The organism is Streptomyces sp. NPDC050422, from assembly GCF_044458665.1.
In the GTDB taxonomy this organism is placed as follows: domain Bacteria; phylum Actinomycetota; class Actinomycetes; order Streptomycetales; family Streptomycetaceae; genus Streptomyces.
This window is the reverse complement of the sequence record NZ_JBITIE010000021.1, coordinates 57,153-162,344: the sequence shown is the minus strand read 5'-3', so window position 1 is coordinate 162,344 and position 105,192 is coordinate 57,153. Positions and strand designations below refer to the sequence as shown.

At 71.4% G+C, this 105,192-nt stretch carries 92 protein-coding genes and 5 pseudogenes (1 of these 97 cut by a window edge); 49 read left to right on the top strand and 48 right to left on the bottom strand.

The window, feature by feature from the left end; all coding sequences use genetic code 11:
• Positions 1–366: 366 nt before the first annotated feature.
• Together ACIBJG_RS30595 and ACIBJG_RS30590 are read right to left on the bottom strand one after the other, a co-directional pair.
• Complete coding sequence (locus ACIBJG_RS30595) at positions 367–1,485, bottom strand: fatty acid desaturase family protein (RefSeq protein WP_399312362.1); 1,119 nt, start codon at positions 1,483–1,485, stop codon at positions 367–369.
• A gap of 7 nt (positions 1,486–1,492) precedes the next feature.
• Positions 1,493–2,548 carry a ferredoxin reductase gene (locus ACIBJG_RS30590; RefSeq protein ID WP_123460219.1) on the bottom strand — a complete coding sequence of 352 codons (1,056 nt, stop codon included), beginning with the start codon at positions 2,546–2,548 and terminating at the stop codon, positions 1,493–1,495.
• 85 nt (positions 2,549–2,633) lie between these two features.
• Between ACIBJG_RS30590 and ACIBJG_RS30585 the strand changes: the two genes are divergently transcribed.
• The 7 genes from ACIBJG_RS30585 to ACIBJG_RS30555 all read left to right on the top strand — a co-directional run bounded on the left by ACIBJG_RS30585 (position 2,634) and on the right by ACIBJG_RS30555 (position 9,352).
• On the top strand, positions 2,634–3,773 hold the full coding sequence (locus ACIBJG_RS30585; RefSeq protein WP_399312360.1) for a PucR family transcriptional regulator: 1,140 nt from the start codon (positions 2,634–2,636) through the stop codon (positions 3,771–3,773).
• Between the two features lie 258 nt (positions 3,774–4,031).
• Positions 4,032–4,370, top strand: coding sequence for a thioredoxin family protein (locus tag ACIBJG_RS30580; protein WP_399312358.1), 339 nt, complete (start codon positions 4,032–4,034; stop codon positions 4,368–4,370).
• Positions 4,371–5,282: 912 nt separating this feature from the next.
• Positions 5,283–5,696 carry a GNAT family N-acetyltransferase gene (locus ACIBJG_RS30575; RefSeq protein ID WP_399312357.1) on the top strand — a complete coding sequence of 138 codons (414 nt, stop codon included), beginning with the start codon at positions 5,283–5,285 and terminating at the stop codon, positions 5,694–5,696.
• Positions 5,697–6,784: 1,088 nt separating this feature from the next.
• Entirely contained in the window at positions 6,785–6,979 is a 195-nt protein-coding gene (locus ACIBJG_RS30570; RefSeq protein WP_073728184.1) for a type II toxin-antitoxin system Phd/YefM family antitoxin, read from the top strand.
• A 29-nt stretch (positions 6,980–7,008) separates the two neighbouring features.
• Complete coding sequence (locus ACIBJG_RS30565; protein WP_399312356.1) at positions 7,009–7,374, top strand: hypothetical protein; 366 nt, start codon at positions 7,009–7,011, stop codon at positions 7,372–7,374.
• Entirely contained in the window at positions 7,371–7,694 is a 324-nt protein-coding gene (locus tag ACIBJG_RS30560; protein ID WP_399312354.1) for a hypothetical protein, read from the top strand. Before ACIBJG_RS30565 ends, ACIBJG_RS30560 begins: the two co-directional genes overlap by 4 nt.
• 761 nt (positions 7,695–8,455) lie before the next feature.
• A complete protein-coding gene (locus ACIBJG_RS30555; RefSeq protein WP_399312352.1) occupies positions 8,456–9,352 on the top strand; it encodes an SGNH/GDSL hydrolase family protein in 897 nt (298 codons plus the stop codon).
• Positions 9,353–9,485: 133 nt separating this feature from the next.
• On the opposite strand, the gene ACIBJG_RS30550 is transcribed toward ACIBJG_RS30555, so the two are convergent.
• Positions 9,486–11,171 carry a protein kinase gene (locus ACIBJG_RS30550; protein WP_399312350.1) on the bottom strand — a complete coding sequence of 562 codons (1,686 nt, stop codon included), beginning with the start codon at positions 11,169–11,171 and terminating at the stop codon, positions 9,486–9,488.
• A 97-nt stretch (positions 11,172–11,268) separates the two neighbouring features.
• On the opposite strand from ACIBJG_RS30550, the pseudogene ACIBJG_RS30545 reads away from it, so the two are divergent.
• Positions 11,269–11,422, top strand: a pseudogene (locus ACIBJG_RS30545) (short-chain dehydrogenase); the annotation flags it as partial.
• 142 nt (positions 11,423–11,564) lie between these two features.
• Here ACIBJG_RS30545 and ACIBJG_RS30540 read toward each other — a convergent pair.
• Positions 11,565–11,959, bottom strand: a pseudogene (locus ACIBJG_RS30540) (cupin).
• A 200-nt stretch (positions 11,960–12,159) separates the two neighbouring features.
• Here ACIBJG_RS30540 and ACIBJG_RS30535 point away from each other — a divergent pair.
• Positions 12,160–12,369 (top strand): annotated as a pseudogene (locus ACIBJG_RS30535) (TetR/AcrR family transcriptional regulator); the annotation flags it as partial.
• 158 nt (positions 12,370–12,527) lie between these two features.
• Here the strand turns inward: ACIBJG_RS30535 and ACIBJG_RS30530 are convergent.
• The gene (locus ACIBJG_RS30530) at positions 12,528–14,489 is read right to left on the bottom strand and encodes a serine/threonine-protein kinase (RefSeq protein WP_399312349.1); all 1,962 of its coding nucleotides are present in this window, start codon (positions 14,487–14,489) and stop codon (positions 12,528–12,530) included.
• Between the two features lie 365 nt (positions 14,490–14,854).
• Between ACIBJG_RS30530 and dacB the strand changes: the two genes are divergently transcribed.
• The gene (gene dacB, locus ACIBJG_RS30525; RefSeq protein WP_399312348.1) at positions 14,855–16,414 is read left to right on the top strand and encodes a D-alanyl-D-alanine carboxypeptidase/D-alanyl-D-alanine-endopeptidase; all 1,560 of its coding nucleotides are present in this window, start codon (positions 14,855–14,857) and stop codon (positions 16,412–16,414) included.
• A 73-nt stretch (positions 16,415–16,487) separates the two neighbouring features.
• Here dacB and ACIBJG_RS30520 read toward each other — a convergent pair whose 3' ends face one another.
• From ACIBJG_RS30520 to ACIBJG_RS30505, 4 genes are all read right to left on the bottom strand, one after another.
• Positions 16,488–16,733, bottom strand: a complete 246-nt coding sequence (locus ACIBJG_RS30520; RefSeq protein WP_399312346.1) for a hypothetical protein — start codon at positions 16,731–16,733, stop codon at positions 16,488–16,490.
• 38 nt (positions 16,734–16,771) lie between these two features.
• On the bottom strand, positions 16,772–17,416 hold the full coding sequence (locus tag ACIBJG_RS30515) for a response regulator (RefSeq protein ID WP_399312344.1): 645 nt from the start codon (positions 17,414–17,416) through the stop codon (positions 16,772–16,774).
• Positions 17,417–17,420: 4 nt separating this feature from the next.
• The gene (locus ACIBJG_RS30510; protein WP_399312342.1) at positions 17,421–18,806 is read right to left on the bottom strand and encodes a sensor histidine kinase; all 1,386 of its coding nucleotides are present in this window, start codon (positions 18,804–18,806) and stop codon (positions 17,421–17,423) included.
• Between the two features lie 69 nt (positions 18,807–18,875).
• A complete protein-coding gene (locus ACIBJG_RS30505; protein WP_399312340.1) occupies positions 18,876–20,117 on the bottom strand; it encodes a Clp protease N-terminal domain-containing protein in 1,242 nt (413 codons plus the stop codon).
• Between the two features lie 442 nt (positions 20,118–20,559).
• On the opposite strand from ACIBJG_RS30505, the gene ACIBJG_RS30500 reads away from it, so the two are divergent.
• Both ACIBJG_RS30500 and ACIBJG_RS30495 read left to right on the top strand, forming a co-directional pair.
• Positions 20,560–21,069, top strand: a complete 510-nt coding sequence (locus tag ACIBJG_RS30500) for a SigE family RNA polymerase sigma factor (RefSeq protein WP_399312339.1) — start codon at positions 20,560–20,562, stop codon at positions 21,067–21,069.
• 77 nt (positions 21,070–21,146) lie between these two features.
• Entirely contained in the window at positions 21,147–22,436 is a 1,290-nt protein-coding gene (locus ACIBJG_RS30495; RefSeq protein WP_399312337.1) for a hypothetical protein, read from the top strand.
• A 467-nt stretch (positions 22,437–22,903) separates the two neighbouring features.
• Here ACIBJG_RS30495 and ACIBJG_RS30490 read toward each other — a convergent pair whose 3' ends face one another.
• Positions 22,904–23,302, bottom strand: a complete 399-nt coding sequence (locus tag ACIBJG_RS30490) for an SRPBCC family protein (RefSeq protein WP_399312336.1) — start codon at positions 23,300–23,302, stop codon at positions 22,904–22,906.
• Positions 23,303–23,449: 147 nt separating this feature from the next.
• On the opposite strand from ACIBJG_RS30490, the gene ACIBJG_RS30485 reads away from it, so the two are divergent.
• The gene (locus tag ACIBJG_RS30485; RefSeq protein WP_399312334.1) at positions 23,450–24,271 is read left to right on the top strand and encodes a helix-turn-helix domain-containing protein; all 822 of its coding nucleotides are present in this window, start codon (positions 23,450–23,452) and stop codon (positions 24,269–24,271) included.
• 11 nt (positions 24,272–24,282) lie between these two features.
• On the opposite strand, the gene ACIBJG_RS30480 is transcribed toward ACIBJG_RS30485, so the two are convergent.
• Positions 24,283–25,059: a polysaccharide deacetylase family protein gene (locus ACIBJG_RS30480; protein ID WP_399312332.1), complete on the bottom strand. Its 777-nt coding sequence runs from the start codon at positions 25,057–25,059 to the stop codon at positions 24,283–24,285.
• A gap of 155 nt (positions 25,060–25,214) precedes the next feature.
• Here ACIBJG_RS30480 and ACIBJG_RS30475 point away from each other — a divergent pair, with 155 nt between their 5' ends.
• Positions 25,215–25,649, top strand: a complete 435-nt coding sequence (locus tag ACIBJG_RS30475; RefSeq protein ID WP_399312330.1) for an organic hydroperoxide resistance protein — start codon at positions 25,215–25,217, stop codon at positions 25,647–25,649.
• Between the two features lie 55 nt (positions 25,650–25,704).
• On the opposite strand, the gene ACIBJG_RS30470 is transcribed toward ACIBJG_RS30475, so the two are convergent.
• Both ACIBJG_RS30470 and ACIBJG_RS30465 read right to left on the bottom strand, forming a co-directional pair.
• On the bottom strand, positions 25,705–26,676 hold the full coding sequence (locus tag ACIBJG_RS30470; RefSeq protein ID WP_399312329.1) for a hypothetical protein: 972 nt from the start codon (positions 26,674–26,676) through the stop codon (positions 25,705–25,707).
• 125 nt (positions 26,677–26,801) lie between these two features.
• Positions 26,802–27,704, bottom strand: a complete 903-nt coding sequence (locus ACIBJG_RS30465; protein ID WP_399312327.1) for a helix-turn-helix domain-containing protein — start codon at positions 27,702–27,704, stop codon at positions 26,802–26,804.
• Positions 27,705–27,819: 115 nt separating this feature from the next.
• Between ACIBJG_RS30465 and ACIBJG_RS30460 the strand changes: the two genes are divergently transcribed.
• Positions 27,820–28,206: a cytidine deaminase gene (locus ACIBJG_RS30460; protein ID WP_399312325.1), complete on the top strand. Its 387-nt coding sequence runs from the start codon at positions 27,820–27,822 to the stop codon at positions 28,204–28,206.
• A 199-nt stretch (positions 28,207–28,405) separates the two neighbouring features.
• Here ACIBJG_RS30460 and ACIBJG_RS30455 read toward each other — a convergent pair whose 3' ends face one another.
• Positions 28,406–28,993 (bottom strand): HAAS signaling domain-containing protein, encoded by a 588-nt coding sequence (locus tag ACIBJG_RS30455; protein WP_399312324.1) that lies wholly within the window; start codon positions 28,991–28,993, stop codon positions 28,406–28,408.
• Positions 28,980–29,393, bottom strand: coding sequence for a PadR family transcriptional regulator (locus ACIBJG_RS30450; protein WP_399312322.1), 414 nt, complete (start codon positions 29,391–29,393; stop codon positions 28,980–28,982). Before ACIBJG_RS30450 ends, ACIBJG_RS30455 begins: the two co-directional genes overlap by 14 nt.
• A gap of 175 nt (positions 29,394–29,568) precedes the next feature.
• Between ACIBJG_RS30450 and ACIBJG_RS30445 the strand changes: the two genes are divergently transcribed.
• Both ACIBJG_RS30445 and ACIBJG_RS30440 read left to right on the top strand, forming a co-directional pair.
• On the top strand, positions 29,569–30,894 hold the full coding sequence (locus ACIBJG_RS30445; protein ID WP_399312320.1) for an ammonium transporter: 1,326 nt from the start codon (positions 29,569–29,571) through the stop codon (positions 30,892–30,894).
• Positions 30,891–31,229: a P-II family nitrogen regulator gene (locus ACIBJG_RS30440; protein ID WP_399312318.1), complete on the top strand. Its 339-nt coding sequence runs from the start codon at positions 30,891–30,893 to the stop codon at positions 31,227–31,229. Before ACIBJG_RS30445 ends, ACIBJG_RS30440 begins: the two co-directional genes overlap by 4 nt.
• A gap of 112 nt (positions 31,230–31,341) precedes the next feature.
• On the opposite strand, the pseudogene ACIBJG_RS30435 reads toward ACIBJG_RS30440, so the two are convergent.
• The 4 genes and pseudogenes from ACIBJG_RS30435 to ACIBJG_RS30420 all read right to left on the bottom strand — a co-directional run.
• Positions 31,342–32,148 (bottom strand): annotated as a pseudogene (locus ACIBJG_RS30435) (MMPL family transporter); the annotation flags it as partial.
• A 139-nt stretch (positions 32,149–32,287) separates the two neighbouring features.
• The gene (locus tag ACIBJG_RS30430; RefSeq protein WP_399312316.1) at positions 32,288–32,893 is read right to left on the bottom strand and encodes a GNAT family N-acetyltransferase; all 606 of its coding nucleotides are present in this window, start codon (positions 32,891–32,893) and stop codon (positions 32,288–32,290) included.
• A 57-nt stretch (positions 32,894–32,950) separates the two neighbouring features.
• Entirely contained in the window at positions 32,951–33,718 is a 768-nt protein-coding gene (locus ACIBJG_RS30425; protein ID WP_399312314.1) for a peptidoglycan recognition protein, read from the bottom strand.
• Positions 33,719–33,841: 123 nt separating this feature from the next.
• Positions 33,842–35,389, bottom strand: coding sequence for a hypothetical protein (locus tag ACIBJG_RS30420; protein ID WP_399312374.1), 1,548 nt, complete (start codon positions 35,387–35,389; stop codon positions 33,842–33,844).
• Positions 35,390–35,582: 193 nt separating this feature from the next.
• Here ACIBJG_RS30420 and crcB (ACIBJG_RS30415) point away from each other — a divergent pair, with 193 nt between their 5' ends.
• From crcB (ACIBJG_RS30415) to crcB (ACIBJG_RS30405), 3 genes are read left to right on the top strand one after another with little or no spacing between them, the layout of a single operon-like run.
• Positions 35,583–35,999 (top strand): fluoride efflux transporter CrcB, encoded by a 417-nt coding sequence (gene crcB, locus ACIBJG_RS30415; RefSeq protein WP_399312312.1) that lies wholly within the window; start codon positions 35,583–35,585, stop codon positions 35,997–35,999.
• On the top strand, positions 35,996–36,349 hold the full coding sequence (locus ACIBJG_RS30410; protein WP_399312310.1) for a DUF190 domain-containing protein: 354 nt from the start codon (positions 35,996–35,998) through the stop codon (positions 36,347–36,349). The genes crcB (ACIBJG_RS30415) and ACIBJG_RS30410 overlap by 4 nt, the downstream gene beginning before the upstream one ends.
• A complete protein-coding gene (gene crcB / locus ACIBJG_RS30405) occupies positions 36,346–36,720 on the top strand; it encodes a fluoride efflux transporter CrcB (protein WP_399312308.1) in 375 nt (124 codons plus the stop codon). The genes ACIBJG_RS30410 and crcB (ACIBJG_RS30405) overlap by 4 nt, the downstream gene beginning before the upstream one ends.
• A 78-nt stretch (positions 36,721–36,798) precedes the next feature.
• On the opposite strand, the gene ACIBJG_RS30400 is transcribed toward crcB (ACIBJG_RS30405), so the two are convergent.
• From ACIBJG_RS30400 to ACIBJG_RS30365, 8 genes are all read right to left on the bottom strand, one after another.
• Complete coding sequence (locus ACIBJG_RS30400) at positions 36,799–37,110, bottom strand: SCO5918 family protein (RefSeq protein ID WP_399312307.1); 312 nt, start codon at positions 37,108–37,110, stop codon at positions 36,799–36,801.
• A 55-nt stretch (positions 37,111–37,165) separates the two neighbouring features.
• Positions 37,166–38,764 carry a DEAD/DEAH box helicase gene (locus ACIBJG_RS30395; RefSeq protein WP_399312305.1) on the bottom strand — a complete coding sequence of 533 codons (1,599 nt, stop codon included), beginning with the start codon at positions 38,762–38,764 and terminating at the stop codon, positions 37,166–37,168.
• A gap of 423 nt (positions 38,765–39,187) precedes the next feature.
• Positions 39,188–39,391, bottom strand: a complete 204-nt coding sequence (locus ACIBJG_RS30390) for a cold-shock protein (protein ID WP_015609674.1) — start codon at positions 39,389–39,391, stop codon at positions 39,188–39,190.
• A gap of 364 nt (positions 39,392–39,755) precedes the next feature.
• Complete coding sequence (locus tag ACIBJG_RS30385; RefSeq protein ID WP_399312303.1) at positions 39,756–42,785, bottom strand: alpha-mannosidase; 3,030 nt, start codon at positions 42,783–42,785, stop codon at positions 39,756–39,758.
• 54 nt (positions 42,786–42,839) lie between these two features.
• Positions 42,840–44,096 carry a glycosyl hydrolase gene (locus ACIBJG_RS30380; RefSeq protein WP_399312302.1) on the bottom strand — a complete coding sequence of 419 codons (1,257 nt, stop codon included), beginning with the start codon at positions 44,094–44,096 and terminating at the stop codon, positions 42,840–42,842.
• Between the two features lie 47 nt (positions 44,097–44,143).
• Positions 44,144–45,004 carry a carbohydrate ABC transporter permease gene (locus ACIBJG_RS30375; RefSeq protein WP_399312299.1) on the bottom strand — a complete coding sequence of 287 codons (861 nt, stop codon included), beginning with the start codon at positions 45,002–45,004 and terminating at the stop codon, positions 44,144–44,146.
• Positions 45,001–45,870 (bottom strand): sugar ABC transporter permease, encoded by an 870-nt coding sequence (locus ACIBJG_RS30370; RefSeq protein WP_359081098.1) that lies wholly within the window; start codon positions 45,868–45,870, stop codon positions 45,001–45,003. Before ACIBJG_RS30370 ends, ACIBJG_RS30375 begins: the two co-directional genes overlap by 4 nt.
• Positions 45,871–46,024: 154 nt before the next feature.
• On the bottom strand, positions 46,025–47,311 hold the full coding sequence (locus ACIBJG_RS30365) for an ABC transporter substrate-binding protein (RefSeq protein ID WP_399312297.1): 1,287 nt from the start codon (positions 47,309–47,311) through the stop codon (positions 46,025–46,027).
• Between the two features lie 400 nt (positions 47,312–47,711).
• On the opposite strand from ACIBJG_RS30365, the gene ACIBJG_RS30360 reads away from it, so the two are divergent.
• Positions 47,712–48,746, top strand: coding sequence for a LacI family DNA-binding transcriptional regulator (locus tag ACIBJG_RS30360; protein ID WP_399312371.1), 1,035 nt, complete (start codon positions 47,712–47,714; stop codon positions 48,744–48,746).
• A gap of 19 nt (positions 48,747–48,765) precedes the next feature.
• Here ACIBJG_RS30360 and ACIBJG_RS30355 read toward each other — a convergent pair whose 3' ends face one another.
• Positions 48,766–49,110 carry a MerR family transcriptional regulator gene (locus ACIBJG_RS30355; RefSeq protein ID WP_399312295.1) on the bottom strand — a complete coding sequence of 115 codons (345 nt, stop codon included), beginning with the start codon at positions 49,108–49,110 and terminating at the stop codon, positions 48,766–48,768.
• Positions 49,111–49,710: 600 nt separating this feature from the next.
• On the opposite strand from ACIBJG_RS30355, the gene ACIBJG_RS30350 reads away from it, so the two are divergent.
• The 5 genes from ACIBJG_RS30350 to ACIBJG_RS30330 are packed head-to-tail and all read left to right on the top strand — an operon-like array spanning position 49,711 to position 53,520.
• Positions 49,711–50,157, top strand: coding sequence for a hypothetical protein (locus tag ACIBJG_RS30350; RefSeq protein WP_399312293.1), 447 nt, complete (start codon positions 49,711–49,713; stop codon positions 50,155–50,157).
• Positions 50,158–50,161: 4 nt separating this feature from the next.
• Positions 50,162–50,722 carry a toxin gene (locus ACIBJG_RS30345; RefSeq protein WP_399312290.1) on the top strand — a complete coding sequence of 187 codons (561 nt, stop codon included), beginning with the start codon at positions 50,162–50,164 and terminating at the stop codon, positions 50,720–50,722.
• Between the two features lie 41 nt (positions 50,723–50,763).
• Positions 50,764–52,029: an MAB_1171c family putative transporter gene (locus ACIBJG_RS30340; protein ID WP_399312288.1), complete on the top strand. Its 1,266-nt coding sequence runs from the start codon at positions 50,764–50,766 to the stop codon at positions 52,027–52,029.
• Complete coding sequence (locus ACIBJG_RS30335; protein WP_399312286.1) at positions 52,026–52,619, top strand: hypothetical protein; 594 nt, start codon at positions 52,026–52,028, stop codon at positions 52,617–52,619. Before ACIBJG_RS30340 ends, ACIBJG_RS30335 begins: the two co-directional genes overlap by 4 nt.
• 52 nt (positions 52,620–52,671) lie before the next feature.
• A complete protein-coding gene (locus ACIBJG_RS30330) occupies positions 52,672–53,520 on the top strand; it encodes a GNAT family N-acetyltransferase (RefSeq protein ID WP_399312284.1) in 849 nt (282 codons plus the stop codon).
• A 221-nt stretch (positions 53,521–53,741) separates the two neighbouring features.
• Here ACIBJG_RS30330 and ACIBJG_RS30325 read toward each other — a convergent pair.
• The 3 genes and pseudogenes from ACIBJG_RS30325 to ACIBJG_RS30315 all read right to left on the bottom strand — a co-directional run.
• A pseudogene (locus ACIBJG_RS30325) lies at positions 53,742–54,101 on the bottom strand (hypothetical protein); the annotation flags it as partial.
• Between the two features lie 52 nt (positions 54,102–54,153).
• Entirely contained in the window at positions 54,154–55,872 is a 1,719-nt protein-coding gene (locus ACIBJG_RS30320; protein ID WP_399312282.1) for a SpoIIE family protein phosphatase, read from the bottom strand.
• A gap of 105 nt (positions 55,873–55,977) precedes the next feature.
• Positions 55,978–57,438: an MFS transporter gene (locus ACIBJG_RS30315; protein ID WP_399312281.1), complete on the bottom strand. Its 1,461-nt coding sequence runs from the start codon at positions 57,436–57,438 to the stop codon at positions 55,978–55,980.
• A 68-nt stretch (positions 57,439–57,506) separates the two neighbouring features.
• Between ACIBJG_RS30315 and ACIBJG_RS30310 the strand changes: the two genes are divergently transcribed.
• On the top strand, positions 57,507–58,154 hold the full coding sequence (locus ACIBJG_RS30310; protein WP_399312279.1) for a TetR/AcrR family transcriptional regulator: 648 nt from the start codon (positions 57,507–57,509) through the stop codon (positions 58,152–58,154).
• Here ACIBJG_RS30310 and ACIBJG_RS30305 read toward each other — a convergent pair.
• A complete protein-coding gene (locus ACIBJG_RS30305) occupies positions 58,124–58,885 on the bottom strand; it encodes an AraC family transcriptional regulator (RefSeq protein ID WP_399312278.1) in 762 nt (253 codons plus the stop codon). The genes ACIBJG_RS30310 and ACIBJG_RS30305 overlap by 31 nt on opposite strands.
• Positions 58,886–58,962: 77 nt before the next feature.
• On the opposite strand from ACIBJG_RS30305, the gene ACIBJG_RS30300 reads away from it, so the two are divergent.
• A complete protein-coding gene (locus tag ACIBJG_RS30300) occupies positions 58,963–60,159 on the top strand; it encodes an MFS transporter (RefSeq protein WP_399312275.1) in 1,197 nt (398 codons plus the stop codon).
• On the opposite strand, the gene ACIBJG_RS30295 is transcribed toward ACIBJG_RS30300, so the two are convergent.
• Entirely contained in the window at positions 60,160–60,867 is a 708-nt protein-coding gene (locus tag ACIBJG_RS30295; RefSeq protein WP_399312273.1) for an alpha/beta hydrolase, read from the bottom strand.
• A gap of 96 nt (positions 60,868–60,963) precedes the next feature.
• Between ACIBJG_RS30295 and ACIBJG_RS30290 the strand changes: the two genes are divergently transcribed.
• From ACIBJG_RS30290 to ACIBJG_RS30270, 5 genes are all read left to right on the top strand, one after another.
• Positions 60,964–61,449: a peroxiredoxin gene (locus ACIBJG_RS30290; protein WP_399312272.1), complete on the top strand. Its 486-nt coding sequence runs from the start codon at positions 60,964–60,966 to the stop codon at positions 61,447–61,449.
• 118 nt (positions 61,450–61,567) lie between these two features.
• Positions 61,568–62,077 (top strand): hypothetical protein, encoded by a 510-nt coding sequence (locus ACIBJG_RS30285; protein ID WP_399312270.1) that lies wholly within the window; start codon positions 61,568–61,570, stop codon positions 62,075–62,077.
• 75 nt (positions 62,078–62,152) lie between these two features.
• Positions 62,153–63,589, top strand: a complete 1,437-nt coding sequence (locus tag ACIBJG_RS30280) for a flotillin family protein (RefSeq protein ID WP_399312269.1) — start codon at positions 62,153–62,155, stop codon at positions 63,587–63,589.
• 184 nt (positions 63,590–63,773) lie between these two features.
• A complete protein-coding gene (locus tag ACIBJG_RS30275) occupies positions 63,774–64,244 on the top strand; it encodes a TrkA C-terminal domain-containing protein (RefSeq protein WP_326737269.1) in 471 nt (156 codons plus the stop codon).
• A gap of 2 nt (positions 64,245–64,246) precedes the next feature.
• Positions 64,247–65,503, top strand: a complete 1,257-nt coding sequence (locus ACIBJG_RS30270; protein WP_399312267.1) for a cation:proton antiporter — start codon at positions 64,247–64,249, stop codon at positions 65,501–65,503.
• Here ACIBJG_RS30270 and ACIBJG_RS30265 read toward each other — a convergent pair.
• Together ACIBJG_RS30265 and ACIBJG_RS30260 are read right to left on the bottom strand one after the other, a co-directional pair.
• A complete protein-coding gene (locus ACIBJG_RS30265; RefSeq protein WP_399312265.1) occupies positions 65,500–66,054 on the bottom strand; it encodes a MarR family winged helix-turn-helix transcriptional regulator in 555 nt (184 codons plus the stop codon). The genes ACIBJG_RS30270 and ACIBJG_RS30265 overlap by 4 nt on opposite strands.
• A 189-nt stretch (positions 66,055–66,243) precedes the next feature.
• Positions 66,244–66,891: a class I SAM-dependent methyltransferase gene (locus tag ACIBJG_RS30260; RefSeq protein WP_399312264.1), complete on the bottom strand. Its 648-nt coding sequence runs from the start codon at positions 66,889–66,891 to the stop codon at positions 66,244–66,246.
• 153 nt (positions 66,892–67,044) lie between these two features.
• Between ACIBJG_RS30260 and ACIBJG_RS30255 the strand changes: the two genes are divergently transcribed.
• Positions 67,045–67,572: a nitroreductase family deazaflavin-dependent oxidoreductase gene (locus ACIBJG_RS30255; protein WP_399312262.1), complete on the top strand. Its 528-nt coding sequence runs from the start codon at positions 67,045–67,047 to the stop codon at positions 67,570–67,572.
• A 19-nt stretch (positions 67,573–67,591) separates the two neighbouring features.
• Here the strand turns inward: ACIBJG_RS30255 and ACIBJG_RS30250 are convergent, their stop codons facing one another.
• The gene (locus tag ACIBJG_RS30250) at positions 67,592–69,136 is read right to left on the bottom strand and encodes an MFS transporter (protein ID WP_399312260.1); all 1,545 of its coding nucleotides are present in this window, start codon (positions 69,134–69,136) and stop codon (positions 67,592–67,594) included.
• A 173-nt stretch (positions 69,137–69,309) separates the two neighbouring features.
• The gene (locus ACIBJG_RS30245; RefSeq protein ID WP_399312258.1) at positions 69,310–70,395 is read right to left on the bottom strand and encodes a PucR family transcriptional regulator; all 1,086 of its coding nucleotides are present in this window, start codon (positions 70,393–70,395) and stop codon (positions 69,310–69,312) included.
• A gap of 301 nt (positions 70,396–70,696) precedes the next feature.
• Between ACIBJG_RS30245 and ACIBJG_RS30240 the strand changes: the two genes are divergently transcribed.
• From ACIBJG_RS30240 to ACIBJG_RS30225, 4 genes are all read left to right on the top strand, one after another.
• Positions 70,697–71,359 carry a hypothetical protein gene (locus ACIBJG_RS30240; protein ID WP_399312256.1) on the top strand — a complete coding sequence of 221 codons (663 nt, stop codon included), beginning with the start codon at positions 70,697–70,699 and terminating at the stop codon, positions 71,357–71,359.
• Between the two features lie 139 nt (positions 71,360–71,498).
• On the top strand, positions 71,499–73,598 hold the full coding sequence (locus tag ACIBJG_RS30235) for a flotillin family protein (RefSeq protein WP_399312254.1): 2,100 nt from the start codon (positions 71,499–71,501) through the stop codon (positions 73,596–73,598).
• 385 nt (positions 73,599–73,983) lie between these two features.
• The gene (locus ACIBJG_RS30230; protein ID WP_399312253.1) at positions 73,984–78,960 is read left to right on the top strand and encodes a DNA repair ATPase; all 4,977 of its coding nucleotides are present in this window, start codon (positions 73,984–73,986) and stop codon (positions 78,958–78,960) included.
• Positions 78,961–78,989: 29 nt separating this feature from the next.
• Positions 78,990–80,975: an NAD-binding protein gene (locus ACIBJG_RS30225; protein ID WP_399312251.1), complete on the top strand. Its 1,986-nt coding sequence runs from the start codon at positions 78,990–78,992 to the stop codon at positions 80,973–80,975.
• 11 nt (positions 80,976–80,986) lie between these two features.
• On the opposite strand, the gene trpS is transcribed toward ACIBJG_RS30225, so the two are convergent.
• The 4 genes from trpS to ACIBJG_RS30205 all read right to left on the bottom strand — a co-directional run bounded on the left by trpS (position 80,987) and on the right by ACIBJG_RS30205 (position 84,131).
• Positions 80,987–82,024, bottom strand: coding sequence for a tryptophan--tRNA ligase (gene trpS, locus ACIBJG_RS30220; protein ID WP_399312250.1), 1,038 nt, complete (start codon positions 82,022–82,024; stop codon positions 80,987–80,989).
• A gap of 223 nt (positions 82,025–82,247) precedes the next feature.
• Entirely contained in the window at positions 82,248–83,387 is a 1,140-nt protein-coding gene (locus ACIBJG_RS30215) for a Fic family protein (protein ID WP_399312248.1), read from the bottom strand.
• 53 nt (positions 83,388–83,440) lie between these two features.
• Positions 83,441–83,851, bottom strand: coding sequence for a VOC family protein (locus tag ACIBJG_RS30210; RefSeq protein ID WP_399312246.1), 411 nt, complete (start codon positions 83,849–83,851; stop codon positions 83,441–83,443).
• 133 nt (positions 83,852–83,984) lie between these two features.
• Positions 83,985–84,131 carry a DUF6126 family protein gene (locus ACIBJG_RS30205; protein WP_399312370.1) on the bottom strand — a complete coding sequence of 49 codons (147 nt, stop codon included), beginning with the start codon at positions 84,129–84,131 and terminating at the stop codon, positions 83,985–83,987.
• Positions 84,132–84,372: 241 nt separating this feature from the next.
• On the opposite strand from ACIBJG_RS30205, the gene ACIBJG_RS30200 reads away from it, so the two are divergent.
• The 3 genes from ACIBJG_RS30200 (at position 84,373) to ACIBJG_RS30190 (ending at position 86,676) form a co-directional block, all read left to right on the top strand.
• Complete coding sequence (locus ACIBJG_RS30200) at positions 84,373–85,479, top strand: LLM class flavin-dependent oxidoreductase (protein ID WP_399312244.1); 1,107 nt, start codon at positions 84,373–84,375, stop codon at positions 85,477–85,479.
• Between the two features lie 2 nt (positions 85,480–85,481).
• Positions 85,482–86,135: an FMN reductase gene (locus tag ACIBJG_RS30195; RefSeq protein WP_399312243.1), complete on the top strand. Its 654-nt coding sequence runs from the start codon at positions 85,482–85,484 to the stop codon at positions 86,133–86,135.
• Between the two features lie 118 nt (positions 86,136–86,253).
• Positions 86,254–86,676, top strand: a complete 423-nt coding sequence (locus ACIBJG_RS30190; RefSeq protein ID WP_399312241.1) for a universal stress protein — start codon at positions 86,254–86,256, stop codon at positions 86,674–86,676.
• Between the two features lie 74 nt (positions 86,677–86,750).
• On the opposite strand, the gene ACIBJG_RS30185 is transcribed toward ACIBJG_RS30190, so the two are convergent.
• Positions 86,751–87,149 (bottom strand): hypothetical protein, encoded by a 399-nt coding sequence (locus tag ACIBJG_RS30185; RefSeq protein ID WP_399312239.1) that lies wholly within the window; start codon positions 87,147–87,149, stop codon positions 86,751–86,753.
• 120 nt (positions 87,150–87,269) lie between these two features.
• Here ACIBJG_RS30185 and ACIBJG_RS30180 point away from each other — a divergent pair, with 120 nt between their 5' ends.
• From ACIBJG_RS30180 to ACIBJG_RS30160, 5 genes are all read left to right on the top strand, one after another.
• Positions 87,270–88,166, top strand: a complete 897-nt coding sequence (locus ACIBJG_RS30180; RefSeq protein ID WP_399312237.1) for a hypothetical protein — start codon at positions 87,270–87,272, stop codon at positions 88,164–88,166.
• Positions 88,163–89,161, top strand: coding sequence for an endonuclease/exonuclease/phosphatase family protein (locus tag ACIBJG_RS30175; RefSeq protein ID WP_399312235.1), 999 nt, complete (start codon positions 88,163–88,165; stop codon positions 89,159–89,161). The genes ACIBJG_RS30180 and ACIBJG_RS30175 overlap by 4 nt, the downstream gene beginning before the upstream one ends.
• A 90-nt stretch (positions 89,162–89,251) precedes the next feature.
• Positions 89,252–90,214 carry an NADP-dependent oxidoreductase gene (locus tag ACIBJG_RS30170; RefSeq protein ID WP_399312233.1) on the top strand — a complete coding sequence of 321 codons (963 nt, stop codon included), beginning with the start codon at positions 89,252–89,254 and terminating at the stop codon, positions 90,212–90,214.
• Between the two features lie 40 nt (positions 90,215–90,254).
• A complete protein-coding gene (locus tag ACIBJG_RS30165) occupies positions 90,255–90,506 on the top strand; it encodes a DUF2630 family protein (RefSeq protein ID WP_399312231.1) in 252 nt (83 codons plus the stop codon).
• 22 nt (positions 90,507–90,528) lie between these two features.
• Positions 90,529–92,502, top strand: coding sequence for an FUSC family protein (locus ACIBJG_RS30160; RefSeq protein ID WP_399312229.1), 1,974 nt, complete (start codon positions 90,529–90,531; stop codon positions 92,500–92,502).
• A gap of 62 nt (positions 92,503–92,564) precedes the next feature.
• Here ACIBJG_RS30160 and ACIBJG_RS30155 read toward each other — a convergent pair whose 3' ends face one another.
• The gene (locus ACIBJG_RS30155; protein ID WP_399312228.1) at positions 92,565–92,972 is read right to left on the bottom strand and encodes an RNA-binding S4 domain-containing protein; all 408 of its coding nucleotides are present in this window, start codon (positions 92,970–92,972) and stop codon (positions 92,565–92,567) included.
• Positions 92,973–93,716: 744 nt separating this feature from the next.
• On the opposite strand from ACIBJG_RS30155, the gene ACIBJG_RS30150 reads away from it, so the two are divergent.
• Positions 93,717–95,165, top strand: coding sequence for a VWA domain-containing protein (locus tag ACIBJG_RS30150; protein ID WP_399312226.1), 1,449 nt, complete (start codon positions 93,717–93,719; stop codon positions 95,163–95,165).
• On the opposite strand, the gene ACIBJG_RS30145 is transcribed toward ACIBJG_RS30150, so the two are convergent.
• Positions 95,114–96,310 (bottom strand): sensor histidine kinase, encoded by a 1,197-nt coding sequence (locus tag ACIBJG_RS30145; RefSeq protein WP_399312224.1) that lies wholly within the window; start codon positions 96,308–96,310, stop codon positions 95,114–95,116. The two genes, ACIBJG_RS30150 and ACIBJG_RS30145, sit on opposite strands and share 52 nt — an antisense overlap.
• On the bottom strand, positions 96,307–96,960 hold the full coding sequence (locus ACIBJG_RS30140) for a response regulator transcription factor (RefSeq protein WP_399312368.1): 654 nt from the start codon (positions 96,958–96,960) through the stop codon (positions 96,307–96,309). Before ACIBJG_RS30140 ends, ACIBJG_RS30145 begins: the two co-directional genes overlap by 4 nt.
• Positions 96,961–97,109: 149 nt before the next feature.
• Here ACIBJG_RS30140 and metG point away from each other — a divergent pair, with 149 nt between their 5' ends.
• Positions 97,110–98,711 carry a methionine--tRNA ligase gene (gene metG, locus ACIBJG_RS30135; protein WP_399312222.1) on the top strand — a complete coding sequence of 534 codons (1,602 nt, stop codon included), beginning with the start codon at positions 97,110–97,112 and terminating at the stop codon, positions 98,709–98,711.
• Between the two features lie 567 nt (positions 98,712–99,278).
• Here the strand turns inward: metG and ACIBJG_RS30130 are convergent.
• The 3 genes from ACIBJG_RS30130 to aspS all read right to left on the bottom strand — a co-directional run bounded on the left by ACIBJG_RS30130 (position 99,279) and on the right by aspS (position 103,325).
• Positions 99,279–100,115, bottom strand: coding sequence for a L,D-transpeptidase family protein (locus ACIBJG_RS30130; protein WP_399312220.1), 837 nt, complete (start codon positions 100,113–100,115; stop codon positions 99,279–99,281).
• Between the two features lie 302 nt (positions 100,116–100,417).
• A complete protein-coding gene (locus ACIBJG_RS30125; RefSeq protein WP_399312219.1) occupies positions 100,418–101,377 on the bottom strand; it encodes an intradiol ring-cleavage dioxygenase in 960 nt (319 codons plus the stop codon).
• Between the two features lie 163 nt (positions 101,378–101,540).
• Positions 101,541–103,325, bottom strand: a complete 1,785-nt coding sequence (gene aspS, locus ACIBJG_RS30120; RefSeq protein ID WP_399312217.1) for an aspartate--tRNA ligase — start codon at positions 103,323–103,325, stop codon at positions 101,541–101,543.
• A 151-nt stretch (positions 103,326–103,476) separates the two neighbouring features.
• Here aspS and ACIBJG_RS30115 point away from each other — a divergent pair, with 151 nt between their 5' ends.
• Positions 103,477–105,192 carry the 5' portion of a SpoIIE family protein phosphatase gene (locus tag ACIBJG_RS30115; protein ID WP_399312215.1) on the top strand. It continues 384 nt past the right edge of the window, so 1,716 of the gene's 2,100 nt are visible here — the first part of the coding sequence; it begins with the start codon at positions 103,477–103,479; the stop codon falls past the right edge of the window.

The following is a 105,192-nucleotide window of genomic DNA, read 5'->3' as shown; positions in this document are numbered from 1 at the left end:
CGCCGCCGGTCCCTCGACCGCTATCTGCTCGATGGTGGTGTCGCTCATCTGGCGTCTCCTTGATCATCGGATCCGCCGTTCATTGAACACTCCCGCAAGCGGCGAGAGTTCGCCACGCGCGAGGCAGAAGCCGTCTCGCGCATTGCTGCCCGACGATCTGCCGAATCGGCGATGCCATCAGCCTCCTTGCCATCTCCGTAGTGCCTGGACCGAAGCATCAAGGTTGAAGTGAAGCTCCCACTCAGTTGCTGTCCGGCGTGCGCTCACCAAGCTGTAGGACCCGGGCAGCGGAGAAAGTCCACTGGCCGAGTAGGCCGTCGTGTCGCAGCAGTGACGTCATCAAGGGCTTGAGGTGCGGCCGGGGAGTCAGGCGGCGATGAGGTCCTGCTCACGGTCCGGCGTTCCGACCTTGGGCTGCTTGTTCGGCAGCGCGAGCCGGAAGACCTTGTGCCACGCGGAGAACACCTGCTTGGGCAGCGGGCCGGTGATGTACTCCAGCTCGTACTTCTCGAACAGCGCGCGCACCTTCACCGCGACCTCGGCGTACCGGTTGCTCGGCAGGTCCGGGAACAGGTGGTGCTCGATCTGGTGCGACAGGTTGCCGGTCATGAAGTGCATGGCCTTGCTGCCGCTGATGTTCGCCGAGCCCATCATCTGGCGCAGGTACCACTGGCCGCGTGTCTCGCCCGTGATCGACCGGCGTTCGAAGACCTGCACACCCTCGGGGAAGTGCCCGCACATGATCACTGAGTGGGTCCAGATGTTGCGGACCAGGTTCGCGGTGAACGTGGCGGCGAGTGTGGTGAGGAATGAGGGGCCCGAGAGCAGCGGGTGGATCACGTAGTCCTTGAGCACCTGCTTGCGGATCTTGCGGCCCACGGCCTTGGCCCGCGCGCGGAACTCCGGGTTCTTACGGCGGCGCTTGTGGAGGTTCTTGCCGAGCTCCAGGTCGTACGCGGCGATGCCGTACTCGAAGAAGCAGGCGTTGAGGAAGTTCCACAGCGGCTGGCCGAGGTGGAAGGGGTGCCACTTCTGGTCCTCGTCGACGCGCATGATGCCGTAGCCGAGGTCGTTGTCCTTGCCGATCACGTTGGTGTACGTGTGGTGCAGCTCGTTGTGCGAGTGCTTCCACTGATCGGACGGCGAGACGTGATCCCACTCCCAGGTGGTGGAGTGGATCTTCGGGTCTCGCATCCAGTCCCACTGGCCGTGCAGGACGTTGTGGCCGATCTCCATGTTGTCCATGATCTTCGCCACGGACAGCCCGGCGGTGCCGATCAGCCACGCGGGCGGGAAGATCGAGAACAGCAGCACACCCCTGCTGACCAGCTCCAGCTTGCGCTGCGCCGAGATGATCCGCCGGATGTAGGCGGCGTCCTTCTCGCCGCGGTCGGCGATCACCTCGTCGCGGATGGCGTCCAGCTCGCGGCCCAGTTCCTCGATCTGCTCCGCGGTCAGGTGGGCGGTGGGGGCGATGGCGGTCAAGGTGTTCCTACCGTTCGATGTCGCAGGGGCCCGCCGCGGCGGACACGCAGGTCTGGATGAGGACGCCCGGCTCGGCCTCGGTGATCTCGCCGGTGCGCAGGTCGCGGACAGCGCCGGCCTTGAGCGGCGTGACGCAGCCGAAGCAGATGCCCATACGGCACCCGGAGGGCATGAGCACGCCGACCTCCTCGCCGATGTCGAGCAACGGCGTGGCGCCGTCCGCGTCGATGGTCTTGCCGGTGGCGCTGAACGTGACCTCGCCGCCGTCGCCGGCGACGACGATGCCGGGGCGGAACCGTTCGGTGTGCAGGCGTTCTTGGACGCCCTCTTCGGTCCAGTGCTCTTCGGCGGCGTCGAGCAGACCTGCGGGCCCGCAGGCCCAGGTCTCGCGCTGGGCCCAGTCGGGCACGAGTTCTTGGAGACGGGCGATGTCGAGCTTGCCGTCCGTGTCGGTGTGCACCTCGGTGAGCCGAAGCTTCTTGTCCGCGACCAGACTGTGCAGTTCCTTGCGGAAGATCACGTCCTGAGGCTGTGGCGCGCAGTGGACCATGACGACGTCGTCGAGTTCGATGTCGCGCAGCATGCCCATCACGGGCGTGATGCCGCTGCCGGCCGTCAGGTAGAGCACCTTGGCGGGCTTGGCCTGCGGCAGGACGAAGTCACCGGTCGGCTGGTCGAGCTGGATCAGCGTGCCCGGTTTCGCCCTGCGGACCAGGTGGTTGCTGACCTTTCCGTCCGGGATCGCCTTCACGGTGATCGTTACACGGCCGTCCCGGCGGTTTGTCGGCGAGGTGATGGAGTAGGCACGCCACAGGCGCACTCCGTCGACGTCGACTCCGATCCTCACGTACTGGCCGGCTGTGTGGCCGCGCCAGCCCCGCCCCGGCCTGATCACGACAGTCGCGGCGTTATCGGTCTCGGAGTGCACGGCCTCGATGCGCCCACACAGGTCAGCGCCCGCACGCAGCGGGCTGACCAGGTCGAGGTAGTCCGACGGCAGCAGCGGCGTCGTGACCATCTCCAGCAGTTTCCACGCCCTACTGCGGAGGGCTCCACTCGTCATGACTCCAGCTTGCTGCGCCTCTAGGCGTAAAGTCCTGACCACAGGACGTAAATCTGGTCGACTGAATTGTTCGCAGGGAACAAAAATGAGCTATGCAATCCGGAGGGCCAGCGAACTGAGCCTGGATGAGACGACGGTCACCGCCCTTCGGGCCGCACTGAAGACCACCGCCGACGAAGTCGTCCAAGCGATCATCGACGAGGTTCCTCCCTACGCCCATGCCTTGTCGGGCCGCATGGGCGCCACCATCCGCAGAGCCGTCCGCACCGCCCTGGCGCACTACCTGGACCTTGCAAGCGGGAACGCCACAGGCGGCGACGCCGGGGACGCCGCCTACGAGCTGGGCCGCGGCGAGGTGCGCGACGGCCGTTCGATGGACGCCCTGCTCAGCGCCTACCGCGTCGGCGCCCGGGTCGCCTGGCGATGTCTGGCAGCGGGTGCCGTACCCGCAGGTCTGCCCGCCGCCGAGGTCGCAAAGTTCGCCGAGCTGACCTTCGCCTACATCGACGAGCTCTCCGCCGCGAGCGCCGCGGGCCACGCCGACGAACTGGCCGCCCGGGGCAGAGCCCACGAGCGCCACCTGGAACACCTGGCCCGCGACCTCCTCGCCGGCGCGAGCCCGGAAGTGCTGCTGGCCTCCGGCCAACGGGCCAGGTGGCAGCCCCCGGTTTCGCTGACCGCCGTCCTGCTGCCCGCCGCCCAGGCCCGGCCTGCCTACCGGACACTCGACCCGAGCACCCTCGTCCTCGACGATTTGCCGGATGCCACCGGTGTGCTCCTCGTCCCCGATGCCGACCGATCACGTCTCCTACGGCAGCTGACCGACCGCGCCGCCGTGGTCGGCCCGGCCCGGCCATGGACCCACGCGTCCGCCTCGTACGCACGAGCCCTACGCGCGCGCTCCCTTTCCTCGGACATTCGCGACACCGAGGACCACCTGCCCGACCTGGTGCTCAGCGCCGACGAGGACGCGTTCGCGGACCTGCGCGCCCGAGCCCTCGCACCGTTGCAGACCTTGCCAGCCGCAACCGCACGACGGCTGGAGGAGACGTTGCGAGCGTGGCTGCTGCACCAGGGCAGGCGGGACGGGGTCGCGGCGGCATTGTTCGTCCATCCCCAGACGGTTCGATACCGGATGTCGCAACTGCGGGAGCTGTTTCCCGATCTCGCATCACCACACCGGGTCCTTGAACTGACGCTGGCGGTCGGTCTCCGGGTCCGCTGACGCGTCACCCGTCTACCGCCGCGTCCGCGAGCGTCCAGAAATCGTGCTCGTTCCCGGTGCCAAGCCGCTATGACCCTGGAAAACGGCTTTCCGGTCGTCGCGACAAGGGGCCGGGCCGCTCGTCCCAGGGACCACCGCCGTCCTGCGACGGCCCGTATCTCCCTCCCGGCAGCCGGCCGGACGGCCGGCCAGGGCCGACCTGGCACACCGCGCGAGGGATGATGGGATGGAGTACGAAACGTGAGGTCAGGAGCTCCCATGACAAAGCTGGTTCACCGACCTCGTGAGGACGCGGAGTTCAATTTCATCCTCGGGAGAAGCAAGGTTCCGGTCCTCGCATACTTCACCGGGGCATGGCCCAAGGCAATCCAGCCCTGTCGGGTGATGGATTTCATCGTGGGCGACATCGCCGCCGCCTACACGGACCGCCTGACGGTCGTCCGCACCGACATCACGCGTTGCCCGGCGGCAACCGAGCGATACGGGATCACCGGAGCCCCGTCCTGCCTCCTGCTGAAGGAGGGAGCGGCGGTGGCGCACGGCACGGGGCCTATGACCATCGACGAGGTACGAAAGTTCCTGGACGGTCACCTCTGAGCGGCCGCTGCGGCGCCCGGACCGCCGCTTCTCGTCGCGTTCGAAGCGGACGCGGGCGGTTGGCAGCCCATCGCCCGCCTTACCACCGCAGGGCGGTTCGAGGTCGTGCGCGAGACCGTGCTCAGGTACTGGCGGGACAATGCAGCCCCCGGTCAGAGCTTCGCTTCGTGGGTGCGGCCTCCGATGTAACCCCCGAGACCGCCAGGCACGGTCTCCTCGTCCAGCGCCGCACGCAGACCGGCGGGTCGGCCCGCGCGCCGGTTCCGCCGGTCATCGGGTTGGGCGGGTGGTGGCGAGTTCGGAGGCGCATTCAGGGCCGGTATCCGCTGTACGGTCGATCTTTGACCCCGTTGTCCGAGTCTCCGGGTCAGGACTCGACATCGAATTCGAATTCGTCGTGGCGGCGCTCCGCGATCTACTCCCGAGAACTCTCTTCACGACGTCCACCCCTGCATCTACATCCCGCCTGGAGACTGTCACGGACGCGGCCGGAGGTCTCGCTGGAGGACTGCCCTACTCGGCCGTTGAAGCCCTTGGCCGCCGCCTCCGCTCGTGCCCCATCCGTGCCCAGCAGAACGGGCACCAGCGGTCAGGTACGGTGCATCGAGGCCACCCCGACCCTGTGCGTCTCGGCCAACCGTGCAGGTCAAATCAGGAAAGGCCGCTCAAGAACCGCTGATTCCCAAGCTCGGAGCGCGAGTTCGATTCTCGTCACCCGCTCCATGAAAAAGCCCCAGGCCAGCGGCCGGGGCTTCTTTGTTGTCTAGACCGCGCTAGGCGTTCCGTGCCCGTTGCGTGCCCGATGGCGCTTCGGCTTGCTCAGCCTTCTCCCTCAGCCGCGCCGCCCTTACATGGGCATCAATGCCGGCGGCTACTTCCTTCTGCCGCTCAACGTCGGATTACTGATACTTCATGGCCGCCTTCTCCGAGGACTGGCCGGCTCGAACCATCGTGCGCCTTTGGAGCGAGAAGAGCGGCGCCACCTCCTCGCAGGTCGCTGTACTCGCAAGGCTCTTCGTCGCCAGCGGTGCACGCAAGGGCTCTGCTGGGAAGCACCTCATGGACGCAGCGGTGTCTTACGCCAGAGCGACCAAACTGCGCTTGGTTCTTGAGGTGTTGGTGAAGGATGCCGCAGTGATCCGCTTGTACGAACGGCTCGGCTGGCACCGATTCGGCGAGACAGTACATACCATTGCCAGCGGCGAGTTGATGAGTGTTGTTATGTGGTCAGCACGGTCGCGGTGCTACCAGGCCGATCGCAGATCCCGGCGGTCACTCGGAGTCTGCTCATGCAGGCCCCTGCCCGTGTCCGTCCGGAGCAGATAGCCCGGGTGCGGCGGAAGCTTCTCGGTGGGTGGGGCCGGTTCATGGAATCGCTCCGTGCGCGGAAGAGGCACTTCTACCAGCTTGCCGTCATGGATCATCCACAGTCCGAAGCATTCGTCGTCCTGGTCGTGGATCAAGACCTGCACACTTTCCGGGCAGGGCCACGGGAGGGACTCCAGGTGCCGCAGTAGTCCAGACCGCGGTCGCATCCGTTCGAACTCCGTGGCCCAACCGACGCCAAAGCCGGGCCACTGGCCCTCTATCGGCACGAATCGGCCTCGCCAGGTGCGCTTCTCGTCATCCTGTGTGAGTGGCTCCATGACCTCGTGCGCCAGTTGGGCCAACACGATGACCTGTGCGAATCTGCTCATGCCGGAGTATGGCCGTATGCCCTGAGGTCGCTGCAACAGATTTCGTAGCCCAGATGGGGCGCCACCCAAGTACCACCGAGCCGAGAGGACGGGGGAGGTTGCGTGCGCTTCCCGCATGCCGAGGCGGACAGATGTGCGCGGTGACATCCACGGCTGACACCAACAACCACGCACGGGGGCGGTCAGCGCCGTACTCCAACGAACCGCTAGCCGTGGATTCCGGCCGGTTGGCCAAGGTCGTCAACCCTTGGCATCGACCTGATAGGGATGAGGCCACGACCGACAGCAGTCGATAAGCTTCTCCGTGATGAGCTCGTCCGCACGGCAAAGGGCGGGACCCGGGGTGCGGAATGGGTCGCCTGCCTCATCCTTCACGCTCGTGCCCGTTGCGTGCCCGACACGACGGGGAACCACGGGAAAAAAGGGGAGATCAACAGTCAGCTCGAAGGTGACGCCTGATGCCGAATAAGCACAGGTCAGATGGCACTTTCCACGGTGATCAACCCGTGATTCCCAAGCTCAGAGCGCGAGTTCGATTCTCGTCACCCGCTCCATCAAAAGCCCCAGGCCAGCGGCCGGGGCTTTGTTGTTGTTCAAGCCCGATCGAGAGTGCCCTGTGTGCCCGTTATGCACTCAACGCGTCCGTCGGCTCCTTCGGGTCGCCAGCGCTTCTCGAGCACATATGTCAACTATGATAGTTGTTATATGCTTCAGTGTATGGAGACGAAGACCTACACAACCATCGACTTGCGCAAGGGGATGGGCGAGATCCTGGACCGGACCCGGATCGCCGGTGAGGCCGCTGCCATCACCCGCAAGGGGAAGACGGTCGCCTACCTGGTGCCGGCCGAGTGGTTCGAGGAGATGGCCCGTCGGCACCAGTCGCACGAGGACCGGCACGAGGCGGCCTGACCCACCCTTCATATCAAGGAGCCCGGACCATGCCCGCCCATGCACTCCACTTCGATGGGTACGAGGGGGAACCCCTGCGGTTGCCACCCATGCCCGAACGCACGCCTCAGGCACTCAGGTTGGCCATTCAGGAACACGCCCCGCACCTCCTCCCGGACTTCGAGGCCCACTGGAAGCGCGTCATTGGTGACGCCTTCAACATCACCCCCGTTCCTGCCTTCATGCGCCTGTGGTGGACGCAGTACGCCATCGCGCGAAATCCCGCACTCGACTCGCACCTTCGCGATCTCGAAGCCCGCGCCGCCGAGTCCGACGACCCCGAGGAGTCCATCCGGCTCCTGGAGGAGTACAGCCGCCTCCGGCACGAAGCCGCCGAGAGGAAGCCCGGAGAGTGATCGACGAACCACCCCGGCCGCCCTGGCAGATGGACTGGACGAAGCAGGCGCAGCACGACTTCCAAAGCATGCCTGCCGAAGGCAGTGACCTGGTCATGAGTGCTCGTGCGGAACTGATCACCGCTGAAGACCCATACTTTCGGGGAATCGACGCCGACGCCTCGCTCCCGCACTGGATGACCGTCCGGCCACTGGCTTCCACGAACCCCGGCGGCCCCCACATCGTGGACCTGGCCGGCGGACGCGGCTGGCTCATCTACACCTTCATGCGCCGCCACGCCGACCCACAGATCGTCGTCACCGAAGCCTTCTGGGCCTGACGCCTGCGTCACCGCAGCGTCTGCACCACGGGAGGCTTCCTCTTCCTGCCACCGCTTCGGCACATCACCTCAGGTTGATGACCTGCCGTCGGCGTGCCCCATCCGTGCCCTTCGGAGCGGACAACAGCGGTCACGTGCGGCACGCAGAGACCGCACCGACCTCGCACCCTCCAGCCGAACCTGCAGGTGAGGTCGGTTTTGGCTGTCCAAGAACCGCTGATTTCCAAGCTCAGACGGCGAGTTCGATTCTCGGCACCCGCTCCGTACGAAAGTCCCGGGTCAGAGGCCACAGGCCCGGGACTTTGTTGCTGTCTGGTCCGGACAGGTACCACGTGCCCGATCCGCGCCCCATGCCCGGTCAATGGAGCGGTGCCCGGAACGCCCCACCGTAGAGTTCGTCGAGATCTATGAGCAGCAGCCCACCGTCCTCGCCTCGTGCTCCACGCGGCACTTCACTTCGCACCGAGTCTCTGAAGCCGGCTGCGCTGAAACAGGCGAGCTGACATCGGCCGGCTTCCCCGCTTCGCGCGGCAAGGACTTCTCTCGCCGGAGTCGGCCGCTCCAGGTGGCCCACCCGGTGACGGTGCCCCATTTTCGGCTCGCCGAGCGGGTGAACCACTTGCTTCCTGCCTCCGTGCCCCGGGTTGGCCGAGACGAAGTGAGGCGGAGCGGAAGTGGTGTTCGCGACAGGGAACCCGGGATATCCGAATCCCTTCATAGTCGGTGCCGCATACCGACAACTCCCTCTCACTGAAGGCACGATGACTCAACTCGCACGCACTTTCCGTAGTACTTTCCGCACCGCGTCACTGGCGGCGGCGGCGCTCGGCACCACTGCCGGGCTCATCGGTGGCTTCATGGCCCCGACTGCGTCTGCTGCCGAGTCGGCCCAGCCGACCTACGACAACTACGTGGCGCTCGGCGACTCATACGCCTCCGGTGCGGGTCTCAGCTCGGTGGATGACGCCGACTGCGACCGCACCGGAGAGAGTTATCCCGCGGTGATTGCCGGGGCAGTGAAGGCGAAGTCCTTCAAGAACGTCACCTGCAGTGGTGCCACCACGGCAGAGATGGCCAAGGCTCAGGGCACCAACCCGGCCCAACTCAGCGCCCTGTCGGCCGACACCGATCTGGTCACGCTGACCATCGGGGGCAATGACATCGGGTTCACCGAGATCATCACCAACTGCGTCGTCGGCAGCTTCAGTGATCCGACCGGCAGCCCCTGCAAGACGCATTACAACGCGTCCGGCAGCGATGCCATCACCACGCGCATCAACTCCACGGCGGCAAAGCTCACGGTCACCCTGCAGTACATACGCGCCCTTGCGCCCAAGGCCCGGGTCCTGGTGGTCGGTTATCCGTCGCTCGTTCCGGACGACGGTAAGGCCTGCCGTCCCGGCGTCCCGTTCGCGGACGGCGACGTGCCCTACCTCCGCGATGTGAACAAGAAGCTCAACCAGGCCCTCGCCGACCGGGCCAAGAGCGCCGGCGCGGAGTACGCCGACACGTACGCGATGACCATCGGCCATGACATGTGCAAAAACGAAGCCGACCGGTGGATCGAGCCCCTCGAGACGAAGCTCGCGCCGGCGCACCCGAACAGGTGGGGCCAGTACGCGATGGCCTACGGCGCCTACAACCAGCTCCGCAACTAGGATCCGGGCTCCGAACACTTCGGAGTGCGGGGTGCACCTCCGTGGGAGCATGCCGGGTCTTCTCCCGGCGCACCTCCACTGACTGAGGGGGCAGGCTCATGGCTCGGAGCCATGAGCCTGCCCTTCACCGTCGTCAGATGTGCGTGTTCGTGGCCCACACCTGCTTCCCACCGGCCATGATGACGACGTTGCCGCCGGGCTGGATGACCAGGGTGGCGTTGGTGAAGCCCGCGGGGTTCGAAGCCCATATCGCTCGGCCGGCCGCGGTGTAGACGACGAGATTGCCGTCGTCCTGGAAGGCCGCCATGTTGTCCTTGCCGGAGGTGCCGGCGGCCCACATCACCCGCTTTTCCTGCCGGTCGTAGAGCACGAGGTTGCCATCGGCCTGCATGCCCAACTGCAGTCGGCCGGACTTCCAGGACGTGGCTGCGTGAAGCTTCGCGACCGGCTTGATGACGAGCGGCGCCGGGGTCGCCGCAGGGGCATCACTCGCGACGTGTTTCGGGATCTTGGCCTGGGCGGTCGCCTGCCCCGTCGGCGAGGTGTGCGTCGTGGTCCCTGTGCTGGGGAACGGGGCCCCTGCGCTCGGGAGGGCCCCGGAGGGCGCGAGGCTCTTGCCCTTGCCTGCGGGCTTCTTGGGCGTCGCCGGCGCGGTTTCCAGCCCTCCTGGATCGTCGGCCAGGCTGTTCTCCGCCTCCGGCGATGTGGTCGATCCGACAGCCGCGACCTTGCTCGTGTCGTCCGCCGATCCCTTGCCGTGGCTCATGAACGGCAGGGTGATCAGGGTCACCGCCACAACACCCACCACGCCCACAACAGCCGACAGCACCTTCGTCCGGCGACCGCGTGAGCGGCGGTCATCCGACGGTTCCTGCGAACCGTCGCCGTCCTGCCCGGCCAGGGCCACCACAGTTATCCCGGTGGCGGGCCGCTCCCGCTCCTCCGCCCGCTCCTCGGTCTGTGCCTCCCCCACCGGCCCCCGTTCGATCAGCAGTAGTTTCTGTGCGGCCTGCTCGGCCGTCATCCGGTCCTGCGGGTCCTTGCGCATCAGGCCCTCGATGACCGGCGTGAGTGCTCCCGCCCTGTGCGGCGACGGCAGTTCCTCGTCCACGACGGCGCGCAGTGTCGCCAGCGCCGTCGATTGACGGAACGGCGAACGGCCCTGGACGGCTGTGTAGAGAAGCGCGCCCAGCGACCACAGGTCGGAGGTGGCGTCCGGAGTCCGGCCCAACGCCCTCTCCGGCGCCAGATACTCGGGGGAGCCGACCATCTCGCCGGTCATCGTCAGCGCTGTGTCTCCCTCCACGGTGGCGATTCCGAAGTCGGTCAGTACCACCCGGCCGTCCTCGGCCAGCAGGACGTTGGCGGGCTTCACGTCGCGGTGCAGCACTCCTGCCCCGTGCGCGGCACGAAGCCCGGCCAGCACCTTGGCGCCGATGCGCGCGGCTTCCTTCGGTGACAGCGCGCCCGTTGCGGAGATGGCGTCTGCCAGCGACCGGCCGCGGACGAGTTCCATCACGATCCACGGACGGCCGTCGAAGGTGACCACGTCATAAACGGTCACCACCTCAACGGAGTCGACCCGTGCCGCCGCCCACGCCTCGCGCTCCAGCCGGGTGTACAGACGCGATCGGTGCTCTGCCGGCAGCTCGGCGGAGGCGCGTACCTCCTTGACCGCCACCTCACGGTGCAGCACTTCGTCGTAGGCGCGCCACACGGTGCCCATGCCGCCTTCGCCGAGTACCGACAGCAGTCGGTAACGCCCGTCGACCGACTGCTTGTTACCGGCGTCCGACGGGATCGATTCCTCGTTGTGCATGGGGGAGAACTCCCTGTCTCGACGAATACCAGGGCCAGTATGATGAATGCCGCCACATCTACTGAAACCGTGTCCTGCATGATGACGTTCTGTACCGCTGCGTACGGATGTCACAGGCGTCTGGCTCCGCCATGAAGCACGTGATCGCGCACATGAAGGGGAACGGCGGTGGGGTCGGTGTCAACGTCTTCTCCACCCTGGGCGCATACCTGCGCATCCCGAACGCCGCCGCGTACATCACCTCGAAGGCACCAGACGGTCAGGGCCTGTCCGGCTGCGTGAACGCCGACGGACAACGGCGCGATACGAACGTCTGCGGAGGACCGCCTGCGGACCGTCTGTCCCCGCCATCGCGTCCCTGAGGACGATGCCCACCACCGGGCCGGCACACGGTCAGTGCGTGGGGGCGCGCTTCTCCAGGAGAGTGCCGTGGCGATGCGTGATCGACATCAGCTCGCTGGGGGCGTCCAGTTCCAGGCGGTGCCAGCGGCCGCGGGGGACGATCACAGCGGTGCCGGCACGCAGACGCACCATGTCCTCAGTGGCACCGGGCCCGGTGGGGCGGAAGTAGAGGCGCACGCCGCCGGTCAGCAGCACACCGCCTCCTCCGCCGCCGGGTGCATCTCCCAGTGGTCGGCGTGGACGTCGGCGTCGTCGGCCACGCGGAAGGCCGCGATCTGCCAGGCGTCGGGGTCACTGCTCGTCATCCGGCGTTCGGCGGCATGGACGTCGCCGTCGGTGTGGAAGAGCAGTGCCGAGGCGAACAGATCGATGGGGGTCGTCGTCATGACGGTGTTCCTTCCAGTCGGTTCTCTGCAGTTGCGGTGGATTGCGTGACAGGTGCGGCGGTCCGATGCCGGGGCAGCACGCTGATCGCCACGACCGCCGCGGTCACGAAGAGGCCGGCGGTGACGGCCAGGCCCAGGGCGTAGCCCGCGTTGACCGCGTTGACCGCGGCGGGGCCGGTGGCCCTGCCGGTGCGGTCATGGCCGGAGAGATCACGGTCCGGGCGACAGCGGCCCGGCGGCGCGCAGGTGATGACCGCGCGACCTACGGGGAGCAGGTCTTCGCCGGTCTTGACCCGAGCCGGCTCCCCCGCCTGGCGCAGGTAGCGGACGGCTGGGCGTCCCTGACCGCCGAGGACACCTACCTGGACGGGCTACGAGCCCTGGTGAAATGCCTCCTCGCCGACGCCTGACGGTTCGCCGGGCCCCTGTCATTCCCTGCTCAGCCAAGCAGCCAAGCAGCCATGCGGTCGGGCGGTCGGGCGGTCGGGCGGTCGGGCGGTCGGGCGGTCGGGCGGTCGGGCGGTCGGGCGGTCGGGCGGTCGGGCGGTCGGGCGGTCGGGCGGTCATGTCACGTCTGCGGCAGTCGCTTCGCGATGTTCCGTACGACGATGCCTGCGAACTCCGCTGCGGTGTTGCATAGTTGCTCGGCCGGCTGCCGGGCGTACACGGTCAGCTGGACGATTTCGGTGGTGCGGGCGCCGACCGAGTCCGTGTAGGTGCGGTGCGGAGTCCGTACGGTGCAACTGTCGTCCTCGGCCTCATCCGCGATGAAGTAGCTCTTCGTGCCGGCGACGTTCACCGGCGTTCCGTCGTCGGCGTCCAGCGAGTTGTCACGGCTGATCTGGATCTCCACCGCCCGGTTGCCGTCGTCGCTCGACCAGTCGCAGTCCCAGGAACCGAAGCCGCGGTCCCGGTTGTCCACCTCGACGCCCGGAAGCCGCTCGAGATCGCCGGCGCCGAGCAGCGTGCACGTGTCGAGCCGGGCCAGGGAGTTCTTTGCCGGCGCCGGCGAACGCCGGGGCACCGGGCCATCCGCCAGCACGCCGACCACGTGATCGGTTGCGGCGTCGGCCATCCGGCACGGGTCGGGCGCCGCCTCGTTGAGCTGCTTGCCCCGGACGCGGATCTGCTTGCCGTCGGGGGTCAGGACGGCCCGCTCGCAGTCCTCCCCGTCACGCTTGAGTGTCACGACCGTGACACTGCCCACCACGCGGGTGGACAGGACCTCGTGGAAGTCGTCCCGGTCCGAGTCGAGGTTGACCTCGATGTCCGCGATGTCGTCCCCGCTGCTGTTGCGCACGAGGACGTCGCACCGGTCGACCTCCCCGTAGTCAGGGTCCAGTGCTGTGCTGCCGAAGCGGCTCAACGAGGCCGCGGCGAGCAGCCCGCACGGGTTCGCCGTTCGCTCGTCGCCGATGGCGCCGGCCTGCGCCGTGGCCGACGGTTTCGCGTCGGCCACGCCGGTACGGCCACCCTTGTCGCCCTCGTCCTTCGAGGCCCACGGGCCGAAGAGGACGAGACCGGCCGTGAGCGCACCCGCCACGGCCAGCGCCACCGTCGCGACCGCCAAAGGGTGGCGGCGCCGGTGTACGGGCCGTGGCGGCTGGAGCATGAAGGGCGTGAAGTCCCGCGAGTGGCCCAGGAGTCGCGACAAGCGGAGCGTGCGGGACGCGAAGTCCCGCGTACGGCCGTCGTGCAACTGCTCCTGTACGTGCGGGGGCGGTGGTGTGGCGCGCGTCAGCAGCTTCTGAGCCCTGGGGGCGTCGGGCCGGCTCCCGGGCACCACCTCCAGCAGAGCGGTGAGCGGTCCGTGCAGCGGGCCGGCCCGGTGCATGGGCTCGATGCGTCCCTCGACGGCCCGGGCCAGATACGCCATGAGGTGGTCGGCCTCCCCGTACGGCGACTGGCCCTCGACCGCCGCGAAAAGGGAGGCGCCCAGGGAGAACACGTCGGACTTCTCGCCCACGGGCTGCCCCTTGGCCACCTCCGGGGCCAGATACCGGGGTTTGCCGCGCACACTGCCCGTCGTGCTGTGTGTGGCGTCACTCCACAGGGCCCGCGAGATCCCGAAGTCGGTGAGCCTCGCGATGCCTTCGTCGGTCACGAGGATGTTCTCCGGCGTCACATCGCCGTGCACCACACCCTCGTCGTGCGACTTCGCCAGCGCGGCCGCGATCTGGCAGCCTATCGACCCGGCCTCCTCGGGCGTGAGCAGCCCGCCCTCCGCCATGAGCTGCGCGAGACTGCGCGCGGGGACGTACTCCATGATGATCCAGCAGGTGGCACCCTCGTCGACGAAGTCGAAGACGCCCACGATGTTCGGGTGGTGCAGCCGCCCGGCGTTGCGCGCCTCGCTCATGAGCCGCCGTGCGGCCCGATCGTCCTCCAGGCGTGCGCACTTGACCGCGACCCGCCGTTCGAGGCGCTCGTCCCAGGCCAACCAGACGACACCCATCCCGCCTCTGCCGATGGGCTCCTGCAAGAGGTATCGGTCGGCGATCCTGTCCCCGGCCTCCGGTGTCACCAGCACCGCCCCACCCCTCGCCCCACAGCGGACCGCACCGATACAGGTCACGGAGTGTACCCATTCGGCACTTGACGGTGATCTCCTTCACCGAACTTCGTGCGAACTCGCCCAGCCCCCACACACAGCGCACCGGGTGAAGAGAGGGGTCCGGTCGTCCAGGTGCTCCGCCGGGCCTCCGCTGCGCAATCCGACGCATGCGCCGTGCCGTTCGGGTGACAACCGTTCGCGCCGCTCGGATCCGGCGCCCTCCGAGGTCCATACCTGACCCCATGGACAGGAAACTGCCGAGACGAACGGTGTGTGTTGCAGTGCGAGGAGAGAACCCCGGATCCCTTCGGCATCGCGTGGTCGCCGGATGCTGTGCCCTGTTGCTCCTCGCCCTGACTTCAGGCGCGGCAGCCCAGGCGGCCTCCTCGCCCGACGACCGCGGCGCCGCCGACCGCCTCGACCCGCGGATCACGGAGATCATGCGGAAGCCGGACTACCCCAACGCCCAGTGGGGCCTGCTCCAGCAGGACCCGGACAGCGGACGGGTCGTCCACAGCCGGTTCGCCGAACAGTTCTTCATCCCCGGGTCGGTGGCCAAGCTGTTCGGCACCTCCGGAGCGTGGGACGCCCTCGGCGGCGATCACCGCTTCAAGACGCCGGTCTACGCGGTCGGCGAGCGCCGCGGCAGCACACTGAACGGCAATCTGGGCCTCGTCGCCCAGGGCGACCTGACCATGGGCGGCAGGACCCGCCCCGACGGCACGGTCGACTACACCGACCTCGACCACACGTACGCCGACGACTTCCCCGGCGCCACGCTCACTCCGGAGAACCCGCTCGCCGGGATCAACAAGCTCGCGCAGCAGGTGCGGAAGTCCGGCATCACCCGCGTCAACGGAAACGTGATCGTCGACGACCGGCTCTTCCGGCCCGAGCCGGTCTTCGTCCCCGTCCCGACGCCGCTGATCATCAACGACAATCTCATCGACCTGCTGACCACCCCCGGCGCCCGCCCCGGCGCGCCCGCACAACTGGACTGGCGGCCGAGAGTCGCCCCGTACCGCGTCACGTCCACCGTGAAGACCGTGGCGGCGGGCCGTCCGACGGACATCGAGGTGACGACCTCCGACAACGGCACGCGGATCCGCCTCTCCGGCACCATCGCGGCCGGCTCCGACCCGGCTCTGAAGGTGTCGCCCATCACCGACCCCGCGGCCTTCGGACGCACCGCGCTGATCGAGGCGCTGGGACGGGCCGGGGTGAAGGTGACGGCGAAGCCGACCGGCACCAACCCGGTCGGGCAGCTCCCCGGCTCGTACAAGGGCCGGCCGCGCGTGGCTCTGTACACCTCGCCGCCGTTCGCCCAGTACGCCAAGCTCATCTTCAAGGTCAGCCACAACCTGGGCGGCAACCTCGCCATCTGTCTGATGGCGGTCGCGGTCGGCAGCAAGGACTGCATGGACGGCTTCCCGGTGCTGGCCCGCTTCCTGGATCGTGCGGGTGTCGACCGCAAGCAGGTCCAACTCCTGGACGGCCGGGGCGGAAACCCCGCCGACCGGACCACGCCCAAGGCCGTGGTGCAGCTGCTGACGTACTGGCAGCACACCCCCGAGGCGGCGGTCTTCCGCAATGCGCTGCCCATCCTCGGCGTCGACGGTCTGCTGGCCGAGAACTGCACCCACTGCCCCGCCCGCGGGAAGGTGTTCGCCAAGACCGGCGCCGCCGTCGGGCTGGACGCGCTCAACAACCGCCTGGCCGTCGGCGCCATCACGATCGCCGGCTACCTGGACAAGGGCAACGGCCGCTTCGACGCCTTCTTCGCCGGTGTGAACGGCGCCTCCACCCCGGACACCGACGTCAACGGTGTCCTGGACATCGCCGATGACCTCGCCATGATCTCCGCGTACTTGCAGGAGGCGGCAGCGCGGCAAGGAGGCTGAGGAGGCTAAGGGGGCTGAGGAGGCTGAGGGGGCTGAGGGCTCCCTCGCACACCACGCGCGGCATCAGCGGCTGTCACACCACCACACGGTGTGGCAGCCGCTCGGCGTAGCCGCCTCCGCAGCGCAGGCGGCTCCGGCCCATCGAGGCGTCCCCCAGGTTCTCCACCGCACCTCGACGCCGGGGCCGGGACGAGATTCTCCCCCGCACCGTCACGCAGGTGGTGTTCCTCGCGGCGACGCTCACGCCGGTCCGGCTGACGTTGCCCCGGCCGAGGCGGCGCGGTGGCCCGATGAGCAGCACCGCCGGCAGCGGCGGCACCGTCGGCCGGTGCAGCCCTGCCGCCGCAGGTGGGCAGGTCAGTCGTGCAGGCCCGCCTCCTGCGCGAGTACCGCCGCCTGGACGCGGTTGGTGCAGTCGGTGCGGGTGAGGATGCTGCTGATGTGGGCCTTGACCGTGCCGGAGCTCAGGTGGAGCTGCGCGGCGATCCCGGCGTTGGAGAGCCCGGTGCCCAGCAGCCGGAGGACGTTCCGCTCGGCCTGCGTCAGGTCCGCGATCCGGCGTGCCGCGACATCGCTGTTGTGGCCCGACCGCGTCCGGAAGTCCACTAGTTGGCGGGTGACCTGCGGGGCGAGGACCGGTTCTCCGGCGGCGGCGCGGCGTACGGCGTCGATGAGCTCGCGGGGGCCGGTGTCCTTGAGGAGGTAGCCGTGGGCTCCGGCACGCAGGGCGCGGGTGACGCTCGGCTCCTCGCCGAAGGCCGTCAGCATCACCACCCGGGTGCGGGGCGAGTGGCGGAGGATCTCGGCGGCACCGGTGATGCCGTCGCCGGGCATGCGGATGTCGAGAAGGGCGACATCGACGGGGTGCGCGCGGCAGGCCGCGACGGCCTCACGGGCGTCCTGCGCCTCGGCCACGATCCGGACCTCGTCGTCGTTCTCCAGGATCAGCCGGATCCCGGCGCGCATCAGCGCTTCGTCGTCGGCGATCAGCACTCGGATCATCGGTTCAGTGTAGGACCGCCATGATCAGCAGCGCGAGGGTGCCTGCGACCGTCGGCAGCAGCACCAGCATCGCCGCGCAGCCCCCGCCCAGGAGTCGGGGCCACGTGAGGACCTCCGTGGACAGCAGGGGACGGGACCCCGCCCCGCCTGACACGGCCTCGGACGACATGGCGTACACGTGCGGCACGTCGGGACGGGCCGGTATGCGGGCGGAGAGGGCGAAGCCGCCCTCCGGACGCGGTCCGGCGTCGAGGGCGCCACCGAGCAGGCTGATCCGCTCCCGGAGGCCGACAAGCCCGCTGCGGTTGCCGTCCCCGGGTGAACAGGGCACCGGCGGGGCGTCGTTGACGACGGTGACCACCACCCGGTCCCCCTCGTCGTGGAACCCCACGCGGACGGGGGCGCCGGGCGCGTGCTTCAGCGCGTTGGCGAGCCCCTCGCGGGTGACACGGTGGACCGCCTGCCGGGTGCGGGCGTCCGCGTCCGCGGGCCCGGTCGCGTTCCAGTGCAGTTCGGCGTCGGCGCCCGCGTTCCGGGAATCCGCGACGAGGGCCGAGAGATCCTCGCGGGTCCCTCGCTCACCGGTCTCCCCGTCCGACTGGTGGCGGAGGACGCCGAGGATGCCACGCAGCTCCTGCATGGCTGTTCCCGCGGTGGAGTGCAGGAGTTCGGCCTGGGCGGCAAGTGGGGGCGCCTGTCGTTCCGCGGCGAGCTGGAGGGCCCCGGCGTGCATCGAGATGAGGCCGATGCGGTGTCCGAGCAGATCGTGCATCTCGCCGGCGATGCGCGCCCGTTCCTCCATGCGGGCCGCCCTCTCGGTGAGGAAGCGGGCCTGTTCGAGGTAGGCGTTACGTTCCCGCAGCAGCCCCGTCAGCGGCCGGCGACGGCCCAGCATCAGGCCGGACAGCGCGGGCAGCAGGATGAACAGCGCGCTCACGCCCGCGTCGGCGAGCAGGTACGGAACTTCCGGGAGTCCGCTGAAGGACTGGGCGGCAATCGACGCGAACACGGAGCCGGCCGCGCTCACCCCGACCACCCCCCGGGCGCGCCGAGCCGGCGCGATGCGGCGCGCAGCGGACCACACGACGCACGGCACCACCACCACCGCCCACACGTTGGCCCCGGCGACCACCGGCACACAGCACAGGACCGCCAGTGCCGGGTACACCCGCCGCGCGGGTACGAGCAGCACCGCCCACACCCCCAGGAGGGCCGCCATGACCGGGTGGGCCGGCGGGATCAGCCAGATCGGCGCCAGCGCGCACAGCAGCGCCAGAGCGGCCCATACGGACTCCGTGACGACGGTTCGCCGGGGCGCGGCGCGCACCGCGTCCCGGAGCGCGGCGGCCTCGCGGCGCATCCGCCTCCACGGTTGCACTGCCTGGCTCATGGTTCCTCCGTGTAGGTGCCGTTCCCAACGGCTCCGCTCGTCGTACGTGTTGGCGGGCCGGCAGGGGCCTCAGGCAGCTCGTGCCGCTCCTCCCGGCACCCGGAGCTCCGGCTCCGCGCGCAGCGCGGCGACGTCCACTCCGCTCCCGGCCAGTACACGCTCGATCTCCGCCACGGACTCCGCGTCCGTCCCGGTCTCGTCCAGCAGGGCGGCCAGCAGGTGGGTCGTGCCGACCGTGGGCGAGCCCTGGGCGGAAGCGGTGAGCTGTGTGACGTGCAGGAGCCGTCGGTCGTGATCGGCGGCGCCGTCGACCACCGGGGGCGCCCCCGCCCCCGCCGCGGCCCCGGCGGAGGAGGACAGCACTCGGGCGACCGCATCCTGCCGTGCGCCGTGCCGGCGCAGCAGCCGGGCCCCCTGGTTCGCTCCCGTGAGCTTCTCGGGCAGCTCACGTCCCGCGACGCTCAACGACCGGTCCAGCGCGAGGATGCCCAGCAGTACGTCGACGGGCTCCTGCACCGGCGCCCCGCGTCGCACCGCTCCCCGGAGCGCCTCCGCGCGCACCGCGCTCACGACCGCGGATCCGAACCCTGCGCCACCTCCGAAGATCCAGGCGCTGAACTTCCTGGTCAGCGGATTGCCGCTCTTCCCGAACGTCCCCGACTTGCGCAGCACCAGGACCGATCCGGGCTCCGGCGGGACGTCGCTCCCCCGCAACGCGCCGAGCGCCGCCGAGGCGGCGGAGACGTCCAGCTTCTCCACGACCATGGCCTCGCGGGCACGCGTACCGGGCAGCTCGATCAGCGCGTGCGCCACATGGCGGACGCCCACCGAAAGGGTGCCCTCCTCCCGCGCGGCCTTCAGCGCGTCCCGAAGGCATGCGCGCAACGCGCCGGTCACGGGAGGGAGTTCGAGGCTCTCCTGCTCCTCCCCCTCCTCCTTCTTCCGGTTCTTCCAACGCAGCCTCTTGGCCCTGTCCTGCCGGACCTCCCGCCAGACGGCGTCGATCTCCCGCTCGTCGTCCGGAGCTTCCGGAGCTCCCACCGTGCCGTCACCCGCGTCGTCGCTGACCCACACGGATGTACCCCGGCACCCGATCGACCCGTCGAGCGAGCCGGCGGCCCTCATACCGGGGGCGATCGCGGAGCCCGCGGCCGAGTCACCCGACACGAGCGCGGCCAGCACACTCTCCGTACCGACGTCCTCGCGTTCCTGCTTGTCCACCTTGTTCATCGCCTCCAGCAACAGCCTGACGACGTCGCTCTCGAACTCGGTGGTCGCACCGGCATCGCGTTCGGACGTTCGCTGATCCATCGGGCCCTCTTCTCCGTGCTGTCACCTGCCGAGAAGGACGCTAGCCCGCACGCTCCTGCTCCGCGTCGGCCGACCGGCCATGCTTCCGGGCCGAACGGCCGGACCCTTCCGTCCGGGCGGACGAGGGGCCGTGCACGCTCCGTACACGTCATCGTCCGGAACACCCTCTGTCCTGCCCGGACGACCTGGCGAACGCTACGGCCACGGAGCAGCCGACGGCCGTACGGAAGGTGCGCCGGGCGGGCTGCGGGCCGGGCCCTCGAACTCGGCTGCCCCACCGTGCCTCCGGCTGCGGCGTACGACGTACGGGAGCGGCTTCCGCAGCATCTCCAGCGTGCTCTGTCGCCGGTCCTGGCGGGTGCCCGACGAGTACGCCTCGCCGGGTGAAACATTTCCCGGCGGCCACCGCATCTAGAAGGGTGTAGGTGAGAGGGAGTGGCGGTTGAGGCAGTCCAAGGAAGGTGCCTTCCGTGAGTTCGCGGAAGCCCGCATGGGTCATCTGTTCCGTTCGGCGTGCCTGCTGACCGGTGGGGACACACATCTCGCGGAGGATCTCGTACAGGAGACGCTCGGCCGGATGTACACGGTCTGGGGGCGCACGTCGCGTGTCGGGAACCCTGCGGCGTATGCGCAGACCGTGCTGGTGCGGTGCTATCTCGGACACCGGAGGCGCAGGTCGGCGGGGGAACGGCCGAGTGGCGAACTGCCGGACCGGGCCGGTGAGTCGGCGGGCGACGCGTCGCTGAGGATGACGCTCCTAGACGCGTTGCGCGACCTGCCGCCCAAGGACCGGGCAGTGATCGTGCTGCGTTACTGGGAGGACCGGTCGGTCACGGAGACCGCGGATGCGCTGCACGTCAGTTCGGCGGCGGTACGGACCCGCAGCACCCGTGCGCTCGCCCGGCTGCGTGAGCAACTCGGCGGCAGCATCGGCGAGCTGGCCGCGTACTGAGCCTGCCGCGCACTGAACTCTCTTCATTCTCTCTTCTTCGTTCTTTATCCACAGGTGTGGGGACGGTGGTGGTCGGCATGCACGAAAACGGTGCGCAGAAGGACTCGGACTCCTTCGAGGGCGAGCTCGGCTCGGCAATGAAGCAGGCAGGGGAGGGGTTCTCCGTCGCAGGAGGCCCCCTCGTGGACGGCGGGGTCGCGCGCGGCCGGCGCCGGGCGGTGCTGCGCCGCAGCGCCGCGGTGACCGGGAGCGTCGCGGCGCTGGCCGCGATCGGGCTCGGCGGATCGTTCCTCACGGGGGACATCGGCGCCTCGCGGGACGAGGGCAACGGAGCTGCGGTGGGTGCGCAGTCGACGCGGCCCGCGGGCAAGGTCAAGGGACCGTATGCGAATCTCTCCCCCGAGGAGCAGGTGCGCAGGACGCTCGAAGACCTGTTGCCGGAAGGCAGGTTCAGCGAGCAGCCCGGCAGCGGCGGTACGGGTGACCTGAAGGGCCCGCGCCCGCCGGCCGCCTCCGTCGTGTACGACGACGGCCACGGGAAGGCCGCCCTGTCGGTGTCCCTGAGCCGGCAGGACCCCGACCAGAAGCTGAACGAGGACGAGCTCTCCTGCCCGGACCGCAATCTGAACACGTACGAGGACTGCACTGCCACGACGTCGAAGGACGGCTCACGGCTCGTGCTGTACAAGGGCTGGGAGTACCCGGACCGTCGCGAGGAGACCAAGTGGTGGTACGCGGACCTGCTGACGCCCGAGGGCTACCGGGTCCAGGTGTACGAATGGAACGCGCCCGCGGAGAAGGGCGCTCCTATCAGCCGTCCCACCCCGCCGCTGTCGCTGGACCGGATGAAGGCCGTGGCCCGGGCCGAGGAGTGGCTCCCGATCCTCGATGCCCTCCCCAGTCCCGAGCCCGCGAAGCCGGTGCCCTCGCCGCCGGGCCCGCAAGGTCTGAGCGGTGACGTGATCCTGGACAGGCTGACCAGGCAGCTCCCCGACCGCCTGACGGTGAAGGCGTCCGGGAAGCAGGGGACGGAGTACGCGTACGTCGTGGTGGACGACGGCCGGGGCAAGAGCTTCGTGCAGATCAACGTCCAGCCGGACATGTCCGACGTCGAGGGTGATCTCTTCGGCTCCGACACGAAGGTCCTGGCAGACGGCACGAAGGTCGCCACCCATGAGGGGCCGGGCGAGAAGGGCGGCGAGGGCGTGAAGATGAGGCAGGTCGACACGATCCGCCCCGACGGCCTCCGGGTGGTGATCTCCGCCTTCAACACGGCGAACCAGAACGAGGCCGCCACCCGCGAGGAGCCCGCCCTGACGCTCGCCGAACTGCAGAAGATCGCCACGAGCAAGCTCTGGCGGAGCTAGGGCCTTTCGTTTGGATCAGGCCGGATCAGGGAGCGGGGTCCGGTGCGTGCAGCTCCAAGGCGGAGGAGGGAGTCACTGCGGAGCATTGGCGACCGACGACAACGCCGCAGATGCGCGTGCCGGCCCCGCGAGCCCGGCGTGATCCAAACGAAAGGCCCTAAGGGCTCTCCGGCGAAGCCAAGGGCTGTCCGGCGGTGCGGGCGGGGTCCTGGCCGGGGCGGCGTGCCGGAGCCCCTACGTCCACCGGCTCCGGCAGGCCTGGGGGCGGGACGCATCGCCAGGGAAGGCCGGGGGCAACAGGGAGAGCACGCCCCGGGGCTTCACCACCAAGGGTGCGCCGTACGAGACCTGCGGGATCAGCCTCGAAGGACAGGCCCGTCACGGCCGCGGAGTCCGACGAGGGCGACGCGTACCGCCACAGCCCGGTCGTCCGGACCGGCTGACGGATACGCGCCGCCTGCGGGCCCCTACGCGTTCAGCGCCTCCTGCATGACGAGCGACCCCTGCTCGACCATCTCGCCGATGGGGCCTGCCAGTTCGTCGGGCGTCACGTCGGTCGTCCAGACGAAGCGGCTGCGCCCGCCGGTCTCGGCGACGACCTGCATGGAGGCGTGATGGTGCTTCGGCGCCATGGAGCCGCCGACCACCGCGTAGGCCACCCGGCGGGCCTCGTCATCGATGTCGACGACCAGTTCGTGTACGACGGCACCGTTCGCGAACGTCACGATCCTCACGTCCGCCTCCATGCGGGTGTCGGTGACGAAGCCCGGCGCCAGGCGCTCGTGTACGGCTCCGACGTCGCGCAGAGCCTCCCAGACGCTCTCCGGGGCGTTGTCGATCAGGAATTCCTTGCGGATGTGAGCCATGTGGTCTTCTCCAGTCGGGTGACTGCTCGGGCGTCGGCGGTGGAGCAGCGCGAAGTGCGACAGCGCTCAGCCTGCTGGCCGGCCCCCGTCCCGGTCTTGAAGATTCTTGCGCGGGCCACTGTCCGACCCCCGGCGTAGCGTTCAGGAGTGCTCACCTCCACCGTCCTCGCCGCCCGGCCCGACTTCAGCATCACCGCGGTGAACTGCCGGGACGACCACACCCGCTGGTCACCGGCGGAGGTCCGCGCGGACTACCGGGTGGTGCTCGTGCGCAGGGGCCGGTTCCGCAGGCAGACAGGCGGCGTACCGGCCGAGGTCGACCTGACGATGGCCTACCTCGGGGTCCCGGGCGAGGAGGAGCGCTTCGCGCATCCGGCGGGCGGGGGCGACGCGTGCACATCGATCAGCCTGACACCCGCGCTGTGGAGGGTCGTGGCGGGTGAGGACGCCCGCCCCGCCCGGTCGAGCGTGTACGTGGGCGCCCGGCTCGATCTGGCCCACCGCCGCGTCCTCGCGTCCGCCCGCACCGGTGACGTGGACCATGCGGTGACCGAGGAACTCCTCGGCCTGCTCTCCGCCACCGTCGGCCGGGCCGTCGACGGAGCCGTGCCGGCCGGCGCCCGTCCCGGCCGGGACGAGGCCTCGCTCGTCGCCGCGGCCCGGCATGCGATCGGTGCGGCCCACCCCGCGTCCGAGGGGCTGCTGCCGCTCGCGGAGCTCCTCGGCGTCTCGCCGTACCGCCTGAGCCGCTCCTTCACCCGCGAACTGGGAGTGTCGCTGACCCGCTACCGCAACCGGGTCCGTATCGGCCGGGCCCTCGACCGGCTGGACGCGGGCGAGGACAGTCTCGCCACCCTCGCCGCCGACCTGGGCTTCTCCGACCAGGCCCATCTCTGCCGGACGATGCGCCAGTACCTCGGCCACACGCCGACGGCACTGCGGCGGCTCCTCGCCCCGCAGTCAGCCTGACAAGGTGTCACTCACCGTACGGGGAAGCCGTAGGCGAACCCCTGCTCCCGCAGCCAGGGCAGCACCTCGCGCAGCGCGGCCAGGGTCTGGGAGCGGTCCCCTCCGGCGTCGTGGAAGAGGACGGTCGGCCCGCTGGAGATCTCGCTCTTGACGGTGGCGACGATGGTGGCCACACCGGGGTGCTCGAAGTCCTTGGTGTCCACGTTCCAGCCCAGCGGTCGCATGCCCCGCGAGGCGGCGAGCTGTCGGCTGTACGGGGTGAAGGCGCCGCCCGGGGCGCGGTAGTACTGCGGCCGGACACCGCCGGATGCCTTGGTGATCATGCGCTCGGCGTCCAGGATCTCCTTGGCCTGGTAGGCCTCGGACTTCTTGTCCATGCCGGTGTCGTGCGAGACCGTGTGGTTGCACAGCCGGTGGCCGTCCGCCACGACCTCCTTGACGAGGTTCGGATACGCCTGGGCCTGCGTGCCGACCATGCAGAAGGTGGCCTTCACGCCGCTGTCCTTCAGCAGTTGAAGCACCTGAGGCGTCCACGTCGGGTCAGGTCCGTCGTCGATGGTGATGTTGACGCCCTTGGCACCGCGGTCCGAGGCGTGCGCGATGTCCGCGGCCACCTTGGTCACCTGCTCCTGGGGCTTGGCCTCGGGCGACGAGACACCTGCCCGCTGACCGGCCGCTACGGTGCCGGCCTGCGCGGTCCACACGGAGGTCGCCGCGGCCAGAGCGGTCACTCCGAGCGCTGCTGCGAGAAGCCGGCCGTGCCATCCCTTTCCCTTGTGCCTTGCCATGTCGCCCGCCCCTTTTGCCGTCTCCACCGATGCTGTGCACCCATCAAGACACACGAACCCCCTTGGTGGCTGCCTCGGTTACCGATCGCGGACAAACCTGCAGGGGACCGGCGACAAAGGCAGGGATTCCGCGACGGACGAGGGGCGCTCCGGGCATGACGAAGCCGATCTACACGGCAGAGGCGCACGTGACCGGAGGCCGCACCCGGGGCCACGGGCGGACGAGCGACGGCCAACTGGAGTTGCACCTGCGGCAGCCGAAGGAACTGGGCGGTGACGGCGAGGGCGGTAATCCCGAGCAGTTGTTCGCGATCGGCTACGCCGCCTGCTTCGCGACCGTGCTGTCGATGGTGGGCCGGAGCAGGGAACTCGACGCGGACGACGCCGCGATCGACTCACGGGTGGCTCTCCTCCCGACCGGGGCCGGGACGTTCGGGCTGGCCGTCGAACTCGACATCTTGCTCCCGTCGGTGGGAGACCCCGGCCAGCGTGCGGACCTCGTCCGCACGGCACACCGGATGTGCCCGTACTCCAACGCCACACGCGGGAACATCGACGTCACGCTGGTGGTGAACGGCGCGAAGGTGTAAGCCAAGGGCGGCGGCGCCATGCGGGCGGGCGAGGAGTCCCCCGCCCGCCTGGATGTCATCGGCGGGTGTTCAGGCGGGCCCGCAGCAGGTTGGGGTCGGTGGCGGTGTACGCGGCGCTGAGCACGTACACGTTGTCGCGGCGCAGGGCGATGGACGTGGGCCCCTGGAGCCCGTCGGCGGCGTCGAGGACGGTGGTGCTGGTGCCGTCGGGCCGGATGCGCACGACCTCGTTGGGGCCGTTGAGTGCGGCGAGGACCTGGTCGCCGCGGCCGGTGAAGGCGAAGTCGTCGATGCCGACGAGGCCGGATGCCTTCACCTCGGGTGCGCCGGCACGGTTGCCGGGGCGGACGGGGATGCGCAGGAGGGTACCCCGGTCGAGGTTGCTCACCCACAGCGCGCCGTCGTGCACCTTCGCACCGTTCGCGCCGAGGAACCCGGTCGAGGCGAGTTCGGGCGCGGTGGACCACGCGGTGGGCGTCCCGCCCGTGGTGGGGACGGTCCACACGGTGCCAAGGACGGAGTCGGTGATGTAGAGCCGCTTGCTCCGCTCATCCAGAGCGAGCCCGTTGGGCAGCCCGTCCGCGGGCAGGGCGGCGATGCGCTGCGGGTCCTGTCCCGGACGCAGCCGCCACAGGCCCGTCAGGTCGGCCGTACCGGTGGCGTACAGCACGTACACGGTGCCGTCCGCGTCGCGGACGATGCCGGTGGTCAGGGCGAAACCGAGGACGGGTGTGTGGTCTGCGCCGTCGGCGGGTGCGGGCAGCGTGGCCAGGACGCGGATCGCGCCACGGGGAGTGACGCGGGCGACCTGGCGGGCTCCGGCGAAGGTGACGTACGCCGAGCCGTCGGGCAGCAACGCGATGTTCTCCGGCATCTGCCGCGCGGACAGGTCGAAATGGCGGGCGATACGGACGTCGGTCAGCGGCTCGCCGCTCCCGGGCGTCGCGCCGGCCGGTGCGGCCGTGGTGAGGGCCGCGGCGGCCGCGAGGAAGGCCGACACGGTGGCCATGATGGCTCGCTTGGACATGGTTCTTCTCCGGTTTCGGGCAGGGGGCAGCCGCGGTGCGGTGCCTGGGTCATGGAGGCGCGTCCGGGGGCGGTCGTGCCGCCGGCCGGTGGGCGCGGGCCGAACGGCTCAGGGGCCGTCCGGGGTCATCCGGTGGTGCGAGGGTGCGCGTCGAGCCGGGGCGCGGTGGTTTCCCGCGGCGCGACGGTGTGAGCGAGCAGGGCCAGCGCGGTCGCGGAGGGCGATCCGGGGGTGGCCGTGGCCACCACCAGGGCCGGACCGTCGCCCTGCGGGCTCTGCAACGTCTGCTGGGTGACGGTGAGGGCCCCGACCAGCGGGTGACGCATCCCGTAGTCGGCGGTGCCGCAGGCCAGGATTCGGTGATCCGCCCACATCGTGGCGAACTCCGGGCTGCGCATGGCAAGTTCACCGATCAGGGCGGCGAGCTGCGGATCGTCCGGGTGCCGCCCGGCGGTCAGGCGGAGGTTGCCCACCACGGCCCCGGCCTTGGCCGGCCAGTCCGTGTACAGCTCGCGGGTGTGTGCGTCGAGGAACACCATCCGTGCCATGTTGGGCCGTTGGCGCGGGTCGTCGGGACTGCTCGGGTCGAGATGGCCGGCGAACAGCGCGTGTCCTTGACGGTTCCAGGCCAGCACGTCGCTGCGGCGGCCCAGGACGATGGCGGGTGTGCTGTCGAGGGCGGCCAGCAGCGACCGGGTGGCCTCGGTGACGCGTTCGGCCCTCGACCGGCCGGCGGTTCTCGTTCCTCTCGGTGAGCGGGCCAGGGCGTGCAGGTGAGCCCGCTCCGGCCCGTCCAGCCGAAGGGCACCGGCGAGGGCGTCGAGCACCTCGGGGGAGGCGTTGTGCGACTGCCCCTGTTCGAGGCGGGTGTAGTAGGGGGCGCTGATCCCGGCGAGCAGCGCAAGCTCCTCCCGCCGCAGCCCCGGCACCCGGCGCCGCTCCCCGTACGTCCGCAACCCGACTTCCTCGGGCTGCAGTTGGGCTCTGCGTGCCTGGAGGAAGTCGGCGAGTCGCCCCTGCTTCTTCATGTCACCGAGTATGCGCATCCTCGGCATTCCCTGCCTCACCCTGCCGGGGTACGGATCACGGGAACAGGCACCACCCCATCGCGCTGCCCGAAAGGGCCGTGCCGGACTCCGGCCCATGAGCCTCGACCAAGCCCTCATCGACGCCGCCACGGAACTCATGGACCGACGCTGGCCTCCGGGTGAACCCGGCGGCGCCGCCGCCGTACGGCTGGCCGACGGCGGGATCCTCACCAGCGTCGGGCTGGACAACCTGCACGGTTCCGTCGCCCTCTGCCAGGAGACCGGCGCCTTCATCCAGGCCTTCACGCAGGACCGTGCCGTCGTCGCCTCCGCCTGCGTCTGCCGGGACCTCGAACGGAGCCGGGTCCTCATCCTCCCCCCGTGCGGCATCTGCCAGGAGCGGCTGGCGCTCTGGGGCCCGGCGGTGGAGGTCGCGGTACCGGAGGACGGCGATCCGACGCGCTGGCAGGCGCGCTCCCTCGCGGAGGTGCCCAACCGGTGACGGCGACGACCCGGTCCACCCAGGACGGCTCCGCCGTCGGCCCGGCCGGCCGCGGTGCGGGCCGGCCGGATGTGTTCCACTCCCGTTCGTCCATGGCCGGGAGTCAAGCACGGGGCTGCGACATCGCCCCGCGCGTGACTACGCGCGGAGGTCCAGGACGCCGAGGGCGTCCCGACGGCTCATCGCCCCGCGCGCGTGACTACGCGCGGCGCCTGTTGCGCCACAGCCATCCGCAACCGGCCAGCGTCACGAGGAACACCAGGGCGACGAGTATCCAGCGCGCCACCGACTCCGCCGCACTTCCCTGGTGGTGGACGGGCGAGAAGTACCAGATGATGTGGGTGGCCACCGGGATGAAGACGGTCATGGCCAGGCCGGTCCACTTCTGGGACACCGTCCAGTAGCGCGCCCGGCACACGATCACGACGGCGGCGGCCCTGACCGCGAAGGCGATCCAGCTGAGGGCTATTCCCCCGAGGTACGGCAGCACGTCGCCCGCCAACAGGAGCGCGAGCGGCAGCCAGGCCGGGGAGCGGCGGCGGCCGGGCTTGCGGGGCTGCGCGGCCGGAGTCGCGCCGAGTTCCTGGAGGGCCGTCGCGGCGATGGCGCGCGGGTCGCCCACCTCCTGCAGGATCTCGCGCACGCTGCCCGGCCGTTCGGCGAGGGCGACCTCGATGTGCTCACCGAGGTCGGCGATGAGCTCCTGGCGGGCCGCGGCCGGCAGCGTCGACGTCTCGCGTTCGACTGCCGCCAGGTAGTCGCGCGTCAGCGTTTCATCGGTCTTCAAGGTGGTGCCCTTCCGTGTGCGCACCGAGCCCCTTGCCCGGCATGACGAGGTGGTCGACGGCGTGCCGGAATCCCGGCCAGACGGCGGTGAAGCGGGCGAGGGCGGCATGACCGGCCTCGGACAGTTCGTAGTAGCGCCGGGGCGGACCCGACGTCGACTCCCGCCACGTCGTGAGGACGAGCTCCTCCCGCCGCAGCCGTGACAGCAGGGGATAGACCGTGCCCTGGCCGGTCGCCAGGGCGCCCGTCTCCTCCAGTTCGCGCAGCAGCTGCACCCCGTACTTCGCCTCGTCCCGCATCAGCGCGAGGACGCAGTACTCCAGCACTCCCTTGAGCAGCTGGCTCTCGATCCGGCCCGAGGTCCGGCCGCCCGCCTCACCACTTGCCTTACCGGGTTCCATGCAATGCAATGTACCAGACGGCGCAAGCTACCCGTGCGGACATCCGCGGCCGTGAGATTTCGGCAACCCCCACGCAATGAAATACGGCGGAAACATCCCGGGCCCTCCGACGAAACGCTCACCGGTCACGCTCTCAGTCGCCCGCACCGCACGCGCCCCGAGGAGGGACTCCCCCGTGACCCCCGCGACCGTGGCCGCGGCCGGCATCGACACAGGTGACACCGCCTGGCTGCTCGCCGCCACCGCACTCGTCCTGCTGATGACACCCGGGCTCGCGCTCTTCTACGGCGGCATGGTCCGGACGAAGAACGTACTCAACATGCTGATGATGAGCTTCGTCTCGATCGCTCTCGTCACCGTCGTCTGGCTGCTCGCCGGGTACTCGCTGGCCTTCGGCGACGACGCGTTCGGCGGGCTCGTCGGGGATCTGCGGCACGTCGGCATGGCCGGCATCGGACCCGACAGCGTGACCGGCAGTGTGCCGACCCTGCTGTTCACCACGTTCCAGCTGACCTTCGCCATCGTCACCGCCGCACTGATCAGCGGTGCGATCGCGGACCGTACGAGGTTCGCCGCGTGGCTCGTCCTCGTGCCCGTGTGGACGCTGCTCGTCTACGCCCCCGTCGCGCACTGGGTGTGGGGCCCCGGCGGCTGGATCAAGGACGCGCTGGGCGCGCTCGACTTCGCCGGCGGGCTGGTCGTGGAGATCGCGTCCGGGGCGTCCGGACTGGCGCTCGCGCTCGTCGTGGGGCCGCGCATCGGGTTCAAGAAGGACGCGATGCGTCCGCACAACCTGCCCATGGTGATGCTCGGCGCCGGACTGCTCTGGTTCGGCTGGCTCGGCTTCAACGGCGGCTCCGCACTCGGCGCGAACGGCCTGGCGGCCGCCTCGGTCCTCAACACCCTGGTCGCCGGCTGCACCGGACTGCTCGGCTGGCTCTTCGTCGAGCAGAAGCGCGACGGCCACCCCACCACCTTCGGCGCCGCCTCGGGCGCGGTCGCCGGGCTGGTCGCGATCACCCCCGCGTGCGGCACGGTGGGCATCCTGGGCGGCGCCGCCGTCGGCCTGACCGCGGGCGTCCTCTGCTCGTACGCGGTCGCGTGGAAGTTCCGCTTCGGCTACGACGACTCGCTGGACGTCGTCGGCGTGCACTTCGTCGGCGGCATCGTCGGCACCCTGCTCATCGGCCTGTTCGCGACGGCCACGATGACCGGCGGCGCGGAAGGCCTGTTGTACGGGGGCGGGTTCGGCCAGCTCTCCCGGCAGGCCGTCGCCGTCCTGGCCGTGGCCGCGTACACCTTCCTCATGACGTACGGAATCGGCAAGGCCGTCGACCGGTTCATGGGCCTGCGCGCCTCCGCGGACGAGGAGCTCACCGGCCTCGACCAGACACTGCACGCGGAGAGCGCCTACGATCACGGCGCCCTGGGTCATGGCGCTCCGCAGGCCGTACCCGCCCGGCCGACGCCGCTCCCCAAGGACAGGAACTCCGCCTCATGAAGCTCATCACCGCCGTCGTCAGACCGCACCGCCTCGACGAGGTGAAGACCGCGCTGCGGGAACTGGGCGTGCAGGGCCTCACCGTCACCGAGGCCAGCGGCTACGGGCGACAGCACGGCCACACCGAGGTGTACCGGGGCGCCGAGTACCGGGTCGACCTGGTCCCCAAGGTCCGCGTCGAGGTCGTCGTCGCGGACCCGGAGGCCGAACCGGTCATCGACGCGATCGTGCGCGCCGCCCGCACCGACCGCATCGGCGACGGCAAGGTGTGGATGCAGCCGGTCGACGTGGTGGTGCGGGTCCGCACGGGTGAGCGCGGGCCGGACGCGCTGTAGGGCCGGGGCCCGCAGGCACTCGGCACAGGCCCTCGGCACAGGCACTCGGCACAGGCCCCGCCACAGCACCGAGACTGCACCGCCCTCGCCGTCGCCTCGGCGGAGCGGCCCGCAGCACCTCGGGGCTGAGCCGGCCGGCCGCGCGGGCCCGTTCCTCGCGTTCGCGCTTGAGGTAGAAGAGCGTGTAGTCGACGCCGACCGCGAGCCCCATGAGCAGGATCACGTTGGTCCCGACGCCGGGGTCGGGCATCAGGTGCGAGGCCAGCATGGCCAGGCCCATCGTCGCGGCGATCGAGGAGAGGGCCGGCAGCAGCGGCACCCCGGCCATGACGACGGAGCCGAACACGACGAGCAGGATGACGAGCGTCACCGGCAGGGAGAGGCGCTCGGACAGTGCGAGGTCGTCCCCGCGCTGGTCGTTGACGCCCTTGCTGATGGCGGGCGAACCGGTCTCCTCCACGACGAGGTCCGGGTGGGCGGCGGCCACCTGCGCGGTCCGGTCGAGGAGCGGGACGACGTTCTTCTTGGCGTCGAGTTCGGCGCCGTTCATGACTATGGTCACCCGCAGGGCCGTGCCGTCCTTCGACCGGACGGGCGGCACCACCCGGTCCACCTCGGGCAGCGCGTCCATCCGGGCGGTGAGGTCACGGGCCGCGGCGGTGGCCCGTTCCGTGTCCAGGGGGCCGGACCTGGCGCGGATCAGGACGTGCTCGGTGGGCCGGCGCTGGAGGCTGCCGTCGGTGGCCATCGACTCGGCGTGGCCCGCCTCGCCGACCCAGAAGTCCTTGGTGGTGGCCGGGTTGTTGCCGGCGGCGATGCCCGCGCCGAGGCACAGCAGCACGAAGACGAACCAGCCGACGATCGCGCGCCACGGGTGCCGGGCGCTCCAACGGGCCATACGTACGGGTCGCATTCTCATGCGTCCATGCTGGTTCGCGGGGCCCTCCCCCCGGCAGCCCCGCCCGGTGGAACCCGGTGTCCACCGGCCGGTGGACACGGCCCCGGGGCCATCCCCCGTAACGGCGTCGGAGGTGGGCCGCGTACCGGACGAAGTGCGGTCAGATGCCGGCTTCCAGGCGGGCTTCCAGGCGGGCCCTCGCCTCGGGCCACTCGTCGGCGAGCAGCGAGAAGTAGACCGTGTCGCGCCAGGTGCCGTCGGGACGCCGGCGGTGGCGTCGCAGCACCCCTTCGCGCCGGGCGCCGAGCCGCGCGATCGCTTCCTGCGAGCGGACGTTGAGGTGGTCCGTCTTCAACTGCACGCGTCCCATACCCAGTTCGCCGAAGGCGTGGCCGATCAGGAGAAGCTTCGTCTCGGTGTTGACCGCCGAGCGCCAGTGGGCGCGGCCGTACCACGTCGAGCCGATCTCCAGGCGTTCGTCGGCCGCGTCGACGTCCATGTAGGTGGTCCAGCCGACCGCCCGGCCGCTCGCGCGGTGGATGACGGCGAACGGGACGTACGTCCCGCGCCGTGCGGCCGCGAGCAGGTCCGCGAGCTTCTCGCCGAGCTCCTCCGGGGTGTGCGGGGTCGGTCCGCCCTGCCAGCGCCAGACCTCGTCGTCACCGCCGCCGGCGGCGAAGAGGTCGTCGAGGTGGTCCGGGGACAGCGGCTCGACGCGGACGTGGCGGCCGGTCAGGGTCACGGGGAGCGGGGTCGTGGCAGGCATGCCGGAATGCTAACCCATTCGAACTAGACAGAAAAGATCTATGTACTAGTACGAAACTCAGTGGGGGGTCTCCGCGTCCTCCGTGCCCGTCCGCACCTCGCGCAGGGCCGCCGCCGCGGTCCGTATCGCGGGCAGCTCCGCGTACAGCGCCTCGCCGGGACAGTTGGTCTGGTACGCGTCGCGGTGGCCCGAGATGACGTGCAGCACGGCCGCCTTGCCCTTCGGGTACCTGCTCGCGTCGTTCGTCGAGACCAGCCGCACCGTGCCGCGCGGATCGGACCCGGGCCGCAGCTTCCACGCGGCCACCTCGGCCAGCGCCCGGACGATGGCCTTCGGCACCTTGGCCCCGCGCCCGTAGTTGCCCAGCACGGCTATGCCCACGCTGTCGGCGTTGAAGCCGCTGGTGTGCGCCCCGCGGACCTGCCGCGTGATGCCGCCGGCCCGGCCCTCGTAGATCGTGCCGCACCGGTCGACGAGGAAGTTGTAGCCGATGTCGTCCCAGCCGTTGCCCTTGATGTGGGCCTCCTCCACCGACCGCAGCATGCGCGGCACGTCCGCGCAGTCGTAGGTGTTGGACTCCCCCGTGTGATGGATGAAGACCGCCCGCACGGCGCCCGTGTAGACCGCGTGCTCCCGCACCATCCTCTCGTTCGCGTGCCAGCCCGCCCGGGTGACGATCGTCGGCTGCGGCACCCCGCGCGCCCGCTCGTGCACCGGGGCGTCAGGCGGCGGGGGCAGCACGAGGCGCACCGGGGCGTCCCGCAGCATCAGAAGGGTGAGCGGGAGGACCGCGGCGGCCGGCCAGAGTCGGTATCGGTGCCACATGGGACCACCCTGCGGCCTGACCGCCCGGCGCGCAGATGCGGTGGCCGATCGGGTGAAACCGCTGGTCCGGACCGCGCGCCGGGCGTGGCGGGCCGTCCAAGGGCCTTTCGCCCGTACGCCGCTTCAGCAGCCCCCGTGACGCGGCAGCCGGTACGCCGAGTCCAGCCGGTACGTCCCGCCCCTCGGCACGGTCAGCCGCGTCCACTCGCCGTCCTGCCGCAGGCAGCCCCCGGTGGCGCCCTCGACGCCGCGCACCCGCAGCCACGGCGAATGGGCGAGACGGACGGTCACCGAACCCGCCTCGGGCATCCGCACCACCAGCTCCGCGTCGTCGAGGCGTACGACCTCGGCGGGGGCCTCCACCAGCGGCTTCGCGCCCCGCACCCGGTAGATCGACCACCCGTCGTCCTGCCACACCCGCTTCAGCCAGGGCTGCCCTGCCCTGACCAGCGCCGCCTCGGCCTCGGCGGGACCGTCCGGCTGCCCGTGGTGCAGCACCACGTAGCCCACGGCCCACCGGTCCAGCCAGGCCCGGTAGTCGGCGGGGGACAGCGACCCGTCGTAGAAGAGCCGCCCCCGTTCGACGTCGAGCTGGCGGTTCCAGCCACGCGCCATGTTCACGTGCGGCGCGAGCACGGCCGCCTCGCGGTGGTTGCGGGCCGGGACGACCTCCACGCGGCCGAGATCGGCGTCGAGGCGGTGCAGCTCGCCGACAACGCCCTCGGTGCGGGACGCCCAGGACGGCACGGCGGTGGACACCTGGAGGTCGTCCACGGTCTTGTCGACCAGCCAGTTGGCGGACAGCACGAGGGCCACCGCCATCATGGCGGCCCGCGCCCACGCCTTCTCCCGGACGAGCGCGAGGACCGCCGTCAACAGCACGGGCACCGCGACGAGTCCGAGCAGCCGCTCCACGTTCGTCCCGATCGGGGAGGCGATGAGGAACGTGAGGAGCACGCCGACGGCGTACACCACGGCGCCGTACCGCAGCAGACGCCATTCCCGGCCCAACGGCGCCGCGACCGCGAGGACGGCACAGACGACGATCGGCATCCACAGTCTGTTGGCGTGCATGGGCTGTTCGCCCTCGAACGGGAAGAGCACCGTGGTGGCGCCCACGACCGCGAAGAACGGCACCATCAGCACCGCACCCCTGCGCCACTGCCGGTCCAGGAGGTACGCCGCCCCCGCCACCACGAGGAACAGCCCCGCGACCGGACTGGCCATGGTCGCCAGTGCCCCGGCCACCACGGCGGTCACCGATCGGTGGACGTACAGGCAGGCGACGAGCCCGATGGCGACGCCGAGCGCGAAGGTCGTACGCCCCGACGCGACGTTGCACCACAGGGTGAGCGCGGCCAGGACCGCGGGAAGGACGGCGTGCGGCACCCCCTTGCGCACGAAGAGCAGGGCCATCAGCCAGGTGGCCGCGATCCCGGCGGCCACGGACACCGCCCGGACGCCGAAGAAGGCCATCACGTACGAGGAGAAGACGCTGTAGTTGGCCGTGTGCATCCCCCCGTACCAGGAGAGGTTGTAGGCCGCGCCCGGGTGGCGGGCGGTGAACCCCGACCAGGCCAGCTGCGCGGCGAGGTCACCGCCGCCGGTGGCCAGGACGGCCGCCCACACGGCATAGAGCGGAATCACGACGGCCACGGCGACGACCGGCACCCGGTACCGCCGCCACCACGGATCCGGGCCTTCCTGCTCACCGTTCCGCTCCCGGAGGACGCGGCCCCGTCCGGTGTCCCCCACTGCTGTCTGCGACTCCCCGCTGGCATACACCCGGCAACCCTAGGACAACCCGCCCCGCGGCACACGGGCGATATTCTGGGGAGAGCGCGCCCAGGCCGGCAGGAGACGTGTGTCCACGAAGTTCCGCACCCCGCAGACCGCCGTCGTCGCGGTGGTCGCGCTCGGCGGCGCGACGGGCGCGTCCGCCCGCTACGGGGCCACGCTGCTGTGGCCCACCGCGACGGGCGGATTCCCGTGGACGACCCTCGTGGTGAACGTCGTCGGCTGTGCGGTGATCGGGGTGTTCATGGTGGTGATCAGCGAGGCGTGGCCGGCCCACCGCCTGGTGCGGCCGTTCTTCGGTACGGGGGTGCTGGGCGGGTTCACCACGTTCTCCACGTACGCCGTGGACATCGAGCGTCTCGTGGACGGGGGCCGGGTCCGTACCGGTCTGGCGTATCTGGGCCTGACACTGCTCGCGGCCCTCGCGGCGGTGTGGAGTGCGGTGTGGCTGACACGCCGCGCACTCGCGTGGAGGCAGACATGACGACGCCGGACACAGCACCGGGCCTGCGGCTGACCGTCCTGGTCGGCGAGTCCGACACCTGGCACCACCGGCCCGTCTGCACGGAGATCGTGCACCGGGCGCACGCGGCGGGACTGTCGGGGGCCAGTGTGTTCCGGGGGATCGAGGGCTTCGGTGCGTCCTCGATGATCCACACCCAGCGGCTGCTGTCGCTCAGCGAGGACCTGCCCGTGGCGGTGGTGATCGTGGACACGGAGGCGAAGGTCCGTGCGTTCCTGCCGCTGATCGCCGAACTGACGGGCGACGGCCCGGTCACCCTGGACGCCTGCGAGATCGTCCGCCCGGGACGGGATCCCGGGGAGCCCCGTTGAACTGGCTGCTGGTGATCGTCGGCGCGGCGGTCGGCGCCCCGCTGCGGTATCTGACCGACCGGGCGGTGCAGGCGAGGCACGACACCGTCTTCCCGTGGGGGACCTTCACGGTGAACGTGAGCGGCTGCCTGGTGCTGGGCCTGCTGACCGGCGCGGTGGCGGCCGGCGCCGCGTCCTCGCACCTGCAGCTGCTGCTCGGCACGGGGCTCTGCGGGGCGCTGACCACGTACTCGACGTTCAGTTACGAGACGCTGCGGCTGGCCGAGGGCGGGGCACGGTTCTACGCGGCGGCCAACGCGGTGGCGAGCGTGGTCGTGGGTCTCGGCGCGGCGTTCGCCGGTGTCACGCTCGCCGAGGCGCTCTGGACCTGAGACGGCCGCACGCCGCACGCGCCGAGGCCCGGCCTCCCTCTCGGGGAGACCGGGCCTCGGTGTGTGTGACGGTGCGGCTCAGACGTCCTGGCCGGGCGACCCCAGCGCTGCCGAAGCCGCTTCCAGGGGGCTGAGCACCACGGGCGCGGCGGGGGCCGGGACGGACCGGCAGGTGAAGCCGAGACGCGAGAGCGCCCTGGTCACCTCACCGGCCGAGAAGTCGCGGCGGTCCTGCCGGGTGATGACCTCGCCCACCTGCTTGACGGGGTACACACGACGGCTGATGATCACCGATTCCCCGGTGACGGGTTCGGGCTTGATGCCCTTCATCGATTCCTCGACCTCGTGCTTGAACAGGTCGAACGGGAAACGGGCGATGACGCAGCGCATAGTGCCTCAACGGGGTCGGGGTACGGAACCGGGCGGGAACGCGGGAATCGGTCGGTCAGGCGGCGCGGCCGCCGGCTGCGCGGCGCGGTGCGCCACCGCCCCGCGGCTGGGAGGAGGACGGTGCCGACGACGAGGACGACGACGAGCGACGCGCCTGGGCCGGGCGGCTGCGCCGGCCGCGCGAGGAGGAGCCGCCCTTGGGGCGCTCGGATGCCGGCGAGGTGATGGTGACGGGGATGCCCGAGGGCGCCTGCGCACCGGTGATCCGGCTCAGCTCGGCCTCGCCGGAGCGGACCTCGGCGATCTGCGGGGTGATCCCGGCGTCGGACATCAGGCGCGTCATCTCGCGGCGCTGGTTGGGCAGCACCAGCGTGACGACACTGCCGGACTCACCGGCGCGGGCGGTGCGGCCGCCGCGGTGCAGGTAGTCCTTGTGGTCGCTCGGCGGATCGACGTTGACGACCAGGTCGAGGTTGTCGACGTGGATGCCGCGCGCCGCGACGTTCGTGGCGACCAGCACCGTGACGTGTCCGGTCTTGAAGCGCGTCAGGGTCCGGGTGCGCTGCGGCTGGGACTTCCCGCCGTGCAGCGCCGCCGCCCGTACACCGCTGCTGAGCAGGTGGTCGGTGAGCTTGTCCACGGCGTGCTTGGTGTCGAGGAACATGATCACCCGGCCGTCGCGGGCGGCGATCTCCGTCGTCGTGGCGTACTTGTCGGCGCCGCGGACGTAGAGCACGTGGTGCTCCATCGTCGTCACCGCACCGGCGGCCGGGTCGACCGAGTGGACGACCGGGTCGTGCAGGTAGCGGCGGACCAGCAGGTCGACGTTACGGTCCAGGGTCGCCGAGAACAGCATCCGCTGGCCCTCCGGCTGCACCTGGTCGAGCAGCTCGGTGACCTGCGGCATGAAGCCCATGTCGGCCATCTGGTCGGCCTCGTCCAGGACGGTGATGGAGACCCGGTCCAGGTTGCAGTCGCCGCGCTCGATCAGGTCCTTGAGCCGGCCCGGAGTGGCGACGACGACCTCGGAGCCGCCACGCAGCGCGGCGGACTGCCGGCCGATCGACATGCCGCCGACGACGGTGGCCATCCGCAGCTTGAGCGAGCGGGCGTACGGGGTGAGCGCGTCGGTGACCTGCTGGGCCAGTTCCCGGGTGGGCACGAGGATCAGGGCCAGCGGGCGGCGGGCCTCGGCGCGCCGTCCCTCGATGCGGGCCAGCAGGGCCAGTCCGAACGCGAGCGTCTTGCCGGAGCCGGTGCGGCCGCGGCCGAGCACGTCACGGCCGGCGAGCGAGTTCGGCAGCGTGGCCGCCTGGATCGGGAACGGCAGGGTGACGCCCTCGGTGGCGAGCGCCGCCAGCAGGGGCGCGGGCATGTCCAGATCGGCGAAGGCCTCGACGGCGGGCAGTCCCGGCGTGATCGTCTTCGGCAGGGCGAACTCGCCCTGCTTGGCCGCGGGGCGGCGGCCGTAGCCACCGCCACCACCGGAGCGCTGGGCCGGAGCGCCGAAGCGTCCCTGCCCGCCGCCCTGGCGGCCCGGGGCCTGCGAGCGGAAGCCGCCGCCCGAGCGGGAGCCGCCGGAACCGGTGGCTCCACCGCCGCGGGTGGTACGGGCGAAACGGTCATTGGAACGAGTTGTGCGATCGCGGTTCATACAGAACCTTTCCTCGATATGGCGCGTATCGAGGAATTCATTGCGGCGACGAGCGGCACAAGAATCGCAAGAACGGGCCGTTGGCATACGTGAACGAAGCCCGGCAGCCGGTCTTGAGCCGATACGGGCCCGGCAGAGCCGGGTCCGGCGCTTCGCAATGACGGACGAGCCGGGCCGGGATGCGGTCCTGCTGGTCTCGTCACGGGGCTCCGGCGGACCGGTGGTCCGGGAGCCATGGCGGATCGTCCGCCGCACGGTGTGGAGCGTGGGTCCTGTGCGCTTCCCCGGCGGCTCGTGGCGGTGGTACCGGCACGGCGTGCACGGGGGCGGACCCGGGAAAAGCAACGAGCTGGGGCCCGCACCCAAGGTGCGGGCCCCAGCTGTGGATGCTCACTCAGCGCGTAAGCGCCGGTGTCATCGGATTCACGCGGGGGTGATGTTCTCCGCCTGCGGGCCCTTCTGGCCCTGCGTGACGTCGAAGTTCACCTTCTGGCCCTCCTGCAGCTCACGGAAGCCGCTGGCGGCGATGTTCGAGTAGTGGGCGAAGACGTCAGCGCCGCCACCATCCTGCTCGATGAAGCCGAAGCCCTTTTCCGCGTTGAACCACTTGACGGTGCCAGTAGCCATGTTTTATCTCCTTCTGGGGCAGAGCCCGGGGACTCGCACTGTGCCAGTCCCACGTCGCCGCGATGATTACCCCATCCGGATAATGAACCGGAAAATACAAAAGCGCACCCACCAGCCCATTTAGCTGAGGAGAGCACTTGGAGTCTTTGGGAACCACAACTGCAACTGAGATCTACAGTAGCACAATGAATGCGAGCGGGCGCGGCAAGTAATTTCGCTCCGTCCGGCGCGTCATAAACCTTCACCGGGCATTGCATAAAATTCTGTGCTTGCGGCTACAGATATTCGTCGCTCCGTGCTACGGAGCCCGGGGCCCGGCGCCCCGCCCTCCCCCCGGACCGGGGCCGGGGGGAGAGCGCACAGGTCAGCCGCGCGCGAACCTGAGCGTGACCAGCTCGAAGGGTCGCAGCGCCAACTGCACCCCACTGTCGCGGAGTTCAGGCGTCTCCGCATCGGCCAGCGGCCGCTCCAGCAGGTCGCACACCGCCACGCCGCCGGCCTCGAAGCCGGTGGCGAGCCGGACCTTGGCACGGCCGCCCGTCGACTCGTAGACGCGCACCACGAGGTCGCCGCTCGCGTCGTCCGCCAGCTTGACCGCGCTCACGACGACCGCGTCGTTGTCGACGGCCACCAGCGCGGCCACCTCGCCGCCGCCGGTCACCCGGCGCTCCGGCAGGTTGATGCGGAAGCCCTCGCGGACCGCGTCGCCGATCGCCGCACCGGGGACCAGCGCGTGCCCGAAGCGGTGGACACCCTGGTCGGTCTCCGGGTCGGGGAAGCGGGGGGCGCGCAGCAGCGAGACCCGCACGGTGGTCGTCGTACCGGCGTCGGAGTCGCGGACGGTACGGGTCACGTCGTGGCCGTACGTCGAGTCGTTGACGAGTGCCACGCCCCAGCCCGGCTCCTCCAGGTGGACGAAGCGGTGGTTGCAGGCCTCGAACTTGGCGGCCTCCCAGCTCGTGTTGGTGTGGGTGGCCCGGTAGAAGTGCCCGAACTGCGTCTCGGAGGCGTACCGCTCGGCGTGGACGTCCAGGGGGAAGGCCGCCTTGAGGAACTTCTCCGTCTCGTGCCAGTCGACCTCGGTGTCGATGTCGAGCCGCTTGGTGCCCGGTGCGAGGGTCAGCAGCTGGGTGACCTTCGAGTCGCCGAAGCTGCGGACGATCCGTACGGAGGCGGCGCCGCCGGCCTCGACGGGGGTGAGCTCGTCGAGGTCCGTCAGGTCGGTGACGGTGTTGCGGTAGAACTCATCGACGTCCCACGCGTCCCACATGTTCGGGAAGTCCGGGTGGATCTGCAGCAGGTTCGCGGCCAGCCCCGGCGCGACGCTCTCGCGCTCGGCGCCGATGTCGTAAGCCGACACGACCAGTCCGCGGGCGTCGATCTCCACCCGGAGCAGCCCGTTGTCCAGCACGTAGCCGCCGCCCTCGCGCGGGGCGGGGGCCGGGGCGCTGACGGCGGGGACGGCCGTCGCCGCACCGGCGCCGACGCCGCCGCGCGCGTGCGGGGCGGAGTTGAAGACGAGGACCTCGCCCGTCGCGGAGTCACCGGCCAGGGCCCGCTGGGCGGCGTCGATGATGCCGTTCAGCTCCTCGGCGACGGCCGCGTACGTCTTCTCCGCCTCGCGGTGCACCCAGGCGATCGACGAGCCGGGCAGGATGTCGTGGAACTGGTGCAGCAGGACCGTCTTCCAGATGCGGTCCAGTTGCTCGTACGGATAGGCGGTTCCGGTCCGGACCGCAGCGGTGGCGGCCCACAGCTCGGCCTCGCGCAGCAGGTGCTCGCTGCGGCGGTTGCCCTGCTTCGTCTTCGCCTGGCTGGTGAGCGTGGCCCGGTGCAGCTCCAGGTAGAGCTCGCCGACCCACACGGGAGCGTTCGGGTACTCCGCCTCCGCCTTGGTGAAGAAGTCGGTGGGCGTCTCCCACGTCACCGTCGCCGAGCCCTCCAGGCTCCGCATCCTGGCGGCCTTGGCGATCATCTCGCGGGTGGTGCCGCCACCGCCGTCGCCCCAGCCGGTCGGGGCGAGGGAGTGCTGGGCGACACCCTTGTCCTTGAAGTTCTTCGCCGCGTGGGCGATCTCGCTGCCCTTCATCGAGCAGTTGTACGTGTCGACGGGCGGGAAGTGCGTGAAGATCCGGGTGCCGTCGATGCCCTCCCACTGGAAGGTGTGGTGCGGGAACTTGTTGGTCTGGCTCCACGAGATCTTCTGCGTGAGCAGCCACTTGGAGCCCGCGGCCTTGATGATCTGCGGCAGACCGGCCGCGAAGCCGAAGGTGTCGGGCAGCCACGCCTCGTCGTTCTCGATGCCGAACTCGTCGAGGAAGAAACGCTTGCCGTGCACGAACTGGCGGGCCATGGCCTCGGATCCGGGCATGTTCGTGTCGGACTCGACCCACATTCCGCCGGACGGCACGAACCGTCCCTCGGCCACGGCCTTCTTGACCTTGGCGTAGACCTCGGGGCGGTGCTCCTTGATCCAGGCGAACTGCTGGGCCTGCGACATCGCGAAGACGAAGTCGGGCTCGTCCTCCAGGAGCGCGGTCATGTTGGACGTCGTACGGGCCACCTTGCGGACCGTCTCACGCAGCGGCCACAGCCAGGCGGAGTCGATGTGCGCGTGGCCGACGGCGCTGATGCGGTGCGCGGACGGCTGGGCGGGGGTCGCGAGGACCTCGGCGAGCTGCGCGCGTGCGGCGGCCGCGGTGCCGTTGACGTCCTGGAGGTCGACCGCGTCCAGGGCGCGGCCGATGGCGCGCAGGATGTCCCAGCGCCGGGCACCGTCGACGGGCAGTTCCTGCATCAGCTCACCCAGCACCTCCAGGTCCTGGACGAGGTTCCACACGTGCTCGTCGAAGACGGCGAGGTCCATCCGGGCGAGGGTGTACTGCGGCTCGTCGCCCGCGGTGTCCTTGTCGCCGAGCGTGGTCGGCAGGAAGGGGTGGTAGTCGAGGATGACCGGGTTGGACGCCGCCTCGATGTGCAGCAGCACTTCCTCGCCGCCGGCCGCCGGAGCGCCCACACGCACCCACTGGTTGCGCGGGTTGAGGCCCTTCACCGGGGTGCCGTCGGGACGGTAGACGAGGCCCTCGCACTGGAACCCCGGCATGTTCTCGTCGAAGCCGAGGTCGAGCAGCGCCTCGACGGTCCGGCCGGCCCAGGCCTCGGGGACCGTACCGGAGACCCGGAACCAGCAGGTGCCCCACGGAGCACCCCACCGGTCGCCGACCGCGATCGGCTCGGTGGCACCGGCCAGGCCCTCCGCGACGGGCACGGGCTCACCCGGCGCGTTCCAGACGGCGACGTCCAGCGGGACGGATTCCGGGTATACGGCCGGCCGGATGCGCTCGTCGAGGACGCGCTTCAGACGGGCTTCGACCAGGCTGCGGTCGTCGTGCATGAGGGGGCTCCGTTGTGAGGTGGGTGCGGGGTGTCCGGTGGTGCGGGGGCAGGATCAGCGGACCTGCTCCGGTGTCAGTACGTCGGTGATACCCCGTGCGGCGAGGTGCTGCGCGTTGTCGGCGTTGCTTGCGAGGACGGTGGTGGGGCGGACGCCGTCCGCGGTGAGCCGGGCGAAGGTTTCGAAGACGGGACCGCCGGGGGCGCACACCGAGCGGTGGGGCGCGGTCGCGTCGTCGTCGCCGGCGTCGACGATGACGGCGGTGGTCCGGGGGGCGGGGCTGCGGGTCCGGCCGCGGTGCTCCTCGACGATCCGGGCGATGGACCGGCCGGCCGGTTTGACCTGCCGGTCGTTGGTCAACAGGCCGAGGCTGTACTCCAGTTCGGGGAAGTCGGCCAGCGAGCGGGATACGTCGTGCGAGCACCACCAGGTGACGCCCCACACGTCCTCGCAGTCCAGGGCGTTCTCGACGGTCGCCTCCGTGAAAGCGGCGGCGTGCTCGGCGGGGATCAGCGGGGCGGGGGCGCCGACCTCCTGGAGCCAGACCGGCCGGTGCGGGTCGAGCGCCCAGGCCTTGGAGAGTTCGATCAGGTAGGCGGCGTGGTGCTCGGTGGCCGTGCCGGTGCGGCCGTGGCGCTGGGCGGTGCCGTTGAAGACCCAGGAGTGCACGGCGGTGACGGCCCCGGTCCGGGCCGCGTGCGCGGGGGTGAAGGCGTGGTCGTCCTGGTACCAGGTGGCGTCGTACTCGGCGTGCAGATGGAGCTTGCCGGGCGCCCCCTCCTCACAGGCTTCGAGCATCCGGTTCAGCCAGGCGCCCGCCTGCTCGGGGGTGATGCGGTCCGGGTCGGGGTGCGGGTCGCCGGAGAACTGGTTGATCTCGTTGCCGAGGGTCATCCCGATGAAGTGCGGCCGGTCGGCGAGGGCGGCGGCCAGCGTGCGCAGGTACTCGGCCTGACCGGCGACCACGTCGGGGTCGGTGAAGAGGTTGCGCCGGTGCCAGGTGCCGGTCCAGGCGGGCAGGAAGTCGAAGCTCGACAGGTGCCCCTGGAGCCCGTCCACGCTGACGTCGAGCCCGCGTTCGGCGGCGGCGTCGGCGAGCTGGACGAGCTGCTCGACGGCGCGCGGGCGGATCAGGGTGCGGTTCGGCTGGAAGAGGGGCCAGAGCGGGAAGACCCGGATGTGGTCGAGGCCGAGACCCGCGATCGAGTCCAGGTCGGCTCGTACGGAGTCGAGGTCGAAGTCCAGCCAGTGGTGGAACCAGCCTTCGCTGGGCGTGTAGTTGGCGCCGAAGCGCAGGGGGGAGGAGCTCATACGGAACACGGTCCTGGTTCTGTGGTGCGGGGGGAGGCGGGGATCGGTCAGCCCTTGACGGCGCCTTCGCCGACACCTCGGAAGAAGAAGCGCTGCAGCCCGGCGAACAGCACGATGAGCGGGAGCACGGCGATGATCGTGCCCGCGGCGACGAGCCGTTCGTCGTTCGCGAACGTGCCGTGCAGATAGTTCAGCCCGATGGTCAGGGTGAAGTTCTCCGGGTCGCTGAGGACGATCAGCGGCCACAGGAAGTCGTCCCACGAGCCCATGAAGGCGAAGATCGCGACGACGGCGAGGGTGCCCTTGACCGACGGCAGCGCGATCCGCAGGAAGCGCTGCCAGACGTTGGCGCCGTCCACGAACGCCGCTTCCTCCACCTCCTCGGGGAGGTTCAGGAAGGCGTTGCGCATCAGCAGGACGTTCATCGCCCCGATCGATCCGGGCAGCAGCACACCGAGCAGGGTGTTGTTCAGGCCCAGATCACGCATGGTGGTGAACTGGGCGATGATGATGCCCTCGACGGGTACGAGCATGGCGAGGATGAACGCCAGCGTCGCGGCCCTGCGGCCCCGGTAGCGCAGCCGGGCCAGCGCGTAGCCCGCCAGTGCGGCGCCCACGCAGTTGGTGACCACGTTGGCCGCGGCGACCTTCAGCGAGTTGAACGCGTAGTCCCACACCGGGATGGTGTCGGCGACCCTGCTGTAGTTGCCCAGGGTCGGGTCGCTGGGGAGGAACTTCGGCGGTGAGCTGAAGATGTCCTCGTTCGGGCCCTTCAGCGAGGTCGAGAGCTGCCACAGGAACGGTCCTACGGTCAGCACCAGTACGGCGAGCAGCAGCACGTAGCGCAGGACCAGCTGCCAGGGAGCGATGCGGCGGCCTTCGGCATCGGTGGTCTTCAGGAAGCTCACGCGTCCTCCTTGCGGTCGGCGCGGAGCACCAGCAGCATCAGGCCGACGGTGACGACGAAAATGACGACCGAGATGGCGGAGGCGTAACCGACCCGCCCGGTCAGTCCGGTGCCCACCCGCTGGACGAGCATCACCAGGGTGGTGTCCTCGCCGGCCGGACCGCCGGAGGGGCCGGCCATCAGGTAGACCTCGGAGAAGACCTTGAAGGCCGAGACCGAGGACAGTGCCGCGACCAGCACCATGGTGGAGCGGATGGCGGGGACGGTGACGGTGAAGAAGCGGCGCACGACTCCGGCGCCGTCCACGGACGCGGCCTCGTGCAGCTCCCGCGGGACGTTCGCCAGCGCGGCCAGGTAAATGATCATGTAGTAGCCGAGGCCCTTCCAGACCGTGACCGTCATCGCGCTGCCCAGCAGCAGCCACTGGTCGCTGAGGAAACCGACCTTGCCGATGCCCACGGCCTCCAGGAGCGCGTTGATCAGCCCGCGGTCGTCGAGCATCCAGACCCAGATCAGGCCGACGACGACGATGGAGGCGACGACCGGCGTGTAGAAGGCCGACCGGAAGAACGAGATGCCGGGGATGTGCCGCTGGACGAGCATCGCCAGCAGCAACGGCAGGATGACGAGTGCGGGCACGACTCCGAGGACGTACAGCGCGCTGTTGCGCAGCCCGATCCAGAACATCTCGTCGTGCAGCAGCTCCTGGAAGTTCGCGAGGCCCACGAACTTGCCCGGGATCAGGGTCCGCCGGTCGGTGAAGGCGTTGACCAGTGTGCTGAAGAACGGGAAGAGGCTGAAGGCGCCGACCACGATGAGTCCGGGCGCCGCGAACAACCAGGGGCTGAGGGGCAGATGGCGGCTGATCCGGCCGGTGGGCCGGCGGCTGCCGGGGCGGGTGCGCCGGGCCGCCCTGTCCGCCGCGCCGGGCCCCGGCGTGCTCGCCGGGGCTCCGGTGCGGGCTGCCCCGGTGCGGGACTTCGCGGGGGTGGGGGTGGAGGAGTTCACGGAAAAGCTCAGCTCAGCTCTGCTGCAACAGCCGGTCACAGGCCTTGACAGCGTTGTCAAGAGCTTCCTTGGGGCCCTGCTTTCCTTGCAGCGCCTTGGCGATCTGGTTGCGCAGCTCAGTCTTCATCTGCTCGCTGAACAGGACCGGCGTGTAATTGACCGCCGTCTTCAGGGACTTGGCGGCGGCCACCCGTACACGGGTCTCGTCCGTGCCGTCCTCCTTCGTGAAGTACGGGTCGTCGAGGGAGCCGGCGGTGCTCGGGAAGATGGCGACCTGCTTGGCGAAGTCCATCTGCCGCGTCGCGTCGGTCATGTAGTGGGCGAAGGCGACGGCGGCGGGCTTCTGCTTGGTCTGCGCGTTCACCATGACGCCCATGACGTACATGTTGGCCTTGCCGGTGCTGCTGACCTGGTCGGTGATCCCGATGTTCTTGTAGAGGCTCGGGGCCTGCTTCTTGAAGTTGGCCAGGTCCAGCGCGCTGCCGGGGTTCATCGCCACCGAACCGGTGAGGAACTTGTGGCCGGACGACTCGGGGGTCGCGGTCAGGGCCTGCGGGTCGAGCGCCTTGGCGTCGTACAACTCCTTGTAGTGCGTGAGGAGTTCGATGCCCTTGGCGTCGTTGAAGGCGAATCCCGTGCCCTCCTTGTTCATCAGCTGTCCGCCGTAGCGGCCGAAGTCCTCGATGGTGGGCACGTTGGCGAGCGTGGCGACCTTGCCGTTGCTCTTCTCGGCCAGCTTCAGACCGTCCGCGAAGACCTGGTCGTAAGTGGTCGGGGGCTTCTCCGGGTCGAGTCCGGCATCCCTGAGGAGGCTCTTGTTGTAGAACATCGGCCCGGTGTTGAGGTACCAGGGGAAGGCGTACGTCCCCTCGGTGCCCGGTATCTGATGGGCCTTCCAGGCGCCGTCCAGGTACTCCTTGCGGTACTGCGGGGCCGCCTTGTCGAGGTCCAGCGCGATGCCCGCCTTGGCCAGGGGGGCCACCAGGTCCGGTGACACGTTGACGACGTCCGGCAGGGTGCCGCCGGCCGCGTCCGCGCTGATCTTGTCCGCGTAGCCCTCGCCGGGCCGGTCCACCCACTTGACCTCGGTGCCCGGGTACTTCTTCTCGAAGTCCCCGATCACACCGTTGAAGTAGTCCTTGAAGTTCGCCTGCAGGTTCCAGGTCTGGAAGGTGATCTTGCCTTCGACCTTGCCGGAGGCGTCGGACGAGCCCGATCCGGACCCACCGCCACACGCACTCAACGGCAGGACGGTTGCGAGGACGGCGGCAGTGACGACTGCCCTGCGGGAGATGCGCACGGTGAACGGCTCCTTTGCTCGGACCAGGCGTGCGGACGGCGAACCGGGGGTGCGGGACCCGTCGGCTGCGTTCGCCCAGCAGACCCTGCAATGAGCCTGGTCGAAAGTCAATACATTCACCGAAAATTTGCACTGCTCAACAGCATACATGCAGGTCAAAGCCATGATGCAGTACATTCAAGATCAATGACTAATGCGCTTTAGGTACACTCAGCTCAAGCGCTTTAGTTGCTTCGCCACATCACTCGACCAATGGTTCGCGAACGCCTACGATGCCCCCGGGGGCGAGCGAACCCGACGAGCGCCACAGGGAACGCAGGGAAAGAGGCACCGGGTGACACCGAAGCGGCCGCCGGCCGGGGACACTTCGACCAGACGCGTACCGGCGCGCCGGCCGACGATGAAGGACATCGCGCAACGGGCCGGTGTCTCGGAGAGCGCCGTCTCCTTCGCGCTCAACGACCGTCCGGGCGTCTCGGAGATCACCCGCGACCGAGTCCGTCGCGTGGCCGAGCAGTTGGGCTGGCGGCCGAGCACCGCCGCCCGCGCGCTGTCGGGCGAGGGGTCGGCCACCGTGGGGCTCGTCGTGGCCCGGCCGGCGGCCAACCTGGGCGTGGACTCGTTCTTCCTGCAGCTGATCTCCGGCATCCAGGAGGTCCTGGCCGAGCGCCAACTCGGCCTGCTGTTCCAGGTGGTGGAGGACGTGGCGGCCGAGTGCGCCGTCTACCGGCGCTGGTGGGCCGAGCACCGGGTCGACGGGGTGCTCGTCGTCGACCCCCGCACCGACGACCCCCGCGTCGCCCTGCTGGACGAACTGGGCCTGCACGGTGTCGTCATCGGGGCCCTCCCCGGCACCGACACCGGCCCCCACCCGGGCCTCTCACAGGTGCGCGCCGACGACGCGGGAGCCATGGCCGCCATCGTCGGCCGGCTGCACGAACTGGGTCACCGGCGCATCGTGCACATCGCCGGCCTCCCCTCGCTCGCGCACACCGACCGGCGCATCAGGTCCCTGCGCGTCGAGGCCGACCGGCGCGGTCTGACCGAGGCGCACTCGGTGACCACGGACTACTCCGACACCGAGGGCGCGGCCGTGACCCGCCGGGTACTGGAGCAGACCCACCCGCCGACCGCCCTCATCTACGACAACGACGTGATGGCCGCGGCCGGGGTGGCGGTCACGGCGGGCCTCGGCCTCCAGGTCCCGGGTGACGTCTCGGTCGTCTCCTGGGAGGACTCGGCGCTCTGCCGGCTCACCGCGCCGTGGCTCACCGCGCTGTCCCGGGACACGGTCGCCTTCGGCCGGCTCGCGGCGCGGGAGCTGACCGCACTGCTCGACGGCGGCGCGACGCGCACCGTTCAGGTGCCGCTGCCCCGGCTGATCGAGCGGGGCAGCACGGCGCCCGCGCGGAGCGGCGGGGACGACGCGCGCTGAGAGGCGGCCGCGGGGCCGCTCAGGCCGTGTCGTGGTGTTGGCCCGGGGCGGGCCGGCGCAGCTCCTCGTTCAGCCGCAGTGCCTCTTCGAGCTGGTCCTCCAGGATCACGATGCGGCACGCGGCCTCGATCGGCGTTCCGCCGTCGACGAGTTCACGGGCTCGGGCCGCGATGCGCAGCTGGTAGCGGGAGTAGCGGCGGTGGCCGCCCTCCGACCGCAGGGGAGTGATCAGCCGGGCCTCACCGATCGCACGGAGGAATCCGGGCGTGGCGCCGATCATCTCCGCGGCGCGGCCCATGGTGTAGGCGGGGTAGTCGTCGTCGTCGAGACGGTCGGTGGCATGCGGAGGGGTTTCGGGGGGCATGTGCACCTGCCGCGTGTCGCTGACTTCGTTGTCGGAACGAGAAACTCTCATTGTGCGAGCCATCGTCTCTAGCATAGTCGCGACAGATTTCCCTGGCCCGACGGGGAAAATAATCTGGTCCGGGCCGCTCCCGGCGCCCGTCGTACCGCCGTGGTGGCCGCCCTCCCGGCGCCCCCGGGGGGCGGCCGGACGAGGGCTCGCCAAGAACACTGACCGGCCGGTCAGTTGATGACTGCCTGACCAGGGGTCATAATGCAGGCGTAGCCCTTCACGCATCCCCCGTCGTGAAGGGCTACACCCCTGTGCGCGCCGGACCCTCGTACGAGGCGGGTTCACGCAGGCGTCTTCATGGGCAAGGGACTCCCCTCGTGGTCCCCTGCCCATGTTTTTTCGAGTTAACAGTGACGTAAAGTGTTTGCGCAAGCCCGCTCCGAATACCGGAGCAAGATGCTCCACTACATCCCTTTACGGTGTGCCGCTGGACTCCCCGGGCGCCGGAAGCCACGTCGGGGTTCGTTACAGTACGAGCCCGTTGACCGAATCGAGCGCCGCGCGGAGCCGGACACACGCCCGCGCGGTGGACGTGAACGTGGGGGCCGGATGGACAACGGCGAAGAACGCGCGCCGGAGCTGCGAACGCTGCGGCAGAAGGTCGAGTACATGGTCGAGAAGACCTTCCCCGGCCGCAAGATCTCGGGACGGGTCTTCGCCGACCTGGTCAAGGAACGCGGCGGATCCCTCTCCCACAGTTACTTCTCCAACATCCTGGCCGGCAAGGTGACCCAGCCGTCCGAGGACATCCTCAAGGCGCTCGGACTCGGCTTCGGCGTGGACTGGCGGTTCTTCAAGGAGGAGTCCGAGGTCGTCGACGACGTCGTCGCGGGGCTGCAGTTCCTGGCGAGGCGGCGTACCGGCGAGATCAGCGGGCTGGCCGGGCGGGGGCTGGACGAGGAGGGACTGCCGCCGGAGCTCCTGCGGTTCGCGCTCGCCCTGCTCCAGGACGCCAAGGACCGGGAGCCTTCGGCCGACGGCGAACCACGGGGATAGCGCGGTGTCCATGCGCGAACTCCGCAAGGAGTGCGAGGACGGCCTCACCGGTCTCCCGCTCCCCTCCCCCTTCACCGTCGAGGGTCTGGTGGCGAACATGGAGGCGGCCCGCGGCCGCACCATCGCGCTGCACGAGATGCCGGACCGGCTGGCCCGCGTCAACACGGCCTGCGGGCTGCGGCTGAAGACCGGCACTACCAGCTTCGTGCTCTACCGCCGGCGCCCCACCGCCTACCAGACCCAGCACGTCATCCTGCACGAGCTGTGCCACGAGTGGTTCGACCACGGCACCTCGCTGGACGCGGAGCAGTTGCGGCGGCTGCTGCCCGTCTTCGACACCTCCCTGATCGCCCGGGTCGTCGGCCCGGACGCACTGGAGCGTCCGGACGCGGTGCAGGCCCGCGCCCAGTACGACACCCATGACGAACGCGTGGCCGAATTGGGTGCCTCGCTCATCCCCCGCATGGCGAGGGACGTGACGAGCGATGACATGGTGGGGCGGCTCGCCAACTCGCTCTCGCGCCCGGTCGCCCACCGCCGCCGCGGCCTGTTCCGCCGTACGTGACACCGCGTTTCCCCCGTCCCCCCACCACAAGGACTTCTCCCGTGACCCCGCTCGACGTCGCCGGTTATCTGATAGCCGGCCTGATGACAGCAGTCGCCGTGTGGCGCATGCCGGCCGCCCTGTGGGGCGACGAGGAGGACCGGCGCCGCCGGGCCCTGTGGGGCTGTTACGCGGGGTTCGCCGCCGCGCTGTGGACCAAGACCCGCGTCGTGCGCATCGGGCTCAACGACAGCCCGGTCACCGACCTCTCGGTGCTGATCAAGCACTACACGGCGACGGTCGCGATTCTGGCCATTCTCAGCTACATCGTCGCGATCTACGGCCAGTACGCCGACGCCGGGGACGTCCCGCGCCACGTACGGTTCGCGCGGTTGATCCAGCAGGTCGCGGCGAAGGCCTCCGTCGCCACGCTCGTACTGCTGACAGTGCTGTTCTTCACCGTCGTCGACCGGTCCACACCCTCGGACCGCTTCGTCGCCGACCACGCCGGGCAGTGGGGCGCGACGCTCTACATGAGCGTGTTCTACCTCTACCTCGGCGCCGCCTCCGCCGTCTGCGCCTACCAGTGGGCCCTCGCCACCGCGAGCGCCGAGCGGCGGCATCTGCGGGTGGGCCTGGGGATGATGACGTTCGCCATGTTCATCGGCGTCGGCTACACCGTCAGCCGGACGCTCTTCCTCTGGATCAGCGTCATCGACCGGCCGGGCGAGGCCTTCGCCCTGAAGTTCGACGAGATCACCGAGGCCGCGCAGGTGGTGCTGTTCGCCTTCTTCGCGGTCGGCGCGTCCATCCCCGCGCTCAGCAACGTCCGCCGCCGGGCGAAGCTCTGGCGGGCCCAGGTGAAGCTGCACGCGCTCTGGTACGAGCTGATGGCGGCCTTCCCCGACCAGCCCTTCGACCCCCCGGCGCCGCTGCTGCGCGAGCTGACCCGCTTCGGCACCCCGGCCGACCTGCGGGTCGACCGCTGGGCCGCGGACATCGCCGACGCGGTGGAGAAGCTGCGCCACTACGTCCCCGACGCAGCTCTGCCGGCCGCCGAGGCCGCCGCCGCGGACGGGACCACCGACCGGGAGCAGGCCGGGCCGCTGGCCGACGCCTACTGGATCAAGGCGGCACTCGTGGCCCGGAGCGCCGGGGCACCCGCGGGCGACGCGGCCGCCGTCTCCACCCAGCACGCCACCGACCAGGACGGCGAGGTCGCCCGGCTGGTCCGGGTGGCGGCGGCGTTCCGCACGGTCACACCGGAGCGGGCCCGGCAGGTCCTCGCATCGTCCGCAGCGGTCCAGGAGCAGGAGCAGCAGGCATGAGCGCGAGCACCACCCACGACACCGGCACGTCCACCGCCCGCACCGTGACGGACGTCCTCCAGCCCCGCAACCTCCTGCTGGCCGGCATGCTCGCCATCGGTCTCGCGGCGGCGGGCCACTGGACCGGACTGCTCTGGGGACTGCTCGGCGCCCTGTGCGCCGGGCTCGTCCCCGCCGGCTACATCGAGTGGGAGCGCGGGCGCGGCACCTGGGGCGACCGTCATGTCGTCGACCGGACCAAGCGGGCCCCGATCTTCCTCGTCATCCTCGGCTCCATAGGCGTCGGTTCGGCGGTCATGGTGCTGGGCGGCGCCCCCTCAGGAATCCTGACTGCGATGCTCGGGCTCTGGGTGATGACCGTCGTCCTGCTGGCCGTCAACACGGTCTGGAAGATCTCGGTGGACGCCTCGGTCGCCTCGGCCGTGGTCGCGCTGCTCGCCGCGGTGCACTCGCCGTGGTGGCTGTTCGGGTACGTGATGACGGCCGCCGTGTGCTGGTCGCGGGTGGCGCTCGGCTACCACACGGTGGGCCAGGTGACGGCCGGGACGGCGCTGGGCGCGGCGACTGCGGGCGCGTTCCTGCTCGGGTGAGGAAGGGCCTGGGGTCGTTGAACGGGCCGCGCGCGGGGTCCATGGTTGTGCCGTGCCGACATTCGAGATCACCACAGCAAGCGCGGACGACATCAGGCTGATGGCGGACTGGGCCCATGCCGAGGGCTGGAACCCCGGGCTGACCGACGGTCAGGCGTTCTTCGCCGCCGATCCGTGCGGCTTCCTGATCGGCCGCCTCGACGGAGTGCCCGCCTCCTGTGTCTCCGTGGTCCGCTACGGCTCCGGCTTCGGCTTCCTGGGCTTCTACCTGACCCGCCCAGAACTGCGCGGACAGGGGTACGGGGGCCGGCTCTGGGCCACCGGGACGGCCCGGCTGGCCGGGCGGAACACCGGGCTCGACGGGGTCGTCGAGCAGCAGCCCAACTACCGGAAGTCCGGCTTCCGTCCGGCCTGGACGAACCTGCGGTACGAGGGGCTCGTCCCGGTCGATGTCGCGCCGCCGCCCGGCGTCACCCTGGTGGACGCCCGCACGCTGCCCTTCGGCCAGGTCACCGCGTACGACCGCCGGTTCTTCCCCGAGGAGCGGGACAGCTTCCTCGCGGCGTGGACGACAGCGCCCGGCCGCACCGCACTGGTCGCACTGTCCGAGGGCGAGGTGCGGGGGCTCGCCGTGCTGCGCGCCTGCCGTACGTCCTCGCGCATCGGCCCGCTGTACGCGGCCACGCCGGAGATCGCCCGCGCGCTGGTGAGTGCGCTCGCGGCGACCGACCCGTCCGCGCCGGTCGCCGTGGACGTACCGGACGTGAATCCGGCGGCGGTGCGGCTGGCCGGAGAGCTGGGGCTCACCCCGTCGTTCGAAACGGCCCGCATGTACACCGGGCCGGCCCCGGACGTCGATCACGCCGGGCTGTTCGGCATCACCAGCCTCGAACTGGGTTGATCCGCCGGGGAGGGGGCCGGTGTGCTCACCGGCCTAGGGCCTGTCGTCACGCTCCCGCCGTCGCCCGAAGGGCGGCCCTGCGGCGTCAGGTGCGTGCTCTCGGTGTGCCGGGCGCACGCCCTCGTACTGGATGTACTTGGGCTTGTGTCCGGTGCAGCGAGAGCGCGTGCATGGCGCCGTGGGGCAGGCGGGAGTGTGACGACAGGCCCTAGCAGGTCCCGTACCCGGCCGCGAAGCAGCTCGTACTCCTCCCGCAGCCGGACGATCTGCGGCGGGCGGGCGATCGCCGTGCCGCCCGAGACGATCTCCTCGGGGGCGAACTGCTCGCGGGTCAGGTCTATCTCCGTCCCCGGTCCCAGCCGGTTCCACCAGTGGAAGTCGGTGCGCACTCCGTCGACATGGACCTCGCCGCGGATCAGCTCACCACCCAGCAGGTCGTGCAGGACCAGGGCGGTGACCCCGCACTGGTCGCGGGCGGGGTGGTCCGGGGTCCAGTGCGGGCGGTGCTCGGGCGTGGTGGTGTCGGCGCCCCAGCTGCTGCGGACGGCGGCCTCGATGTCGGCGAGGAGCAACGGCTTCATGACCCGATCGTCGCACCCGCCACTGACAACGCCCCCGGGCCTGTTCCGGGGCTCAGCCCGTCGCGCAGCCACCCTCCGGGGCCCAGCGGGACCGTGAGGCCATCACCGCGATGTCGTCCTCGGCCCCCGGGCCGAACCGGTCGAGCACCGTGTCCAGCAGCTCCTCCAGATCGCCGCTCTCCGGCAGGGTCAGCTCCTCGAGCCGGCCGACGGACACGTCGATGTCCTCGCCGCGCCGCTCCACCAGCCCGTCGGTGTACATGAACAGGACCGTGCCCGGACCGCAGTTCACCCTCGTCGTCCGGTAGCCGCCGAATCCGGTGCCGAGCGGCGGGCCGGCCTGCACATCGGCCACATACGTCCGGGCCGGGCCGGGGTCGATGAGCACCGGCGGCAGATGGCCGGCGCTCGACACCTCGCACACCCCGCCGGCCCGGTCGACGACGGCGAGCAGACAGGTCGCCGCCCGGTCGAGCCCGGACCGTTCGACCATCCGGTCGAGCTGCTCCAGGATGCGGTGCGGCGGCAGCTCCTCGTCGGCCAGCAGCCGCAGCAGCGAGCGGTAGTGGCTCATCGCGACGGCCGCCTCCACGCCGTGCCCCATCACATCGCCGATCGCCTTGAGGTGGCGGCCGTCGGGCAGCGGGATGACGTCGAACCAGTCGCCGCCGACGAGCACGCTCCGGTCGGCCGGCAGGTAGCGGGTGGCGATCTCGATGTGCGGGTGCGGCGGGCGCGGCTCGGAGAGCAGGGAGCGCTGGAGTTCCAGGGCGATGGTGTGCTCGTGGGTGAAGCGGCGCGCGTGGTCGAGATCGACGGCGGCCCGCCCGGCGAGCTCCCGGGCTACCACCACGTCCTCGTCCGTGAAGACGGGCGAGTCCCCGGCCCTGACCAGGCCGAGGATGCCGATCGGGCCGCTGCGCACGGAGACCGGCACGATGACGGCCGAATGCATCCCGAGGTCCCGGTAGGCGGCGACCCGCTCCGGGGAGGGGGCCGAGCGGCCCAGCTGCTCGTCACCGGTGAGGTTCTCGACGACGGGCTGGTTGGCGGCCAGGCAGCGCGGTACGGCCGCGTTCTCCTGGTAGTCGACGTAGGTCCCGGGCCCGCCGAACCGGTCCACCTGCTCGCGCAGCCCCGGCACCGCCGTCAGCGCGGCCCGCCGCAGCCGGACCACCCCGGGCGGTGCGGGGCGCACCGGCGGGGCGACGTCCGGCGGGAAGACCTCGACGGTGGCGAGGTCGGCGAGCCCAGGGACGACGAGGTCGACGAGTTCGGCGCAGGTGGTGTCCATGTCGAGGGTGGTGCCGATCCGGGCGCTCGCACTGTCCAGGAGGCTCAGGTGGCGCTGTGCCTGGGCGAGCCGGCGCTGGTCCTCGTCGGACGCCATGACCTCCAGCACGATCCCGGCGACGCCCACGACCTTTCCCGCCACCTCCAGCCGGTGGTAGGCGCCGTGCCAGTAGCGCGTGGCGGTGCCGGACGCGGCGGGGGTCCGGCCGCTGGAGGCGATCTCGCGTGCCCGGCCGTCGGCGAGGACCGCGCGCATCAGGTCCTCGCGGGCGTCGACCTCGGGAAGCACCTCGGAGGCCCTACGGCCCAGATGTTCGGCGGCCGGGATGCCGTTGAGCCGTTCGAGGGCCGGGTTCACGTACAGATACCGCAGCTGGGTGTCCATGACGCCCACCCCGGCCGTGGTGCCGTCGATCAGGGCCGCGAGCGCGACGACGTCGAGCGGCGACGGGATGTCGGCGTGCGCATCGGCCAACAAGACAACCTCCTGGGGCAGGGCGCGGGCCGCCCGACTGCCCGGCCCTTCATCGTCGGACGGCCGCACCCCGCCCGCATCCGCAGACCGCCCGCCGCGCCGCCCGAATCAGTGCAGCGGCACCGCGCCCCCGGTCTCCGGCTTCCCCCGGGGCACCAGCACCGCGGACACCACCGCACAGCCGCCCGCGGCCACCGCGCACACCAGGAACGCGTCCGCGAAGCCGCCCACCGTGCCCGCCGCGCCGCCGATCCCGGCGGCGGCCACCGTGGACACGACCGCGACTCCGATCGACCCGCCCACCTCGTGGAAGGTGTTCACCACTCCGGAGGCGAGCCCCGCCTCCTCGTGCGCGACCATGCCCAGCGCCGTGGTGGTGGCGGTGACGAACACCGCCCCGAGGCCGAGGGCGGCCACCGCGAGGCCCGGCAGCAGCACCCCGTACACGCTGCTGTCCGCGCCGATCCGGGCCAGTGGCGCGCAGGCGGCGGTGGCGATCGCCATCCCGCCGACGGCGGTGGCCCGGCTCCCCACCGAGGTGACGAGGCGGGAGCCCAGGTGCGCGCCGGCGCCGACGGCCACCGCCACCGGCAGGAAGACGAGTCCGGTCCGCATTGCCCCGAAGCCGCGGCCGTGCTGGAGGTAGACCGAGCCGAGGAAGAAGAACGCGATCAGCAGTCCGGTGGCGATCAGCATCAGGAACGCCCCGGCGAGCACCGGGCGCCGGGTGAACATCCGCAGGTCCATGAGCGGCTCCCGGGCCACGCGCTCGACCGCCGCGAACCCGGCGTACAGAACGAGGGCGGCGGCGAGCGGCAGCAGGGTGGCGGGGGCGCCCCAGCCGCCGTCCCCGGCCTTGACCAGTCCGTAGATCAGCCCCCCGGTACCGGCCGTGACGAGCACCGCGCCGGGCACGTCGAGCCGGGCCGACGGCCGCGGTGCGCGCTTCGGTACGAAGGCGGGCAGGGCGGCCAGCAGGGCCAGGCCGACGGGCACGTTGACGTAGAAGACCCAGCTCCACCCTGGCCCGCCGGCCAGCGCGCCGCCCACCAGCACCCCGATCGCCGATCCGGTGCCGCCGATCGCGGCCCACACCCCGAGCGCCTTGTTGCGTGCGGCGCCGTGGAACGAGGTGGTGACGAGCGACAGCGCCGCCGGTGACAGCAGGGCGGCGCCCACGCCCTGCGCGATCCGGCCGCCGATCAGCGTCGACGCGTTGCCGGCGAGCCCGGAGACCAGCGAGGCGGCGGTGAAGACAGCCAGGCCCGCGAGGAGGGTGCGCCTGGCCCCGAGGGCGTCGGCGAGGCGTCCGCCGAGCAGCATCAGCCCGCCGAAGCAGAGGGTGTACGCGGTGACCACCCAGGTCAGCGCGGAGCGGTCGAGGTGCAGGTCGGCGGCCATGTCGGGCAGCGCGACGTTCACCACGGTGACGTCGAGCACCAGCATGAACTGGGCCACGCAGATGAGCGCGAGCATCACCCCGGGCCGGCGGACGGCAGGCGGGTGGCGGTGTCCGTGCGGAGCACTGTCGCCGTGTGCGGTGGTCTTCGAGGCAGCGTCATGAGTCATAACTGAACTGTACGGCTCAGTACAATTGAACTCAACTGTTCAGTTCAAGTCGCTGTTAGCATCGGTGCATGGACATCAAGCCCCGCCCCGCAGGCCCCCGCGCCGAGGCCAAGCGACAGGCCATCGTGAAGGCGGCCCGCGAGGCGTTCCTGCGGGACGGGTTCGGCGTCGGCATGGACGCCATCGCCGCCGGGGCGGGCGTCTCGAAGGTGACGGTCTACAACCACTTCGGCAGCAAAGAAGCGCTGTTCACCGCCGTGATCGCGGGCGCGCTCGACGAGCCGCTCGGCGACGCGTCCACGACGGCGCTTGCCGCCCTCGCCGACGCCCCCGACCTGCGGGCCGCCTTCGTCGACGCGGCCCGCACCTGGGTGGCCGCAGTCCGTGGCAACGACGACGTGATCGCCCTGCGCAACCTGGTGGCCGCCGAGCTGCACCGCTTCCCGGAGATCGCGCAGGCCTGGCAGGGCCACGGCCCCGAGGGCCACCACCCCGCCGTCGCCGACGCCCTGCGCGAACTGGCCGGACGCGGCCGGCTGGTCATCCCCGACCTGGAGACGGCGATCATCCAGCTGTACGCGCTGCTGGTCTTCCCGCACCTGGTCTTCGGCTCGTACGGCACGACGATCGACGACGACGCCACGGACCGCCTGATCACCCAGGGAGTGGACATGTTCCTGGGCTACTACGCCCCGCCCGTGCCGCCCGACGCGTAGGACCCGGGCGTGGTGCCGAACGCGTGGCGGAACGACTGGATGAACGCGCTGGGCCCGCTGTAGCCGCACGCCACCGCGACCGCGGTGACCGATCCGCCCGACGCCAGCAGCGTCAGCGCGTGGTGCAGCCGGAGCTGGGTGCGCCACTGCGGGAACGACATCCCGGTTTCCGCACGGAACAGCCTGCTCAGGGTGCGGGAGGCCGAGCCGACGGCGGCGCCGAGTTCGGTGAGCGTCCGCCCGTCCGCCGGGTCGTCCCGCAGGATCCGGGCGATGTCCCGCAGCCGCGCGTCGGCCGGTGAGGGCAGACAGACGCCGAGCGGTTCGACCCGGCGCAGCTGGTCGAGCGCGACCCGCTCCAGATTCCGCCGCTGCCGCGCGTCCCCGGCCGGCTCCGCGTCGTCCGTCAGGCAGGCCACGACCTCCCGCAGCAGCGGGGTGACGGCCAGTACCGTCGGCCGGTCGAGCCGCAGCGGGTTGTCCGCCGGGGCGAAGGAGAGCCCCCTCAGCTCCGTGGGCCCGAAGGCCAGGTGGGCGTGGACCACTCCGGCGGGGATCCACACCGCCCGGTGCGGCGGTACGGCCCACACCCCGAGCGGGGTGGACACCTCCAGCACCCCGCGGGACGGGCAGACGAGCTGGTGCTCCAGGTGGTGGTGGCGCTCGATGCGTTCCTGGTGCGCGAGCGGCACCCGGGACGGCCCGTGGAGCGTGCGGCGGGTTGGCGACATAAGTCGGCAGAGTATCGATAGCCCGCTGAGGGCAGCGGCAGGAATGCTCGGAGGCCCCACAGCGAGGAGCCGCGTTCATGACAGGTCCAACGGCCCGCCCGGCCCCGTCCGCCGGCACCACCGCACAGCCCGCCGCACCGCCCGTGCCGGCCTGGCGCCGGATGCGGATGTGGGGCGCCGCGCACGCCGTGGACGACCTGTACCAGGGCCTCGTCCCCGCCTGTGTCCCCTACTTCGTGCTGGACCGCGGCTACAGCTATGTCGCCGCCTCGGGGCTCACCCTCGCGGCGGCCCTGGGGAGTTCGGTCCCGCAGCCCCTCATCGGCGTCGCCGTGGACCGCTACCGGATGGGCCGGCTGGCCCCCGCCGGGCTGGCCGTCGCCGGGATCGGTCTGGGCCTGTCCGGGCTCGCCGGGCCGTACGCCGCCGTCTGGCTGCTGATGCTGCTGTCCGGCCTCGGCGTGGCGATGTTCCACCCGGCGGCCGGCAAGGCGGCCCGTGAGGCGGCCGGGGACAGCGCGTCCGCGATGAGCATCTTCGCGGCGGGCGGCAGCGTCGGCTTCTTCCTCGCACCGGTGCTCGCGACCCCGGCGCTCGTCGCGATGGGGGTCGGCGCGACGGCGCTCTTCATCCCTCCCGCCGTCCTGATGGCGTTCGTCCTGCTCCGGCACCGCCCCGCCGCGACCACCACGCGCGAGGCGGCGGGGGCGGGGCGGGACCGGTGGCGGCCGTTCCTCGTCCTCACCGGCGTCGCCGTGGTCCGGTCGGCGGCGTTCTTCGGCGCGGTCACGTTCATCGAACTGTTCTGGATCCGCCATCTGCACTCCGGCCGGGGTCCGGCGGGCGCGGCGCTCACCTGCTTCCTGGCGGGCGGCGTGGCCGGCACGCTGCTCGGCGGCCGGATCGCCGACCGCATCGGCATGGTCCGTACGGTCCAGCTCGGCGCCCTCCTCGCCGTACCGGCCCTGATCGCGCTGCGGCTGACCCCGGGCACCGTCCTTCCGCTCCTCTTCGCACTCCTGACGGGCCTCGCGCTGAACATCCCGTTCGCCGTCCTGGTCAAGCTCGGCCAGGACTACCTCCCCGGCCGCCCCGGCACCGCCGCGGGGGTCACGCTCGGACTGGCCGTCAGCGTCGGCGGCCTCGCCGCGCCCGCGCTCGGCGCGGCGGCCCAGGCGTACGGGCCGCAGGGCGTGTTCACGATCCTGTGCGCGATCCCGGTCCTCGCCCTGGCGCTCGGCCTGTTCCTGACGGACCCGGACGCCGGCGGCTGATCAGCCCCGCCCGCCGGCCGGGAGCAGCCGGTCCAGGTCCACCGCCCCCTCGTCGGCGGTGGCCCCCGGTGGCAGCCGCAGCGCCTCGGCGACCGGCCCCGGAAGCGGCGCGCGGTCCAGCAGCCCGGCGACCAGAACGGCCGTCAGCCGGTGCCAGGCCGCCGCGCGCCGGAGCATCGCGTGATCGCCGCCGTCCACGGTGACCAGACAGGTCCGGGCGCCGTCCTTCCTGGCCCGTTCGGTGAGCACGCGGGAGTCCGCCGGATTCGTGACACGGTCGCGGGTGCCGTGCACCAGGACGACGTCCCGTCCGGCGAGCTGCGCGACCGGGTCGCCCGGCGGGCACCAAGGGGCGAGGCCGACGACACCCCGGACCAGCGGATGCCCGGCGGCGGCGAGGGCGGCGCGGCCGCCCATCGAGTGCCCGAGCAGGACGACCGGGACCTCCCCCGCCGTACGCCGCAACCCGTCGAGCGCGCGTACGGCGTCATGCAGCGGGTCCGCCCGGTCCCCGTTCCAGCCCCGGTGCCCGTACCGGACGGCCCGCACCAGCACGTCGTCGGGCAGCGTGCCCCGCAGGCCGCGCGCGAACGGCCGCATCCGTACCGAGGGCAGGTTGAGCGGGCCGGGCGGCGGCCCCCCGAGGCCGGTCTCCCGGCCGCCGTGCAGCAGGAGCACCGCAGCCGCCGGCGGGTGAGTTGGCGTCATGCGTACCTCCGGGTGCGGTGATCGGATCCGTACCAAGCATGCTGTACGGAGCACGGGCCGCACCCTCACGCAGCGCCGGACACCGAAGGACACTCCATGGCATCGTCACCCCACATCGGCTCGCAGGTCCAGGACTTCACGCTGGCGGGAGGCGTCCTGGACGGGGACACCTTCGAGCGCCGCGACTACACGCTCTCCGCCGCGCGCGGCCGGGCCGTGGTCCTCGCGTTCTACCCGGGCGACAACACGGCCGTGTGCACCAAGCAGCTCTGCTCGTACTCCTCGGGCATGGAGACCTTCGAAGGGCTCGACGCGGAGGTCTGGGGAATCAGTCCGCAGGACGTGGACAGCCACGAGGCGTTCGCCCGCGGCCATGGGCTGCGCATGCCACTGCTGGCGGACCCGGGCCGTGCCACGGCCCGTGCGTTCGGGGTGGCGGCGCCCGGTATCGGGGTGCGGCGGGCGGTGTTCCTGATCGACGCCGCCGGGGTGCTCCGCTGGAAGCACGTGGCGCTGCTCGGGGCCACGTTCCAGTCGCTGGACACGCTGGCGGAGCAGCTGTCCGGCATCGGTAACAGCTAGAACACTGCCGGGATACGGCAGTGTCGGCGGCCAGGGATGTATGGGACCATCCAGCCAGTTCGACGGAAAATGTTCGGGGAAGCATTCGGGGGATTCCGAAGCCGGGAGGGGTGATCACGTGACCTTGTTTCTCGGTCTCGGTATTGCGGGAGTCGTACTCCTCGCTCTGTCGCTGGTCTTCGACGGGATCCTCGAAGGGCTCTTCGGGGGCGTGCTGGACGGTCTCTTCAGCGGTCTGCTCTCCCTTCCCGTGATCGCCGGATTCCTCTCGATGCTCGGGTTCGGCGGCGCCATCGTGCTCGGCACGACCGGCGTCGGCGCGATCGCCGCCACCGCCGCCGGAGCGCTCGCGGGGCTGGTCGCGGCCTGGCTGACCTGGAAGTTCAGCCGGGCCCTGATGCGCGATCAGACCCATGCCACACCGCGCGACGAGGACCTCGTCGGTACGTCGGGGTCCGTGGTCACGGCCATCCCGGCCGACGGCTATGGGGAGGTGCTGCTGCGACTCGGGGGCCAGCCCGTGAAGCTCTCGGCGAAGAGCCCGGTGCCGGTCGCACGCGGCACCGAGATCTGGGTCGAGGCCACGCTCTCGACCACCTCGGTCGCGGTCCGCCCCGTCGAACGCTGAGCCGGCACGCCGCCGGTACGCCACCGCTCGCCACGCAACTGCCGTCCCCGTCGGGAGGCAGAGGGGGACACCCTTATGAGTCCAGTCCTGATCGCCATCGTCGGAGTCGTCGTACTCCTCTTCCTGCTCGCCCTCGCCGTCATCACCCGCTACAAGGTCGCGGGCCCCAGCCAGGCGTTCATCATCACCGGCCGCCGCGGCAAGAAGTCCGTGGACCCGGTGACCGGGCGGGCCAGCATCGACAACAGCGGCCAGAAGGTCGTCGTCGGCGGCGGCGTCTTCGTCGTGCCGTTCGTCCAGCAGAAGTTCACCCTTGACCTCTCCAGCCGGCACATCCCGATCGCCGTGCGCGGGGCCGTCACCCTGCGCGGGGTCAAGTCCCACCTCGAAGGCGTCGCGATCGTCAAGGTCGGCGGCAGCGAGGACGCCATCCGGGCCGCCGCCCAGCGCTTCCTCCAGCAGCAGGACGGCATCGTCGGCTTCACCCAGGAAGTGCTCTCCGGTGCGCTGCGCGCCATCGTCGGCCGGATGTCGGTCGAGGACATCATCCGTGACCGGGCCGCGTTCGCGGGCCAGGTGGCGGAGGAGGCCGAGGCCAGCCTGTCCGGGCAGGGCCTGATCCTGGACGCCTTCCAGATCCAGGACATCACCACCGAGGGCTCCTACCTGGAGGACCTCGGCCGCCCCGAGGCCGCCCGCGCCAAGCAGGAGGCGGACATCGCCGAGGCGATCGCCCGGCGGGCCTCGGAGCAGGCCCGGCTGAAGGCGGCCGAGGAGATCGCCATCGCCGAGCGGACGTTCTACCTGAAGCAGGCCGAGATCAAGGCCGAGACGGAAGCGGCCGCCGCGAAGGCGAACGCCGCGGGTCCGCTCGCCGAGGCCGCGCGTCAGCAGGAGGTCCTCCAGGAGCAGGAGAAGGTCGCCGAGCGCCAGGCCGCGCTGACCGACCGCGAGCTCGACACCAAGGTCCGCAAGCCCGCGGACGCCGCGCGCTACCAGGCCGAGCAGGAGGCGGAGGCCCGCCGCATCGCCCAGGTCAAGGAGGCCGAGGCGGACGCCGAGCGCTCGCGTCTGACCGGTCAGGGTGAGAAGCTGCACCGCTCCGCACTCGCCGACGCCGTACGCATCGAGGGTGAGTCCGAGGCCGCCGCCATCGCCGCCCGGGGCTCCGCCGAGGCCGAGGCCATGCAGAAGAAGGCGGACGCCTTCGCGCAGTACGGCGACGCGGCCGTCCTCCAGATGCTCGTCGAGGTGCTCCCGCAGGTCGTCGCCAAGGCGGCCGAGCCGCTGAGCGCGATCGACAAGCTGACCGTCATCTCCACGGACGGCGCCAGCCAGCTGTCGCGCACGGTCACGGACAACGTCGCCCAGGGCATGGAGCTCCTCAGCTCCACCACGGGGGTCGACCTCGCCGCGCTGCTGCGCAACCTCAAGGGCGCGAACGCGAAGCCGGAGGTCCCCGCCCAGCAGGAGACCGTCGCGCCGGACGGAAAGATCGAGATCAGCGACTGATCAGGGCGCCCCGCCCTCACGTGCCCGGCCGGTTCCGCATCACCGGCCGGGCACCTGTGTGTGCGGGCCCGGAACCGGCCCAAAGGCGGCGGGGGCCTCCGGATAGGGTAATGCGGAGCTAAAGAGAACTAAAGAGATCACCAAGTACGTCAGAGACGCACACCGCGCTCCTCGGGAGGAAGCCATGGGAACCCACCGCACCACACTGCCCGGAGTCGGCGTGCAGTACGACTACACCACCGAGTCGGGACAGCACATCTCCGTCGTCGTCCACCACGACGGGCGCCGGTTCATCGGCTTCTACGACCAGGACGATCCCGATTCCTGCAAACTCTCCGTACCCCTGACTCCACAGGAGGCCACCGGGCTCGCCCACCTCATCGACGCGGCGCCGATCGACGCCGTGCGGACCGAGGGCATCGACCTCGTCACCGAGCACATCCCGCTCGGGACGCGTTCCCCGTACGGCGGCCGGCTGCTCGGGGACACCCGGGCGCGGACCCGGACCGGGGCCTCGATCGTGGCGGTGCTGCGGACCCACAGCGCGCATCCGTCACCCGGGCCGGACTTCCGGCTCGCCATCGGGGACACGCTCGTCGCCGTCGGTACGAGGGAGGGCGTCGACACGCTCTCCGAGATCATTGCGGAGGGCTGACCGTGCATGACACGACCGCACTGCTGGTGGAGCTCGGCTCCGTCATCCTGGGACTGGGCATCATCGGCCGGTTCGCCGGGCGCGTAGGACTCTCGCCCATCCCGCTGTACCTGCTGGCCGGGCTCGCCTTCGGAGAGGGCGGGCTGCTGCCGCTGGGGGCGAGCGAGGAGTTCACCGCCGTGGGCGCCGAGATCGGCGTCATCCTGCTGCTGCTCCTGCTGGGCCTCGAATACAGCGCCTCCGAACTCGTCACCAGTCTCAAGACCCAGTACCCGTCCGGCGCCGTGGACTTCGTGCTCAACGCGACCCCGGGCGCCGTCGCGGCCCTGCTGCTCGGCTGGGGGCCGGTGGGCGCCGTGGCCCTGGCCGGGGTCACCTGGATCTCCTCGTCCGGAGTGATCGCCAAGGTCCTCGCGGACCTGGGACGGCTCGGCAACCGGGAGACACCCGTCATCCTCGGGGTGCTGGTCATCGAGGACCTGTCGATGGCCGTCTATCTTCCGCTCCTCACGGCGATGCTCGCGGGCGTCGGCTTCGCCGGGGGCAGCATCGCGCTGCTCGTCGCGCTCGGCACCGTCGGGTTCGTGCTCTACCTCGCGTTGCGCCACGGCCGGCTGATCAGCCGGGCCGTGTCCTCCGACAATCCGGAGATGCTGCTGCTCGTCGTGCTCGGGCTGACCGTCCTGGTCGCCGGCGTGGCCCAGCAGTTGCAGGTGTCGGCGGCCGTCGGCGCGTTCCTCGTCGGCATCGCGCTCTCGGGTGAGGTCGCGGAGGGCGCCCGCAAGCTGCTGACCCCGCTGCGGGATCTGTTCGCCGCCGTGTTCTTCGTGTTCTTCGGGCTCTCCACCAATCCCGCGGAGATCCCGCCGGTGCTGCTGCCGGCCGCGCTGCTGGCCGTCGTCACCGTCTTCACCAAGATCGCCACCGGCTGGTACGCGGCCCGGCGGGCCGGCATCGGATCGCGCGGACGCTGGCGGGCCGGCGGCACGCTCGTCGCCCGCGGCGAGTTCTCCATCGTCATCGCCGGTCTGGCCGTGGCGACCGAGCCCCGGATCGGGCCCATCGCCACCGCGTACGTCCTCATCCTCGTCATCGTCGGCCCGCTCACCGCACGTTGGACCCAGCCGGCGGTCGAGCTGATCCGGAAGTGGCGCGGCAAGGACGACGGCCCGGCCGGTACGCCCGGCACGGTTCCCGCCACGCGGGTGACCGCCCCGAAGGAGGAGCCGGAGCTGGCCGCGTCCGCGGACACTGCCTAAGAGGTCTCCTCGGGGGCGGGGAGGTCGGGCGCCCAGCCCAGGGGGTAGGCGTCCGAGCCGCCCCCTGGCACGGCCGGCTCGCCGCCCGCCGCGGTGAACGCCGTCAGCGCCTCGATCAGCGCGGTGCACTGCTCCGGTGCGAGACGCTCGACGATGGTGGCGACCTCCCGGCGGCGGGCGGACGTCACGTCCTCCACCAGCCGGAACCCCTCGGGGGTCACGCGCAGCGAGGTCTCCCGGCGGTTGGCCGGGTTGACCTGCCGTTCCGCCAGACCGGCGGCGATCAGCCGGTCCACCATGCGCATCGCGGTCGACGGGTTCACCCCGAGCCGCTCGGCGAGCGAGACCAGCTTGGCGTCCCCGTGCGTGGCGAGCACCACGAGCAGCCGGAACTGGGGCAGCGTCACCCGGTCCTCGACCGTCGCCAGCGAACGGGCGGACACGGCCACCAGCAGGCGTGACGCCGTGAGCACCGCGCGCGTCACCGCGTCGACGTCGTCCCTGCCCGGGGCGGACGGTCGTTCCTCGGAGGACTGTTCGTGCGCGGCCATGCCTCTTTGTACCGTGCGCGACGGCCGTACTCGAATCCGGACGTGCCACCGTAGCCCGCCGGGCGCCGGTCAGACCCGCCGGGAGCCGGTCCGACCCCGCGGGCACCGGCCAGACCCCGCGGGCGCCGGCCAGACCCCGCGGGCGCCGGTCAGACCTTGCGGGCGCCGGTCAGACCTTGCGGGCGCCGGTCAGACCTTGCGGGTGATCAGGTGGATCTCCCGGAACTGCCGCCGGTCGGCCGGCTGGGGCTCGCGCACCATCCGGGCCACCTCGCCCAGCCCGACCGTGCGCAGCAGCCCGGCGAGGTGATCGGGCCACCACCGGTAGGCCGGTGCGACCGCGTGGTCGAAGACCTGTGTCGGGTGCGAGGCGTCCTCACTCGCGGAGAAGCCGATCAGGAGATGGCCGCCGGGCGCCAGCACACGGTGGAACTCCGCCAGGACGACAGGCAGTTCCGGCGGGGGTGTGTGGATGACGGACCACCGTGAGAGGACGCCGTCCAGCGCGCCGTCGGCGATGTCCAGCGCCGCCATGGAGCCCGTGTCGAACCGCAGGGCCGGGTGGGCCCGGCGGGCCGACTCGATCATCGCGGAGGACGCGTCGATCCCGGACACGGAAAGGCCCAGCGAGTCCAGAAGCGCGGTGACATGGCCCGGCCCGCATCCCAGATCGGCGACGGGGCCGTCCCCGTTCTCCCGTACGAGCTCGGCGAAGGCGCTCAGCATCGCGCGGTCCAGGGGCCGGCCCCGCAGCTCGTCGCTGAACAGCTGGGCGTAGGTGTGCGCGGCGGCGTCATAGGCCTCGCGGGTGACACTGAGGGCATCGTGTTCGACCATGCCCGCGAGGGTAGTTCCCGGCGTGGAGGCGAGGCCCGCACATCACCGGCTTCCCTCCCGGGCGGGGTCCCGAGGCCGAAACAGTGTCGAACCGGTACCGAATCCTCGGCACAAGACATGACACCCACCTTTGGACTGTGCAACGTTTGCACAGTGACGCCTCAACCCGCACCTCCGCCCGAACCGCACCGCCCGGCGCTGCCGACCGGACCGCGGCGTACCGCCGCCCGGCTGCCCGTCCATATGTTCCGCGCGGGGCTCGGACCCCTGTTCCGGGGGCGCCTGCTGCTCCTCGTCCACACCGGGCGCACCACGGGTCTTGCCCGGCAGACGGTGATCGAGGTCGTCGAGGGCGCGGCCGCGGACGGGCCGCGCAGCTGGACGGTCGCCTCCGGCTTCGGGCCCGGCGCCGACTGGTACCGCAACCTGCTCCGTACGCCGCACGCCACCGTGCAGGTCGGGCGCAGGTTCCACGCCGTGACGGCGCACGTCCTGCCGGCCGAGGAGGGCGGCGAGCTGATGGCGCGGTACGCGCCCCGCCACCCCCGGACCGCCCGCCGGCTCTGCGCCTTCATGGGGTTCACGGTCGACGGCGGCGCGGAGGACTACCGACGGGTCGGCGAGTCGATCCCGTTCGTCCGGCTGGTGGAGAGCGCCGGGCCCGCCCGGAGCGGTCGTTGACCTCCGGCCGCCGGGGGCGTCAGGCCCGCGCCGTTTCCGGCTCCTCCACCAGGTGGGGCCGGGGTGCGCCCCGGCGGTAGAGGAGCACCGTGACCAGCAGGCCGACGGCGAAGAAGCCCGCCGACCACCAGTACGCGGTGGAGTAGCTCTCCAGCTGGGCCTGGGCGACGGCGGCCGGGGTCGGCCTGCGGCCCACGAGGTAGTTCGTGGCAGCACTGGTGGCCAGCGTGTTGAGCAGCGCCGTACCGATGGAACCGCCTACCTGCTGGCTGGTGTTGACCATCGCCGAGGCCACCCCGGCATCCCGTGCCCCGACCCCGGCGGTGGCCAGGTTCATCGCCGTGGCGAAGACCATGCCCAGCCCGAGACCCAGGCAGATCAGCGGCGGCAGCACATGGGCGAGGTAGCTGCTGCTCAGGTTCAGCGTGGTCAGCCACATCATGGCGGCGGCCGCGATGCCCATGCCGAGCGGCACGATCGGCTTGGCCCCGAACCTCGGCACCAGCGTGTTCGTCGTCGTCACGGACGTCACGATCATGACGGCGACCATCGGCAGGAAGGCCAGACCGGTGGAGACCGGTGAGTAGAACAGGCTCTTCTGCAGGTAGTACGTGAGGAACAGGAACACGCCGAACATGCCGGCGCCGGAGATGAACATCGCGAGGAACGACGCCGCGCGGTCCCGGTCCAGCACCACCCGCATCGGCAGCAGCGGGTGTTCCGCCCGGGTCTGCCACCACGCGAAGGCGGCCAGGAGCATCGCACCGGCCAGCAGGAACCCCCAGGTCTGCACCGAACTCCACGGATGGGTCTCGGCGTTGGAGAAGCCGAACACGATGCAGAAGAGCCCGGAGGAGACCAGCACGGTCCCCGGGATGTCGAGCTTCGGGCGGTTCGCGGGCGCGCCCGCGGTGAGCAGGCGCCAGCCGCCGACGAAGGCGACGAAGGCGAACAGCAGGTTCACGTAGAGGCACCAGCGCCAGTTCAGGTACTCGGTGAGCACCCCGCCGAGCAGCAGGCCCACCGCACCGCCCGCTCCCGCGATGGCGCCGTAGATCCCGAACGCCTTCGCCCGCTCCTTGGGCACGGTGAACGTCGTGGTGAGCAGCGAGAGCGCGGCCGGGGCGAGGAGTGCGCCGAACATGCCCTGCAGCGCGCGGGCCAGCACCAGGATCTCGAAGCTCGGGGCGGCGCCTCCGATGGCCGAGGCGACCGCGAAGCCGACCAGTCCGATCAGGAACACCACCCGGCGGCCGACCAGGTCGGCGATGCGCCCACCGAGCAGCAGCAGCGAGCCGAAGGCGAGGGCGTACGCCGTCACGATCCACTGGCGGTTCCCGTCGGTGAAGCCGAGGTCCTGCTGGGCGGAGGGCAGCGCGATGTTCACGATCGTCGCGTCGAGGACCACCATCAGCTGGGCCAGCCCGATCACGCCGAGCACCCACCATCGGTGGGAGGGCCCGCGTTCCTGGCCGGGTGCGGCGCGGGACGCCGGCTCGGTGGCCACCTGTCTCGGCTGTCCGTCCTCGGCCGGTTCCCCTTGCTGGCGTGCATGACGGGCCATGGTGCGGTTCTCCCTCGCGGCACACGACACCGGAATCCCCCGAGTGATCACGCTAGGCGGAGGTCGGCATCCCCGCATGTGGGGGAGGGCCGCCGACGGGAGATGCTGCCGGAACCCGGCAGCGGAGAGGGCGGCGGGACGGGACCCGGCAGCATCTGCCCGGCAGTCCGGGCTCAGACCTCCTTGGCCGGCCAGTCCAGCAGCCGGGCCCCGATCACCGCGGTCTGCAGGGTGTAGCGGTGCATCGGGTCGGACGGGTCGGAGCCGGTCAGCTGGTGGATCCGCTCCAGCCGGTACGTCAGCGCCCGGACGCTCAGGGCGAGGCGCCGGGCCGTCTCGGCGGCGACACAGCCCGCGTCGAAGTACACGGACAGCGTCTTCAGCAGCGGCTCCGCGCCACCCCGCGCCTGCTGGAGCGGGCCGAGCTCGCTGCGCACCAGATCGGCCATCGCCTGCCGGTCCCGGGTCAGCACGGGGTAGACCAGCAGGTCCGCGGCGAACAGCACGGGGTCGTCCAGGCCCATCCGGTCCGCCAGATCGAGCGCGTCCAGCGCTTCGTCGTACGACTGGACCACCCCGCCGGGCCCCCGGTGCGCGCGGCCGATCGCCACCCGGCCGCCGTCCGTCGCCGCGTGCGCCTGCTTGGCGAAGTACCGCAGGACGTCGGGCTGGCTGCCGGGCGCGATGCAGATCAGCCGGCCGTCCTTCGTGGTGAGGAGGATCTTGCGGCCGCTGAACCGGGCCAGCAGCGCCGATTCCACCTGCCGCGGTACGACGTCGGTCTCGGTGTACGCCTCCGGGCCCGACGCCACCGCGACGGCGTGGGCGCGGGAGAGCCGCAGGCCGAACCGGGTGGCACGCTCGGCGAGCCGGCCCAGGTCGCTGCGCCCGTACAGCAGGTCGTCGATGAACTCCCGGCGGGCCGCCTCCTCCCGCCGGACGGTGAGCCGCTGGGCCCGCTCGAAACCCTCGGCGAACGCGTCGACCGTCTGCTCCACCGCCGCCAGCACGCTCTCGGTGGACGCGGCGGTGGCAGCCGCCGTCGCCCCGGGGACGGCGGCCGGCCAGGTGGCGCGGGTCTCGGCCAGATGCATCCGGACCAGCGCGCGCAACTGGTGCCCGGCCTCGGCGGCCTGCCTGCCGAGGGCGCGGCGGGTGTCGAGTTCCTCCCGGGTGAGCCGACGGCCGGAGACGGCGGCCTCGCCCAGGATCTGGGCGTAGCCCTCCAGAAAGCTGTCGGGAATCACCGGTTCCGCCACGTGCCCGCCTCCACTCCTGATGAGTCACTGATATTTACACAACGCATACGCGCGCATGCCGGTGCCCGGCATCGAGCACGGAGAAAGATTGCCGGATTCCGGCAATGCGGCTGACCGGCTGTAGATGACACGATCCTGTCAGCACCAACCGGGGGACCACGGGGGAAACACGGGGGTGCAGGGGGACGGGGGAAGGCCCGGCTGCCGCGGTGCCGTTGGGACGGCGCCGCGGCTCCGGGGTCACCACCGGGCCCCGCCCGGACGCCGGCAGGACAGTCGGCGCAGGCAGGGGGGTGGACCGATGCAGGAGTTTCTGACCGCAGCGCTGTCCTTTCCGGCCATGCTCTTCTCCGCGGCCCTGGTCGTCGTCATCGCCTTCTGGCTGCTGGTGCTGGCCGGTGCGGCCGACCACCACTCCTTCGACGCGGACCTCGACACCGATCTCGCCGGGATCGGCGGCGTGCCCGTCAGCATCTCGGTCTCCGTGATGGTGGCCGTCGGCTGGTTCACGGCCCTGACCGGTTCGGTCCTGCTGCACCGCAGCGGCACCGCCGGTACCGCCCGGGCCGCGCTCGCCTTCGGCGTCCTCGCCGGCGCGCTGCTGGCCGCCTGGGCCGTGGTGCGGCTGCTGGTGCACCACTTCCGCCGCTTCTTCGCCGACCAGCCTCCTCCATCGCGCCAGGACTTCCTGGGCCGGGTCTGCACGATCCGCACGGGTTCGGTCGGTACGGACTTCGGCCAGGCCGAGGTCGCCGCGGCCGACGGATCCACCGCGATCGTGCAGGTGCGCCAGCTGCAGCCGGGCGACGCGGAGTTCGTGGCGGGCAGTTCGGGTCTGCTGTACGCGTACGACGACGCGGGTGAGTTCTTCTGGGTCTCCCCGTACGACCGTGCGCTCGACCCGGGACCGCCACCGGCCCTGCCGCTTCCGCGCCGCCGTACGCCGCCAGGCCGCACCGCCTGATCCGGCGCGCGCCCGCCGCGTCCCCACCACACGCCGCACCGGCCCGCGCCGCGCTGCCCGGGCCGCACACACCTCCCCTTTCTTGTTCCGTACCACCAGCCGCTTTCTTGTTCCGTACCACCAGCCGCCAAGGACTGTCATGGAAGCCATCTCCTTGGGCCTCGGCCTGATCGTCGCCGTGGTCCTGCTCATCGCGATCGCCCTGCTCCTGATCGTCACCCGGCTCTTCCGCAAGGTGGAGCAGGGCAAAGCCCTGATCATCTCCAAGACCAAGAAGGTCGACGTGACCTTCACCGGTGCCGTCGTCCTGCCGGTGCTCCACAAGGCCGAGTCCATGGACATCTCGGTGAAGACGATCGAGATCCGGCGGACCGGGCGCGAGGGTCTGATCTGCCAGGACAACATCCGCGCCGACATCCACATCACCTTCTTCGTCCGGGTCAACAAGACCGTCGAGGACGTCATCAAGGTCGCCCAGGCCATCGGTACGCAGCGGGCCAGCGACAAGGTGGAGATCCAGGAGTTCTTCGCCGCGAAGTTCTCCGAGGCGCTCAAGACCGTCGGCAAGCAGCTGGACTTCGTCGACCTGTACACCAAGCGCGAGGAGTTCCGTGACCGGATCATCCGCGTCATCGGCACCGACCTCAACGGCTACCACCTCGACGACGCGGCGATCGACTTCCTCGAGCAGACCCCGATGGTGCAGCTGGACGGCGCCAACATCCTTGACGCGCAGGGCATTCGGAAGATCACCGAGCTGACCGCGATCGAGCACGTACGGACCAACGAGTTCCAGCGCACCGAGCAGAAGGAGATCACCCGGCAGGACGTCGACGCCCGGGAGACCATCCTGGAGCTGGAGCGCCGGCAGGCCGAGGCCGAGATCAAGCAGCGCCGCGAGGTGGAGACACTGCGGGCCCGCGAGGAGGCCGTGACCGCCCGGGTCCAGGAGGAGGAACGCCTGGGCGCGCAGGCCGCGTTCATCAAGACCGAGGAGCAGCTCGGCATCCAGCGGGAGAACCAGGCCCGGGAGATCGCCGTCGCGCAGAAGAACCGCGAGCGGGTCATCGCCGTGGAGAACGAGCGGATCGAGAAGGACCGCATGATCGAGGTCATCGGTCGCGAACGGCAGACCGAACTCAACCGCATCGCCGCGACGAAGGAGGTCGAGGCGGAGCGCCGCGAGGTCGCCGACGTGATCCGCGAGCGCATCGCGGTGGACCGTACGGTCGCCGAGCAGGAGGAGTCCATCAAGACCCTGCGCTCGGTCGAGGAGTCCGAGCGCACCCGCAAGTCCGTCATCATCGCCGCGGAGGCGGAGGCGCAGGAGCTGCTCGTCAAGGACATCAAGGCGGCGGAGGCCGCCGAGGCCGCGGCCACCCACCGGGCCGCCGAGCAGCTGACGCTCGCGGAGGCCCGGCTGAAGACCGCGGACCTGGACGCGCGGGCGAAACTGCGGATGGCCGAAGGGGTCCAGGCGGAGTCGGCGGCGCCCGGACTCGCGGACGTGCAGGTGCGGGACGCGGCAGCCGAGGTCATCGAGAAGACGGGCCTGGCCGAGGCCGAGGCGACGTCCGCCCGGCTCCGGGCCGAGGCGGAGGGCTCCCGGCTCAAGGCGCTCGCGGCGGCCGAGGGCACGCAGGCCCAGGCGACGGCCGACGCGGCCATGATCGGCGAGAAGCTGAAGGCCGAGGCGGCGGGGCTCACGGACAAGGCGGCCGCGATGGCGGCGCTCGACGACGCGTCGCGCGGGCACGAGGAGTACCGGCTGCGGCTGGCCGCGGAGAAGGAGATCCGGCTCGCGGGCCTGGAGGTCCAGCGCCAGGTGGCAGAGGCGCAGGCGACGGTGCTGGCCACGGGTCTGGAGAACGCCGACATCGACATCGTCGGCGGAGATTCGGTCTTCTTCGACCGGCTGGTCTCGTCCATCTCCATGGGCAAGAGCCTCGACGGGTTCGTGGAGAACTCCGACACGGCGAAGGCGCTCGGCGGGGCGTGGCTGAACGGCACGTCGTCGTTCACGGACGACCTGACGCGGGTGCTGGGGTCCGTGTCGTCGGGTGACGTACAGAACCTGACGGTGTCGGCGCTGCTGATGCGGATGATGGCCGCGCCGGGGGGCGGTGTGGGTGCGGACCAGGTCCGCCAGCTCCTGGACCACGCGCGGTCCCTGGGCCTGGCGGACGCGCCGGTCGCGGCTGCCGCCGCGGTGCCCCGGAACGGGTCGCCGGTGACGTAGCGGGGGCCCTTGCCCCCCTTTGTCCTCAAACGCCGGACGGGCTGAAATGGACCGGCCCCTGCCACCGCAGGCGCCCCGGGGCACCGTCCGTCCTCAAACGCCGGACGGGCTGGGGGTGCCCGGCCGGGCGGGCAGATCCAGCCCGTCCGGCGTTTTGAGGACGGACGTCCACGGAGTCCGACCCGGCCCCCGGCAAACGCCCGCACACCAAGCCCGTCCGGCGCTTGAGGACAAGCCCGGGCCACGCCCGAACCCGAGCCAAGTCAAGCCCGTCCGGCGTCTGAGGACACCGGGCCATGCCCAACCCGAGGCCCGAACCAAGCCCGTCCGGCGATCGAGGACACCGCCGGCCGCCGGCCACCCACCCCGCCCCGTAAGGAGCCGCATGGACACCGCCACCCCGCCGCCCCCGGACGGCCCCGAGGACGGGGTCTACGACGTGCTGCGGCGGCGGCTCCGCACCCAGGCCGCCGACCTCACCCGCCGCGCCGAAGCGCTCAACGCGCGCCGGACCGAGGAGTTCGGCTCCACCGGACTGCGACTGCTCGGCAGCGAGCAGGTCCGGACGGCGCAGCCGTCCACCCCCCGCGACCTCGTCGCGATCGGCGGACACCTCCTGTTCGGCTTCGAGCGCGGCCCCGGCCGGACGGAAGAGCCCGCCGTCGACGACGTACTCGCGCTGTACGACGCCCAGTTGGCGCCCGCCACCGATCCCCTCCTCGCCGACGCCCCCTTCGTACGCGAGTTCCGCGGCCTGCACCGCTACTACCGCGACGCCCGCCTCCTGCGGCTGCGCCGGACCGACGGACGGCTCCTCGCCGTGTTCCGTACCGGCGAGAACGCCGAGGACATCCGCGTCCTGCGCTGGGCACTGAACGCCGACGGGTCGCCCGGCACGTTCCTCGACGCCCGCGGCGAGCGCGACCACGTGTTCCCGCCGTCGCACGACTTCACCTGGACCGCCGCGGGCCGCGAGGCGCACATCGCCGGCCGGCACCCGCACATCGCCATCGGCGCGAGCGGCGAGCGGGCCGCCCCGCTCTTCGTCTCCACGCTCGGCGGCCACCTCACGATCAAGACCGTCGACGACACGGAGACCCCCGACGGGATCTACCGCGAGCCGGTCACCGAACCCCTCCAGTCGCTCGCCGACGCCGAGGTCGAGTACGCGGAGTCCGGCCCGCTCGTGCTGCTGCGCGTCCGGCCGTACAAGGAGGAGGCGTGGCGCCACCTCGTCCTCAACCGGCTCCTCGGCACCGTGCAGCGGCTGGACGGGATCGGCCCCTCCTGCCACCGGCTCCCCGAGGACCAGGGGATCATCTTCCCCGGCGGCTACTACCTGACCTCCGGCACCGCCAAGACCTTCGACATCGCCCATCCGCTCACCGATCCCGTCTTCGAGGGCGCCGTGCGCTCCCCCAATGGCGAGGACGTCCTGTACACGTTCCGTTCACGGGAGGACGGGCGCAGCCTGCTGCTCCCGTACAACGTGATCCGCCAGGAGGTCGCCACCCCGCTCCAGGGCCGTGGACACGCGTTGCTCGACGACGGCACGCTCGTCCTCCTGCGCGACCCGGTGGAGGGCCCGGACGGCGGTCCGACCCGTGTTCACCCGGTGCGGCGCTGGCAGACGCCGTATGTCTCCGACACCTACGCCGCCTCCCGCCCGGCCGGCACCGGCCCGCTCGCCCGGGTCGGCAACGCCGATCTCGTGCGCGGCATCTCCGACTGCCTCGCGCTCGCGCACAGCGCCGACGGGACCACCCCGACGGCCGCCGTCTACGCGCAGCTGGTGGCCGACTGCTCGCGCGCCACCGACCGGTACCACTGGCTGGACGACGGCGAACTGGGCGCCCTCGGAGTGCCGTTGGCGGACCTGCGGGACACCGCGCAGCAGGTGGTGGGCGAGTTCGGGGCCGTGCTGGAGCAGACCCGGCGGGCCGCCGACGCCCTCACCGAGACGGCGGACCGGATCACCGCACTCGTCCGGCGGGTCCGCGGCGAGGCGCCCCGGACCGCCGCCGAATGGGTCGACCGGCTGACCGAACTGCGCTCCGCTCACGGCCACTTGGCGACCCTCACCGAGATGCGGTACGCGGACACCGAGCGGATCGCCGAACTCTCCGCCGCCACCGCCGGTGACATCACCGCGGCGGGCCGTCGCGCGGTCGCGTTCCTGTCGGGGGACGACGCGTTCGCCGGCTACCACGAGGACGTCGCCCGGCTCACCGAGCAGGCCGCGGGCCTCACCACCGTCACCGACGCCACCGCCCTCGGCGAGCGACTGGCGGGGATGACGGACGGGCTGGGCACGGTGACGGACGTCGTCGCCGGGCTGGACATCGGTGACGGCGTGGTCCGTACGTCGATCCTGGAGCGGATCGCGGAGGTCCTCGGTGGGGTGAACCGGGCCCGCGCCACGCTCGACGCCCGCCGGCGCGCGCTGCTCGACCAGGAGGGGCGGGCCGAGTTCGCCGCCGAGTTCGCCCTGCTGGGGCAGGCCGTCACGGCCGCGCTGGCCGCCGCGGACACCCCGGACTCCTGCGACGACCAGCTCGCACGGCTGCTGCTCCAGCTGGAGAACCTGGAGGCCCGGTTCGCCGAGTTCGACGACTTCCTGGCCGCGCTGGGCGAACGTCGGACAGAGGTGTACGAGGCGTTTTCGGCCCGCAGGCAGACGCTTCAGGACGCTCTCGCCCGCCGCACCGAACGCCTCGCGGCCTCCGCCGCCCGGGTGCTGGAGACCGTCGCGCGCCGCAGTACCGCGCTGCCCGACGCGGACGCCGTCCACACCTACTTCGCCTCCGACCCGATGGTCGCCAAGGTCCGTCGCACCGCCGAGGAGCTGCGCGGACTCGGTGACACGGTCAGGGCCGAGGAGCTCGACGGGCAGCTGCTGGCCGCCCGCCAGGAGGCCGGCCGGGCCCTGCGCGACCGCAGCGAGCTGTACGCGGACGGCGGGGCGACCATCCGGCTGGGCCGGCACCGGTTCGCGGTGAACACCCGGCCGTTCGAGCTGACGCTGGTGCCGCAGGAGGACGGGCTCGCGTTCGCCGTCACCGGAACCGACTACCGGGCGCCGGTCACCGACCCGGACTTCGCCGCCACCCGCAGGTACTGGGACCAGCTGCTGCCCTCCGAATCCCCGTCCGTCTACCGGGGCGAGCACCTGGCGGCCCGGCTCCTGGCCGAGCACGGCGCGGACCGGCTGGCCTCCCTGGAGGACGGTGAACTGGCCTCCCTCGTACGGGACTCGGCTGCCACCGCGTACGACGAGGGGTACCAGCGCGGAGTGCACGACGAGGACGCCACCGCGATCCTGTCCGCCCTGCTGCGACTGCACGCGACCGCTGGGCTGCTGCGCTGCCCGCCGGCCGTGCGCGCCGCCGCCCAGCTCTTCTGGGCGTACGGCACGGACGATGCCCGCCGGACGTCCTGGACGCGCCGGGCCCGTTCGCTGGCGCGCGCCCGCGAGACGTTCGGTCTCACGCCGGCCGTCACCGCGCTCCAGGAGGAGTGGGCAGCCGTCATCGCGGGGGACGGCTCCCGGGCCGTCGCCGCGTACCTCTTCGAAGAGCTGACCAGCGGCCCGGAGGGCTTCGTCACGGGCGCACCCGTCCGCACGTTCCTGGACAAGTTCCGTCGTACGACCGGCACTTCGGCGTACGACGAGGACCTCGCCGCCCTCGCGGACGATCTGCCTGCCCGGCGCCAGCTCGTCGAGGGCTGGCTCACCTCGTACGCCCGGGCGAGCGGCACGGACCTGGACGCGGGCGACCTCGCGGAGGCCGTCGCCGTCGAACTCTGCCCCGAGCCGGCCCTGGCCCGCTACGAGGGCGACGCCCCGCTCACCGTGACGGTGGAGGGCCTCCTGGGCGTCCACCCGCGCATCGCACGGGGCCGGATGACCGTCCGGATCGACGAACTCCTCTCCCGTACCGAGGAGTTCCGCACCGACGCCGTCCCCGGCTTCCGCGCCTACCAGCGCCGGCGCACCTCCCTGGTCGCCGCCGAACGCTCCCGGCTGCGGCTGGACGACCACCGGCCGCGGGTCATGTCCGCGTTCGTACGCAACCGGCTGCTCGACGAGGTGTACCTGCCGCTGATCGGCGACAGCCTCGCCAAGCAGCTCGGCACCGCCGACGCCGACCGGCGCACGGACTCCCAGGGCCTGCTGCTGCTCGTGTCGCCGCCCGGCTACGGCAAGACGACGCTCATGGAGTACGTCGCCGACCGGCTCGGCCTGGTCCTCGTCAAGGTCAGCGGGCCGAACCTCGGCCACGACGTGACCTCGCTGGACCCCGCGCAGGCCCGCAGCGCGACCGCGCGCCAGGAGATCGAGAAGATCAACTTCGCACTGGAGGCGGGCAACAACACCCTGCTCCACATCGACGACATCCAGCACACCTCGCCCGAGCTGCTCCAGAAGTTCATCCCGCTCTGCGACGCCACCCGCAGGATCGAGGGCGTGCGGGACGGCGAGCCGCGCAGTTACGACCTGCGGGGCAAGCGGTTCGCGGTGTGCATGACCGGCAACCCGTACACCGAGTCCGGAGAGCGGTTCCGGATCCCCGACATGCTCGCCAACCGGGCCGACGTCTGGAACCTGGGCGAGGTGCTGAGCGGCCGCGAGGACGCCTTCGCGCTGAGCTTCGTCGAGAACGCGCTGACCGCCAACCCGGTGCTGGCTCCGCTCGCCGGCCGGTCCCGCGAGGACCTCGCACTCCTGCTGCGGCTCGCCTCCGGCACCGACGCGACCGCCCGCGCGGACCGGCTCCAGCACCCCTACGCACCGGCCGAGGTGGACCGGATCACCGCCGTGCTCCGCCATCTGCTGCACGCCCGTGACACCGTCCTCGCCGTCAACGCCGCGTACATCGCCTCGGCCGCGCAGACGGACGCGACGCGCACCGAACCGCCGTTCCGGCTGCAGGGCTCGTACCGCAACATGAACCGCATCGCGGAGCGCATCGTGCCCGTGATGAACGACGCCGAGCTGTCCGCCGTCATCGACGACCACTACACGGGCGAGGCCCAGACGCTCACCAGCGGCGCCGAGGCGGCCCTGCTGAAACTCGCCGCCCTGCGGGGGACGCTCGGCCCCGAACAGGCCGCGCGCTGGTCCGCCGTCACCGCCTCGTACGTACGCACCCAGGCACTCGGCGGCCCCGACGGCGATCCCCTGACCCGGGCGGTGGCCGCACTCGGCCTGCTCGCGGACCGGATCGCGGCCGTCGAGACGGCGATCAGCCGGGCCGCCGACCCGCGCCACCTGCTCGCCCGGCCGCCGTCCGGGGCGCACTCCGGGACACCCTCCGAAACACGCCCTGAAACACACTCCGGGACACACGAGGACCGCTGACCGTACCGGTCACGAGAAGGGAGCAGGGCATGCTGGGTCATGTGCCTCCTCTTCCCCAGCAGCCCCAACGCTCCCCGTTCTCCGGACACATGGTCGTCTGCGGCGACGACGCGCTCGCCCAGCGGCTCGCCGTCGAGCTGCGGTACGTCTACGGGGAGCGCGTCACCCTGGTCCTGCCCCCGGAACCCGGGACGGTCAGACCCGAGCTGCCGCTGACCGGGCGTGGCCGGGCTGCGGCCCTGTTCGGCCGGATGTCGTCGGCGATGAACCGCAACGCCGGGAGCGGCAGCGCGGACGGCGACACCAACGCCGGGGTGGAGGCGGTCCGCATCCTCCAGGCGGCCGAGCCCTCCGACGAGGCGTTCGAGGAGGCGGGCGTCGACTCGGCCGCCGCACTGGCCCTCGTCTACGACGACGACGAGCGCAACATCCGGGCCGCGCTGACCGCCCGCCGGCTCAACCCCCGTGTCCGGCTGGTGATCCGGCTCTACAACCGCAAGCTCGGCCAGCACCTGGAGACCCTGCTCGACCAGGCGGCCGCCGTCGCCTCGCCGGGGCTCGACCAGGCCGCGCTGGACGCCTCCACCACGGTCCTGTCCGACGCCGACACCGCCGCTCCCGCCCTCGCGGCGACCGCGCTCGCCGGATCCAGCAAGGTCATCCAGGCGGAGGGCCTGCTCCTGCGCGCCGCCGAACGCCCGCCGCCCCCGGACGGCCAGGCCGCCGACCCTGGCCTGTGCACGCTGGCCCTGCTCTCCTCCACCACGCACGACCCGGCCGGCACCGAGGGCTCCGACAGCAGCGGCGACGAAGGCCCCCGGCTCCTGCCCGACCAGGCACAGGTGGCCGCGGCCGCCGGGCGCGGAACGATCGTCCTGGAGGCCGTCAGCCAGCCGGGCCCCACCGCCCCGGGCCGCCGGATGGGCGGCAGGGGCGCACCCCTGAGCCAGGTCTTCTCGCGCCGGCTGCGCTGGTCCGCGCTGGGCGTCGGCCTGGCCGTCCTGGGCCTGGCGGTGGCGTCGTCGTTCACCACCGGGGACGACCCGCTGCACGCCACGTATCTGACCCTGCTGGACCTGTTCGCGATGGGCGACCCGGCGATCGGCGACCCGACCGCCCGCCAGATCATCCAACTCCTCTCGGGTGTGGCCGGGTTGATGCTGCTGCCGCTGCTGGTGGCCGGGGTGCTTGAGGCCTTCGGCTCACTCCGTACGGCCTCCTCCCTGCGCCGCCCGCCGCGCGGCCTGTCGGGGCACGTGGTGCTGCTCGGCCTCGGCAAGATCGGTACCCGCGTCCTGGTCCAGCTCCGCGAACTCGGCATCCCCGTGGTGTGCGTGGAGGACGACCCGGACGCCCGCGGCATCCCCGTGGCCCGGCGACTGCACGTACCGGTGGTCATCGGGGACGTCACGCAGGAGGGCGTGCTGGAGGCGGCGAAGATCCGGCGCTCCCGCGCCCTGCTCGCCCTGACCAGCATCGACACCACGAACCTGGAGGCCGCGCTGTACGCCCGCTCGGTCAAGCCGGATCTGCGGGTGACGCTGCGGCTGTTCGACGACGAGTTCGCCACCGCCGTCTACCGCACCCTGCGCACCGCCCACCCGCAGGCGCTGACCCGCTCCCGGTCGGTCTCGCACCTGGCCGCGCCGTCGTTCGCCGTAGCCATGATGGGCCGGCAGATCCTCGGGGCGGTGCCGGTCGAGCGGAAGGTGATGCTGTTCGCCGCGGTCGAGGTGGCCGGGCACCCGCAGTTGGAGGGCCGGACGGTGGAGCAGGCGTTCCGGGCCGGGGCGTGGCGGGTCCTCGCCCTGGACGTGGCCCCGCCCGCCGACCGCCGGCCCGACCCGGCCGCGCCCGCCCCGCCCCCGCAGGCCGCCGGAGCCGGCCCCGGCGGCCTCGTGTGGAACCTGCACCCCGGTTACGTACTCCAGCCGACCGACCGGGTGGTGATCGCAGCGACCCGCCGGGGCCTGGCGGAACTCCTGCGCAGGCGGGGTTCGATGGCCCGGCGCTGACGAGAGCGTCCCTATAGCAGACCTCCCATCGCCTCCCGCACCTCGGCCAGGGTCGCGTCGGCGACGGCGTTGGCGCGCTCGTTGCCGGCCCGCAGGACGGACCGCACGTACCCCATGTCCCGTGCGTACTCCGCCCGCCGGGCCCGCAGCGGCGCCATCCGCGCGTTGACCGCGTCGGTCACGGTCCGCTTGAGGGCGGCCGCGCCCCCGCCGCCGATCTCCTCGGCCACGGTGTGCGGGTCCCGGCCGAGACAGAGCGCGGCGAGCAGCAGAAGACCGGACACCCCGGGCCGGCCCTCGGGGTCGTACGTGATGTGCCGCTCGGCGTCCGTCGTCGCCCCCTTGATCAGCCGGGCGGTCGTGTCCTCGTCGGCGCTCAGGGCGATGGAGTTGGCGCGGCTCTTGCTCATCTTGGTGCCGTCGGTTCCGAGCAGCAGCGGTGCGGCGGAGAGCAGCGCCTCGGGTTCCGGGAAGAGTGGCCCGTAGCGCTCGTTGAACCGCCGGGCTACGGTCCTGGTCACTTCGAGGTGCGGCAGCTGGTCCTGGCCGACCGGCACCACGTTGCCCTTGCAGAACAGGATGTCGGCCGCCTGATGGACCGGGTAGGTGTACATCAGCCCGCTGACGGCCGACTGCCGGGAGTGCGCGATCTCGTCCTTGACCGTGGGGTTGCGGCTCAGCTCGGCGACGGAGACCAGGCTGAGGAAGGGCAGCAGCAGCTGGTTCAGCGCGGGTACGGCGCTGTGGTTGAAGATCACCGAGCTTTCCGGGTCGATACCAGCGGCCAGGTAGTCCAGCAGCAGCCCCTCCATCGTCCCGGTGAGCCGCTCGGCCACGTCCCGGTCGGTGAGCACCTGGTAGTCGGCGACGAGGACGAACATCTCCACCCCGAGCTCCTGGAGCCGCACCCGGTTGTGGAGCGTGCCGAAGTAGTGCCCGAGGTGCAGCGCGCCGGTGGGCCGGTCGCCGGTCAGGACGCGGAAGGCGGCGGGGTCCCGCTGGATCCGCTCGTCGAGCGTGACGGTGCTGTCGGGGTAGGTGATGGTCATGGCTGGTCTCTCCTCGCGATGGTGTGTGCGTGGAGGACGGCCCCCGCCGGGCTCGGAGCCCGTACCGGAAGAGGGCAGAGAAAAGGGCCGTCCGTGACGAACGGCCCTGGTCCCGCGCTGAAGAGGTGGCCGCTCCTAGGAGGAGCGCCACCAGTTCCGGCACGGTACGGAGGTCATGGGGCGAGCGTAGCCGAGGACGGGGACGCGAGCGCGGCAATTTCCGCTAAGCAGTGAACGGGTTGCTGATGATGTGGGGCCGGCGGCCGGTGGCCAGTACGCGCTCCGGGAACTTCGGCCCGGCGACGTAGTGGCGCCCTTTCGTCCGGCCGACGGCCGTCAGCAACTGGGCCTTGGTCAGTGCCTGCAGATCCCGTGTGGCCTGCTGCGTGTTGATCGCTTCCGCCTTCCCGTAACGGCTGCGCCTGACGCGACCGGCCATGGCCACCTCGTGCAGCGCGGTGACCTGCCGCTCGGTGACCCCGCTGGCGCCGGTCTCCTCCATCAGCTGCACCCAGCAGTCGTTGGAACGGTCGACGCGGTGCTGTACCCGCTGAGTCTGCTGGTGGTAGGCGAGCAGGTTGAACCTGATCCAGGGCAAGGTGTCACGCTCCGGCGACCAGACGGGGCCGCCGACCTCTCGTAGCACCTTGTAGTAGTCCCAGGTGTTGCCCGGCATGCCCAGCCATTCCTCGATCGAGGAGAACTCGGGTGCGAGGACGCCGCCCCGGGCGATCAGAAGCGTCTGAAGTGAGCGGGACATACGGCCGTTGCCGTCCGACCACGGGTGGATCTTCACCAGGTTCAGATGGGCCATGGCGGCGCGGAGCAGGACATGACTGCCCAGGTCGCCCTCGTCGAGCCAGTCCACGAACTCGCTCATGAGCCCGGGAACCCTCTCCTGGTCCGGGCCCTCGTAGTCGGTCGCGAGCTCGTCACCCGGCGCGGTGATGCGAATGGAGCTCCGGCGCCACTGTCCGGCGAGTTTGCGGGGGTGGTGGTGCCCTTGGAGCATCCAGTGAAGGCTGTTGAGGAGCTCCTTGCTGTACCGGAAGTCGGTCACATCGTGCAGTGACTGGATGTACGTCATGGCCTGCTGGTAGGCGAGTGTCTCCGCCTTGTTCTCGTCACTGGCCTCGACCTCGCGCTCGCCGTCCATCAGGTCGGCGACATCCACGGCGTCGACCTTGTAACCCTCGATCGTGTTCGACGCAGCAATCGCACTGGCCGTCAGGGCCTTGCGCAGATCCAGGGACCATTTCGTCGGGGCCTGCTGCACGGCATGCCGCAGCTGTTCGCGCAGGCCGTCGATCTGCTCCAGGACATGAAGGTCGGCCGATTCCAGGGAGGGCATCGCATACAGCATGATGCAATGATACCCAGCTCCTATCATTGCGCGGCGACGCCCACTCAACCCGGTCAGGAGTTGGACCACCCACGCCGGCAGAGCACGAGCCGGTACCCGTCCGGGTCCTCGACGGTGACGCCCCACTCGTTCCAGTACGGATTCGGCGAGACGACCCGCGTGCCGCCGTGGGCCAGCAGCCGCTCCACCAGCCCTTCGGACACGGATCCGTCCAGATACAGGACGAGCAGGTCCTCGTCGGTGGGGCGGGGGTCCATGGGGTGATCGCCGCCGTGGACGAGCTCCAGGTGCCAGGAGGCGTCCGGGTGCCCCACCATGAGCAGGTCGTGCCCGCCGGGCTTCCGGCCCCCCTCGGCGCGGAACAGGACCGTCAGCCCGAGTCCCGCCACCCAGAACCGCTCCGCTGCCGCGAGATCCCGCGACGGCCGGGCCATACGGACATGGGCGTGACCGGTGAACGGCATGGGGTTCCTCTCCGTCGTCGACACGCTCGGCCGCGCGCCGGATCCGCAGAGTAGGCGTCCGGCCGGGGCACCCGCATCGGCCGACGGACCTGGTCCTCAAGACCTCGGCACCGTCGGCGCAGACCGCGCGACCCTACTTCTTCGCGTGCTCGCCCACGTAGAAGAGGATCCAGACGAACCCCGCGAACAGGTGCGTGGCGAAGACGTAGACGAAGACGCGCAGCGCGACGCCGCGCTCCTTCCAGCTTTCGCTCCCGGCGCCGCCCCCCTCGTCACTCACAAGCTCGGGAAGGGCCCTGCCGTCACTCTCCGCTCCGGTCCCGCTCATACCTGCCTCCATCCGCCCGGGGCTCGGGCGGCCTCCGTGTCCGACCAGGGTACGCAGCGGGCTCCCTGTGCGGCGATGACCGAAGTCCGGCACGGAAGGGCCCGGGCCCGGCGGAATAGGGAGACGGGGCACTCCGTTGTAGGGTGTGTTCAGATAGTTCAATGTTCAACAATATGACCTGGAGGCGGGCGCCATGCAGTTCGGGATCTTCACCGTCGGGGACATCACCACCGACCCCACGACCGGCACGACGCCGAGCGAGCACGAGCGGATCAAGGCCACCGTCGCCATCGCGCGGAAGGCCGAGGAGGTCGGGCTCGACGTGTTCGCGACCGGCGAGCACCACAACCCCCCGTTCGTCCCGTCCTCGCCGACGACCACCCTCGGCTACATCGCCGCCCGCACCGAGCGCATCATCCTGTCCACCTCGACGACCCTGATCACCACCAACGACCCGGTGAAGATCGCCGAGGACTACGCCACGCTCCAGCACCTCGCCGACGGCCGCGTCGACCTGATGATGGGCCGCGGCAACACCGGACCGGTCTACCCCTGGTTCGGCAAGGACATCCGCCAGGGCATCCCGCTCGCCATCGAGAACTACGCCCTGCTGCACAAGCTGTGGCGCGAGGACGTCGTCGACTGGGAGGGGAAGTTCCGTACGCCGCTGCAGTCCTTCACCGCGACCCCGCGACCGCTGGACGGCGTTCCGCCGTTCGTCTGGCACGGCTCGATCCGCTCCCCGGAGATCGCCGAGCAGGCCGCGTACTACGGCGACGGCTTCTTCCACAACAACATCTTCTGGCCCATCGAGCACACGAAGAAGATGGTGAGCCTCTACCGGCAGCGCTACGCCCACTACGGCCACGGCACCGCCGAGCAGGCCATCGTCGGACTCGGCGGTCAGGTGTTCATGCGGAAGAGCTCGCAGGACGCCGTAAGGGAGTTCCGTCCCTACTTCGACAACGCGCCGGTCTACGGGCACGGGCCGTCGATGGAGGACTTCACCCAGCAGACCCCGCTCACCGTGGGCTCCCCGCAGGAGGTCATCGAGCGGACGCTGTCCTTCCGGGACGCCGTCGGCGACTACCAGCGCCAGCTGTTCCTGATGGACCACGCGGGGCTCCCGCTGAAGACGGTCCTGGAGCAGCTCGACATCCTCGGCGAGGAGGTCGTCCCCGTGCTGCGCAAGGAGTTCGCCAACCTGCGGCCCGCCGGGGTGCCCGAGTCCGCGCCCCTGCACCCGGCCGTCGCCGTCGCCGCCGCCACCACCGCCACCGCTGTCGCGAAGGAGAGCTGACCGTGTTCGCCACCGAACCGCTGAGGATCGTCGCCGTATCGGCCGGGCTGAGCAGCCCCTCGTCGACCAGGCTGCTCGCCGACCGGCTGACCGCGGCCACTCGGGAGCGGCTGGAGAACGAGCAGGACCGGGCGGTCGAGGTCCGGGTGATCGAACTGCGCGACCTGGCCGTCGACATCGCGGGCAACCTGGTGTCCGGCTTCCCGTCGGCCACGCTGGAGGAGGCCATCGGTGCGGTGACGGGGGCCGACGGACTGATCGCCGTCACCCCGGTCTTCACCGCCTCGTACAGCGGCCTGTTCAAGTCGTTCTTCGACCTGGTCGAGAACACCGCGCTGACCGGCAAGCCCGTCGTCGTCGCCGCGACCGGGGGCACCGCCCGGCACTCGCTGGTACTGGAGCACGCGATGCGCCCGCTCTTCGCCTATCTGCGGGCCGTCACGCTGCCGACGTCGGTGTACGCGGCCTCGGAGGACTGGGGTTCGTCGGGCGACGAGTACACCGAGGGCCTGCCGGCCCGGATCCGGCGCGCGGGCGGCGAGCTCGCGCAGGCGATCACGGGCGGCCGGGCGGTCTCCGGCGCCTCCAGGGCCCTGGGGCCGGCCGACGAGGTCGTCCCCTTCGAGCGGCAGCTGGCCGACCTCCGGCCGGCCTGACCGACCCGAAGGACGTACTTTCGTCCGCTTTGACTACAGTTGCACAAGAAGGTGCGTGGTGCGGTTGTCCCGTCACCACGCACCGGCTTGACCAAACGGAACCGAGCTGGAGGCAGAGATGGGCAGGATCGTGGTGGGCGTTGACGGCTCCGAGTCGTCGATCAAGGCACTGCACTGGGCCGTACGCCAGGCGGAGCTGACCGGTGACACGGTGGAGGCCGTCAACAGCTGGGAGTACCCCGCGACCAGCTGGGCGTCCATGATGCCGGGCATGCCGGAGGACTTCGACCCGCAGGCCATGGCCACGGTGTCGCTCACCGAGGCACTGGAGGAGGCCCTCGGGGCTGCGGGTGCCGCCGCGGTCAGCAAGGTCGTGGTGATCGGCAACCCCGCGCAGGCCCTGCTCGACCGGGCCGAGGGCGCGAACCTGCTGGTCGTGGGCGCGCGCGGTTACAGCGGATTCAAGGCCACCCTGCTCGGCTCGGTCAGCCTGCACGTCACCCAGCACGCGCCGTGCCCGGTGACCGTGGTCCGCGGCTGACGAAAAGCCCGGACGCCGGTACGGGCCCGCGCACACGAGGCGCGGGCCCGCAGCGGCGGGGAGCTGTGCGGGGCTCAGTCCCTCCGGGTGTGGAAGGTGTAGAACGCGGCGAGCAGCATGCCCGCCCCGGTCAGCAGCCCCAGCACCGACGCCGCCAGCACGCTCTTGCCGGACAGGCTGTAGAGGAAGCCGATCGAGCCGCCGAACAGCGCGCCGTACGCGGCCGCAGCGAGTTCGGCCGGCAGGCGCTTCTGTACCCGGCCGAGCCCGAAGCAGAGCGCCGCGAGCACGGCGCCCGAGACCAGTCCGAGCGCGAGCTGCGTGCCGGTGAGCACACCGCCGCCGCGGACGATGGACGTCGCGTACCAGCCGAGGACCACCCCGAGCGTGACGGGGAGGGCCCAACTGGTCGTGGAGTGGCGCTGGGCACGCGCGTGCGTTCCGCGTGCCTGCACCGAAGCGTGTGCGGCCATGGCAGGAAGCTCCTTCCGTCGCCCCCGCTTTCCTCAAGGGCACACCCGGCCGCGTCGCCCGGCAACTCGGATGGCCCACGGCCCGGGGCGCGGCGTCACCATCCGCGGTTCCCTGGTGGGGTGCGGACCTACTTCTCGGCGGCTCTCTCGGCAGTGTTCCTGGTGCTGCTCGCCGTCCTGGTGCCGTTGAGCGCGCTCTCCGCCTGGGTCGATCTGGAGATCGACGACACGGACCGTTACGTGGCCGCGGTCGCGCCGCTCGCCTCCGACACCGCTGTACAGAACACCGTCGCCGACCTGATCACCGACGAGGCGATGAAGCAGATCGACGTCGGCCCGCTCCAGGACACCGTCCGCGACTTCCTCCACCAGGCCGTGCAGTCCTTCACCACCACCGACGCCTTCCAGGCCGCCTGGAACGCCGCCAACCGCACGGCCCACGAGGCCGTCACGGCGGCGCTGGACGGGCAGAGCGGCGAGAGCGTCACGATCGATCTGGCGCCCGTGACGGAGAAGGTGAAGCAGAACCTGGTGGACAACGGGGTGCCGTTCGCCGACCAGATCCCCGTCCAGCACACAGCCATCCAGATCGTGTCCGCCGACCGCGCCGACCAGATGCGCCAGAGCTTCCGGTGGCTGCGCGCCGCCGGCGTATGGCCGGCCGTCGGCACCCTCGTCCTCGCGCTGCTCGCCGTCGTCCTGGCCTGGGTGCGCGGCGGGCCCGGCCGCCGCGGCTCGGCGCTGGCCGCGCTCACCGCCACCGCCGTCGCCGGCACCGGCTTCGCGCTCGGCGCGCTGGTGCTGCGCGGGGCGATCGCACTGGCACGCAACCGCGTACTGGCCGAGGTGCCCGGCAGCGACACCGACGGGGCGGCGGCGGTGTACGACGCGCTGACCGGATCGCTCCGCACCACCGTGTGGATCGTCTTCGGTACGGGCCTCGCGGTGGCCGTGTGCGCGGTGGCGGCACGGATCTGGGCCCAGCGGGTGCGGCCGGTGCCGTCGACCGGGGCATGAGCCGGCCGGCCCATGAGTCGGCCTGGCATGAGTCGACCGCCGCCTCCAGGATCGTTCCGCTCTGCGTGGCCGCCCTCCTCCTCGCCGCGGTGAGCGTCGTCATCGGCTTCCGGGCCGCCGGAGCCGACGGCCCGACCCCGGTCCCGCAAGCCCTGGCCTTCCTGCCCTGGCTCCTGGTGCCCGGCGCCGCCGGTCTCGGACTCGGCGCACTGGCCCGGTGGCGCGGCGGCATGGTGTGGGCGGCGGTCGCGCTCGCGCTGACCGTGTGGTTCGTGCGGCCGTACGGCCCCGGCACGACCGGCGCGCACGGCCCGGTGGTGGCCCGGCTGGACGTCCTCACCTCCAACGTGGAGTTCGGGAACGCGACGGACGCGCTGATCCGGGCGGTCCGCAGCGAGGGGCCCGATGTGGTCTTCGTCCAGGAGTGCGACCTCGCCTGCGCGGACGCGTTCGCCGCCCGCGTCCCGGCCGCCTCGTACCCGTACCGCGACGTCGTCCGGCTCGACGGCTCGCACGGGTCGGCGATCCTCAGCAGGTTCCCGCTGCGCCCGGCGGGCCGGATCGACGGCACGATGGCGATGCCGGGGGCGGTCGCCGTCGTGGCGGGCCGGGACGTGCGGCTCCAGCTCGCCCACCCCATGCCGCCGGTCCCCGGCGGGGTGCCCCTCTGGCGCCGCGAACTCGGCCGGATCCGCGACCTCGCCGCCGCCGTCCGGGACCGGCCCGCCGTCGTGGCGGGCGACTTCAACGCCTCCCAGGACCACGCCGCCTTCCGGGCCGTCCTGGACGCGGGCGGCCTCCACGACAGCGCCCGCCTCGCCGGCTCCTCCCGTACGTACTCCTGGCCCGCCGACCGCGCCACACCGCTGCGCGCCCAGATCGACCATGTGCTGGTCAGCGAGGAGTTCTCGGTCCACTCGGCCCGCTTCCTGCGCCTCGCCGCCACCGACCACCGCGCGTTGCTCGTCGGCCTCGAACTGCACGACGGCCCCTGAGATCCCGGCTCCTGCGGCCCGACGTGCGGGTGCCGTCAGGCCGGGGAAGAGTGGAAGGGGTGACTGCCGGGTACTACTGGGAGGTTGCGTATGCGAGCCATCGCCGTCAGCACGTTCCGCGCCGATCCCGCCCTGGCCGAGGTCCCCAAACCGGATCCGCGGCCGGGCCAGGTCCGGGTGAGGATCGAGTACGCCTCGCTCAACCCGGGCGACGTGCGGCTCGCGGACGGCACCCTGGACGGCCTCGCCCCCCAGGCCTACCCGCTGGTCATCGGCGTGGACTACGCGGGCCGGGTGGACATGATCGGCAGCGGCGACAACCGCTTCCGGGTCGGCGACCACGTCTTCGGCCGGACCGGCGGTCCGGCCGCCGGTGCGGGAACGTACTGCGACTACGTATGCGTACCGCAGGAGTCCGCCATCGCCCTCGTCCCGCGCGGGCTGGACGCCCGGATCGCAGCCGCGCTGCCGTCCGCCGGGATGGCCGCCGCGCAGATCCTGGAGGCGGTGTCGCTGCGGGGCCACGAGAGCCTGCTGATCGTCGGCGCGGCGGGCGGGGTCGGCACCTGCCTGACCCAGCTCGCCAAGGCGCGGGACGTGCGCGTGATCGCGGCAGTGCGCGGGGACGAGCGGGCCAGGATGGGGTCGTTGGGTGCCGCCGTCACGATCGACGTCACGGACGGCCCGGCGTCCGACGCGATACGGGCGTCCTGCCCGGACGGCGTCGACGCGCTGGCCGACCTGGCCTCCGCGACCACCGAGGCGTTCGCCGCGCACGCCGCGGCGCTCCGGCCGGGCGGCATCGCGCTCTCCACCCGCGGCGTCGCGGCCGGCGCGGCGCTCCCCCGCGGGGTACGGGGCGTCGACTTCCGGCTCGACCCGAGTCCGGTCCTGCTGGACGTGCTGGCCGCGGGCGCGGCGGACGGCGTCCTGCGCGTCCCCATCGACGCCGAACTCCCCCTGGAGAAGGCCCCGCAGGCCCTGGACCGCAACCGGACCGGCGGGGCGCGTGGCAAGACCGTCATCGTGCTGCGGGAGCACGGGCACTGCTGAACTACCGGCCCGAATCCGGTGCGGCTGAGAGGAAGACGTCATGGACGACCAGGAGCGGGACATCATCGGAGGCATCGACGGGCTCGTCGCGGAGGAACGCGCCCTGCGCGACCGCAACGGCCGCGAACCGGGCCTGTCCACCGACGAGCAGGCACGACTGCGTACCGTGGAGGTCCGTCTCGACCAGTGCTGGGATCTGCTGCGGCAGCGGCGGGCACTGAGCGAGTACGGCGAGGACCCGTCACAGGCCCGGGTCCGTCCGGCCGACGAGGTCGAGGGATACCGCAGCTGACCGCTGCCCGGAGGGGGACGCGTTGACCGGCAGCGGGACCGACGGACCCAGCACCTCCGCCGCGGCGCAGCGACGCGGAACGCCGCCCGTCTGGCTGCGCTACGGCCTGCGCCCCCTGCCCGTGCCGGTCCCCTGGGCCGCCGTCGCCCGCGCGAGCGTCGCCCTGGCCGCGCCGCTCGCCGTCGGATTCGCCGCCGACCGGCCGGTGTACGGGGCGCTGGCCTCCATGGGCGCGCTCTCCGGCGTCATCGGCGACACCGCCGACGCGTACCGAATGCGCATCCTCAACATCGCCGTGCCGCAACTGTTCGGCGCTCTCGGCATCATGACCGGCACACTCGTGTACGGGACCGGCTGGGCGGCCGTCGCCGTCCTCACCCTCATCGGTCTCGTCTCCGGGATGATGTCGACGATCGGCGCCGTCGCCTCCGTGTCGGGGCTGCTGCTCCTGCTCAACTCCGTCGTGGGCGCCGGACTTCCGATGCCGGACCCGTGGTGGGTGGCGCCCCTGCTGCTGACGCTGGGCGGTCTGTTCGTCCTCGCCCTGACGCTGCTGGCCTGGCCGCTGCGCCGGAAACTGCCGGAGCGGGTCGCGGTCGCGGACACCTACCTCGCCGTCGCCGACCTGCTCGCCGCCGCGGGCACCGACGCGTACGAGGAGAAGCGGCAGGCCGTCACCGGCTCCCTCAACGTCTCCTACGACCTGATCCTCGCCCGCCGCGCCCGCTATCACGGCCGCAGCGGCGCGATGGTGCGGCTGCTGTCCCAGCTCAACGTCGTCATCCCGCTGGTCGAGGCGGCGCCCGCGGTGCACGTACGACGGATCGTGCTGCCCGACGAGATCCCGGCAGCGGTCCGGGCCCTGGCCGAGGACATCGAGGAGACCCGGACCGGCGGCGCCGAACCCCGGCTGCCGGCACCGGACTCACCCGCCACCCGGGCGGTGGACAGCGCCCTGCGCCATGCCGCCGCCGTCGTGCACAAGGCCGAGCCCGACCCGTACAACGTGGACGACCGGCTCGGCCGGCCGGCGGCCCTCGGTGTGCGCGTCCGGCGTGCCGGCCGCAACGTCCTGCTCTCCGGGCCCTCATGGCGGTACGGGCTGCGCCTCGCGCTCTGCATCGGACTGGCCCAGGCGCTGACCTCACTGATCGACGTACCGCGCTCCTACTGGGTCGCACTGACCGTCACCTTCGTGCTCAAGCCCGACTTCGGCTCGGTGTTCTCCCGCGCCGTGCTGCGGTCCGTGGGCACGGCGGCCGGACTCGTCATCGCGGCCCCGGTGCTGGCGGAGGTGCCGATCGGCTGGTGGGACGTGCCGGTGATGGTGCTGCTGGCCGCGCTGATCCCGGCGCTCACGGCGAAGGGCTACGCCTTCCAGACCGCGGCCATCACCCCGGTCATCCTGCTGCTCTCCGACCTGCTCAACCACCAGGGTGTCCACCTGGTCTGGCCGCGCTTCCTGGACAGCCTGATCGGCTGCGTCATCGTGCTGGTGGCCGGATACCTGCTGTGGCCGGAGAGCTGGCACACCCGGATCGGCCACCGGCTGGCCGACGCGGTCACGGACATCGCGGACTATGTGGGGTGCGCCTTCGAGCCGGGTGGCGACGGCGACCGGGCCGAACGGGTCCGCACCCGTCGCCGCATCTACCGCGACCTCTCGGCCGTACGCTCCGAGTTCCAGCGCGCCCTGACCGAGCCGCCGCCCAGCGGAACGCGCGCCGCCGCGTGGTGGCCGCTGGTCGTGGCCGTGGAACGCATCGTGGACGCCACGACGGCGGCCCGGGTCCGCGTCAACCACGGGGCCCCGGAACCGGAACCGGCGGAGGTGACCGCGGTCCAGGCCCAGCTCCGTGAACTGGCCGAGGGCGTGCGGGCGAGCGAGGTGCTGGTGGCCGTAGGCACCGATCTCCCCGGGGACGAGGAGGGTGTCCTGGCGCCGCTGCGCCAGGAAGTGGCGGCGGCCCGGGCCGTCGCCACGCCGGAGCCGTAGTGCCTTGGGGCCTCAGTGCCTCAGAGCCGTACGGCGTCGGGGCCGGTGCGACGCCTCGCGCGTCACTCCGTGGGCTCGGGCCCCGCACCCCGCAGCCGGTCCATCTCGCGCCGGTCCCGCTTCGTCGGCCGCCCCGCGCCCCGGTCCCGTACCGGAACCTGGATCGCGGTCTCGCGCGGCGGCGGGGGCGGGCTGTTGTCGACGAGGCACTCCGCGGCCACCGGCGCGCCGACCCGCTTCTTCACGATCTTCGACACGACGACGACCCGGTCCCGGCCGTCGTGCCGCAGCCGCACCTCGTCGCCGACGCGCAACGCCTGGGCGGGTTTGGCGCGCTCGCCGGCGACCTTCACATGACCCGCGCGGCAGGCGGCAGCGGCCTGCGCACGGGTCTTCGTGAGCCGGACCGACCAGATCCAGACATCGACCCGAACGCTGCCTGCCGCCTGCGGCGCCTCACCGGAAACCATGGGTCCGACTGTAATGCGGCGGACCGCAGCGCGGCGGACGCCCGCGGGATCAGCCGAATTCGCTGATCCCCTCCGCCATGGTGTAGCCGTACCTCTCCCGCTTGCACGCCCCGCACTTGCTCGGCGCGTGCTCGCTCAGCGACAGGGCTGGGGCGCGAAGCCGTCACCGCGCCCGTGGACGAGACAGAGATCCCCGGGACCGAACGACGTCTGCAGCGTCTTCGCGTTGCCGACGAGCTGCGTCGTCCCGTGACCGTGCCCGGGGTGGCCTGGAGCAGCCGGCCGTTGTCCGGCCCGGCCAAGTCGTCCTGCTCGGCCTCGGGTTCGTCGTCGAAGCCGTCGTCCGGCGCGAGGCCGGAAAGCATCGCCCCGGCCGCCACCGCACAGGCCACAAGACGCGTTCGGGGGGATGGGATCCTCATATGAGAGCCCTTCTTGTCACACCTGCGGATAACGGGAACGGCGCCCCTGACTGTTTGTCAGACGCACCGGCCGCCCACGCCCGCAACGCGAACGGGCACCTCGGGGGCGTACGCGAACGACTTGCCGACGACATCCAGCAGGTCCGCACAGTCCGGGCACAGGACTCGGTACGGGATCGGTTGCAGCTCAGTTGCCCCACGGGCGGGCCGCGCCGACGAAGGGCCTGATCCGGCCGCTAACCTTACGTATCCGCCCTGGCCAGGGATCAATTCCCGCAGTACGGACATTCATCGCACCCAACTCATGCGAAAGGCCTCGCCCATGGGCATTCGGAGCTTGCTGCGCAAGGTGTTCGGCCGTGACCGCACGGAGCAGGACGAGCCGACGACGGCCACGGTCCCGGCCCAGGGCGAGCGCACCCTGGCCACGGAGCCGGAGTCGGTGACGGTGGACGAGCCGGCGGCCGAACCCGTCCCGGCCGTCAAGGTGACGGTGCCGGCCCCGGCCTCTTCGGAGTCGGCCCCTGCCCCCGCTTCCCGGTCCACGAAGGACGACGGCGGGGCGGCGGCGGACCTGGTGGCCGCGGCCTTCGACAAGGCCGCCGCGCCCGCCCCCAAGACCGCTCCCACGGTTCCGTCGCAGGGGTCGGGATCCCGGACGAAGACCGCGGAGCCGGTGGCGGCCGTGGAACCGGCCAAGGTTGTGGAGCCGGTGGAGGCGGCCAAGGTTGTGGAGCCGGTGGCCTCGCCTGCTCCGGTGGCCGAAGTGAAGCCCGTGACGACGGCCGTGATCGCGGAGCCCGTGACGGCGGCCGTGATCGCGGAGCCCGAAGCGGTGACGCCGGAGGCCGTCGAGACCCCGGAGCCCGTCAAGACGCCGGAGCCCGTCGAGGCCCCGGTCGAGGCCCCCGCCGCCGAGGCCGAGCCGGTCGTGGCCGAGCCGCTCGCGCCCGAGCCGGTCGAGGCCGAGGCCCCGGTCGCCGAGCCCGAGCCCGAACCCGCGCCGATCACCATCGACATGGACCCGGAGCCCGAACCGGAACCGGCCCCCGAGCCCCTGGCCGAGGCGGCCCCCGTCGCCCCCGCTCCCGCCGGGAAGCCCGCCCTCACCCTCGCCAAGGTCAAGGCCCGCGCGCCCGAGCTCGTGGGGTCGTACAAGGCAGCCCAGGCCGGGCTGAAGGCGCACGGGCTCACCGGGCTTCGCGCCACCGTCTACCTGGTCCTGGACCGTTCCGGCTCCATGCGGCCCTTCTACAAGGACGGCAGCGCCCAGCACCTGGGCGACCGCACGCTCGCGCTCGCCGCGCACCTCGACGAGAGCGCCACCGTCCAGGTCGTGTTCTTCTCGACCGACATCGACGGCACCGGCACGGTCGGGCTGGACGGCCACGAGGGCCGGATCGACGAGCTGAACGCCGGTCTCGGACGGCTCGGCCGGACGAACTACCACCGCGCCGTCGAGGAGGTCGTCACCCACTACGAGAAGTCCGGGGCGACCGGCCCGGCACTGGTGGTCTTCCAGACGGACGGTCCGCCGGACGTCAAGCAGGCTGCCCGCCAGGCGCTTGACGACGCGGCACGGCTGCCGCTGTTCTTCCAGTTCGTGGCGTTCGGCGACGAGGACGCGAAGGGCTTCGACTTCCTGCGGAAGCTGGACGCCCCGAACGCCGGCTTCTTCCACGCGGGCCCCGCCCCGCGCGAGGTCGCGGACGCCGCGTTCTACCGCGAGGCCCTCGCCGCACTGCCCGCCTGGGTCGCCGCCAACGCCTGATCCGCCGGCAGGCGTACGGTCACGGCGAGCCCGCCCTCCGGGCCCGGCACCGCCGTGACCGTACCGCCGTGCGCCATGGCAATAGAACGTACGATCGAAAGCCCGAGTCCCGATCCCCGTCCCATCCGGTCCTTGCCCTCACCCCGCCGGAACGGCTCGAACAGCCCGGGGATGTCGGCCGCCTCCACCACCGGACCGCTGTTGCGCACCTCCAGCAGGGCCCCCGTGCCCGCCGGCACCAGGGACACCGCCACGCTCCCGCCGGGCACGTTGTACGTCACCGCGTTGGCCACCAGGTTGGCCACCAGCTGGGCCAGCAGCAGCCGGTTCCCGCGCACCGCGCAGCGCTCGGCGTCGACCGCCACCCCCGGGTGGCGGTCCGCCTCCTCCGCCACCACATGCGCCAGGTCCACGGTCTCCCGCTCGCCCTTGTCGAGCCCGCGCTCGCTCCGCGCCAGCACCAGCAGCCCCTCGATGAGCCGCTCGCTGCGCCGGTTGTTGTCCAGCAGCGTCTGCCGGGTCCGTACGAGATCGTCCGGCGTCGGATCGTCGAGACCCACCTGGATCGCCACCCGCTGCGTGGCCAGGGGGGTGCGCAGCTCGTGCGAGGCGTTGGCGATGAACCGGCGCTGGCTGTCGAACGCCTTCTCCAGCCGGGCCAGCAGCGCGTCCAGTGTGTCGCCCAGCTCCTTCAGCTCGTCGTCGGGCCCGCTGGAGGCGATCCGCTCGTGCAGCGTGTGCGCGGAGAGCCGGCGCGCCTTCGCGGTCATCGCGTGCACCGGGCGCAGGACCCGCCCGGCGGTCCACCACCCGACGCCCACCGCGCAGGCCGTCATCACGAGCAGGGCGGCCACGGACCAGATGAGCAGCTGGTGCCCCGCCGCGTCGCTGACGTGGTCGGTGAGGTCGTAGACGGTCGGCGGCCCGAGACTGCGCCGGGTGACGAGGGGGCCGTTCACCGCGTAGCCGGGCTGGACGACCGCGGCGGTACGGGCGATGGCGCGGGCCTGCGAGTCGGTACCGGCCCGGGAGGCGAGGTTGACCGTGGCGAGCAGAGCCGTACCGAGCACCAGGAACACGCCGCCGTACACGAGCGCGATCCGGGTCCTGATCGTGGCGTGCGGCACCCGGGCCGGGCGCCTCACAGGGCGTACCCGACGCCCTGCACGGTGCGGATGACGGCGGGCTCGCCGAGCTTTCCGCGCAGCTTGCTCATGCAGACGCGGACGGCTCCGGTGAAGGGGTCGGCGTTGGCGTCCCAGGCCCGCTCGAGGAGTTCCTCCGCGCTGACGGGCCCGCCGTCGGCCTCCAGCAGGAGCTGGAGCACGGTGAACTCCTTCGGCGAGAGGTCCAGCTCCCGTCCGTCCCGGGTCGCGGTGCGGCGCACGGTGTCGAGCCGGATGCCGTACCGCACCAGCTGCGGGGGTACGGGCCGGGCGCTGCGCCGGCGCAGGGCGCGGACCCGCGACACGAGCTCGGGGAACTCGAACGGCTTGCCCAGGTAGTCGTCGGCTCCCAGGTCGAGCCCGGCGACGCGGTCCTCCATGGAACCGGCGGCCGTCAGCATCAGGATCCTGGTCCGGGAGCCGGAAGCGACCAGCCCCCGGGCCACGTCGTCGCCGTGCACCCGGGGCAGGTCCCGGTCCAGGACGACGACGTCGTAGTCGTGCAGCCCCAGGTATGCCTGGGCGGCATCGCCGCTGTACACCGTGTCGACGGCGAACCCGGCCCGCCGCAGCCCGGTGGCGACGAGCTCCGCCAGAATCTCCTCGTCCTCGGCGACCAGTACCCGCATCGTGATGTCCCCTGCCTCGTGCATGCGTGTCCACTCCCTCCCAGGATGCGTCTTTGCTACCGGAAGTCATGTTTCGCAAAGCTCTCCGCTTCCGCGCCCCGGGTTCATCGCGGTGAGGGGATCTCCCACGGGCCGTTAGGATTTCGACCATGGCGGCCACTGGATCCGAGAAGCAGGCGGCGACGGCGTTCTACGTCTCGACCCCCATTTACTACGTCAACGACGCTCCTCACCTGGGCCACGCCTACACGACCGTCGCAGGCGACGTGCTCACCCGCTGGCACCGCCAGCGCGGTGAGAAGGTGTGGTACCTCACCGGCACGGACGAGCACGGTCAGAAGATCATGCGCACGGCCGAGGCGAACGACGTCACGCCCCAGGCGTGGTGCGACAAGCTCGTCGAGGAGGCGTGGAAGCCCCTCTGGGAGCACCTCAACATCGCCAACGACGACTTCATCCGTACGACGGAGAAGCGGCACACCGACCGTGTGCAGGAGTTCGTGCAGGACCTGTACGACAAGGACGAGATCTACAAGGGCGGCTACGAGGGCCCTTACTGCGTGGGCTGCGAGGAGTACAAACTCCCCGGCGACCTCATCGAGGACGAGGCCGGCGTCAAGCTGTGCCCGATCCACAAGAAGCCGGTGGAGATCCTCAAGGAGGAGAACTACTTCTTCAAGCTCAGCGAGTACGGCCCGAAGCTGCTGGAGTTCTACGCGGCCAACCCGGGCTTCATCCAGCCCGAGTCCGCGCGCAACGAGGTCGTGAACTTCGTGAAGCAGGGGCTCCAGGACCTCTCGATCTCCCGCTCGACCTTCGACTGGGGCGTGCCGGTGCCGTGGGACGACAAGCACGTCATCTACGTGTGGGTCGACGCCCTGCTCAACTACGCGACGGCGGTCGGTTACGGCGCCAACCAGGAGAAGTTCGACGGTACGTTCCCGGCGAACGTGCACCTGGTCGGCAAGGACATCCTGCGCTTCCACGCGGTGATCTGGCCCGCGATGCTGATGGCGCAGGGGCTGCCGCTGCCGGGCCGGGTCGCGGCCAACGGCTGGCTGATGGTCGGCGGCGAGAAGATGTCGAAGTCGAACCTGACGGGCATCAAGCCGCAGGACCTGACCTCGCACTTCGGCGTGGACGCCTACCGCTGGTACTTCCTGCGGGCCATCGCCTTCGGCAGCGACGGCTCGTTCTCCTGGGAGGACTTCACCGCCCGTTACACCTCCGAGCTCGCCAACGACTACGGCAACCTGGCCTCGCGCCTCGCCGCCATGGTCGGCAAGTACTACGGCGGTGTGCTCCCCGAGGCCACGGCCGCGGGCGAGGCCGAGCAGGCGGTCCGGGAGGGCCTGGCCAAGGCCGTCACCACGGCCGACCTGAAGATCGGCGAGGAGCTGGACTTCCAGGGAGGCATCCTGGCGATCTTCGACTTCGTGAAGCAGGTCAACGGCTACATCACGGAGCAGGAGCCGTGGAAGGTCGCCAAGGACGAGTCGCCGGAGGGCAAGGCCCGCCTCGCGACGATCCTGTACACGGCCGCCGAGGCGCTTCGCGGTGTCGCGGTCCTGCTGAACTCCGTCATGCCGGACACCTCGCAGCAGCTGTGGGAGTGCCTGGGCGCCGAGGAGTCCCTGGGCGCGCTGTCCGACCAGCGCGTGCAGGACGCGGCCACGTGGGGCGGGCTGCCGGTGGGCGCGACGGTGACGAAGGGCGCGGTGCTGTTCCCGCGCCTGGAGGAGAAGCCGTAGGCCCCTTCGGGGCCGGGTCCTCGGTTGTTGCGTGCCCCGGACCGGGGCACGGGTCTTTGTCCTCAAGCGCCGGACGGGCTTGGTGTGGGCGCCGAGCCCCGTGGGGTGCGCTTGTGGGTGGGGGTCCGGGGTCCCTCCGGGGCGTCTCCTCGAACGACGAACGTTTCCAGTCCCACGCAGCGGACCCCGGTATCCGTTCGTCGTCCTGCGGGGACTCCCCTGCACGCCCCCGGACCCGCCCGGCGGGGGGGGGGGCGCCCCCGCCCCCCCCCCCCCCCCCCCCCCCCCCCCCCCCGCGGCCCCCGGGGGCCCCCCCCCCCACGACGGCGTCGGGTGGGGCCGTGCAGGGGCGTCCCCGCAGGAAAATGGCGTACTACCCGGCCCCCGCAACGATGTGGGTTGCCACGCCATTTTCTGAGGAGACGCCCCGGAGGGGCACCACCCCCACCCACAAGCGCACCCCACAGGGAACCCTCACCAAACCAAGCCCGTCCGGCGCTTGAGGACGGAACCCCGCGCCCCGGACCGGGGGCAACCGACCCACGAAGACCCGGCCCCACAGGGGCCTCAGCGGCTCAGCGACGCCGCGTCCCCCATCACGATGACCGGCTCCTTCGCCGGGTCGAGGACGCCCAGCAGCTCCTTCATCCGGTCCTCGGTGACCGAGACGCAGCCCTGGGTGGGGCCGCCGTGGTCGACGTGGATCCAGATGCCGCCGCCATGCTCCTGACCGAGGGGGCGGGTGTGGTCCAGGGGCGAGGTGCCGGGGACGCGGTTGTAGTCGATGGCGATGACGTAGTCGAACGAACCCTCCAGCGGCTCCCCGTGGAAGCCCTCGCCCTCCACCTTGAAGTCGGGGCTCAGGTCGTACGGGAAGGCCGTGTCCGGGGGATCGAGGCGGCCGCCCGCCGCGGTCAGGGTGAAGACACCGACGGGTGAGCGCAGGTCGCCCTCCCAGTGCTCGGCCGTCCAGCCGTTGAGGGCGTTGTGCGCGGGCCAGGGCGCCAGGGCGGCCCGCCAGCCGACAGCCGGGTCGTCCCGGGTGTAGAGCACGGCCGTGGAGTGGTTGGAGTCCGGTGACTGGCCGGTGACCACGAACGCCTGGTGGGCCCCGGCCGGGATCCGGGCCCGGGTCTGCGGCCCCAGCCCGGGGATCTCACGCGGCGGGATGGGGAGCGGTGACGGTGTGGGCGGCACGGCGGCCCGGGGCTGAGCGGGTGCGCCGGGTGCGCCGGCGGCCCCGGGCGGTCCCGGTACGCCGGTGGCGCCCGCGGCCTTCGTGGTGGCGCCGCTCCCGTCCATACCGACGAAGGGCTCCGCCCCGCACCCGGCCAGCAGCAGGAGGAAGGCGGCGCAGACGACGTACGGGAGGCGCAGCGGAACGCGCGAACGGGGCACGGGCACGGAGGGCTCCTCAGCGGTAGGTGGCCGGGTGCGGGGCTCTGCGGATGCGGGCGGGGTCCGCGCGGCACCGGGGTCGGCCCAGCCAGTCTTTGCCGCAGCCGCGCTCCGCCAATCCCGCCTCGGGGCCATCCGGGTCTCACCGTTCGGGTGATTCGTGTACTTGTATGCGCGCAGCCATGTGTCCGTGGGCAGCACGAAGGGCCCGGAACCGGGGTGGATGTCCGGTGCCGGGCCCTTCGTCTCCGCGGGGGGACGGAGGCCTGAGGAGGCTGCGGTGGTGCGTGCGGATCAGTCGGGGGCGGTCACATCCCCGTTCCGTCGTGCGTCTCGTCCGGGTCCACGCCCATGGTGATCGAGCCGACGACGCCGCGCTCGATGTGCTTCTTCCGGTACGAGAGCTTCAGCAGCCCGCCCGTGACACCGCTCTGGTCGTAGATGGTGTCCTCGGTCAGGGTCGTACGGGTGGTGGTGCTGGTGGAGTACGGTTCGGCCTTCGCCGAGTCGAGGACCGCGGACTCGGCGAAGAAGAACTGGCCGGTGTGGCAGGTGTGTCCGCCCTCGTACCCGGCGTCGGTCATCTTCCCGCCGACGTGCACCTTGGTGTGGATGTGCACGGCACGGCCCTGGTACCAGCCCGGGAAGATCGTCTTGAACTCCACGTAGCCGTGCTTGTCGGTGAGCCGGGTGCCGCGCAGATAGCGCTCGTCGTCGGTCGGCTCGCTGTGCCCGCCACCGCCACCGCCGGGGCCGGGGCCGCCGGACGGGGGTGTGCCGGTCGGGGGCGTCCCGGTGGGGGTGTCCGTCGGGGTGCCGGTCGGGGCGTCCGTGGGGGCGCCGCTCGGCGGGGTGCCACCGCCGCCGGGGCCGCCCTGGCTCATGCTCTCGTAGCCGGAGTAGACGCCCAGGGCGTCGCAGTGCCAGATGTCGACGGCCGCCTGCTTGACGGGCTTGCAGGTGTCGGTGTCGATCACCTTGAGCCGGAGGGTCATCGGGATGCCCTCCTTGTCCTCGGTGATGTCCTTGCGGATCTTGTCGGCGTCGATGTAGTACGGGCCCTCGGTGGTCTCCGAGGCCAGCCGGTAACACGCCTCGCCCTGCCCGGCGTCGCCCTTCGTCCCTTTGCCACCACCGCTCTCCCCGGCAGAGGCGTTCGCGACGGTCCCGGCGCCGAACCCGGCCACGGCGACGACCGCGCCACCGGCGATCATCATCCGGCGGCGGGTCAAGTCCTTCTTGTGTGCGGGTACTTGAGTCTCTGTCATGCCGTGGAGGCTAGGCAGCACAGCTGGCAGGGGCATGAGCGCGGGCTGTGCGTTCCTGTGTGACTCCGAAAAGGCCCTCGGACGACGTGGAACAGCCCCCGGCGGGAGCGCCAGGGGCTGTTTCACGTGAAACCGGCGGATGCGGCCGGTGAGCCGCGCCGGACTACTTCTCGGTGGCGTCCTTCGCGGAGGCGACCGGCTTGCGGAGCTGGATGTTCAGCTCGCGCAGCCGGGTCTCGTCCAGCTCGCTCGGGGCGCCCATCATCAGGTCCTGGGCGTTGCCGTTGAGCGGGAAGGCGATCGTCTCCCGGATGTTGGGCTCGTCGGCCAGCAGCATCACGATGCGGTCGACGCCCGGGGCGATGCCGCCGTGCGGCGGGGCGCCGAGGCGGAACGCGCGCAGCATGCCCGCGAACTCCCGCTCGACGGTCTCCGCCTCGTAACCGGCGATCTCGAAGGCCTTCAGCATGACCTCGGGCTCGTGGTTACGGATGGCGCCGGAGGACAGCTCGATGCCGTTGCAGACGATGTCGTACTGCCACGCCAGGATGTCGAGCGGGTCCTTCTCCTCCAGGTCCTTCATGCCGCCCTGGGGCATGGAGAACGGGTTGTGCGAGAAGTCGATCTTGCCGGTGTCCTCGTCCTTCTCGTACATCGGGAAGTCGACGATCCAGCAGAAGCGGAAGACGCCCTCCTCGAAGTGGCCGGCGCGCTTGGCGGCCTCGACGCGGACGACGGACATGATCTTGGAGACCTCGTCGAACTCGCCCGCACCGAAGAAGACGGCGTGGCCGGGGACGAGGGACAGACGCTCGGTGAGGGTCTTGATGTCCGTCTCGGTGAGGAACTTGGCGATCGGGCCCGCCAGCGTGCCGTCCTCGCCGACGCGGACCCAGGCGAGGCCCTTGGCGCCGTGCTCGACCGCGTACGCGCCGAGGCCGTCGAAGAACTTCCGGGACTGGCCCGCGGTGTCCGGCACCGGGAGGGCGCGCACGTGCTTGCCGGCGAAGGCCTTGAACTCCGAGTCCGCGAAGATGTCGGAAATGTCGACGAGCTCCAGCTGGGCCCGCAGGTCCGGCTTGTCGTTGCCGTACTTCAGCATCGACTCGCGGAACGGGATGCGCGGGAACGGCGAGGTCACGTGGCGGCCGTTGCCGAACTCCTCGAAGAGCTCGGTCATGAGCTTCTCGATCGGCTGGAAGACATCCTCCTGCTCGACGAACGACATCTCGACGTCGAGCTGGTAGAACTCGCCGGGCGAACGGTCGGCGCGGGCGTCCTCGTCGCGGAAGCACGGCGCGATCTGGAAGTAGCGGTCGAAGCCGGAGATCATCAGCAGCTGCTTGAACTGCTGCGGCGCCTGCGGAAGGGCGTAGAACTTGCCCGGGTTCAGGCGGGACGGGACCACGAAGTCACGGGCGCCCTCGGGGGAGGTCGCGGCGAGGATCGGGGTCGCCATCTCGTTGAAGCCGAGGGCCACCATCTTGGAGCGGATGGAGGCGATGACGGACGAGCGCAGCATGATGTTGCGGTGCATGCGCTCGCGGCGCAGGTCGAGGAAGCGGTACTCCAGGCGCCGCTCCTCGTTGACGCCGTCCTCGGCGTTGATCGTGAAGGGCAGCGGGGCGGCCTGGCCCAGCACCTCGACCTCGGTGACCTCGATCTCGATCTCGCCGGTCGGCAGCTCCGGGTTGACGTTGTCGGCGCCGCGGGCGGAGACCTTGCCGTCGATCCGTACGACGGTTTCCTTGGTCAGCTTCGCCAGGGCGTCGTTGCCGGGAGTGCCGGGACGGGCGACGAGCTGCACCAGACCGTAGTGGTCGCGCAGATCGATGAAGAGGATGCCACCCAGGTCTCGGCGATTGTGCAGCCAGCCGCTCAGCCGGACGTCGGTGCCGACGTCAGAGGCGCGGAGCTCGCCGCAGGTGTGGGACCTGTACCGATGCATCGTCGTTCATCCAGTCTTCGCGGTTGGGGATGATTCAGCCTCCCCAGGCTACCGCCCGCGACCGGACCGTTTCCTTGCCATTGTCCGTATCAAGATCGTCACCGGGCTCTCGGCACTGCCTCACACGCACAGGCCGGTCTAAAGTGGGGCAATGCGCACCGAGGATGTCCTGGCCGCGACCGCGACGGGCCTGTGGCGCTGGGACAACCGGGCCGGGACGGTCACGCTCGACGCCGAGGCGGCCCGGCTGCTGGAGCTGCCCGCCGAGCACAGCGTCTTCCGGGAGTCGGAGGTCCGTTCCCGCTTCCACCCCGTCGACTGGAACGAGATCTACGGGGTGGTGAACCTCGCCGTCGCCGAGGGCACGCTCGCCGAGGCCCGGTTGCGGATCGTGGACGAGCACGGCCGCGTGCTGCGGACCGTCCGGAGCCGTTCCAAGCCGCTGCTGCTGCCCGAGGCGGGCTCCGAGGCGGACTACGTGCTGGTCGGCACGCTCCAGGAGGTCGCCGAACCGCAGCCCGGCACCACCGGGGCGCACACCCCGATCACCGGCGACTGGCGTCGCTCCCGCGAGGCGTTCCTGCTGGACGCGGGGCGGGCGCTGGCCGAAGCCCGGTCGACGGCGGAGGTGCTGCGGGTGGCCTACTCGCTCTCCATGCCCGGCTTCTCGCCGGACGGGCTGGCGGTCTTCGGCGTCGAGGGCGAACGGCTGACGGTCATCGGCCACCACGGGCACAACATGGGTGACGAGGGCCCGTTCAGCGAGATGCCGCTGGAGACCGACTACCCGGCGGCCGAGGTCGTACGGACCGGGCGGGCGGTCTATCTGTCGACGGCCGACGACTACCGCGACCGCTACCCGGCCACCTGGCCGCTGGCCCGGCGGTTCGGGCGCCGTTCCTGGGCCTTTCTGCCGCTGATCGTGGCGGGACGCACGATGGGCACCTGGATGGCGGGGTTCCGGCATCCGGTGTCGTTCTCGCCGGACGAGCGGTCGGTGCTGACGACCGTGGCCCGGATGCTCGCCCAGGCGCTCGCCAGGGCCGGGGTCGCCGAGACGGAGCGGGAGCTGTCGCTGGGGCTCCAGCGCTCGATGATGCCGTCGCTCGGCCCCGGCATCCCGGGCATGACGGTGGCCGCCCGCTATGTCCCGACCGGGGGCGGCCTCCAGGTCGGCGGCGACTGGTACGACATGATCCCGCTCCCCAACGGCCGCATCGCCCTCGTCATCGGCGACGTCCAGGGGCACGACGTACGGGCCGCGGGGCTGATGGGCCAGTTGCGGATCGCCCTGCGCGCGTACGCCTCCGAGGGGCACCCCCCGGACGCGGTGCTCTCGCGCGCCTCGCGCTTCCTTTCCGGGCTCACCGACGCGTACGAGGGCGGCGAGCAGCCGGAGGCACGCTTCGCGACCTGCCTGTACGCGGAGGCCGACCCGGAGACCGGCACCCTCGACATCGCGCGGGCCGGCCATCCCGACCCCGTGGTCATGACCGGCGACGGAACCGCCGTCATCCGGCGGACCGAGGGCGGGATGCCGCTCGGCGTCGAGGCCGACGCGGACTATCCGGCGACCCGGATCACCCTGGAGGCCGGAGAAACGATCATGCTGTGCACGGACGGGCTGATCGAGACCGGCGGGCACGACCTGGCCACCGGCTGGGTCCGGCTCCGGCCGATCCTGGAGGGGCACAGCGGGGATCTGGAGAAGCTCGCGGACGAGTTGGTCCAGGCCGTCCACGGACCGGCCTCGCACCACACGACGGGGCCGCTCGCCGACCGGCGCGAGGACGACATAGCGGTCCTGCTGCTGAGGCGCGAGGTCTCCGCGGCGCAGCCGACCGCACCCCGGCGGACCGCGCTCACC

Bases quoted from the DNA above. Each gene is read 5' to 3' on its own strand.
- ACIBJG_RS30590 (WP_123460219.1), bottom strand. From the start codon at position 2,548: ATGACGAGTGGAGCCCTCCGCAGTAGGGCGTGGAAACTGCTGGAGATG.
- ACIBJG_RS30585 (WP_399312360.1), top strand. From the start codon at position 2,634: ATGAGCTATGCAATCCGGAGGGCCAGCGAACTGAGCCTGGATGAGACG.
- ACIBJG_RS30580 (WP_399312358.1), top strand. From the start codon at position 4,032: ATGACAAAGCTGGTTCACCGACCTCGTGAGGACGCGGAGTTCAATTTC.
- ACIBJG_RS30575 (WP_399312357.1), top strand. From the start codon at position 5,283: ATGGCCGCCTTCTCCGAGGACTGGCCGGCTCGAACCATCGTGCGCCTT.
- ACIBJG_RS30570 (WP_073728184.1), top strand. From the start codon at position 6,785: ATGGAGACGAAGACCTACACAACCATCGACTTGCGCAAGGGGATGGGC.
- ACIBJG_RS30565 (WP_399312356.1), top strand. From the start codon at position 7,009: ATGCCCGCCCATGCACTCCACTTCGATGGGTACGAGGGGGAACCCCTG.
- ACIBJG_RS30555 (WP_399312352.1), top strand. From the start codon at position 8,456: ATGACTCAACTCGCACGCACTTTCCGTAGTACTTTCCGCACCGCGTCA.
- ACIBJG_RS30550 (WP_399312350.1), bottom strand. From the start codon at position 11,171: ATGCACAACGAGGAATCGATCCCGTCGGACGCCGGTAACAAGCAGTCG.
- ACIBJG_RS30515 (WP_399312344.1), bottom strand. From the start codon at position 17,416: ATGATCCGAGTGCTGATCGCCGACGACGAAGCGCTGATGCGCGCCGGG.
- ACIBJG_RS30510 (WP_399312342.1), bottom strand. From the start codon at position 18,806: ATGAGCCAGGCAGTGCAACCGTGGAGGCGGATGCGCCGCGAGGCCGCC.
- ACIBJG_RS30505 (WP_399312340.1), bottom strand. From the start codon at position 20,117: ATGGATCAGCGAACGTCCGAACGCGATGCCGGTGCGACCACCGAGTTC.
- ACIBJG_RS30495 (WP_399312337.1), top strand. From the start codon at position 21,147: ATGCACGAAAACGGTGCGCAGAAGGACTCGGACTCCTTCGAGGGCGAG.
- ACIBJG_RS30490 (WP_399312336.1), bottom strand. From the start codon at position 23,302: ATGGCTCACATCCGCAAGGAATTCCTGATCGACAACGCCCCGGAGAGC.
- ACIBJG_RS30480 (WP_399312332.1), bottom strand. From the start codon at position 25,059: ATGGCAAGGCACAAGGGAAAGGGATGGCACGGCCGGCTTCTCGCAGCA.
- ACIBJG_RS30475 (WP_399312330.1), top strand. From the start codon at position 25,215: ATGACGAAGCCGATCTACACGGCAGAGGCGCACGTGACCGGAGGCCGC.
- ACIBJG_RS30470 (WP_399312329.1), bottom strand. From the start codon at position 26,676: ATGTCCAAGCGAGCCATCATGGCCACCGTGTCGGCCTTCCTCGCGGCC.
- ACIBJG_RS30465 (WP_399312327.1), bottom strand. From the start codon at position 27,704: ATGAAGAAGCAGGGGCGACTCGCCGACTTCCTCCAGGCACGCAGAGCC.
- ACIBJG_RS30460 (WP_399312325.1), top strand. From the start codon at position 27,820: ATGAGCCTCGACCAAGCCCTCATCGACGCCGCCACGGAACTCATGGAC.
- ACIBJG_RS30450 (WP_399312322.1), bottom strand. From the start codon at position 29,393: ATGGAACCCGGTAAGGCAAGTGGTGAGGCGGGCGGCCGGACCTCGGGC.
- ACIBJG_RS30440 (WP_399312318.1), top strand. From the start codon at position 30,891: ATGAAGCTCATCACCGCCGTCGTCAGACCGCACCGCCTCGACGAGGTG.
- ACIBJG_RS30430 (WP_399312316.1), bottom strand. From the start codon at position 32,893: ATGCCTGCCACGACCCCGCTCCCCGTGACCCTGACCGGCCGCCACGTC.
- ACIBJG_RS30425 (WP_399312314.1), bottom strand. From the start codon at position 33,718: ATGTGGCACCGATACCGACTCTGGCCGGCCGCCGCGGTCCTCCCGCTC.
- ACIBJG_RS30410 (WP_399312310.1), top strand. From the start codon at position 35,996: ATGACGACGCCGGACACAGCACCGGGCCTGCGGCTGACCGTCCTGGTC.
- ACIBJG_RS30400 (WP_399312307.1), bottom strand. From the start codon at position 37,110: ATGCGCTGCGTCATCGCCCGTTTCCCGTTCGACCTGTTCAAGCACGAG.
- ACIBJG_RS30395 (WP_399312305.1), bottom strand. From the start codon at position 38,764: ATGAACCGCGATCGCACAACTCGTTCCAATGACCGTTTCGCCCGTACC.
- ACIBJG_RS30390 (WP_015609674.1), bottom strand. From the start codon at position 39,391: ATGGCTACTGGCACCGTCAAGTGGTTCAACGCGGAAAAGGGCTTCGGC.
- ACIBJG_RS30385 (WP_399312303.1), bottom strand. From the start codon at position 42,785: ATGCACGACGACCGCAGCCTGGTCGAAGCCCGTCTGAAGCGCGTCCTC.
- ACIBJG_RS30380 (WP_399312302.1), bottom strand. From the start codon at position 44,096: ATGAGCTCCTCCCCCCTGCGCTTCGGCGCCAACTACACGCCCAGCGAA.
- ACIBJG_RS30360 (WP_399312371.1), top strand. From the start codon at position 47,712: ATGAAGGACATCGCGCAACGGGCCGGTGTCTCGGAGAGCGCCGTCTCC.
- ACIBJG_RS30355 (WP_399312295.1), bottom strand. From the start codon at position 49,110: ATGCCCCCCGAAACCCCTCCGCATGCCACCGACCGTCTCGACGACGAC.
- ACIBJG_RS30350 (WP_399312293.1), top strand. From the start codon at position 49,711: ATGGACAACGGCGAAGAACGCGCGCCGGAGCTGCGAACGCTGCGGCAG.
- ACIBJG_RS30335 (WP_399312286.1), top strand. From the start codon at position 52,026: ATGAGCGCGAGCACCACCCACGACACCGGCACGTCCACCGCCCGCACC.
- ACIBJG_RS30315 (WP_399312281.1), bottom strand. From the start codon at position 57,438: ATGACTCATGACGCTGCCTCGAAGACCACCGCACACGGCGACAGTGCT.
- ACIBJG_RS30310 (WP_399312279.1), top strand. From the start codon at position 57,507: ATGGACATCAAGCCCCGCCCCGCAGGCCCCCGCGCCGAGGCCAAGCGA.
- ACIBJG_RS30305 (WP_399312278.1), bottom strand. From the start codon at position 58,885: ATGTCGCCAACCCGCCGCACGCTCCACGGGCCGTCCCGGGTGCCGCTC.
- ACIBJG_RS30300 (WP_399312275.1), top strand. From the start codon at position 58,963: ATGACAGGTCCAACGGCCCGCCCGGCCCCGTCCGCCGGCACCACCGCA.
- ACIBJG_RS30295 (WP_399312273.1), bottom strand. From the start codon at position 60,867: ATGACGCCAACTCACCCGCCGGCGGCTGCGGTGCTCCTGCTGCACGGC.
- ACIBJG_RS30290 (WP_399312272.1), top strand. From the start codon at position 60,964: ATGGCATCGTCACCCCACATCGGCTCGCAGGTCCAGGACTTCACGCTG.
- ACIBJG_RS30280 (WP_399312269.1), top strand. From the start codon at position 62,153: ATGAGTCCAGTCCTGATCGCCATCGTCGGAGTCGTCGTACTCCTCTTC.
- ACIBJG_RS30275 (WP_326737269.1), top strand. From the start codon at position 63,774: ATGGGAACCCACCGCACCACACTGCCCGGAGTCGGCGTGCAGTACGAC.
- ACIBJG_RS30265 (WP_399312265.1), bottom strand. From the start codon at position 66,054: ATGGCCGCGCACGAACAGTCCTCCGAGGAACGACCGTCCGCCCCGGGC.
- ACIBJG_RS30260 (WP_399312264.1), bottom strand. From the start codon at position 66,891: ATGGTCGAACACGATGCCCTCAGTGTCACCCGCGAGGCCTATGACGCC.
- ACIBJG_RS30250 (WP_399312260.1), bottom strand. From the start codon at position 69,136: ATGGCCCGTCATGCACGCCAGCAAGGGGAACCGGCCGAGGACGGACAG.
- ACIBJG_RS30240 (WP_399312256.1), top strand. From the start codon at position 70,697: ATGCAGGAGTTTCTGACCGCAGCGCTGTCCTTTCCGGCCATGCTCTTC.
- ACIBJG_RS30235 (WP_399312254.1), top strand. From the start codon at position 71,499: ATGGAAGCCATCTCCTTGGGCCTCGGCCTGATCGTCGCCGTGGTCCTG.
- ACIBJG_RS30230 (WP_399312253.1), top strand. From the start codon at position 73,984: ATGGACACCGCCACCCCGCCGCCCCCGGACGGCCCCGAGGACGGGGTC.
- ACIBJG_RS30225 (WP_399312251.1), top strand. From the start codon at position 78,990: ATGCTGGGTCATGTGCCTCCTCTTCCCCAGCAGCCCCAACGCTCCCCG.
- trpS (WP_399312250.1), bottom strand. From the start codon at position 82,024: ATGACCATCACCTACCCCGACAGCACCGTCACGCTCGACGAGCGGATC.
- ACIBJG_RS30215 (WP_399312248.1), bottom strand. From the start codon at position 83,387: ATGCTGTATGCGATGCCCTCCCTGGAATCGGCCGACCTTCATGTCCTG.
- ACIBJG_RS30210 (WP_399312246.1), bottom strand. From the start codon at position 83,851: ATGCCGTTCACCGGTCACGCCCATGTCCGTATGGCCCGGCCGTCGCGG.
- ACIBJG_RS30200 (WP_399312244.1), top strand. From the start codon at position 84,373: ATGCAGTTCGGGATCTTCACCGTCGGGGACATCACCACCGACCCCACG.
- ACIBJG_RS30190 (WP_399312241.1), top strand. From the start codon at position 86,254: ATGGGCAGGATCGTGGTGGGCGTTGACGGCTCCGAGTCGTCGATCAAG.
- ACIBJG_RS30185 (WP_399312239.1), bottom strand. From the start codon at position 87,149: ATGGCCGCACACGCTTCGGTGCAGGCACGCGGAACGCACGCGCGTGCC.
- ACIBJG_RS30175 (WP_399312235.1), top strand. From the start codon at position 88,163: ATGAGCCGGCCGGCCCATGAGTCGGCCTGGCATGAGTCGACCGCCGCC.
- ACIBJG_RS30170 (WP_399312233.1), top strand. From the start codon at position 89,252: ATGCGAGCCATCGCCGTCAGCACGTTCCGCGCCGATCCCGCCCTGGCC.
- ACIBJG_RS30165 (WP_399312231.1), top strand. From the start codon at position 90,255: ATGGACGACCAGGAGCGGGACATCATCGGAGGCATCGACGGGCTCGTC.
- ACIBJG_RS30155 (WP_399312228.1), bottom strand. From the start codon at position 92,972: ATGGTTTCCGGTGAGGCGCCGCAGGCGGCAGGCAGCGTTCGGGTCGAT.
- ACIBJG_RS30150 (WP_399312226.1), top strand. From the start codon at position 93,717: ATGGGCATTCGGAGCTTGCTGCGCAAGGTGTTCGGCCGTGACCGCACG.
- ACIBJG_RS30140 (WP_399312368.1), bottom strand. From the start codon at position 96,960: ATGCGGGTACTGGTCGCCGAGGACGAGGAGATTCTGGCGGAGCTCGTC.
- metG (WP_399312222.1), top strand. From the start codon at position 97,110: ATGGCGGCCACTGGATCCGAGAAGCAGGCGGCGACGGCGTTCTACGTC.
- ACIBJG_RS30125 (WP_399312219.1), bottom strand. From the start codon at position 101,377: ATGACAGAGACTCAAGTACCCGCACACAAGAAGGACTTGACCCGCCGC.
- aspS (WP_399312217.1), bottom strand. From the start codon at position 103,325: ATGCATCGGTACAGGTCCCACACCTGCGGCGAGCTCCGCGCCTCTGAC.